Genomic DNA, 110778 nt, shown 5'->3' on the forward strand with positions numbered 1-110778 from the left:
ACTGGGCCTGGTGGATTGCATGGTCGCCATTCGTGGGGCTGTTCATCGCACGGATTTCCCGTGGCCGGACCATCCGTGAATTCGTCTTCGGCGTGCTGTTGATTCCGCTCGGTTTCACCCTGGCGTGGATGTCGATCTTCGGCAACAGCGCCATCGACCAGGTCCTCAACCACGGCATGAGCGCGCTCGGCATGTCGGCTATCGATAACCCGTCGATGACCCTGTACCTGCTGCTGGAAACCTACCCGTGGAGCAAAACCGTGATTGCGGTCACGGTGTTCATCAGTTTCGTATTCTTCGTGACCTCCGCCGACTCCGGCACTGTGGTGTTGTCGACGTTGTCCGCCAAGGGCGGTAACCCGGATGAAGACGGGCCGAAATGGCTGCGAGTGTTCTGGGGCGCGATGACGGCGCTGGTGACCAGCGCGCTGCTGTTCTCCGGCAGCATCGATGCGTTGAAGTCAGCGGTGGTGCTGACCTCGTTGCCGTTCTCGATGATTTTGCTGCTGATGATGTGGGGGCTGCACAAGGCGTTTTATCTGGAGTCGCAGAAGCAGATCGCGCAACTGCATTCCCTTGCGCCGGTGTCCGGCTCGCGGCGCGGTGGATGGCGTCAGCGCTTGAGTCAGGCGGTGCATTTCCCGTCTCGGGATGAGGTCTATCGCTTCCTCGATACGACGGTGCGCCCGGCGATTGAGGACGTGACCGCCGTGTTCGTCGAGAAGGGGCTGCACGTGGTCGCTCAGCCTGATCCGGCCAATGACAACGTCAGCCTGGAGATCGGTCACGGCGAACTGCATCCGTTCATCTATCAGGTGCAGATGCGCGGTTACTTCACGCCGTCCTTCGCCCGTGGCGGCATGGGTTCCAAGCAACTCAACAACCGCCGTTACCACCGGGCCGAAGTGCATTTGAGAGAGGGCAGTCAGGATTACGATCTGGTCGGCTACACCAAGGAGCAGGTCATCAACGACATCCTCGACCAGTACGAGCGGCACATGCAGTTTTTGCATCTGGTGCGTTGACCTACGCGGGTGGCGCTGATGTCTTGTCAGGCGTCAGTGCTCATCGCCATGAACAACACCAGCGCGGCCACCGGCACGCCGAACACCACACTGCCGACCACCAGTTCCGTGCTCAACGGCTGACCGGCGTTGACCATGCCGACCGCGCCGTTGATCAAGGTCAACGCCAGCCATAGCACGACGAAGCCATAGGTCAGGGTCTGGCGGCTGAAGCCGATTTTCTCGCCGATGAATAGCATCAGCGCGAGCAGGATCAGGCCGAAGAAGATGATGATTGCTGTGTGCATGGTGGAGTTCCGCCCTTCAGATGTGTATTGCCCTTGAGGCCGCCTTCGCGGGCAAGCCACGCTCCCACAGGGGTTGTGTCGAACGGTAATTCCGTGAACGACACGATCCCTGTGGGAGCGGGCTTGCCCGCGAAGGCGGCCTTGCTGATTCACCCCTATATACATCGAGCATAGTTAAACCAACCCACCATTCACCCGCAGAATTTGCCCATTCACCCAAGCCGAATCCGGCCCCACCAGAAACGACACAACGCGAGCAATATCCTCCGGCTGACCCAAACGCTCCAGTGGAGGCATTTTGGCGAAATTCTGAATCTGCTCTTCACTCTTGCCGTGCAAAAACAGCTCCGTCGCCACCGGACCAGGCGCCACTGCGTTAACGGTGATGTTGCGACCACGCATTTCCTTGGCAAACACTTGAGTCAGGGATTCCACTGCTGCCTTGCTGGCGATGTACACCGCGTAGCCCGGCAAGTTAAGGCCGACGGTGCTGCTGGAGAAGTTGATGATCCGACCGCCACTGTTCAGGCGGGTTGCCGCTTCACGCAAGGTGTTGAACGTGCCGCGCGCGTGGATGTTGAAAGTCTGATCAAACAGTTCGTCCGTGTGCTGCGCCAGTGGCATTACTTTGAGGATGCCGGCGTTATTGATCAGCACATCGACCTTGCCCAGTTGCGCTTCGGTCTCGTCGAACAACCGACGCACGTCGTCGGCATTCGCTACGTCAGCCTTGACCGCGATGGCTTGATGCCCAGCCTGACGCAACTCAACCACCCGTTTTGATGCTTCAGTGGCACTGTTGGCGTAGTTGATGGCGACCGCGAAACCTTCGCTGGCGAGTTGCTTGGCGATCACGGCACCGATGCCGCGAGAGGCGCCGGTCACGATGGCAACTTTCGACGTTTGAGTAGTCATGGCGTTGATTCCTTGGAGTGGTTTGAAGTGGCGCCAGACTCACATGTTTACTCAGGGCGATAAATGCATGAGAGTTGCCTTCACTGTTCAATAATCGCCAACAATCGACCGTCAGGAATTCTGCGTGGATCAAGTCAAAGCGATGAGGATTTTCGTGCGGATCTACGAGCGCAGCAGCTTCACGCTGGCGGCCGATGACCTGAATCTGCCGCGGGCAACCCTGACCCACACGCTGAATCAGTTCGAAGCCTGGCTGGGTACGCGTTTACTTGAGCGCAGCACGCGTAAGGTGCGTCCTACGCTGGATGGCGAGGCGTACTACTTGCGTTGCGTGCAGTTGCTGGCGGAACTGGAAGAAGCCGAATTGGCATTCCGCAGCGTGGCACCGAAAGGGCGGTTGCGAGTGGATTTGCACGGCACCTTGGCCAAACACTTCGTGATCCCCGCGTTGCCGCAATTCATGGCGCGCTACCCGGATATCGAGTTGTCCATCAGCGAGGCCGACCGCTTTGTCGACCTGATCGCCGAAGGCGTCGACTGCGTGCTACGCGCCGGCACCTTGAGCGACTCGGCGCTGATCGGTAAACGTGTTGCCAACCTGCGACAGATCACCTGCGCCAGCCCCGCCTACCTGCGCAAATATGGCGAACCGCAAAACCTCGACGACCTGAAAAAACACCGCGCGGTGAACTACGTTTCGCGCACCACCGCCAAGTTGTTTCCGTTTGAATTCATGGTCGATGGCGAGCTGAAAGAGGTGGCAATCGATGGCGCGCTTTCAGTGTTCGGTGCGGAGATTTACGCAGCCTCGGCGATTGCAGGCCTGGGGTTGATTCAGTGCCCGCACTACCGAATGGAAACGCTGATTTCCCAAGGGCTGGTGCAGGAAGTCCTCAGCGATATGCCTCCACCGCCGATGCCGGTTTCAGTGCTGTACCCCCATAACAAACACATGTCGCCACGGGTTCGGGTGTTTGTGGATTGGCTGGGGGAGGTGTTTGCGGGGGCTCAGTAACTGCCGGCCCACTGATCGTTCCCATGCTCCGCGTTCCGATTCTGAAGGTGACGCGGAGCGTCACGGGATGCATTCCCACGCAGGAGCGTGGGAACGATCACTCTCAGGACCGAAAATCTGTGAAACGTTTCAGCATTTTCTCGAGTCCGAGGTTTATCGGCGTTTGTCCGGGCGTATGCTGGGCAACTTGCAAAGCAGTCGATACCACATTCAAGACAGACAAGAGAGGATTCGATGACCTACACCGCTGCCGAAAACCGCTACGATTCCATCCCTTACCGCCGCGTGGGTCGCAGCGGGTTGGTGCTGCCGGCACTGTCCCTGGGCTTGTGGCACAACTTCGGCGACAGCACGCCAATCGATACCCAGCGCTCATTGCTGCGCACGGCGTTTGACTTGGGCATCAACCACTTCGACCTGGCCAACAACTACGGCCCGCCGTACGGCAGCGCCGAAATCAACTTCGGCCGTTTGCTGCGTGAAGACTTCAAGCAGTACCGCGATGAGTTGATCATCTCCAGCAAGGCCGGTTGGGATATGTGGGCCGGTCCTTACGGTCAGGGCGGAGGTTCGCGCAAATACGTGCTGGCCAGCCTCGACCAAAGCCTGCAACGCCTGGGCTTGGACTACGTGGACATCTTCTATTCCCATCGCTTCGACCCGGACACGCCGCTTGAAGAAACCGCCAGTGCACTGGCTACCGCCGTGCAGCAGGGCAAGGCGCTGTATATCGGCATCTCGTCCTATTCCGGGGTGAAAACCCGTGAAATCGCCGGGTTGCTGAAAGAGTGGAAAGTGCCGTTGCTGATTCATCAACCGGCGTACAACCTGCTCAATCGCTGGGTGGAAAAGGACCTGCTGGACACCACCGATGAACTCGGTACCGGCGTGATCGCCTTCACGCCATTGGCTCAGGGGCTGTTGACCGACAAGTACCTCAATGGCGTGCCAGCGGATGCGCGGGTCAATCGTCCGGGTGGTGGTTCGTTGCAGGCGTCGCATCTGTCCGAAGCCAACATCGCCCATGTGCGGGCGCTTAATGAAATCGCCAAACGTCGCGGTCAGAGCCTGGCGCAGTTGGCGCTGGCCTGGACCCTGCGCGACCCACGGGTGACCTCGGCGCTGATTGGCGCGAGCCGGCCGGAGCAGATCATCGAGAACGTCGGGGCGTTGAAGAACCTGAGTTTTAGCGTGGAAGAGTTGGCGGAGATTGATCGGTTTGCCCAGGAGGGTGGGGTCAATTTGTGGGAGAAGCCTTCGACGGCTGAATAAGTGTTCGGCGCCGTACTCTCTGGTGTTCGTTCCGGCCCCATCGCGGGCAAGCCCGCTCCCACAAGGTTATCGGTTGACCGCAAAATATTGGTCAATACAAATCCTTGTGGGAGCGGGCTTGCCCGCGATGGGGCCATCAATGTCAGTACAAAAACTGGCGAATCACCGGAAGAAAGGCACATCCCCCAACACGGTCGCCCGCTGCATCACCCGCCGCGCCGGGCGGTAATCATCCACCGCGTGATGCTGGGTCACGCGATTGTCCCAGAACGCGATGTCGTCTTTCTGCCAGCGCCAACGGATGGTGAATTCCGGCCGTGTGGTGTGGGCGAACAAGAATTTCAGAATCACCTCGCTTTCCGTTTCCGACAGCTCATTGATCTTCGACGTGACCCCTTCATTGACGAACAACGACCGGCGCCCGCTTACCGGGTGCGTGCGAATCACTGGGTGCGATAACGGCGGGTTCTTGCGCCGGGCTTCTTCCCACTGGGCCAAGGCTTGCGGTGTATTGCCATAGCGCTCCAGAGGGAACGAACGGGTGAAATCGTGAGTGGCGGTCAACCCTTCGAGCAAGGTTTTCATCGGCGCGGACAGCGCTTCATACGCCGCAATACCACTGGCCCATAGCGTGTCGCCGCCAAATTCCGGTAGCAGTTTGGCGCTGAGCACCGCGCCCATCGCCGGGGTCGGCAGGAAGGTCACGTCGGTGTGCCAGATCGCGTTGTCTCGCACGTCGGTGACAGCGGTGTCGAGGATCAGTACTTCCGGCTGTTCCGGCACGTTCGGGTAAATCGGATGAATATGCAGGTCGCCGAAATAGGCGGCGAATCGCGCTTGCTGCTGCGGCTCGATCGGCTGGTCGCGGAAGAACAGCACTTGATGCTTGAGCAGCGCCTGCTCGATGGCGTCGCGTTGTTCCCGGTTCAGCGGCTGGCTGATGTCGATGCCGCTGATTTGCGCGCCGAGGGCGGAGCTTAAGGGGACGATGGTCAGGCTGCTCATGGTATTTCTCTTCAATCCGGGGTGCCTACTATGGGGAACGAGCCTTTGTGGCGAGGGGGCTTGCCCCCGTTCGGCTGCGAAGCAGTCGTAAAACCTGTATCTCTAAAACTGGCTGGAGGAAAGTGTTGCCTGGATTATTTTGGGGGGCCGCTTCGCGGCCCAGCGGGGGCAAGCCCCCTCGCCACAGGCCCGCTCCCACAATGAATATTCAGTGAGCCTGGCCGTGCCATGGCACCAGTTTGTGTTGTAGCGCACGCAACCCCATTTCCATGGCGAAGGCGATCAATGCGATCACCAGGATCCCCAGCACCACCACATCGGTGACCAGGAATTGTGCGGCCGACTGCACCATGAAGCCCAAACCGCTGGTGGCGGCGATCAACTCGGCGGCCACCAGCGTCGACCAACCCACGCCCAGACCAATCCGCACGCCGGTCAAAATGTCCGGCAGGGCACTGGGCAGAATCACATGGCGAATCAACTGCGCCCGAGTGGCGCCCAACGACTGCGCGGCGCGTAATTTCGCCGGGTCGACGGTGCGCACGCCAGTGGCGGTGGCAATCGCGATCGGGGCGAAAATCGCCAGGTAGATCAACAAGACTTTCGACAACTCACCGATGCCGCACCAGATCACGATCAGCGGCAGATAAGCCAGCGGTGGAATCGGGCGATAGAACTCGATCAGTGGATCAAGAATGCCGCGAGCGATGCGGTTGTGGCCGATGGCGATGCCGACCGGCACGGCGGTCAGCACCGCGAAGCCCAGGCCCAGGCCAATACGGCTGAGGCTCGCGCCCAAATGCTGCCACAAGGTTGAATCCATGTAGCCGGTGGTTACCAGCAGCCAGCCTTTTTGCAGCACGGCGGACGGCGGCGGCAGGAACAGCGGTTCGATCAAACCAGTGGCCGTGACGGCCCACCAGATCGCCAACAATGCGATCAGGGTCAGCACGCTGATCCAGCGCGTGTTCAAACTGCGACGCAGCGGAATGACCGTCGAGCCCGGTTTCACCGTCGCGGCGGGAATTTCATAGGTGCTCATGCGCGCTCCTGCCGCTGGACGGCACTGCGTTGGGAGAACACTTTGGCGAGCACGTGTTCGCGGGTTTCGATAAAGCGCGGGTCGGACTTGATCGAGCGTGCCGATTCGCCGGCAGCGTAACGCTGACCGAAGTCCAGGCTCAGACGCTCGACGACTTGCCCGGGGTTTGGCGCCAGCAGAATCAGATCCGTGGCGAGGAACACCGCTTCTTCAATGTCGTGGGTAATCAGGAACACCGGTTTGGCGGTGCGTTGCCAGACTTGCAGCAACAGCTCCTGCATCTGTTCGCGGGTGAAGGCGTCGAGGGCACCGAAGGGTTCATCCATCAGCAAAACCCGAGGGTCTGCTGCGAGGGCGCGAGCGAGGCCGACACGTTGCTTCTGCCCGCCCGAGAGCTGCCAGATTCGGCGATTTTCGAAACCGCAAAGGTCCACCAGCGCGAGCATTTCCCGGGCGCGCAGTTCACGTTTTTCCCGCGCAATGCCGGCCAGTTCCAGGCCGAAGCCGACGTTGGCCAGCACGTCCTGCCAAGGCAGCAGGGCGTCGTCCTGGAACACCACGCCGCGCTCGGCGCTCGGGCCTTTGACCGGCACGCCGTCGAGGGTGATGCGCCCGGCACTGGGCTCGACGAAACCGGCAATCAGGTTCAACAGCGAGGTCTTGCCACTGCCGGACGGGCCGAGGGCGACCAGCAACTGCCGGGGCCCCAGGCTCAAGGAAATATCCGTCAGCACAGGTTCCGCTGCGCCGGGATACTGTGCGCTGATGCGCTCCAGCTGAAGCAAAGCCATCGCGGTTAACTCCCGATCAATTGGTGATGTATTTGGCGCTGACGTACGGCGCGTAGTCCGGCAGCACGGCCTCGACCTTGCCCTGTTCCTTGAGGAATACCGCAGTGTCGGTGATGGCCTTGGTGGTCGGCGCGCCGAGGGTGATCACCTGATCAGCCGCGAGCGGGTACACGTTGCCTTGCAGCAGCAATGGAATGTCGCTGGCCTTGGCACCGGAGAGTTTCACCAGTTTGTCGACATTGCTTTGGTTGGCGAGCCAGGCTTTCGGGTCCTTGCGGTAGTCGGCGTAGGCATCGAGGGTCACTTTGGCGAACGCGGTGACGATTTCCGGGTGCTTCTCGGCGAAATCCTTACGCACGATCCAGGCATCGAAAGTCGGTGCGCCGAACTTGGCCAGTTCGCCCGAGGTAATCAGCACTTTGCCGTTTTCTTTGGCCACGCCGAGAGCCGGGTCCCACACGTAGGTGGCGTCGATATCACCGCGTTTCCACGCAGCAATGATCGCTGGCGGTGCGAGGTTGAGCACGGTGACTTTCGATGGGTCGATGTTCCAGTGTTTCAGCGCAGCCAGCAGGCTGTAGTGGCCGGTGGAAACGAACGGTACGGCGATTTTCTTGCCGATCAGGTCTTGCGGGGTCTTGATCCCGGAACCATCGCGAGCGACCAGTGCTTCAGCGGCGCCGATCTGGGTGGCGATGAGGAAGGTTTCCACCGGGACTTTGCGGGTGATTGCAGCTGTCAGGGGGCTGGAGCCGAGGTAGCCGATTTGCACATCGCCGGAAGCGATGGCGGCGATGATGTCGGCACCGCTGTCGAATTTGCGCCAGTCGATCTTGGCGTTGGTGGCTTTTTCATAGGTACCGTCGGCTTGGGCGACTTTGGCCGGGTCAACGGTGGTCTGGTAGGCGACGGTCACATCTGCCGCCTGAGCCAGGAAACTCGCCGCTGCCAGTGATGCGGCTGCCAGGAGGCGAAGAGGGGAAGTCAGTTTCATCGGAAAGCTCCTTGTCAGGCGACCGAGAGTCGGCGTGAAAAGGAGACTAAATGATATAAGAATCCGAAAATAAATAACTTTTTCGAATTACCTTATGAGCGGAAAATTCTAAGGGAGCATAGTTGTATATCGCTTTTGTGGCGAGGGAGCTTGCTCCCGCTGGAGTCCGAAGGACTCCCAAATACAGCGAAGGTGCGTCTGATTGAACACGGTCGCAGATTTTACGGCTGCTGCGCAGCCGAGCGGGAGCAAGCTCCCTCGCCACAGAGGTTTGCGATCTAATTACTGATCGCCAGAATACTCGCCTGATACGACCCGACAAACACATCGAAATCGCCGACTTCGTTCTGTTCCAGCGCCACTTGTTGAGCCAGCGACGAGCGCGCCAGTTCTTCAAATTTAGCCTGTTCTTCGCTTGAAAGCGGCTCGCTACGGAAAAATTCCGCATGCACCTGACTCTGGCGCAAGGAGAACCGGGCAAAGCTTTCCTTGTGCTCGGCCATCGCCGCCAACACCTGTGCCGATGGCGTCAGGGACGAGTCCTGGACCTTGGCCAGTTGTGCGTCCAGTGCCTTGCTATGAGCTTCGCCGCCATGGCTTTGATCCAGTAACGCCGCCAATGGCGCAATCTTTTCCAGCAATTCGCTGGCCCATTCCTTCAGGCCTACCGGCTGCCCGTCGCGTTGCAATTGCAGGCCCGGACGACGACCTTCCTTGACCACGCTGAGGAAGTTCGACGTTGCATTGCCGCAGCTGGTACTGGTCAGCAGCGGGCTGTCGTTCAGCGCGCAGTACAGCAGGAACGCATCAAGGAACCGCGACTCGGTGAGGTCGATGCCCATCGGCAGGAATGGGTTGATATCCAGGCAGCGTGCCTCGACGTACTGAATGCCACGGGCCACCAGCGCCTGGATCGGCCGCTCACCGGTGTAGGTCACGCGTTTCGGACGGATGTTGGAGTAGTACTCGTTTTCGATCTGCAGGATGTTGGTGTTGAGCTGAACCCACTCACCGTCCTGGTGCGTACCGACTTCGACGTACGGCGGGTAGGGTGTGGCGACCGCTTTGCGCAGGCTGTCGGTGTAGCTGGTCAGATCGTTGTAGCACGGCGTCAGACCGGCCTGGGCGTTGCTCTGGTAACCCAGATCGCTCATGCGCAGGCTGGTGGCGTACGGCAGGTACAAGGTGTCCGGGTCCAGCTGTTCCAACTGATGCGACCGACCGCGCAGGAAACCGGCATCCAGCGCAGGCGAAGCACCGAACAGGTACATCAGCAGCCAGCTGTAGCGGCGGAAGTTGCGGATCAGCGCGATGTAGGCCGACGACTGATAATCGCGATCGGTGCCGACAAAGCCTTCGGCCTCTTTAAGCAGCGGCCAGAGCTTTTCCGGCAGGGAAAAGTTGTAGTGGATTCCGGCGATGCACTGCATGGTCTTGCCGTAACGCAGAGCCAGGCCCTTGCGATAGACGTACTTGAGCTGACCGATGTTGGAGGTGCCGTAATAAGCGATCGGGATGTCTTCCTCGGCCGGCAACGGGCACGGCATCGATGGACTCCACAGGTACTCATTGCCCAGCTTGCTGTAGGCAAACCGATGGATCTTATCGAGGCTCGCCAAGGTATCCGCCGGGTCTGGCAGGGCTGGCGTGATGAACTCCAGCAGCGACTCGGAGTAGTCGGTGGTGATTTGTTCATTGGTCAGCGCGGAACCCAATGCTTCGGGGTGCGGCGTTTGCGCCAGGCGCCCTTCGCCTGTCACGCGCAGGCATTCACGTTCGATGCCGTGAAGGCACTGTTCGAGCAGAGAGAGGTTAGCGCGCTCGCCGAGCAGAGCCAGGCGGCGGTTGAGAAGTTCGCTCAAGTTGGATTCCTTCACGCGTCAGTCGCCCCAATATGGGGGTGGGCAAGACGGTCTACAAGGGTGAAGTTAAAACTGGCGTTTTCGCCTGGTTTTTGAGCCGCACAGAACAGATGCCAGCCAGTTAAGGATTGATCGCGGCAATTCCCTGTGGGAGCGGGCCTGTGGCGAGGGGGCTTGCCCCCGTTGGGCTGCGAAGCAGCCCCAAAATCTCTGATGTTCCAAGATCGTGTGAGTGCTACGCACTCAAACGGGGGCAAGCCCCCTCGCCACAGGCGCTCCCACAGGAAACTCCGACGCTGCAGTCACAGCGCCGAAATTAACTCAAATTGATGATTGGGGGCTACAGGACAGCGAACGTGCCTTGTGCTTTTGCGACGAGTTTGTCGCCTTGCATCACGTCGGCTTCGACCACCAGCGTGCGGCGGCCCGGGTGGATCACCCGGGCCGTGCACATCACTTCACCGTCGGCGACGGCGCGGATGTAGTTGATCTTGCACTCGATGGTTGCGCTCTGCTGGTCAAAGCCGTGGGTGCTGGAACAGGCCAGCCCCATGGCGATGTCCACCAGACTGAACAAAGCGCCGCCGTGCAGTTTGCCGCCGCGATTGCGCAGTTCTGGCTCAAGCGCCAGGGTGACTTGCGCCACCCCGGTTTCCAGGCTGTGCAAGCGACATCCCAGCAGCTTGAAAAACGCGCTTTCGGTCAAGCCCGCCGGGATCTCCATCAGCGTTTTTTCAACTGTTTGGCGTTAGCGAACAGCGAGGCCATGGCGTTGTTGGCCGGGGCTGCCGCCGTGGTTTCCTTGCGCGGTGCGGTGTTCTGGGATTGGCGTGGTGCCGAACCCGGACGCGCGCCACGGGCACCGTCGATCTTCTCGCCCGGGGTGTCGCTCATGCGCATCGACAGGCCAACGCGTTTGCGCGGGATGTCGACTTCCATGACCTTCACCTTCACCACATCACCGGCCTTCACCGCTTCGCGCGGATCCTTGATGAACTTCTCCGACAGCGCGGAGATGTGTACCAAACCGTCCTGATGCACGCCGATGTCGACGAAGGCGCCGAAGTTGGTCACGTTCGTTACCACACCTTCGAGGATCATCCCCAGTTGCAAGTCCTTGAGGTCTTCGACGCCTTCCTGGAACTCGGCGGTCTTGAACTCGGGACGCGGGTCGCGACCGGGTTTTTCCAGCTCTTGCAGGATGTCGGTGACTGTCGGCAAGCCGAACGTTTCGTCGGTGTACTTCTTCGGATCGAGGCGCTTGAGGAAGCTCGCGTCGCCGATCAGCGAGCGAATATCACGGTCGGTTTCAGCGGCAATGCGCTGCACCAGCGGATAGGCTTCCGGGTGAACCGCGGACGAGTCCAGCGGGTTGTCGCCGTTCATCACGCGCAGGAAACCGGCGGCCTGTTCGAAGGTTTTTTCACCCAGACGCGCGACTTTCTTCAGCGCCGCACGGGTTTTGAAGGCGCCGTGCTCGTCGCGGTGGCTGACGATGTTCTGCGCCAGGGTTGCGTTGAGGCCAGAGATGCGCGCCAGCAGCGCCACGGAGGCGGTGTTGACGTCGACGCCCACGGCGTTCACGCAGTCCTCGACCACCGCGTCCAGGCCGCGTGCCAGTTTCAGCTGCGACACGTCGTGCTGGTACTGGCCGACGCCGATGGATTTCGGATCGATCTTCACCAGCTCAGCCAGTGGATCCTGCAAGCGACGGGCAATCGACACCGCGCCACGGATCGACACGTCGAGGTCCGGGAATTCCTTGGAGGCCAGTTCCGACGCCGAGTACACCGATGCACCGGCCTCGGAGACCATGACTTTAGTCATCTTCATCGCTGGGTATTTTTTGATCAGCTCAGCAGCGAGCTTATCGGTTTCGCGGCTGGCGGTGCCATTGCCGATGGCGATCAGGTCCACCGAATGCTTGGCGCACAGGGCGGCGAGCACGGCGAGGGTCTGGTCCCACTTGTTGTGCGGTACGTGCGGGTAAACCGTGGCGTGATCCAGCAGCTTGCCGGTGGCATCGACCACGGCGACCTTGCAACCGGTGCGCAGGCCCGGGTCGAGACCCAAGGTGGCACGCGGGCCGGCCGGAGCCGACAGCAGCAAGTCGTGCAGGTTGTGTGCGAACACGTTGATCGCTTCGGTTTCCGCGCCGTCGCGCAGCTCGCCCAGCAGGTCGGTTTCCAGGTGGGTGTAGAGCTTGACCTTCCAGGTCCAGCGCACCACTTCGCCCAGCCATTTGTCGGCGGCACGGTTCTGGTTCTGAATGCCGAATTGCTGGCCGATCATGCCTTCGCACGGGTGCATGGTGCCCGGCAGTTCATCGCCGACTTTCAGCGCGGAGCTGAGAATACCTTCGTTGCGGCCACGGAAAATCGCCAGTGCGCGGTGCGATGGCATGCTTTTCAGCGGTTCGTCGTGTTCGAAGTAGTCGCGGAACTTGGCGCCTTCCTCTTCCTTGCCGGCGATCACGCGGGCACTGAGGGTGGCTTCCTGCTTGAGGTAGTTGCGCAGCTTGTCCAGCAGGCCGGCGTCTTCGGCGAAGCGTTCCATCAGGATGTATTTGGCGCCTTCGAGGGCAGCCTTCACATCGGCTACGCCTTTTTCGGCATCGATGAAGCGCGCGGCTTCAGCGTCTGGCGTCAGGGTCGGGTCGTTGAACAGGCCGTCGGCCAGCTCGCCGAGGCCGGCTTCCAGGGCGATCTGGCCCTTGGTGCGACGCTTCTGCTTGTACGGCAGGTACAAGTCTTCGAGACGGGTCTTGGTGTCGGCGAGTTTGATGTCGCGTTCGAGTTGCGGGGTCAGTTTGCCCTGCTCTTGAATGCTGGCGAGGATGCTGATCCGCCGTTCGTCGAGTTCTCGCAGGTAGCGCAGACGCTCTTCCAGATGACGCAACTGGATGTCATCGAGGCTGCCGGTCACTTCTTTCCGGTAGCGGGCGATGAAGGGAACGGTAGAGCCTTCATCGAGTAGCGCGACGGCCGCTTCGACCTGTTGTGGGCGGACGCCGAGTTCCTCGGCGATGCGGCTGTTGATGCTGTCCATAAAACCACCTGACAAATTGTGAAAGCAGGCTCGCAGGCGCAGAGATAAGGGCTCGGCGAGTCTGGTTGAGCGGCCTGGCGTGCGCCGCTACCTGAGCCAACGGGCTTCCCGTTGACCCGTGAAATCGAACAATTACTGCCAGCGCCATGAAAAAAAAGCGGCTGCTTGCAGTAACGATCAGACGTTGCCTGACACAAAAGGCCGCGCATTATAACCAGCGTTCTATCCATTCGGGGGCATCGCTGGTTGTAGGCACAATGCCCGGTTTTCTGGCGGTGAAGGAAAAATCTGCTAACAATGCACACGGTGCGTATAACGGCAGCTACGCCATAATGCGCGCCGAGATCAAAGGAGCATCCAATGAGCAGCACTGCAAACATTGCTGAAGGCGAAAAAATTCTTATTGTTGACGACGATCCTGGGCTGAGCAGCCTGCTGGAACGCTTTTTCGTCAGCAAGGGCTACCGTGCCCGCGCCGTACCGAACACCGAACAAATGGACCGCCTGCTGGCGCGTGAGGTGTTCAACCTGGTCGTCCTCGACCTGATGCTGCCCGGCGAAGACGGCCTGACCGCTTGCCGCCGCCTGCGCACGGCGAACAATCAGATTCCAATCATCATGCTGACCGCCAAGGGCGATGAGCTTAGCCGCATCAAGGGCCTGGAACTGGGCGCCGACGATTACCTGGCCAAGCCGTTCAACCCGGACGAGCTGATGGCGCGGGTCAAAGCGGTTCTGCGGCGTCAGGCGGCACCAGTGCCAGGCGCACCGGGCAGCGAAGACGAAAGCGTGACCTTCGGTGACTACGAACTGTCCCTGGCCACTCGCGAACTCAAGCGCGGCGACGAAGTGCATATGCTCACCACCGGTGAGTTTGCGGTGCTCAAGGCGTTGGTCATGAACGCGCGTCAGCCACTGACCCGCGACAAACTGATGAACCTGGCCCGTGGCCGCGAGTGGGATGCCCTGGAGCGTTCCATCGACGTGCAGATTTCCCGTCTGCGCCGGATGATCGAACCCGATCCATCCAAACCACGCTACATCCAGACCGTCTGGGGCGTGGGTTACGTGTTCGTTCCGGATGGCGCCGCCACGAAGTGATCGGTGATTTGTAGGAGCGGGTCTTGCGGGTAATGGGTCAGATGACCTTTCCCGCAGACTCGCGATCCGCAATATGCGAGCATCGCTCGCTCCTGCAAGTGTGTAGCGGTTACCCATGAAAACCCCTGTTTGGTTCCCCCAGAGCTTCTTCTCCCGCACCCTGTGGCTGGTGCTGATCGTCGTCCTGTTCTCCAAGGCGCTGACCCTGGTTTATCTGTTGATGAACGAAGATGTGCTGGTGGATCGCCAATACAGTCACGGTGTCGCCCTGGTGCTGCGTGCCTACTGGGCGGCTGATGAAGAGAACCGCGCAAAGATTGCCGATAGTGCACCCCTGATTCGGGTAGTGGGCGCCGGTGTCCCGGAAGGCGAGCAACATTGGCCCTACAGTGAGATTTACCAGCGACAGATGCAGACCGAGTTGGGGCCGGACACCGAAGTGCGACTACGCATGCATTCTCCCCCGGCACTGTGGGTTCGTGCTCCGAGCCTGGGTGAAGGCTGGCTGAAAGTACCGCTGTATCCGCACCCATTGCGCGGCCAGAAAATCTGGAACGTGCTCGGCTGGTTCCTCGCCATTGGTCTGCTGTCCACCGCCTCGGCGTGGATCTTCGTCAGCCAGCTCAATCAACCGCTGAAACGTCTGGTCTATGCCGCGAGGCAACTGGGTCAGGGCCGCAGCGTACGCCTGCCGATCAGCGATACACCGAGCGAGATGACCGAGGTTTATCGCGCCTTCAACCAAATGGCTGAAGACGTCGAACAGGCGGGGCGCGAACGCGAACTGATGCTGGCCGGGGTCTCTCACGATCTACGCACGCCACTGACCCGTTTGCGACTATCCCTGGAGCTGATGGGCGATCACAGTGACCTGACAGACGACATGATCCGCGACATCGAAGACATGGACGCGATTCTGGATCAGTTCCTGGCGTTCATTCGTGACGGACGTGACGAGTCGGTGGAAGAAGTGGACCTGAGCGATCTGGTTCGCGAAGTCGCCGCGCCGTACAACCAGAACGAAGAGAAAGTGCACCTGCGCCTGGAACCAATCCAGCCGTTCCCGTTGCGTCGGGTGTCGATGAAGCGGTTGCTGAACAACCTGATCGGCAATGCTCTGCATCACGCCGGCAGCGGCGTCGAAGTGGCGGCTTATGTGTCCGGAGATACCAGTGCACCGTATGTGGTGCTGAGCGTCATGGACCGTGGCGCGGGGATCGATCCGTCGGAACTGGAGGCGATCTTCAACCCGTTCACTCGTGGCGATCGGGCCCGGGGCGGGAAGGGGACCGGGTTGGGGTTGGCGATCGTGAAGCGGATCGCTTCGATGCATGGCGGGAATGTCGAGCTGCGCAACCGCTCCGGTGGTGGGCTGGAAGCGCGGGTGCGGTTGCCGCTTGGGTTGATGTTGCCGCGGGATGCTGTCTAAGCGCCGTACACAACCTCTGTGGCGAGGGAGCTTGCTCCCGCTCGGTTGCGCAGCAGCCGCAAAATCCGGCAACCGTATTTCAATAAAAGAACACGGTTGCCGGAATCGGGAGTCCTTCGGCCTCCAGCGGGAGCAAGCTCCCTCGCCAGAGGGACCGGGTAAGCCTCAACCCTTCCCTTTGGTCCGAGTCATATTCGGCCCGCCATTCTTCTCCAGATGCTCAATGATGATCCCCGCCACATTTTTCCCGGTGGTGGTTTCAATCCCTTCCAGACCCGGCGACGAGTTCACTTCCATCACCAGCGGCCCATGATTGGAGCGCAGGATATCCACCCCCGCCACCGCCAACCCCATGACCTTCGCCGCACGCAACGCAGTCATGCGTTCTTCCGGCGTAATCTTGATCAGGCTCGCACTGCCACCGCGATGCAGGTTGGAGCGAAACTCCCCCGGCTTGGCCTGGCGCTTCATCGCCGCGATGACCTTGTCGCCGACCACGAAACAACGAATGTCCGCACCGCCGGCCTCCTTGATGTATTCCTGAACCATGATGTTCTGCTTCAGGCCCATGAACGCCTCGATCACCGATTCCGCCGCCGTCGCCGTTTCACACAGCACCACGCCGATGCCCTGGGTACCTTCCAGCACCTTGATCACCAGCGGCGCGCCGTTGACCATCTCGATCAAGTCGGGAATGTCATCCGGGGAGTGGGCAAAACCGGTGACCGGCAAGCCGATTCCCCGACGCGACAGCAATTGCAGCGAACGCAGTTTGTCTCGCGAACGGGCGATGGCGACCGATTCGTTGAGCGGAAACACCCCCATCATTTCGAACTGGCGCAGCACCGCGCAGCCATAAAACGTTACCGACGCGCCGATCCGCGGGATCACCGCATCGAAACCCTCCAGCGGTTTGCCGCGGTAGTGGATTTGCGGCTTGTGACTGGCAATGTTCATGTAGGCGCGCAAGGTGTCGATCACCACCATTTCATGGCCACGCTCTATACCGGCTTCGACCAGACGACGGGTGGAATACAGACGCGGGTTCCGCGACAGCACAGCGATCTTCATGCAACACCTGTGGAGAAGGTAGATACCGGGAACACCGGCTTGTCTTGTACATATTTAATGCCCGGATTGACCACCAACTGGCCGTCGATCAGGGCTTTGGAACCGAGTAACAGGCGATATCGCATGGACTTGCGGCAGGCGAGGGTGAACTCGACCCGCCAGACCCGATCACCGAGGGCCAGGGTGGTGCTGACCACATAGCGCATCTGCGCGTGGCCATTGGAGCTTTTAATGGTTTTCCTCGTTACCAGCGGAGCTTCGCAACGCCGGTGCCGCAGTTGCACTACGGTGCCCAGGTGCGCGGTAAAACGCACCCACTGTTCCCCATCGCGCTCGAACGGCTCGATATCGGTGGCGTGCAGGCTGGAGGTGCTGGCGCCGGTGTCGATTTTTGCGCGAAGGCCCGCGACTCCCAAATCCGGGAGCGCCACCCACTCGCGCAGACCGATAACGGTCAAATGATCAAATGTCTTCAAAAGTGCTCAATCGGTAAAAACCGCTCTGGTCGCGTGCGGCTGAATTCGCGGTATTCACGCAGAATAATGGGTAAAAGGCGACAGATATCTACTGTCTGGATTTCCATCCCTCACTGGCGGGAATGCCTGCATTCTAATCCACAGCGTGGTGATTCATGGCACGACAGAAACGGTAGTACAGTTCATCGATATTTCAGAATGAGGTCATCCGATGGCACAAAAAAGCGAAGAGGACGACAAGGTCCGTCTCGATAAATGGTTGTGGGCCGCGCGTTTTTATAAAACACGTGCCTTGGCCAAGGCCGCGATTGAGAGTGGCAAGGTGCATTGCCGGGGCGAGCGCTGCAAGTCGGGCAAGGAGCCGAGGGTTGGCGACGAGTTTCAGATTCGCACCGGTTTCGAGGAGCGCACGGTGGTGGTCCAGGCGCTGTCGATCGTGCGCCGTGGCGCGCCGGAGGCTCAGGCTCTCTATGCTGAAACCGAAGCCAGCATCGCCAAACGTGAAGCGGCAGCGGCCATGCGCAAGGCCGGGGCGTTGGGCGTGAGCACCGATGGCAAACCGAGCAAGAAGCAGCGCCGGGATCTGTTCAAGTTTCGCGGAAACAGCAACGACGAGTAGTGACCGCCGGCGAGACAGACTTGCAATCGCGCACCTGTGCAGCCATATGGGTGTACTCGACAGCGGCAAAGTGAAAATGCCGTTCGTCGAAAACCGGGGTTTGACCTTGCTTGGAACAACCCCGGATTGTTCATAAAATGCCGTTACGGCTGAACCTTGCCCGCCCAAAAATGCGGAAATGACGCGATTTTCATTTTTTGTCACCCTTTCAGATACCCAGACCTATGACCAATCTATCGGATAACGACTACACCCAACGCTTCATCTTCGATGACAGCGACACCCGCGGCGAGCTGGTTGGGTTGGAGCGTAGCTATGCCGAAGTCCTCGCCAAACACGCCTATCCGGAGCCGGTCGCGCAACTGCTGGGCGAGCTGATGGCGGCGGCAGCGTTGTTGGTTGGCACCTTGAAGTTCGATGGCTTGCTGATTCTTCAGGCCCGTTCCGAAGGCCCGGTGCCGCTGCTCATGATCGAGTGCTCCAGCGAGCGCGAAATCCGTGGGCTGGCTCGTTACGAAGCCGACCAGATCGCCCCCGATGCGACCCTCGCCGACCTGATGCCCAATGGTGTGCTGGCGCTGACCGTCGACCCGACTCAGGGCCAGCGTTACCAAGGCATCGTCGACCTCGACGGCGAAACTCTCTCGGAGTGCTTCACTAACTACTTCGTCATGTCTCAGCAGGTCGGCACGCGCTTCTGGCTCTACGCCGATGGCCGTCGTGCCCGTGGCCTGTTGCTGCAGCAGTTGCCTGCCGACCGTCTGAAAGACGAAGAAGAACGTGCCGCCAGCTGGCAGCACATCACCGCCCTGGCCAGCACGCTGACGGCCGATGAATTGCTGAGCCTGGACAACGAAACCGTGCTCCATCGCCTCTATCATGAAGAGCAGGTGCGCCTGTTTGACGTGCAGCACTTACGTTTCCATTGCAGCTGCTCTCGGGAACGCTCGGGCAATGCGTTGGTCAGTTTGGGTCTGGATGATGCTCAGGCACTGGTCATCGAACACGGTGGCGCAGTGGAGATCGATTGTCAGTTTTGCAACGAACGTTACCTGTTCGACGCGGCCGATATCACCCAATTGTTCGCTGGTGCAGGGGTCGATACGCCGTCAGATACCCGTCACTAAAACGTTTCAGCGCAGGTAAATTCACTGCTTAGCGCCGGAATAACGCCGTTCTGACGGGAGGGCCCTACACTTTTTGGGCTTTTCTGGCATAATCCGGCCCACTTTTTTCGCGGTAGTAGTGCACGACTTTCTACTACAAAACGTTTGGAGCACTCGGCCACTGGCCGACGGGGAACCTCATGACGCAAGCCAATAACGCCGTGTACACCGATCTGAGTGTTGATGATCTGGTTAAAGAAGCCCTGAGTCGCGGTGAGGGCGAGCTTGCCGATACCGGCGCGCTGGTTGTTCGCACCGGTCACCGTACCGGCCGTTCGCCAGTCGATCGTTTCATCGTTGAAGAGCCGACCACCCAGGACGCCATCGCCTGGGGCCCGATCAACCGCAAGTTCCCGGCCGACAAGTTCGACGCCCTGTGGGCTCGCGTCGAGGCCTTCAACAACGCGCAAGAGCATTTCGTTTCCCATGTCCACGTAGGTTCGGCTGAAGAGCATTACCTGGCCGTGAAAATGACCACCCAGACTGCCTGGCAGAACCTGTTCGGTCGTTGCCTGTTCATCAACCCGGCCCAGTACAACCCGGCCGGCCGTGACGAGTGGCAAGTCCTCAACGTCGCCAACTTCGAGTGCGTGCCAGAGCGTGACGGCACCAACTCCGACGGCTGCGTGATCATCAACTTCGCCCAGAAGAAAGTGCTGCTGGCGGGCATGCGTTACGCCGGCGAAATGAAGAAAGCCATGTTCTCGGTGCAGAACTTCCTGCTGCCGGCCGCCGACGTGTTGCCAATGCACTGCGCCGCCAACATCGGCGAAGCGGGCGACGTGACCCTGTTCTTCGGTTTGTCCGGCACCGGCAAAACCACCCTGTCCGCCGATGAAAGCCGTTACCTGATCGGTGACGACGAGCACGGCTGGGGCGAGGGCGTGGTGTTCAACATCGAAGGCGGTTGCTATGCCAAGTGCATCGACCTGTCCGAGAAGAACGAGCCGGTCATCTGGAAAGCCATCAAGCACGGCGCTGTCCTGGAAAACGTCGTTATCGATGACGCCAAGCACGCCGACTACGCCGATGTCAGCCTGACCCAGAACAGCCGCGCCGCGTACCCGCTGGAGCACGTTGCCAAGCGTTCCGAGAAGAACCTCGGTGGCGAGCCGAACGCTGTGATCTTCCTGACCTGCGACCTGACCGGCGTTCTGCCGCCAGTATCGATCCTCAACGAAGAACAAGCGGCTTACCACTTCCTGTCTGGCTACACCGCACTGGTGGGCTCGACCGAAATGGGTTCCGGCAGCGGCATCAAGTCGACCTTCTCCACCTGCTTCGGCGCACCATTCTTCCCGCGTCCGGCTGGCGAATACGCAGAACTGCTGATCAAACGCATCCGCGGCTTCGGCTCCAAGGTCTACCTGGTCAACACCGGCTGGACCGGCGGCGGTTACGGCGTCGGCAAACGCTTCAACATCCCGACCACTCGTGGCGTGATTGCAGCGATCCAGAGCGGTGCGTTGATCGGTACTGAGACTGAGCACCTGGACACCATCAACCTGGACGTGCCGTTGGCTGTGCCGGGCGTTGAGACTGGCCTGTTGAACCCACGTAATACCTGGGCTGACAAGGCTGCTTATGATGAAGCCGCGAAAGCACTGGCTGGGTTGTTTGTTGAGAACTTTAAAAAGTTTGAAGTGAGCGATGCGATCAAGGCTGCTGGGCCTAAGCTGTAGGGCTTTGTTTAGCGAATGAAGAAGCCGCCCTTTGAGGCGGCTTTTTTGTGGGCGAAAGACAAGCAATACAGGGTCACTTGGTAGACAGTCGAAATGCAGTAGACATATTGTCTTGTTCACGCTTCGACAGCCCTGCCGCACTGGCTACTTTTGCCCACTGACCCACGATCTCTTGGAAACTCTCAATAGTCTCTTCCGCATCATCACGGCTAACCCGAAAGTACCCGGCCACTTCGCGAACAAGTTCGAGATCCAAAGCATTGTCGGCATCTGTAATGTTGAGCTTTAACCCATCGGCGTGTGCTACCGGATTCATGTCGTAGGCATCAGAGAGACGCCACCCACGACCGGGATCAAGAAGAAAGCCATGGTTACGCATGTGGTCGTCGGTATTGGAGACCAGGATGTTGAACACGATGCGCGACCACAACTCGCGAAGATCTTCGTCGGGTTCTGAGCCGTGCTCCATGAGTACTTCTGCCAGCTCTAGATAGCTGGCGCCCACCGATGCATCGTCACCGTCTACGCGGTCAGTCATGGTCATGGCTGAGGCGAAATGTAGTCGCCCACCCGTTTCGGTACGGTCGAAGCGCTTGACCATGAAGCAGTGGTGGTCGCTCGCGTAGCGTTGCGCAATACCCTTCGCCACCCGCAGACCGCATTGATTCGCCAGAACACTCACCACGAATTCCCATCCGCCGACGTCATAGTCGTCCCGAGTGCTCGGAAACTTGGCGATCCACAGATGACCATTCTTGTCAGCAACACTGGCCTTTGGCCTGGCACCGCCCAATGAACCACCGGGTGCGATCAACATTCTCAGCCACTCGCGCCCATCGAGTGAGGTGTTGTCTGGATCGTTTTCCAGTTCTCGACTTGCCTGCTCCAACGCACGTAATTCGACAAAGGGAGGCGCCGCCAATCCATCTCGATCATCCAGAAAATTGCCTTCGTCATTGAGCTTGTAACGAATAGCACCGACTCGATAGAGGTCATGAACGCCTAACAGGAAATCCGATTCATAGAGCTTGGTACCCTTCGGGACCAAGCCGTCGCGGATGTCCCGTTCCAATCGGCGTTTCATCAGCAGTTGACCCCAACGATCCGGGCTTGAGTCAGCAAAAACGCCGAAGCGGGTCTGGTGCTGTCCTGGGAACTGTCGCCCTTCGAAGAGCCTGATACGAGGATCCAGCGTCGTGAAATTCAACTCGGGATCGGCCAAAGCCGCAGTGTCGTACTCAAACTCGAACACGTTAGTGGCGCGAGCCTTTCCGGCATGAAGAAACCCAAGACGCCTTGGTCTTTGCAGGGTTTCCCAATCGGCATACACCGCGATCAGTGTCATTTTTAATCCGTCTCAGGTTTAGATTTTTTCTTGGTAAACAAGTTGGAAAAAGAGTGGGTGTTCAATGGGAAATCAACCTCAAGATCCGAATCGGAGATGGGGCTTTCCGGTGCTTGCGTCGTCCGGTCCTGAATGGGTGACGATGCTTTCGTTGGGGCCACGTTGCGCACTCGTTGGCGTTTACTGGATGCGGCGCTCGATCGTGGGGTTAATTGCGCGTCTTGCAGTTGGCGTCCCAACTCATCCGTTGCTGCGAGCTTGCTCAAATCTTTCTCCAGGCCCAAAACCTGCATCACGGACATATAGGCGCCCATCGTCACGCCCGAGCCGCCGGACTCCAATGAGCGCAGCGTTGTCAGCGACATACCTGCTCTCTCAGCCACTTGCTTGGCTGTCAGCTTGCGACGTAGCCGAGCGAGTTTGAGTCGTTCGCCAAACTCGGCGAGCAACCTGGATGCAGCCGGCAGCAGGGGGGCTGTTTTTTTAGCCATGTGCCATTATTCCTTCGTTTTCAGGCTTTAACTGCCAGAATAATAGCACTTATGTGGTGATTTGCTGGGTTGCCCCAACGTGTAGCAAGACTCTCTCTGCCAGGACGAACGCTCCTGGTATACATGGGATTCGGATTAGTGAACTGCCATTATTCCAACTTAAATCGTTAAAAACAGCCAGAATATTGCCACTTAAGCGGTCGGCTAGATCTTTTCCAGAGCTTTTGTATCCCACCGTTGCACCTTGATCGCTTGGTAAAGCATGCCAATGGTCAGTGGGATTTTGTCGCCTCGACCCTTCGCCCTGCGTTTGAGGAACACATCAAACCCTTCCGGCTGAAAGTAGCGATAGGCGTCGTAATCAACGAAGTCGATCCCAAACTGTTCTTCCAGCGCTTCCATCAAATGCCGCGCATCGGCGCCGTCGCAACCGAGGTCGAAATTGATCGAGGTGCTGAGGCTGAGCGCTTTGCGTTCAGGCAGGCCGAGTTCTTCATGCAGCAGCTGCATGAGCAGGTGCATGGCGTGGTCGTTTGGGAAGTTGGGGGCGAGGTTCATGGTGCATCTACCGTTGGGTGTATATCGATGAGGTTGATTAAGCCTGACTTTGCGGCGAATCGGTCGTCAATCAACGCTGCGAACTTGGCCTGAGTCAGATCGGTAGCCTTACGAATCTCTTGGACTTGCGACGCATCAACATGGAATTCGCGGGAAGGCTCACGCTCACCGCGTAAGATCTCATTCATCTGTTGCACGCTTCCCATTAGCTCCTCAAAAAACTTGCTCATGGTTATCTCCAGTGTTCGATGACGGCTTTCATTCATCTATTCAGTTGATCGTTCTCACGCAAGACGTGGGAACGATCTGTTCACTCGGCGTCAGGCAGGCGCTTTCCAGTTCATCATGCGTTGCTGGGCGACTTTCAGTAGGTCGCAGCCATCCTGGGTCAGGAGGAAGAGCGCATGGGTGATGTGGGGAATGTCTTCGACGTCGCCGTGTTTGAAGCAAACGCAGTGCAGGGTTTTGAGGAGATCACTGGAGGCTCGGATTCGCTGGAGGGCGGCTTCGAGGATGTCTTGGGGGTTGGCCTCTGTGTCGATGATCAGGGGCGGGGAATCGGTGAGATTGGTGTTGAGAGGGATGTAGCGAATATTTGTTAGCGGATTCCATTTATTCATAGTGAGAATTCTCAAGCGCATCGGGAGAAACCGCCGCCATCGTGACCAAGCGATGGGAGGCGGACTGTGTTCGGGTTGGTCAAACCGGTGAGAACTCACTTTGCCGGTACGCCCGAAGGCGTCCCGAACACAGCCACCATATAGCGTGCAGCACTTGAGGTGCCGCAGCATACAACGGAAGCGAAATGAGTTCTCTATTCGGGTGACCAAGCCCGTGTCGCTGATTTGGCAGCAACAGTCACGACTATAGGTGCGAGCACCGGGCAGCGATAGACGACAAGGAGTCCCCGCTTGTAGGAACCGGATGAGCCTTGGTTAGGCCGTTTCTATAGGAATTTTCTGCGACGCAATTTCTCGTATTTTTCTGCCGTCCCGCGCCCATCACCTCAACAAATATGCCGATACGCCGCAACATCCAGCACGTTAGTCGTCAGCCCAGTCGCCGGCGTATAGATCGTGCCTTTCACCGCCGAGAAGTTGACCCCTTGGCTGCCCAGCGAAACGTAGCGTTCGCCTTGATCCAGCTCGGTGAAGTAGGTGTAGGAGTAGTTGTGCATCAGTCGGTACTTCGCTTCGTTGTCGACCATGGCTTTGCCGAGGTTCTCCAGAGCGGCAGGGGTCAGGTTCAATGACTTGTCCAGTTGCACGCCCCAACGCTTGAGGCAAACTTCGGCAAAGTGGCGGACGAACCGGCCTGGCTCGGCCAGGGTTTTCGGGCCGTTGACGCCGTCGGGGGAGGCATTGCCAACCAAGGTGGCGTGACGACCGGCCATGGGGTAAATGTGGGTTTTGGTGCCGGTGGCGGTTTGCGGAATAACGCAGCTGAAACCTTTCGAGCGTTCGTCTCGGGCATAGAAACCTACATACTCTTTGACGTTGCCGCCGAGTTTGACCTTGTCATCCTGAAAGTTGCCAGTGCCAGGCACTGGATCAATCGCGAAGATATTAACCGGGATGTTTTTAAGTTCGCTGTCCTTGAACATGGCGTTGGCCAGCATGTGGCAACTAATGCCGCCGCGGCTCCAGCCCACCAGGTTTACGTGGGTGGGAATAATACCGTCCTTGCGGAAGGTTTTGATGATCTGTTCTTGCAACGCCTGCTGGGTCACGCTGCGATCGCCATAGTTGTATTTGCGCCAGAACCACGAGCCTTCAACTTTCACGTCTTCGATGGGGATGCCGGCCGCCTTCAGGCGGTTGTATTCGGCTTCGGTCAGTTGCTCGCGCTGCCAGTCGCACTGGCCTTTGATGATGTTGATCGCGTGCTGGACGTTTTGCTCCCAGCCTTTGCCGAACAGTGTGCCGCTGAGGCCGTACTCCTTGGTCTTGGTAAAGAGATCGTCGGCTTGCAGGTTACCGCTGCCCGGGCCGTCGACCACGATCCATTCGGCAAACTCACGGCCGAGATGGTGGGATGCGAGTGTCGACACCAGTTCGCCGTCCCAGTAATTTGCGCTGGTGTCGTCAAATTTGGTTGAGCCAGTGCCACAGAAAAAAATAGTTAGTACCGTCATTTGTGTTGCTCTTTTTTGATGTAAGAGCTGGCACGTTAGTTTGTGTTGTTTAAATAGTGAAGTGATGAGTTGTTGCTATTTCTGTAAGGTTTTTAGTTGTTGGTATTTTATTTAATTCGCTGTTTGGCGACTTCAAGAAGTTCGCAGCCATCTTGGGTCAGTAAGTAAAGTGCGTTGACGATATTGGGAGTGTCTTTCACGTCGGCCTGTTTGAAGCACAGGCAATAGAGTGTTTCGAGCAGGTCGCTGGCGGCGCGGATGCGTTGCAGGGAGGCGTCGAGAATCTCGTGAGGATCGGCTTCGGTGTCGATGACCAATACGGGGGTATCGCTGTAGCTGGTTTTGAGCGGGCGATAGCGGTCTGTTAACGGGTGGAACGTGTTCATCGAGGTCAGTCCTATGGGAAGTCGGGCAGTCTCGCCAGCAGGCCGACACAATATTTTCAGCCGCGACGAAAACTATAGAGGGCCGCGGCGAGGCGTCGCAAGGTGGCGCAAATGGACAGGTTTTGTAGGGGATTTACCGGCGCTATCGGCCTTTACCTACGCATACACCAACTATTTTTTAAGCTTTTCCCTTAAAGGTCGATATTCCTACGGGCCTGTCAGGCTTAACGCATCAAAGCTCTGTAGGGTGCGCGCCAGAATTTGTAGGGCGTTTCGAAGCGTCTGAGTCGACTCTTAAAGGGAATTAGGTATGCAATGGCTGCGTATGGCCTCGATTTTGTTGTTGGCTGGTGTTTACCGTTTGACCGTCGCTGCCGACGGGGATCATTCGCTGATCCTTGCCAACATGGACCGCACCGGTTGGCCACAGGCGCTGACCACCCAGGCAGAAGTAGACACCGCCTCCCGCGCCGAGGTGTTGATGGTGGGCAAGGCGTTGCTGGCCAGCGAAGCGCTGGATGAACAGGGTCTGAAACAGCGACTGGGTGTGCAGGCTGTGAAGCTCGGGTCGGTCAGGCAAGTGCGTGATGGGTTGTGGGATCGGTTGCTGACTACTTACGGCAACGCCAGCCAGAACTGTGACGGTGAACCCTTTTGCCCCCGTGTGCGAAGTGTCGCGGATTTGCGTCAGTTGGCGGCGGCGTTCACGGGTGGAATCAGTCCGGCTTATGCGGTTTGGGCGAGCAAGAGCCGGGTGTTTCATGAGCAGGCGCTGAATGAGCAGTTGCGGGTGGCGGTGTTGGTGCCCTAAGTGAGCTCATGATTTTTATGGTGACTTGGCTGGCGTCATCGCGAGCAGGCTCGCTCCCACATTAGACCGAGTCGCCCAGCAAGAACGCGGTCGACTGTGGGAGCGAGCCTGCTCGCGAAAGCGATCTCACAAACGCCCCTTTCCTCAAGCCTTACCGTGCCCTGGTTCTAACCGCTGTATCATCCCGTATCGTTTTTGCCCCCGACCTTTTCTCGACTCGCTGCGTTCGCCGGCTAGGCTTTGGGCTTCGCAGCGGTCAACGGAGTGACAGCTTATGCACAACACCCTGGAACAGGTTTTCGGTTATCCACAATTTCGGCCCGGCCAGGAGGCGGCGGTCAGTGCTGTGTTGGCCGGGCGCTCGGCGGCGGCGATTTTCCCTACCGGTTCGGGCAAGTCTCTTTGCTATCAATTGCCGGCCTTGTTGCTGCCGCACCTGACATTGGTTGTATCGCCCCTGTTGGCGTTGATGCAGGATCAGTTGGCGTTCTTGCAACGCCATGGCATTGCGGCGGGCAGTATCGATTCGGCCCAGAGCCGCGATGACGCCAGCGATGTGATGGCCCGGGCAAAGTCCGGTGAATTGAAGATTCTGATGATTTCCGTGGAGCGTCTTAAGAACGAGCGCTTCCGCCATTTTTTGCAGCAGGTGCCGATTTCGCTGCTGGTGGTGGACGAGGCCCACTGTATTTCTGAATGGGGCCATAACTTCCGCCCCGATTATCTCAAGCTGCCGGACTATCAGCGCCAGTTCAATATCCCTCAGGCCTTGCTGCTGACCGCCACCGCGACACCCAAGGTGATCGCCGACATGGAGGCCAAATTCGCCATCGCCCCCGAGGATGTGGTGACCACCGGTTTTTACCGACCCAACCTCAATCTGTTGGTGGAACCGGTACGCGGCCAGGACAAGCGCCGACGCCTTGTCGAATGGATGAGCCAGCGTCCCGGCCAGCCGAGTATCGTCTACGTCACCTTGCAGAAAACCGCCGAGCACATCGCCGAACATCTGGAGCGGAATGGCATCCAGGCCGAGGCCTATCACGCCGGATTGCCCCATGAACAACGGGAAGGGATACAGAAGCGGTTCATGGGCGGGCAGTCCAATTGCATCGTTGCCACCATCGCGTTCGGCATGGGCATCGACAAAAGCGATATTCGCAATGTGGTGCATTTCGACCTGCCCAAATCCATTGAAAACTACAGTCAGGAAATCGGTCGCGCCGGGCGTGACGGTCAGCCGTCCGATTGCCTGGTGCTGGCCAACCGCGACAGCCTCAACGTGCTGGAGAACTTCGTCTACGGCGACACGCCGGAACGGGACGGCATTCGTTGCGTGCTTGAGGAGTTGCAAGCCGCCGCGCCCGAGGGGCAGTGGGAGTTTCTGCTGGGGCCTTTGGCCGATCAGAGCAACATTCGCCAGTTGCCGCTCAAGACCTTGCTGGTGCAACTGGAGCTGCGCGCAATAATCGCTCCGCGTTATGCCTATTACGCCGAATACCGCTTCAAGTATTTGCAGGAGCCCGAGGCGTTGCTGGCTCGTTTTGAAGGTGAGCGCAGGGACTTCGTCTCGGCAATCATCCAGACCTCCAGCCGCGCACGCACCTGGGCCACGGTGAATTTCGATGCGCTGTATGAACAGCATCAGGCCGAGCGCAGTCGGGTGGTCAAGGCGCTGGATTACTTCCAGGAGAAAGGCTGGGTGGAGCTTGAAAGCAAGCAGATGACCGAGGTCTACAGCCTGCAGCAAGCGGACTTTGATGCCCCAACCCTGAGCGCTGAATTGCACGCCTATTTCACCCAACACGAGCGCACCGAGATCGCACGGATACACGCCATGCTGGACCTGTTCGCCACCGACCACTGCCTGGGTTACCGCCTGGCCGAGTACTTCGGCGACGAAAACGCGCCCCGGCAGTGTGGGCATTGTTCCGTATGTCACGGCCACGTGGCACGGCTGCCAGCACCGCCGGAATTGCCGGCGCTTGTGGATAAAAATTTCGAGACGCTGTGTGGTGATTTTATCCACAGGCACGAGCAGCACACGGGCAACATCCCTTCGGCTGAACGCATAACAAGATTTCTATGTGGGATCAGTGTGCCGCTGTTCACCAAGCTCAAGGCACGGTCGATTCCGGGGTTTGCGGCGTTGGAGGATTATCCGTATGGCGACGTGCGCGACTGGGCTCAAGCGCACCTGCCAAGCTGAAACACCGCCAATGCGGGAGCGGGCTTGCTCGCGAAGGGGCCATCAGATTCAACATTGATGTTGCCTGACACTCCGCTTTCGCGAGCAAGCCCGCTCCCATAGGGATATCGGTGTTCTTGAAAGCTTATCCATCGGCTGAATGTCGCTCATCACAGGAATAAATTTCAAAAAAGCCCGGCGCCTGACTATGGTGAGGACTGTCTTTGGATCGCTAACAAGAGAACAACCATGAGCCAGACACCGTTCGATATTCAGCGCGCCGCCGTGATCGGCGCGGGCACCATGGGCCGTGGCATTGTCATGTGCCTGGCCAACGCCGGGGTGCCGGTGCGATGGGTCGATAACAATCCGCAGATGCTTGAGCAAGCGCTGACCAGCGTGGCTGAGACTTACGCCCACAACGTGCGTCAGGGGCGGATTGATCAGGCCGAGGCGGATGCGCGCATTGCACGGGTGACAGCGGCTGCCGATTACGCGGCAATCCGCGATGTTGATCTGGTCATCGAAGCGGTCTACGAAAACCTCGAGTTGAAGCAGAAAATTTTCCGCGAACTTGACGGCCTGATGAAACCTGAAGCGATTCTGGCCAGCAATACCTCGGCGCTGGACATCGACGCGATCGCCGCTGCCACCCGCCGTCCACAGCAGGTCCTGGGCCTGCATTTTTTCAGCCCGGCGCACATCATGAAATTGCTGGAGATCGTACGCGGTGCCCAGACGGCGCCGGCGGTGCTTGATGCGGCGCTGGAGCTGGGTAAGCGCATGGGCAAGGTCAGCGTGGTGTCGGGCAACTGTCACGGTTTCATCGGTAATCGCATGCTGCATCCGTACGTGCTCGAAGCGCGCAAAATGCTGCTGGAAGGCGCGTTTCCTTATCAGGTGGATGCGGCACTGCAAGGTTTTGGTTTCGCCATGGGGCCATTCCGCATGTACGACGTGGTCGGCATCGATCTGGAATGGCGTGCTCGGGAACTGGCTGGCAAAGGTCAGGATGCGCCGGAGGTTCAAGTGGACAACCGCTTGTGCGAGCTGGGGCGTTTCGGTCAGAAGAGTGGCGATGGGTATTACCACTACGAACCGGGCAGTCGCCAGGCTGAGCACGATCTGGAAGTCGATGCGCTGGTACTGGAAGTCAGCGAAGGGCTGGGGTTCCAGCGTCGCGAGATCGGCCCTGAAGAGGTTTTGGAGCGCTGTTTGCTGGCGCTGGTGAACGAAGGGGCGAAGATTCTTCAGGAAGGTATTGCGACATCGGCGCATGACATCGATCTGGTCTACCTCAATGGTTATGGCTTCCCGACAGAAAAGGGCGGGCCGATGGCCTGGGCGGATCAACAAGGGTTGGAAGATATTCATCTGCGGTTGATGGCACTGGAGACCCGTCAGGGTGATCAGTGGACGCCGGCGCGGTTGATTGGTGAGCTGGCGGCAGAGGGTAGAGGCTTTGCTGACGTGTGATTCTATGTGGCGTCTGTAAAGGCCCCTTCGCGAGCAAGTCGGATCGCCGCACCGTCGCCCCCACAGTTGATCTCAGGCGTACACAAAACCTGTGTCCAATGAAGATTGAGTGTGGGAGCGGGCTGCTCGCGAAGAACGATAACGCGGTTTTCGCCTTAGACTCGCTATCCAACCCCAGGAACCAACACTGATGTCCAACCCGATACCCCAACGCACCGACTACCCCCACTTTCAGCCCATCACCACTCGCTGGCATGACAATGACGCCTACGGTCACGTCAACAACGTCACCTACTACAGTTTTTTCGACACGGCGGTGAACACCTACCTGATCGAAGTCGGCGGCCTGGATATCCATGACGGCGAGGTGGTGGGGTTTGTGGTGAGTTCGGCCTGCGACTACTTTGCCTCCATCGCTTTCCCGGACCGGATCGAGATTGGCCTGCGGGTCGGCAAGTTGGGCAACAGTTCCGTGCAATACGAGCTGGCGGTGTTCAAGGTAGGAGAAGACGAGGCCTGCGCGGCGGGGCGCTTCGTGCATGTGTTCGTGGATCGGACCACGAATCAACCGGTGGCAATTCCTGCTCGATTGCGCGAGGCATTGGAACGGCTAGCGGTTTGAGGGGCAAAAAAAATCGCAGCCCGAGGGCTGCGACTTTTTGATCTACCGGTCAACGAGGCGATTCAAGCCTCAGTCGCGATAGCGATGGTGATGCTTGCGATGGCCGTAGGCATGGCCGCGACCTGGGTGACCACGGTAGTAGCGACGATCATCATCATCGTCATAACCACGACGACGGGAACGACGATCATCGTCGTCATTGCTACTGTTGCCCATGTGGTTACCCAGCGCGCCACCGACGCCGCCGCCTGCTGCGGAGCCGATCAGGCTGCCGGTGGTGCCGCCCATGCTGCGGCCGACTACGTTACCGCCTGCTGCGCCCAGCGCACCGCCAATGGCGGCTTCGCCACGGCTGCGTTTGTCTGCGCCGACTGCGCTACCACCCGCGCCGCCCAGGGCCGCGCCAATGGTTGAACCTGTACTGCCGCCTAACGATTGACCGACGACCGAGCCCAGAACCCCGCCCAATGCGCCGCCCACACCAGCTTCGGTGGTGCCGCCTGCAGAAGCGAAGCCACTGACCAGGCCAAGGGACAACAAGAGAATCGAGGAGAACTTCATAGAGGAACCTCAAGGGGATGACGGCGCGATCCTGAGGCTGTGTCATGGTTGTGACAACCGAAATCCGACGAGTAACACGACTTGAGCACAATTCTATAAGTTACTGTTTTTTGGGCGGAACTTAAGTGTTTTTCTCCGGTCTTTAGCTACTTCGCAAAGGCCGTTTTTATACAAAAACGGCCTTTTTTGTGGGCGATTGGAAAGTGCGGTTCGGAAGAATTTGTTGAATGTACTATCGCCATCGCGAGCAGGCTCGCTCCCACAGTGGATCTCGGTCGAACACAAATGCTGTGCCCACTGAAGATCTAATGTGGGAGCGAGCCTGCTCGCGATGGCGTCAGCTCAGACGCCGCGTTAAGCCGACTTGGCCATAATCAACCCAGTCTCACTCGCCGCCTCCAACCGAATCGCCACAAACTTCGACGTTGGTGTATGGCTGCCATCCCCGGTGCTTTCCAGCGGTACCAGCGGGTTCACTTCCGGATAGTAAGCGGCCGCTTGCCCGGCAGGAATATCAAATGCCAGCAACGTGAAGCCCTTCACCCGGCGCTCACGGCTATCATCCCAGATCGAAACGATGTCAGCCTTCTGCCCTGGCTTGAACCCCAGGCGAATGATGTCGGCCTCATTGACGAACAACACATCCCGTTGACCTTTCACCCCGCGATAACGGTCATCAAGACCATAAATCGTGGTGTTGTACTGATCGTGGGAGCGCATCGACTGCATGATCAGGTCCGGCAGCATGCCGGTGGCGCGAGTGCGTTCGTGCACCAGATCTTTGGGCAGCATGTTCGCACGGAAGTTGGCCCGACCCGATGGCGTATTCCAGCGACGTGCGCCGGCGCTGTTGCCCAAGTGGAAACCACCCGGGTTCTGGATTTTCTCGTTGAAGTCCCGGAAGCCCGGGATGGTGTCGGCGATCAGATCGCGGATGCGGCTGTAATCGGCCACCAGCCAGTTCCAGTCCACCGGTTTGTTCCCCAGGGTCGCCGCGGCGACTCCGGCGATGATTGCAGGCTCCGAGCGCATCTGGTTCGACAGCGGCTGCAGCTGACCGTTGGAGGCGTGGACCATGCTGAACGAGTCTTCCACGGTCACCGCTTGAGCGCCTTCGGTCTGGATATCGATGTCGGTACGGCCGAGGCACGGCAGGATCAGCGCGTCTTTACCGTGCGCCAGATGGCTGCGATTGAGCTTGGTGCTGATCTGCACGGTCAGGTCGCAGTTGCTCAAGGCCTGGAAGGTCCGCGGACTGTCCGGGGTGGCTTGGGCGAAGTTGCCACCCAGGCCGATGAAGACTTTTGAGCGGCCGTCGGCCATGGCGTGAATCGCCTCGACCACGTTGTGGCCGTTTTCACGCGGCACCTTGAACTGAAAGCGACGCTCCAGAGCATCGAGGAGCGCCACCGGCGGACGTTCGTTGATGCCCATCGTCCGGTCGCCCTGCACATTGCTGTGACCACGCACCGGGCACAGACCGGCACCCGGCCGGCCGATGTTGCCGCGCAACAGCATCAGGTTGGCGATTTCCTGGATGGTCGGCACCGAATGACGATGCTGGGTAATGCCCATGGCCCAGCACATGATCACGTTCTTGCCTTTGGCGTACATGCGCGCCGCTTGTTCGATCTCTACCAGCGTCAGGCCGGACTGCTCGACGATCTGCTCCCATGGGGTGTCGTCGATGACGCCCATGTATTCCAGCACGTTGACGGCATGTTCATTCAGGAAATCGTGATCGAACACTGCCGGGGCGCCGGTCTTCTGCGCATCGCGTTCCCATTGCAGCAGGAATTTCGCCATGCCGCGCAGCACCGCCATGTCGCCGCCCAGTGCCGGACGGAAGTACGCGGTATTGGTCGGCTTGAAGCCGTTGGTGAGCATTTCCAGCGGATGCTGCGGATGCTGGAAGCGTTCCAGACCACGTTCTTTCAGCGGGTTGACGCATACCACCTGAGCGCCACGTTTTACCGCTTCGCGCAGCGGTTCGAGCATCCGCGGGTGGTTGGTACCGGGGTTCTGGCCCCAGACGAAAATCGCATCGGCGTGTTCGAAATCATCGAAGGTCACGGTGCCTTTGCCAACCCCGATACTTTGCGCCATGGCCACACCACTGGCCTCGTGGCACATGTTCGAGCAGTCGGGGAAATTGTTGGTGCCGTAGGCGCGTACGAACAGCTGATAGAGGTACGCCGCTTCGTTGCTGGCGCGGCCCGAGGTGTAGAACTCGGCCTGATCCGGGCTCGACAGGCCGCGCAGATGCTTGGCAATCAGGGTGAAGGCATCATCCCAGCTGATGGGTTGGTAGCGATCGGTTTCGGCGTTGTAGCTCAACGGCTCGGTCAGGCGGCCCTGATATTCAAGCCAGTAGTCGCTCTGCTCCAGCAGCGAGCTGACACTGTGTTTGGCAAAGAATGCAGCGTCGACACGGCGTTTGGTTGCTTCCCAGTTCACCGCTTTGGCGCCGTTCTCGCAGAACATCACCATGCCCTTTTCCGGAGAATCCCCCCAGGCGCAACCGGGGCAGTCGAAGCCGCCGTTCTGGTTGGTCTTGAGCATTATGCGGAGGTTTTTCAATGCGTTATCGCTGGTCAACCAGGCCTGGGCGACGCTGATCAGAGCGCCCCAGCCACCGGCTGGGCCTTTGTAGGGCTTGTAGCGGGGAACGGGTTTCTGGTCGGCTTGACGGTGTTGACTCACGCTTGATTCTCCAACGCTGGGCTGTAGACCCGCGGTGCACTTTTCTGCGGCAGGTGGATGAGGTTGAGGTTGTGACGACGGGCCCATTGCACGGCAAGGCTCGTGGGCGACGACAGGCTGACCAGAGTCTGGATGCCTGCGCGTAAAACTTTCTGGATCAATTCAAGGCTGCAACGGCTGGTGACAATCGCCAAGCCGTCAGTGGTCGGGATCTTCTGGCGGATCAACCCGCCGATCAGCTTGTCGAGGGCGTTGTGCCGACCGATGTCTTCACGGCCCAGCAACAATTCGCCGTTGCCGTTCATGAACACCGCCGCATGCACCGCGCCGCAATGCTGGCCCAGCGGCTGGAACTCGCCGATGCGCTGGCGCAGGCCGTCCAGCCATTCGGCCGGGGGTAGCGGGGCGCCGGGCAATACTTTGAGGTCGGGCAGCGCTTGCTCCACCGCTTCCACGCCACAGAGCCCGCAACCGCTGGTGCCAGCCAATTGCCGACGCTGCTGCTTGAGGTTCCAGAAGGCGCGATTGGCGATGGTTACTTGCGCGTATTGCGCCGAACCTGTGCCACTGAGTTGCAGGTCGTAGATGTCTGAAGCGTCTTCAATGATGCCGCTGCCGAGGCTGAAGCCGACGATGAAGTCTTCAAGATCTGTTGGCGTCACCAACATGACCGCCTGGCTGATGCCGTTATAGGCAATCGCCAACGCGACTTCCTCGGCCAGCGCGGTGCTGGCCGATTCGGTGTGTTCAAGGTTGCAGTAACTGTAGGTCTGGCTTGCGGCGGTCGCGGGCGTTTCAACAGCTGGCGCCGCGCGGGCAGGGCGCTTGGCGTTCATGGGCTCACCAACGGTTTGGTCAGCTTTAAGACTAGGCGTGTCAACTTGTCGCGTCTAATCGCTATTACTGATCTACCGATAGATGGCGTCGATCAAGAGCCTGTTGATGATTTCTGATAGATCGCGAAACAGGCTTCGGCGAGCGCCGAACGTGGAGCGCTGCGACGCATGATCAGCCCCAGCCGGGCGAGGGTCTGGGCGCTTTCGATGGGTTGGAGGCGCAAGTGATCTGTGAGGTTTTCCAGACCACCTTCCAATGGCATCACGGCGCAACACAGACCGCCGTGTACTGCTTGTAACAATTGGTGGACTGAATCGGTTTGCAGCAACGGTTGGGGAGCCAAGCCACGACTATGGAAGTTATGGTCAATGGACTGGCGAAAATGCATGCCGCTGGTGAGCATGCCCAGCGGCAGTTCAATCAACGATTTCCAGCTTAAGGGCGCGTCGCCGAAACTGAAGAAACGCTGATCGTAAAGCAGGCCCATGCGTGTTTCGCTAAAAGCCAGGGAGTCGAAACGCTCGCCATCCAGGCGTTCCAGGTAGGAAACGCCGAGGTCGAGGCGATTGTTCGCCAGTTGTTCGAGGATCTGTTCGGAACTCAGTGCCGAGAGTTCGAAGCGCAGGTTCGGGTGTTCGGCGTGCAGGCGTTGCATCAGCGGTACCGGGTCGAAACTCGACAGCGGCACCACGCCCAGACGCAACGTACCCACGAGGTTGCCGCGACAGGCTGCCGCTTCGGCCTGCAAACCGTCGTAGGCCGCCAACACCGTACGCGCCCACGCCAGCACGCGCTCGCCCGGCGCGGTGAAACCTTCGAAGCGTTGACCACGGTTAACCAATGGCAGGTCGAGCTCTTCTTCGAGGCTGCGCAGACGCATGGACAGGGTCGGCTGGGTGATGTGACAACGCGCGGCGGCCTGGCCGAAGTGCCGGGTTTCGTCGAGAGCGATGAGGAATTTGAGCTGCTTGATGTCCATCTTCGCTCCAGGGCGCGGGCAAGGTTCGCGATTCTACCGCCTGCGCGGGGTTGGGTCATTGGTCGGCTGGGGACCGGGCTGCGCTAGGCTGGTCTAGTCTTTGGCGTCTGGACCCTAAACCCCAAGGAGAGTGCACCATGAGTATTTTTAGCTTTGTGAAAGAAGCAGGCGAAAAACTTATCGATCTGCTGACACCTGGCAATGCCAATGCCAGCGAGCAGCTGAAGGAACACATCAGCAAGGTCGGCCTGGGTAATCCGAATGTTCAGGCGACAATCGAGGGCGATAAAGTCATCGTCACCGGGGAAGTGGCGAGCCAGGAGGAGAAGGAAAAGATTCTGCTGGCCGTGGGCAATATTGCCGGTGTCGGCAGTGTTGATGACCAGATCACTGTGACTGGGCCGGTGGCGAAGGCCGCTCGTTTTGTTACCGTGAAAAAGGGCGACACCCTCAGCGCGATTTCCAAGGCCGAATACGGCGACGCGAACAAGTACAACAAAATCTTCGAGGCTAACAAACCAATGCTTTCGCACCCGGACAAGATCTATCCGGGGCAGGTGTTGCGGATTCCTGAGTAAGGTTCAAGACTGTGTGATGGCCTTCGCGGGCAAGCCACGCTCCCACAGGTTTTGTGTCGTTCGCGTAGTGTGCATACGGCGAAAAACCTGTGGGAGCGTGGCTTGCCCGCGATGCAGGCGACTCGGTCTAAAGCCCTGTGATGAGCTCCCGATAATCCCCCACCGCCGCAAACTCGGCCGTGTCCTTTGGCCCTTTTCGGCTGTCCGGCTCGCTCACGGCCAACAGATGCGCCACGCCAAAATTGCGTGCACTGCGCAGAATCGGCAACGTATCGTCGATAAACAGACTGCGTGTCGGGTCGAAGCCGATGTCGGCCTGCAAGGCATCCCAGAACTGCGGGTTTTCCTTGGGGAAACCGTAATCATGAGAGCTGATCAACCGCTCGAAATACGGCGCCAGTTCAATTCGTTCCAGCTTCAATGACAACGAGTCGCGGTGGGCGTTGGTGATCAGTACCACGCGTTTTCCGGCCTGTTTGATCGCGGCCAGAAAAGTGTCCGCATCCGGACGCAGGGCGATCAGGTGCGCGGTTTCCAGTTTCAGTTCGCGCACCGACAGCTTCAGCTCGGCGCTCCAGAAGTCCAGGCAGTACCACTGCAACTGACCGGCATTGCGTTCGAACAGTGGCTGCAACTCCAGCTCCGCCATGGCCCGGCTTACCCCATGCAGCTCGGCATAACGCTTTGGCAGGTGCTCCATCCAGAAATGGTTGTCGTAGTGCAGGTCCAGCAGCGTGCCGTCCATATCCAGCAAAACGGTATCGATGTCGTGCCAGGGCAGCAGGGACATAAAAAACTTCTCCAGCGGTAAAAAAGATATCCGAGGTAAACAATCAGGATAGGCCGGGTATAGTAACGCGTTCACGCCAAGGAGCCTCTCATGCGCCAGAAACCCACCGTACTCGCCCGCGAGATCGTCGCCACCAGCCGTTTGTTCTGTGTCGAAGAGCTGAAGCTGCGCTTTTCCAATGGCGTGGAGCGTACTTACGAGCGTCTGGTCAGCAAAGGCACCGGTCATGGTGCGGTGATGATCGTGGCGATGCTGGATGCGGATCACGCGGTGTTGGTGGAGGAATACTGCGGCGGCACCGATGCCTACGAACTGTCCCTGCCCAAAGGCTTGATCGAGCCGGGTGAAGACGTGTTGGCGGCGGCCGAGCGCGAGCTCATGGAAGAGGCCGGGTATGGCGCGCGGCAGCTTGAATATCTGACCGAGTTGTCGTTGTCACCGGGCTACATGAGCCAGAGAATCCAGGTAGTGCTGGCCACCGACCTGTACGAAGAACGCCTGGAAGGTGATGAACCCGAGCCGATGGGGGTGGAAAAGATCAACCTGCGCGAATTGTCAGCCCTGGCGCAAAACCCGCGATTCACTGAGGGCCGTGCCTTGGCGGCGCTGTATCTGGCCCGTGATCTGCTGACTCAGCGTGGGGTGTTCCTGCCATGACGTTGAATTTCCCCCATCCGCTGATGGCGCCGGTCGTTGAACTGGCTTTGAAGGCTGGCGAGGCGATCCTGCCGTTCTGGCGCGTCAACGTTGCCGTGACAGCAAAGTCCGATGATTCCCCGGTCACCGCCGCCGACATGGCCGCTCATCATCTGATTCTGGCCGGGCTGACGGCGCTGGATCCGAGCATTCCGGTGCTGTCCGAAGAGGACGCCAATATCCCCCAGAGCGTGCGCGCCGGCTGGCAGCGTTGGTGGCTGGTCGATCCGTTGGACGGGACCAAGGAGTTTATTTCCGGCAGTGAAGAGTTCACCGTCAACATCGCGTTGATCGAGCAAGGGCGTGTGGTGTTCGGTGTGGTGTCGATGCCGACCAACGGGCGCTTTTATGTAGGGGGCGCGGGGTTGGGTGCCTGGCGTGGCGATAAAGGCGCCGAGCCGTTGCCGATTCAGGTTCGCGACGTTCCGGCGGCGGGTGAAGCGTTCACGGTAGTTGCCAGTCGTCGGCATTCCAGCCCTGAGCAGGAGCGGTTACTCGCGGGGTTGAGCGACAGCCTGGGTGAGTTGCAACTGGCCAATATCGGCAGTTCGCTGAAGTTTTGCCTGTTGGCGGAAGGGGCAGCGGATTGTTATCCACGGTTGGCGCCGACTTCTCAGTGGGACACAGCGGCTGCGCAAGGTGTGTTGGAAGGTGCGGGTGGTGAAGTGTTGGATTTGAGCGGTGAGCCGTTCTGTTATCCGGCGCGGGAGTCGTTGTTGAATGAGTTCTTTTTGGCGTTGCCGGCGAAGGCGGTTTGGCGCGAGAAGTTACTGGTACTGGCCCGATCCTGAGTTTTACCCAAACTTGTGGCGAGGGAGCTTGCTCCCGCTGGGCTGCGAAGCGACCCCAAAACCCAGGCACCGCGCAGCATCAGTTAATCCAGGCTGCCTGATTTGCGACTGCTGCGCAGCCGAGCGGGAGCAAGCTCCCTCGCCACAGGTTTTGTGTCCTTACCGGTGAAGAACGTACTGCCCGGTAAACTTCACCGCATCCTCTTCACTCCCGGTATTCACGATCCGCGAATGCAGCGTCAACCGGGCCCGTCCATACCGCTCATACATGGCCAGAAACTTCTTCCACACGGCGGCACTCGGTGCCCGACAAATCGCCGTCGCGTCCATGGTGACCGGTAGCGGATAGCTGATCTGCCCTTCCTGAATCACGATGTGCCCGTCTTCAATGCCTTCTTCGTGCAAACGCAAATGCAACCAGCCCCAGCCGGCCAGCACCGCGCCGCAATACAGGCTGCCACCGAACATGGTGCTCTTGTGATTGACGTTGGCCTCCAGCGGCAGGTGCAGGCGTAGTTGTTGATCGTGCCAGTCGAGCACTTTGAGGCCCATCTTCCGCGTGAGGGGAATGTCGTGATGGAGGATCGATTCCAGGTGACGACTGTCGCGGTTCATTCACGGGCCTTTTGTTTGAAGAGGATGAATTTACGGTAGCTCAATCAAGATCGTCGGTGTGGCTGCTGGCGCCGGCGTCGGCGAAGTTCAGACCATGCTTGCGCAGTTTGTCATGCAAGGTTTTGCGCGGAATGCCGAGCGCTTCGGCGAGGCTGCGTACGGAGCTGTGCGAGCGTGTCAGTTCGGCGGCAATCAGGCTCTTCTCGAAGTTCTCCACTTGCTCGCTCAAACCGCCGCTGACCACTTCAATCGTGGTGCCGACGCCGCCATCAGGCGCACTGTTGTCCAGCGCCAGTTCAAGACCCAGGGCAAAGCGTTCGGCGGCGTTCTGCAGTTCTCGCACGTTGCCTGGCCAAGTATGGCGCAACAGCAGCGCCCGGTGTCCCGGTTGCAATTCGTGGGGCGGCAAGCCGTGGCGGGCGCTGGCTTCGTCGGCGAAATGCTGAAACAGCATCAGCGCATCTTCGCCCCGCTCACGCAGCGGCGGAATGCGCAGCGGCGCGACATTCAGGCGGTAATACAAGTCGGCACGGAAGCGGCCCTGATCGGCGGATTGACGCAGGTCTTCCTTGGTCGCGGCGATGATGCGGATGTCCAGCGGGATCAGCTGGTTGCCGCCCAAGCGCTCGACGACCCGTTCTTGCAGCAAGCGCAGCAATTTCACCTGCACATCCAGGCTCATGCTTTCGATTTCATCAAGGAACAACGTGCCGCCGTTGGCGAATTCGAACTTGCCGATGCGGCGCTTCTGCGCGCCGGTAAACGCACCGGGCTCGTGACCGAACAGCTCGCTTTCCACCACCGACTCAGCCAGGGCCCCGGCGTTGATTGCCACGAACGGGCCGTTACGCCGGCTCGACAAGTCATGCAGTGCGCGAGCCACCACTTCCTTGCCCGCACCGGTTTCGCCGAGGATCAGCACGTCGGCCTTGGTCGCCGCCAAGGCACCGATCTGTTCGCGCAGGCGCAGCATCGGCGCCGATTGCCCGACCAGTCGAGCGCTCAGTTCGTTGCGATCGCTCAGGGCCAGACGCAGGCTGCGGTTGTCCAGCACCAGCCGGCGCAAGTCCAGGGCACGACGCACGCTGTCGAGCAGGGCGTCGCTGGCGAAAGGTTTTTCCAGAAAGTCATAGGCCCCGGCGCGCATGGCTTGCACCGCCAGCGGCACATCGCCATGGCCGGTGATCAGCAGCACCGGCAACTCCGGGTCCTGGGCGTGGAGTTCGGTCAGCAGTTCGAGACCATCCATGCCCGGCATGCGGATGTCGCTGACCACCACGCCCGGCCAGTCGCGTTCCAGTTGCCCGGCCAGGCCTTTGGCTTCAGCCAGCGGCAGGATTTTCAGGCCGGCCAGGTCCAGGGTCTGGCTCAGGGCCTGGCGCAGATGGGGATCGTCGTCGATCAACACGACCTGGATGCGGTTGTCGATGGTCATGCACTTCGGTCCTCGGACGGTTGCAGGCTCACACCCGGTGCGCCTGCGCGCAGTTTCAGGATAATCAGGGCGCCGCCTTCCTTGTGGTTGGAGAACGACAGTTCACCCCCGAAGGCGCGCATCAGGCTGTCGCAGATTGCCAGCCCCAGCCCAAGCCCCTGAGTGCGGGTCTTGGTGGTGTAAAAGGGCTCGCCGGCACGACCCAGCGCTTCCAGGCAGAACCCGGGGCCGTTGTCGCGAATGTACAGATTGACGCCGGCGGCGGTGGACTCGGCACTCAACCAGAGTTTACGCGGCGGGCCTTTTTCCGTCAGGGCATCGAGGGCATTGGCCAGCAAATTGCCAAGTACCTGACGCAGACGGGTTTCACCGGCCTCGACCCACAGAGTGGCGGCCGGCAGGTCACGGATCAGTTCGACTTCCATGCTGCGTCGACGCTTGGCCAGTAATGCCAGGGCATCGTCCAGCGCCGGTTGCAGGGCCACGCTTTCCGGGGCGTGGCGATCACGCCGGGCGAAGGCACGCAGGTGAGCAATGATCGAGGCCATGCGCCCGGTCAATTCGCTGATCAGCTTGAGGTTGCCGCGAGCATCCTCGGTGCGCTGATGATCGAGCAGCACTTCGGCGTTCTCCGCGTAGCTGCGGATCGCCGCCAGGGGTTGATTGAGTTCATGGCTGATGCTTGCCGACATCGTTCCCAACGCCGAGAGCTTGCCGGCCTGCACCAGGTCATCCTGCGCGCGCACCAGTTCCTGCTGGGCGTGTTCGCGCTCCAGCACTTCCTGCTTCAGTCGACGGTTGAGGCCTTCGAGGTCGCTGGTCCGTTCGGCAACCCGGCCTTCCAGTTCCTGGCGGGCCTTGCCTTCGAAGGCAATCCGGTCCAGGTAATGGCGTCGACGCTGCATCATCAGGCCGAGCAGCAGCATCAATACCAACAACGTTGCGCCACCAATGGCCACGACCGTACGCACTGGACGGTCGATCAAGGTACGCGGCGCAAGGATATTGACGCTCCAGCCGGTTTCTTCGATCTGCCGGGTTTGGGTCAGCCAGGCATTGGGGTCGAGGTTCAACGGCTTGGGATCGCGGGTCGGGTAGGGTTGAATCGCGGTGATGGCCTCGCGTTCTGCGTCGCTCAATGGACGGGTTGAACGGAAACGCCACTCGGGCCGCGATGTGAGGATAACCACGCCATTGTGGTCGGTGACCAACAGTTGTTCCGGGGTTTTGCCCCAAAGGCTCTCGGTGTGGTCGAGATCGACCTTGATTACCAGCACGCCGATGATTTTTTCGCGATCACGTATCGCTGCGGCGAAGAAGTAACCGCGTTTGGCCGAGGTGGTGCCCAGGCCGAAGAAGCGCCCCAGACGCCCGGCCATGGCTTCACTGAAATAAGGACGGAAGGCGAAATTGCGGCCGACGAAGCTGTCGTGTTTGTCCCAATTGGAAGCCGCCAGCGTCTTGCCGGTGGTGTCCATCAGGTACATGACTTCGGCGCCGGTCTGGGCACTGATGTTTTTCAGCAGGCGATTGGCATTGCCTTGAACCACGCCTTCGTCGGGTGCGGCCAGTGTCGCGCGCAGAGCAGGCAGCTCGCCGAGAATCTGTGGCAACACTTCATACCGATGGAGGGTGCCAAGCAGGTTGGCGACGTAGAGGTCGAGGGTCTGACGGTTCTGCCCAGCCAGTTCGCTGCGGTAGTAACGCTCGGCCAAATGCTCCAGCGGCCACAGCAAGGGCGCCAGACATAGCGCGAGCAGCGCCAGGCTGCGCCAGCGGGGTCTGCGGGGGAGGGTCGGTGTCATGAGCATCAGGCGCCTGTGGGTACAGACGCATTATGCCTAGGCTTGCGGGCGCAGTCTGCGCACCTGGGATCAAGTGCGCGCTGGCGGTGAAGATTCACACAGGAATTCAGGAAAAGACTTCGGCGTCCTTGAGGAACGCGGCGGACTGATCCTTGGCCGACAGTTTTGGTGCTTCATCCAGCTGCCAGTCAATGCTCAGGTCCGGATCGTCCCAGCGAATGCTGCGCTCGGCCGACGGGGTGTAGTAGTCGGTGGTTTTATAGAGGAACTCGGCGAAATCACTCAGCACCACGAAACCATGGGCAAAACCTTCCGGTACCCAGAGTTGGCGATGGTTTTCGGCGGACAGGCGCACGGCCACCCATTTGCCGAAATGTGGCGAGCTGCGGCGAATATCCACCGCCACGTCCAGCACTTCACCGACGGTGACGCGGACGAGTTTGCCCTGGGTGTTTTCCAGTTGGTAATGCAGGCCGCGCAGAACGCCTTTTTGCGAGCGGGAATGGTTGTCCTGAACGAACTGGGTGTTCAGGCCGGTTGCCTCTTCGAAAGCCTTGGCGTTGAAGCTCTCATAGAAGAAACCGCGCTCGTCACCAAATACCTTGGGTTCGAGGATCAGAACACCGGGCAGGTCGGTGGTGACTACATTCATGGTGTTTCTCCAGCAATAGGCGTGATGGCCGACATTCTTACGCAAAGTGGCGGCGGGTGCGAGTGGGGCGATGGTTCAGGCGATCAAAATCTTGAAGTCGCTCAATCCGAGATTGCTGTAGGAAAGTTCATCTGAGTAGTCGCTGACTGAAAACCATCCCCAATGCCGACCCCCCGACCGGTATAAGAGGGTTGCGTATCGCCCGAAGCAGTGGCGATATAGGGACCTAATAAAATTTCAGGAGTCGTTGTATGCCGCTCGCCACGTTGATTCACCGCGCCAGTCTGCCCAGCCCGCAGGTGTCTGCGGCGCAAGCGCTTGAGCTGCTGGAAGAACATTACGGGCTGAGCGGGCGGTTGCAGGCGCTTGGGAGCCAGCAGGATCTCAATTTCCGGGTCGACAGTGATCAGGGGCGTTTTGTCCTGAAAATCTGCCGTGGCGATTACTCGGCGCTGGAGCTGCAAGCTCAACACGCAGGACTCAAGCATCTGGGTGAACATTCCGGCGTGCCGGTGCCCCGAGTGATTCCTGCCAAAAACGGCGCAGACCTGCTCTCCCTTGAGGTTGGGGGCCAGGCAGTGCATGTACGACTGCTCGATTACATCGAAGGCCAGTCCCTGACGCACCTTGATCATCTAGATCATTCAGTGGTCGCCGGTTTCGGTCGGCTCTGCGGCGAAATGGACCTGGCGCTGGCCGGTTTCGATCATCCGGGGCTTGAGCGCACCCTTCAATGGGATGCCCGCCACGCCAACGCGTTGATCGCGCATTTGCTGCCAGTGATCAAGGATGAGCGGCAACGAGAATTGATTGCTGAGGCGGCCGAACAAGCCGAGCGCCATTTGCAACCATTGGTGGATAAGCTGCAGGTGCAGGCGATTCACATGGACATCACCGACGATAACGTGGTCTGGCAGCGGGATTCCCGGCGCCAATGGCAGTTGCAGGGCGTGATCGATTTCGGTGATTTGGTCCGAACCTGGCGGATCACCGATCTGTCGGTGACTTGCGCCGCGCTGCTGCACCATGTTGATGGCGATCCGTTCTGCATTTTGCCGGCGGTTCGGGCTTATCACGCGATCAATCCTTTGCGGCATGAAGAGTTGCTGGCGCTATGGCCGCTGATCGTCGCCCGCTCGGCAGTGCTGGTGCTGAGTGGCGAGCAACAGGTCAGCATCGATCCGGGCAATGAGTACAGTCGCGACAACCTGACCCATGAGTGGGAAATTTTCCGTATTGCCACATCGGTGCCGTTGGCGTTGATGGAGGCGGCGATTCTTACTGCAGTCGACCAAAACCTGCCGGCCATCGACAGCGAAGGTTTCGCGCCATTGTTGCCGAGTCTGGTTGGGCGTGAATTTGCGTTGATCGATCTGGGCGTGCTCAGTCCGCATTTCGAGGCGGGTAACTGGGAACAGCAAGGGATCGATCTGCATTTGTTGACAGAAGCCGCCGCGACTCACGGTCTGGCGGCCAGTCGATATGGCCAGTATCGTCTGTCCCAAACCCGACCGGACAGCGCCAGCGAACCGGACACTTTCCCGTTGCACGTTGCATTGCGAGTGCCCGACGGCACGGCGGTCGAAGCACCATTTGCCGGGGTTATCCATATTGAAGGGGAGAGCCTGCTGCAACTGGACGGCCCAGAGCTCAGCGTCCGATTGTGGGGTGTGACCCCATCGGTATGCAGTAGCGCGGCGCTGGTCAAAGGCCAGGTGCTGGGTTCGGTCAGCGAGCCGTTGATCGTGCAGTTGTGTCGAAGCGCTCAGCTCGACGCGCCGTTGTTTTGCACACCTTCGCGCGCGGCAGCCTGGCAGGCACTGTGTCCGTCACCTGCCGTGTTGTTGGGCCTGGCCTGCGATGCGGAAGAAGAACTCGACCCGCAGACATTGCTGGCCCGCCGTGACGCGAGTTTCGCTCGCTCCCAGAAGCACTATTACGTCGACCCGCCGCGCATCGAGCGTGGCTGGCGCAATCACCTGATCGACATGCAGGGTCGCTCTTACCTCGACATGCTCAACAACGTCGCGGTCCTGGGTCATGGCCATCCGCGCATGGCTGCCGTCGCCAGCCGGCAGTGGTCGTTGCTCAACACCAACTCGCGTTTTCACTATGCGGCGATTGCCGAGTTTTCCGAGCGTTTGCTGAAGCTGGCACCGGACAACATGGATCGCGTATTTCTGGTCAACAGCGGTACCGAGGCCAATGACCTGGCGATTCGCCTGGCCTGGGCTTATAGCGGCGGTCGCGACATGCTCAGCGTATTGGAGGCTTATCACGGCTGGTCAGTAGCGGCGGATGCGGTCTCGACTTCGATAGCCGACAACCCCAAGGCCTTGAGCAGCCGTCCGGACTGGGTGCATCCGGTGACCGCGCCGAACACCTATCGCGGTGAATTTCGTGGCGTCGACAGCGCACCGGACTACGTGCGTAGCGTCGAACACAACCTGGCGAAAATCGCCGAGCAGAAACGCCAGTTAGCCGGTTTCATCTGCGAGCCGGTGTATGGCAATGCCGGCGGTATCTCGCTGCCGCCGGGTTACTTGAAGCAGGTCTATGCGCTGGTCCGCGCTCAGGGCGGGGTGTGCATCGCCGACGAGGTGCAGGTCGGTTACGGCCGCATGGGCAAATTCTTCTGGGGGTTCGAAGAGCAGGGCGTGGTGCCAGACATCATCACCATGGCCAAAGGCATGGGTAACGGCCAGCCGTTGGGCGCGGTGATCACTCGCCGGGAAATCGCCGAAGCGCTGGAAGCCGAGGGTTACTTTTTCTCGTCTGCCGGTGGCAGCCCGGTCAGTTGCCGGATCGGCATGGCAGTGCTGGATGTGATGGAAGAAGAAAAACTCTGGGAAAACGCCCAGGTCGTGGGCGGGTATTTCAAAGCGCGTCTTGAAGCATTGATCGACCGGCATCCATTGGTGGGCGCAGTGCATGGTTCTGGCTTCTATCTGGGCGTGGAGTTGATCCGTAATCGAGAAACCCTGGAGCCCGCGACTGAAGAAACCACGGCGTTGTGCGATCGTCTTCGTGAATTGGGGATCTTCATGCAGCCGACTGGCGATTACCTGAACATTCTCAAGATCAAGCCGCCGATGGTTACGTCGCGTCAGAGCGTGGATTTCTTTGTCGACATGCTCTCGAAGGTTCTCGAAGAAGGGTTATAAACACATACCCCTTGTGGGAGCGAGCCTGCTCGCGAAAGCGGTCGAACATGCAATATTGATGTTGACTGACCCACTGCTATCGCGAGCAGGCTCGCTCCCACAAGGGATCACGTAAAGTTCGATTGTTATCGGCTTTAAGTGAATCATTTTTGACGGGTGGAATATTTATCGCTTTAAAAGCCGATTTTTATCGGCTATAAAGTCGCCACTGCCCACGGTGTGGACGAACCACGCCCGGTGCTGCCTCTGTCTGTCATCGGTCGATGCCACCCTCGACCCTCAAGCACTTGCCCAGGAGATGATTCATGAGCCGTATCGTTACCGTCGCCGCTACCCAGATGGCCTGTTCCTGGGACCTTGAAGCCAACATCGAGACCGCTGAGAAGCTGGTCCGTGAGGCCGCGGCGAAAGGCGCGCAAATCATCCTGATCCAGGAGCTGTTCGAGGCACCGTACTTCTGCCAGAAACCGAACCCTGATTACCTGCAACTGGCCACGACGGTCGAAGACAATGTCGCCATCAAGCATTTCCAGAAAGTCGCCAAAGAACTGCAGGTTGTTCTGCCGATCAGCTTCTACGAACTGGCCGGCCGCGCACGTTTCAACAGCATCGCTATCATCGATGCCGACGGCAGCAACCTGGGGATTTATCGTAAAAGCCACATCCCGGACGGCCCTGGCTACCACGAAAAGTACTACTTCAACCCGGGCGATACCGGCTTCAAAGTCTGGAATACCCGTTACGCGAAAATCGGCGTGGGCATCTGCTGGGATCAGTGGTTCCCTGAGTGCGCCCGCAGCATGGCGCTGCAAGGTGCGGAAATCCTGTTCTACCCGACCGCCATCGGCAGCGAGCCACACGACAAGACCATTTCGTCCCGCGACCACTGGCAGCGCGTGCAACAAGGCCATGCCGGCGCCAACCTGATGCCGCTGATCGCCAGCAACCGCATCGGCAACGAAGAGCAGGACGGCTACGACATTACCTTCTACGGCTCGTCGTTCATTGCCAACCCGTTTGGCGAGAAAGTCCAAGAGCTGAACGAAACAGAAGAAGGCATTCTGGTTCACAGTTTCGACCTCGATGAGCTGGAGCACATCCGCAGCGCATGGGGCTCGTTCCGTGACCGTCGCCCGAACCTGTACGGCGCGATCAAAACCCTCGACGGTTCCCTGGAGTCCTGAACCATGACCACTTTGAACAGCACCCCTCGCACCGACGGCTTTTACATGCCAGCCGAATGGGCGCCACAGACCCAGACCTGGATGGTCTGGCCCGAGCGCCCGGACAACTGGCGCCTGGGCGGCAAACCGGCGCAAGCCGCGCATGTGGCGGTGGCCAAGGCCATCGCGCGTTTCGAACCGGTGACCGTGGCGGTCTCCGCTGGCCAGTATGAAAATGCTCGTGCCCGTCTCGACGTGCCGAATATTCGTTTGGTGGAGATGTCCAGCGATGACGCCTGGGTTCGGGATACTGGCCCGACATTCGTCATCAACAACCGCGGCGAAGTCCGTGGTGTGGATTGGGACTTCAATGCCTGGGGCGGTTTCGACGGTGGTCTATATTCGCCGTGGAACCGTGACTCGCAGGTGGCGGGCAAGATCCTCGAAATCGAGCGCAGCCCGCGCTATCGCACTGAAGGTTTTGTGCTCGAAGGCGGTTCGATCCATGTCGATGGCGAAGGCACCCTGATCACCACCGAAGAGTGCCTGCTCAACCGCAATCGCAATCCGCACATGGACCGTGCACAAATCGAAGCGGTGCTCAGTGCAAATCTGGCTGTGGATAAGATCATTTGGCTGCCGGACGGTTTGTTCAATGACGAAACCGACGGCCATGTGGATAACTTCTGCTGCTACGTGCGTCCGGGCGAAGTACTGCTGGCCTGGACTGACGATCCGCAGAACCCGAACTACCCGCGCTGCCAGGCGGCAATGAACGTGCTGCAAAATAGCACCGATGCCAAGGGTCGCCCGTTCACAGTGCACAAGATGCCGATTCCGGGGCCGCTGTATGCCACCGAAGAAGAGTGCGCAGGTGTCGATCCGGTGGATGGCACTCAGGAACGCAATCCAACCGTTCGTCTGGCTGGCTCTTATGTGAACTTCCTGATCGTCAACGGCGGCATCATCGCGCCAAGTTTCGACGACCCGTTGGACGGTCCGGCCAAGGAGATTTTGCAGGCTTTGTTCCCGCAGCATGAAGTGGTCATGGTGCCGGGTCGCGAACTGTTACTGGGGGGCGGTAACATCCACTGCCTTACCCAACAACAGCCCGCGCCGCACAAGGAGTGAGTGAGGACGTAACAGCTTGAGTTGATTGAAGAATCGATTGAGCAACGATTTAGCCTCGTTATTTCACAGAAAGCCCGCAGCCCATCAGGACTGCGGGCTTTTTTGTATCCACTTGTCGACACTTCGAAAACATTGGCACAGCTCTTGTATCTTCGATGGCGCAACATGGGGAGGGAGAGAACTTCGATGTTCTGTCATAAACCTTGGATAAGTTAGCCGCTCACAAACCAGGAGAGAGCGCTGAGATGAACGCCGAAATGAACGTCGTGAGCGAGCGGGCACTGCATCCCCTGGCAGTTAATAGCGAATCGCTCCAGGTCTTGGCGCAGTGGTTGAAGTCCAATGGAACGCGTCAGATCAGGGAGCCTGATCCGCGCCGGATGATGATCGAGCGCTACCCCGCTGGTTTATTCAGCGAGGCGGAACTGGAAGCACTGTGGGATGTAATGGAAGGATAAGAAGAAAAACAACGGATTGATGAAAGCGCTGCCGGGAAGGCGGCGCTTTTTTTTGGGGCGAAGGATTTTTTGTAATCACTGAAAATCAACTGTGGGAGCGAGCCTGCTCGCGATGGCGATCTTACAATCAACGAATATGTTGAATGTAATGGCCTTATCGCGAGCAGGCTCGCTCCCACATGGTTTTTGCATTGTTTAGAAGATATAGGTTCCGGTCATGTCGGCCATAACCTGGCGGAAACAGAAAGTATTCGACCGATTCATGAAACAGACTGAAAGCCATTCCAGCGTTTTTCCGAAACTGTCTGGGGATTAACCTGCCGGCATCGAGTTTTCCTACTTTGTTGCCGGAGCTTTCCCATGATCCTTCACTATATTTACGACCCATTGTGCGGTTGGTGCTATGGCGCCAAACCATTGGTCCAGGCCGCACAAGCCGTGTTGCCGGTGATCGCCCACGGTGGCGGCATGATGACCGGCGCCAACCGTCAGACCGTTTCGCCACAACTGCGCAATTACGTCATGCCCCACGACCGACGCATCGCCGAATACACCGGCCAGCCGTTTGGCGAAGCGTATTTTGAAGGTCTGCTGCGCGATGAGACGGCGGTGTTCGATTCCGCGCCGCCGATTGCCGCCGTGCTGGCAGCCGAGCAAATCGCTGGACGCGGGCTAGCATTGCTGGGGCGTTTGCAGACGGCTCATTACGTGGAAGGTCGACGCATCGCAGACGAAGCCGTTCTGCTGGAGCTCGCCACACAGACCGGCCTTGAACCTGAGGCGTTCCAACAGGCATTTAATGAAGCCGACACCGAGCGCCATATCAAGGACAGTCGCGCACTTTTGGCCAAGGTCGGTGGTCAGGGTTTCCCGACTTTCGCACTGGAACAGGATGGCCAATTCACCCTGGTCGACATCGGCCCGTGGCTCGGCAAACCACAAGCTTTCGCCCAATGGCTGGGTCAGTCGTTTGCGGCAAAAGAGTCTTCATCCGCGTTTCAAGCCTGTGGCCTCGACGGCTGCGCCCATTGAATTCACCTGGAGTCACCATGGATAACCTGAGCCTGATCAAAAGCACGTACGAAGGCGCCAACTCCCAGGAGAATGCGCGCAATACCGCCGCGGCGCTGGCCGATGACGCCCGCTGGACCGAAGCGGCGGGTTTCCCCTACGCCGGGACCTATGTCGGTTTCGACGCTATCGTCGAAAACGTCTTCAAGCGTCTGGCCACCGAATGGGAAGATTTTCAGTTCAAGGTCGAGAACTACGTCGCACAGGGCGACAAGGTATTTGCCTACGGTAATTACAGCGGAGTCTACAAAGCCACTGGCCGCCCGATGAATGCTCGGGTCGCTCACTTGTGGACCCTGGCTGACGGCAAAGTTACGCATTTCGAACAATTCGTCGACAGCCACACCGTGCAATTGGCTATCGCTGACAAGTGATTTCTTAGAAGATTTTCGCCTATTTACAGACGATTCCTGAAATTGACACCTTATTAAGGGCGCGGATAGGATGCGCCCAACGCCTGTGGCTAACCGCCATGACTCACAAAACAATAAAAGGCCCGCCGCGAAGTTTCGTGGGCGGGCCTTTTTGTTTTGGGGTGAAAAAAGAGCGCGATAGCGCCGTTTCAGTGGTTCGACACAGCGCGTATCAACCCGTAATAAGGAAAATAACATGTTGAACAAGCGAATCAGCCTGATCGCACTGGGGATGTTGAGCGCCACTCAGGCCATGGCTAACGACCAAGCCGAGTCCAAAGGTTTTGTTGAAGACAGCAGCCTCAAAGTGCTGCTGCGCAACGCCTACATCAATCGTGACTATAAAGATGGCAACCCGGACAAAGCCGAATGGGGCCAAGCGGCCATCGGTACTTTCTCGTCCGGTTTCACCCAAGGCACCGTTGGTGTGGGTGTGGATGCCTTCGGTCTGTACGCACTGCGTCTGGATGGCGGCAAGGGCCGTAGCGGCGCCGGTGGTATCGACTTCTTCAAGCAGGGCGACAGCGGCAGTGCAGCTAACGACTTGTCGAAGGGTGGCGCGGCAGTCAAGTTCCGCCTCTCCAGCACCACGCTGACCTATGGCGACCAGATGCCGGCCCTGCCGGTGCTGAACTACGACAACTCGCGCCTGCTGCCGGAAAGCTACACCGGCACCCTGATCACCTCCAGGGAGATCAAGGGTCTGGAGTTGAACGCAGGTCGCTTCACCGCTGAGTCGCGCAAAAGCGCTGAAGGCCGTGATAGCGGTGGGTTGAAGTCGATCAACGTGTTGGGCGGTAGCTACCAGTTCACTGAGCAGTTCAAGGCTGCGTTGTACGCGTCCGACGTCGAAGACGTGCTGAAGAAACAATACGTGAACGCCAACTACGTGTTCCCGATCGACAAGGATCAGTCCCTGACCCTGGACTTCAACGGCTATCGCACCAAGCTGGACGATTCCTATGTCCGTGAAAGCGGTGCCACCGGTGACGACAACAAGATCTGGAGCCTGGCAGCGACCTTCGCCACCGGCCCGCACTCGTTCACTCTCGCTCACCAGCGCAGCACCGGCGACAGCAACCTGGGCTACGCCTACGGAGGCTATCAGAAGGATCAAGGTCGCGTCGGTGACGGCGGCAACACCATCTATCTGGCGAACTCCTACTGGTCCGACTTCAACGCCGAAGACGAACGCAGCTGGCAGCTGGGCTACGGTCTGGACTTCAGCACCTTCGGCATTCCGGGCCTGAGCTACAACGTTGCCTACGTGCGCGGTGACAACATCACCACCTCCACCAGCGAAGGCGGCACCGAGCGCGAGATCTTCAACCAGTTCAAGTACGTCGTGCAAAGCGGCCCGGCCAAAGACCTGAGCGTAAAACTGCGCAGCTCGATCCTGCGCGTGTCGCACAAATCCAGCGAGTACAACGTCAGCGGCAACGAACTGCGCGTATTTGTGGATTACCCGATCAACATCTTCTGATGATCGATTGAGTTGTTCAGACTCGATAAAAACCCGACTGGTTCGGGTTTTTTTTCGCCTCATAACCGTAAAAAAGCACCGGAAACGACTGTTTTTGATCGTAAAAAGTCGAATTAAAGCAACTTCATACCGCGTTTCAAACAGCGCTTGATATGCCTGAAATTCTTTCTCATGGGCCGCAAATCCTGCACCTACTAGATTAAGCCGCTAAATGCAGCGGAGACCTAGTAATGATCGTTTTAAACAGAGAAGTTGGCGAATCGCTACGGCGCGACAAATATGTCAACGTCAAGGGAGCTGACTTCAATCTGTTCGGTCATTTTTCCGACTTCGTCAGATTGACCAAAAGTTGGGAAAGCATGGAGCCGGACAGTTATTACGGCCAGGCCGATGCGGGCATGCGTTTTCGTCGTTACAGCGATTTCGAATACAACCCGCTCACCCGCGACTTGAAGCAACTGGAACACCGCGCCTACGTGCAATCGAAGGCCAACAACAGCTACGTCGGTGGATTGGAGCGGCACTTCCAGGACTTCTCCAATGAAGTCATTAATTCGCCGGTGATGCGCAGCCTCATCGATGCGGATTTCGAGGTGTACAAAAACGTATTGCCGCCTGAGTTGCACGACGAAATCTGGCAATGCCAGATCCATCAGATCCGCATCGAGATCAAGCCGGGCAAGCAACTGGAAATTACCCCTGAAGGTATTCATTGCGACGGTTATCCGTTCAGCGGTGTGCATTTCTGGGGCCGCAACAACGTGGATGGGGCGGAGAGCCGTTTGTATTCGGCCCAAGAGGAGCAATTGGCGGCGACGACCTATCTGGAAATCCTCGACACCACCTATTTCCTCGATCGCGACATGCGTCACTACGTGACGCCGGCACGCAACACCCACGCTCACGAAATGGCCTATCGGCAGATTCTGGCCATTTCCTTCTCGCGGCCCGGGACCGCTTTCGACATTGTTCGCTGAACAGCTGGACCCCATGATGCACATTGCCGAGTGCCCTGCACCGGTGATGCTGCAGCGCGCGACGGCCAAGGATGCCCAGCGCCTGGAACGCTTCTTTCGGCAATTCGAAGAAGTGTCGTTCTGTGAATGGCAGGATGCCAAATGTCTGAGCGGAGTGTTGGTGCAAAAAACCACCGCTGCGTTCCTCGCTCTCGATATCCGTGGCGAAGTGGTCGGCGCGGTGTTGGGCGGCATGCTTGGCAGCCGTGGCACCATCAATCACTTGGCGGTGAGCCCGGTATATCGCAGCCAGGGCGTTGGTCAGCGCCTGGTGGAAGCGGCTTCGGCAGACATGAAACGGGTCGGTGTGCTGCGGATGTTCCTGTTCGTCGACGATGCTAACCTTGCCGGCAAACGTTTTTGGAGTGCCCAGGGCTTTTGTGAGCCGCGCGGCGAAACGACCTTTGAGAGGGACTTATGAATGAGACGTCCAGCAGTCAGCCGCTGATGGTCGAGCCGCAGCCCTCGCGCACGTTCGCTGAAGCCAGCCCGGTTATTGCGGGCTACTTCACAGTGTCGTTTGTGTTCGGTTTGATGGCCGTCAATGCCGGATTGCCCGTGTGGCTGCCGGTCGCGATGTGTCTGTTCGTCTACGCCGGTGCCTCGCAGTTCGCCGCCCTGGCGCTGATCTCAAGCGGCGCGTCACTGACCACCATCATCCTCACCACGTTTCTGATCAATGCGCGGCACATGCTGATGTCGGTCTACATGGCCAAGGCCTTGCAGGCGATGGGGCTCAGTCGTCTCGAGCGTTGGTGTTATGCGGGTGGGCTGACCGATGAATCGTTCGCCTTCCACAGCGTCAAGCTGGGCAAGGGCACGCCGGTCAATGTGCGTTACCTGATCGGCTTCAATTTGTATTGCCACACGTCGTGGGTGCTCGGCGGTTTGCTGGGCGCGATCTGCGCGCAGTACGCGGCGCACCTGATCAAATATCAGCTCGACTATGCACTGACCGCGATGATGCTCTACGTGCTGGTATCGCTGTGCAACACCCGCAACAAACTGATCGCCGCACTGGCCGCGGTTGCCTGCATGGGGGCCCTGAGCCTGATCGGCAGCTCACCCTTCAACGTGTTCATTGCCACATTTGTGGGCTGCGGGGTGGGTGTATGCCTGACCAAACGTTCCTGATCCTGGTCGTCGCGCTGATGATGGCCGTGACCTTCCTGCCGCGCGCATTGCCGTTGCAGGTGAGCACTGACCATTGGCCACCCCTGGTCGCCCGGGCGCTGGAATACCTGCCGGTGGCGATCGTCGCTGCAATCAGCCTCACGCCGCTGTTGATCAAGGATCAGCATGTGCAGCTCGATCGCCCGGAATTTTATGCAGCCATTCCGACGTTGTTATGTGCGTATTTCAGCAAAAACCTCTTTCTCAGCGTAGCGGTGGGAACGGCTGCGTACATCGCGCTCGGATCGTTCATGTAGCGGCAGAGTGACCACGTCGTTCAAGGCCTGGCCCGACAACTCGGGGTTATTGACCGCCAGCCGTACTTCAAGGGAATCCTCGAAACCCGGGAAAATGGTCAAGCCGTTACGCAGGGCCGCCTCACGGGAAACCATGCCGAGGCCGTCCATTTGCGTGATCAACGACAGGGTCAGGGTCTCGCTGCAGGAATAGATCATCCGCTTGCCTGACTCGTAATTACCAAGGCCGGCGTCGAGAAAGCGCAAGAAGCTGTGGGAATACGGACAATCGTCGGCAGGACGAACCTGAAACTTATTGCCGAGCAGCATCAGTGGATCGTTTTCCTGACCGCAATGAGCACCGACCACCTGCACTTGTACATCGGGCAGGGCAATGCTGGGCAACCCCGGGTGTTGCGGCCCGATCAGCACGGCCAGATCAAAGTCCTCATTCTTCAACTTGCTGAGGTTTTCCATCGACTCGGCGTAGCTGAATTCCAGTTGATAATCAGGAAACACTTCAATGAGGCGCCCGATCATGCGCCGGTTGAAGTCGGCCGAGAGCGTGGTGTTAAGCGCAACCTTGAGCGTGCGCTGCCCAGGCACTTTGAGCGCGGCGGCTTTTTCTTCCAGTTGCCGCGTAGCAACCAACACTTTGTCCATATAGGGCGTGAGCTCCGTGCCCTGCGTTGTCAGAGTCAGCCCCTTGTTGGAGCGACGAAACAACCGAAAACCGAACTGCTCTTCGACCTTGTTCAACTGCGCGGCCAATGCCTGCACGCTCAAACAGGAATGCTCTGCCGCCGCCGACAATGAGCCGGTCTGCACAATGCGCATGAGGTTACGTAAGGTTCTGCTATCCATTGGGGTAATGCCCTCTAAAGTGGGCTGGCTATTGTTGTGTACCTGGCCGCCCCGGTGGGCGTCGGTCGCGTGCTGGCTATGATCCTGCACCTGAGCATGCTTGTCCCGAGTTTAGTAGCGAAATGATTCTGCGCCCGATGGTTGGAGGCTTACACGGGATTAAGGTTTTTGGTGAGGTATAGATGATCGGAGCAAAAAATGGCCCGGACGGGAGAAGTGTGGGCTTTTTCTGAGTGACGGTTTATCAACGAAACCTTTTCCCAAGGCAAAAAAAAGCAGCCTGATCAGGCTGCTTTCATGAAAAGGTGCTTGATATTGTGCTCCCTCAAGCAGGGGAGGAGAGGTTTACCCTAGCGCTGATTTTCAGGTTATCAACGGGGCTCCTACATCGACTATCGCCACCTGAAGGCAGTCGGTTTCGCGCTCTCGATTAAATTGTCTGCCCGTGTGATGAGGGTGTCAACGGGTGTATTTGACCGTGTGTCGGCGTCTTTTTTGGGCGGTATTTGAAGTCAGCGAAGTGTGAGCCGGAAATGAAAGAGCCCCGAATCAATGGGGGTTCTTTCATGCATGCGGCTCAGGTTTAGTGACGACGTTACTGGCTACGATTGTTACCCGGTGCGTCGAGGACCCTCACCACATCATCGATGATCGCCTTACTCATTTCCTGCAAATAATGCGACGCCCAGGCATGCCGGTCGGTGTCGCGAACCATGGCGGCGTCTGGGTTTTCAGTACAGACCTCAACTCATTACACCAAGTAACTAATGATGTTCCCGCGCCCACCTTTATCCCCCTGACTCAACCTCATACATTCCTCTCCAACGCCTCCCCATCATTCCGATGAGAAGGTCACTGGAGATTTCCCCCATGCCTTTCGTAAGCGTACGTATCACCCGCGATGGCGTTACCTCAGAGCAGAAAGCTCAGGTGATCGCCGAAATCACTGAAACCCTGGAACGCGTCCTCAACAAACGCCCGGACCTGACCCACATCGTGATCGAAGAAGTCGACACCGATAACTGGGGCTATGCCGGGATCACCACCACCCAGTACCGCAAGCAACTGGCTGAGGCGGAAGGGCAGTCATGACCGCGTCCGTCACCATCGATTTCGTCTCCGATGTGGTGTGCCCATGGTGCGCTTTGGGCGCCACGGCGCTGGAGCAAGCGATCGAGAACGTGGCCGGTGAAGTCTCCGTCGAGCTGACCTTCAAGCCATTCGAATTGAACCCGGACATGCCTGCAAAAGGTGAGAACGCGATCGAGCACTTGATGCACAAGTACGGGCGCAGCGCCGAGGAAGTCGCCGCCGGCAAAGCGATGCAGATCGCTCGCGGTGAGGCCATCGGGTTCAAGTTCGATCTGGAGAAGCGCAGCCATTTCTACAACACGTTTGATGCTCATCGGCTGTTGTTGTGGGCGTTGCAGGAAGGGCGGCAGGTCGCGCTCAAGCGAGCATTACAGCGCGCTTACTTCGCCGCCGGTCAGAACCCGAGCGATCACCAGACGCTGGTGCGTTTGGCGGCTGAGGCAGGACTGGATGCGGAGCGTGCAGGCGAGGTGCTGGCCTTCGGAGCGTTCGCCAACGAGGTCCGTGAGCTTGAGGCGTTTTACCGCGAGCGCGGCATTAATTCGGTACCGGCAATGGTGCTTAACGGTCGTCACCTGGTGTTGGGTTCGCAATCGGTCGAGTACTACGAACAGATGCTGAGGCAAATGGCGCAGGCCACCGCCGAAGCCTGATTGATCACTTTTCAAACCATCATTTATTAGTAGAGGTTCATCATGAGCAATTCGAAAAAAGTCATCGTTATTACTGGCGCCTCCCAAGGTCTCGGCGCAGGCATGGTCAAGGCCTTCCGTGATCTCGATTACCGGGTTGTCGCCACTTCGCGTTCGATCCAGCCGTCCACTGACCCGGACGTTCTCACCGTTGCTGGCGACATCGGCGACCCCGCGGTCGCCCAGCGAGTCATCCGTGAAACGATCGAACGTTTCGGCCGTATCGACACCCTGGTCAACAACGCCGGGATCTTCGTCGCCAAGCCGTTCACCGCCTACACCCACGAAGACTACGCAGCGGTGTTGTCGGTGAACCTGAATGGTTTCTTCTACATCACCCAACTCGCGATCACCGAGATGGAAAAACAGGGCCGCGGCCACATCGTCAACATCACCACCAGCCTGGTGGACCATGCCATCGACGGTGTGCCGTCAGTACTGGCGTCGTTGACCAAGGGTGGCTTGAACGCTGCGACCAAGTCCCTGGCCATCGAGTATGCCAAGCGCGGAATTCGGGTGAACGCGGTTTCCCCGGGCATCATCAAAACGCCGATGCATGGTGAGGAAACTCACGAAGCACTGGGGAATTTGCACCCGGTTGGGCATATGGGTGAGATCAGCGACATTGCGCAGGCTGTTGTTTACCTGGACAGTGCCAACTTTGTCACCGGCGAGATCTTGCATGTCGATGGTGGGCAGAGTGCGGGGCACTAAGACCTGGTTTTCCAAAGCCCAGAAACAACAAAGCCATCGTATTTCTACGAGGGCTTTGTATCGTATGGTACGGGCACCAGGAGTCGATGGCTCCCGATGGAATCGGGAACACAACATTCGGGATCAGATAGGCGCTTTGAATGTGGGGTTCATGAAGCAGTTACAATGTATGTAAAAGCCATAAATCACTACATGGATGTTTACCAATATGCTCAAGTTCAATGCTCATCTCGGTTTCCAATTCAATGAGTTGCCCTTTCTGCAGCGCATCGAAGCTGCCGCAGCAGCTGGTTTTCGGGCGGTGGAGTTCCCATCGCCCTATGAGTTCGACGCGAGTCTCCTGGCCGACCACTTGGCTCAATACAGTCTGCCGCTGATTCAATTCGCTGCACCGGCTGGCGTTACCAAAGGCATCGCGGCCTTGCAGGGCAAGGAAGAGGAATTTCGCAGCGGGTTGCTCCAGGCCGCCAGCTATGCAAAGGCGCTGGCGTGTTCGGATGTCCACCTCATGTCTGGAGTTACGACGCAGGATGGGGCAGCGCTTATCTTCGAGGGCAACCTGGAATATGCAGTCAAGTACTTCGAAGACCAGGGTTTGCGGCCGCTTATCGAAGTGATCAGTTCGCAGGCGATGCCGGGCTATTACATGTCTGACTTCAACAAGGCGCAACAGGTGCTGGAGACCTTCCCGAGTGTTGGGCTGATTCTCGATCTTTACCATGCCCAGCTTCTGACTGGAGACGCAGCAGATGTTCTGGCCCGGTTTTATGACAGAACAGTCCATGTGCAAATTGCCGACTGCCCGGGTCGTCACGAACCGGGAACGGGGAGCATCGACTTTGCTGCCTTGTTCGCGGCGCTGGAGCAGCGTGGCTATCCAGGATGGATCGGCTGTGAATACCGTCCTTCCGGTTCGACCGTTGCGAGCCTTGACTGGATAAAGCAGCTAAGTGCTTAGTGCTTGCGACGCGTGAATGGGATTCGGATTCACGTACGGCAGAAACAACAAAGCCCTCGCATTTCTGCGAGGGCTTCGTTTTGTATGGTGCCGGCACCAGACGAACGGTATGTTTCGGCGAGACTAGGTTTTTCGGGCGTCTGGAGTTCGGTGGAAAACTCGGCGTACCCCAACTAGTAACTATAAATAAATCAGCTAGTTATGGCGTTCGGTGGAATCGAACTCGGGATTTTTTAGATGTCAGCACGTTGTCCGTCTGCAAGTAATTCAGAGCCGCATACGGAATGGTAAACCTCCCGAATTCGAACGTTGTTGATCATCCCCTCCGTCGAGAATAGGTAGGAATCCGCCAAAAGCTGCCGTGGCGACAGGCAGCAGACGGCCAGGAGCGGACGTTCACAGTCCTGCAAGCTCAAAAACTAACAGCCTATCGCACAGCCACCCTTGCGGGCCAAATCCAACTCAGGAACCCAGCTGTAAACTCAAGCAGCTCTCGGTTGATCTGGTCGATTGTCCCAAATGTCCCGCTTTCAGCCAGACTGTAGGCGTCGTCGAAGTATCCGCACAGGCTAAGAGCGTCGGGAAAATTACAGTTCGCCTTAATCCAAGACCGATACATTCCCTCGGCTAAAACCTTTCCGAAGTCAGGGACATCGAGAAGTTTTTTATGTGCTGCAGCTAATACGTAAGGCAGTATCTCTGCACTGCTCATGGACGGTGTTACGACTCGCAGCAATTGCCTTGCCGTGTCGAACCGGTTTGATTTACCCATCAGAGCAAGCTCTATCAGCTCATAGGGAGGACTAGCTTGGCCATTTATCTCTTCATCCGCCCAGCGAACGATGTCAGGAACTTCAAGGACATGGAGCTCTAACGCCTCTTTTAAGTACGCGACCTGAATGCTCATGCTGGGGTTAGATGCGGATTCTGTCATGCGGCCCTCCGGTTTTACTTACCATTTGGTACTAGCCGGACAGTGGCTTGCAGCCGGCTGCTTAACGGGGTGTCAGGCTTGCTTACTCAGTTTTTTGCCAGCGTCGAGCAAGACTGAAAGCTTTGTGTCGAATGGACTGCGAAAGCACTTTCCGAGATGAGCATTGATGCAACAGTTCGGATAGGTTGTGGTCAACAGGAAATCCTTCGTCCAGCCATTTGATCGCAAGCTGAGACCAGTACTCAGAGTCAGACTCCAGCGCTGTTACAAGCAACTGGCGCAACGATACCTCTGCTGGTAATGAGCTTCTGATTTCCAGAGCTGATATGGCGACAGAAAGGTCGAGCTTTACGGCGTCGTACGGTTTTTCAAGCAGTGGCAGCAACCAAACGTAGCTAAAACGCGGAGTCATTGTCTCAAGAATCTCATATGGCTAACTCGCTGACGGCCAATCCCCCTTTCGGGACGACCACTTATGATCATAGCTTTTTGAAATAGCTTCCGAATCGATGAGGCGTTCAAAAGACACCTCGACCGGCCGCTTTGGGTCGTTTTCTGCCATTCGCGACGGGCAGAAAACGGCCAAAAGCTACCTGTGGGGCGCGTTCCCGAAAACCTGGGGCAACTCACAATTTTGACTCGATACTACTTACAGACTCACTCGGGCCGGCAGCGGTACCGATTTTCCGACGCAGAATCATCATTCCCGCAGATACAAGGCGAGTTGCACTGCGGCTCGCGGATGGCCGCCGGCCACCCGCGAGCCAGTGCCATCAAGCCAGCAGCTTAAGCTCGTCTTTACCGTACTTGAGCGATTTCTCGTCTGGAATCATCAGGCCGGTGTGCTCGTCGCGCCCCTGCAGGACGAAGCGGGCGCCCGGCTTGCCCAGTTGGGTAGCGGCCTGCTGGCTGTCGGCGCCGATCTCGCCCTTCTTCATGCGGTTGACGATCACCCCCACCGCCGTATCGTTGAAGTCGCGCAGCATCCAGGCATCGCCATCGCTGTCGCCAGCCACCAACACCGGGCCATAGCCCTTCTGTTTAACCAGCACGTTCTTGATGCCGACGGTCTTGCCCGGACCGTAATTGAAGTGCCAGTCTGGCTGATAGCGAGTGGTGTACTTGCCGTCCTCCATCGCCATGCGCAGGCCGATCACGTTCTCAGGCGGCACGCCGTATCCGTAATGAGGATTGCCCGCGAACACGCGTACCACATCGTCGATCGAGGCGGTGCTGACATAGACGTCGATGCCGTTGGCGCGCAGCGTGTGCATCAGGCCACGAATCTCCTCATGGATACGAATGCCATGGAAGTGGGTATCGGCCACCACCCCGGTCCTGCCCGGTAATGTGCGCGAACTCTCGTACTTGACCTTGCGCAGCGCGTCGCCGATGGCGTAGTTGTTGGAAGCCTCGGCCATCGCCTGCAACTCAGCCGTGGTCATGTTCTTGTAGAAATACAGAATCCACTTGTAGCCGATCTCTACCGGGTAACTGTCGCAGATCGCGTCGTACATGAAGTAGAGCTTGGCGAGAAAATCCTTGTACTGCTCGCTGGCCTGGATCTCTTCCAGGCTCTTGTCGCCAGCGAGCCCCTTGTAGTTGGCGTGCAACCAGCGGTAATCCGCTTCCACATCGCTGGCGATGTCTTCCATCTTGACCGGCTTGCCGTCCACCGTGGTGTAGTCCTTCATGAACGCGCCGTTCGGTACGTCCTGACGCACCACAGCAGCGAACTCATCAGGCGTTAGCTTGTACTGCAAATAATTGATCTGGTAGACCAGCAGCGCTTCTTCACAGTCGTTCATGATGCAGGTGTTGTCCCAGTCGAACACCGCGTATGGGCGCTGGTCAGGACGGTAGGACGCGCTTTTGACGCCGTGTTCATCGATAACCGCTTGCAGACGCTTTTGGTTAAGCGGCGACCAGCGCGCTGGGTCCAGCGCACTCGGTGTGGCCGGAGGCGTGGCGGCTTGCGTTATACGGGATGACAACAACAGTGGAGATACGACGGAAACGGTGGCGAGGGTGTTCAGAAACTGGCGACGCTGCATGGCATAGCTCCTACTTCTAGACGAGAGGTTACAACCGAGGCGATGGCGAAAGCGTGTTTCGAAATACGGACGAGGGGAAAAACCCGTCCGGCCACGAGGCTAGCTCCAAATACACAAAAAAACAATATTGCCTCAATATTGCACAAATATGGCGCGCAGACAGTGTCAGCTCAATGATCCTGGGGCCGCGCCAAACTTGACAGCGACTGACGCCCCTCCACAATGCGTGCTCGCACAGCGACTTGAACAGCAGGGACACCCGGTATGTGGCAAGAAGAGCGTTACCAGCGGATCCGCGCACTACTATCGACCTTGCAGCGCGTCACCACCGACCGCATCGTCACGGAGCTGAATGTTTCTCGCGAGACTGTGCGGCGCGACCTGGTCGCTCTGGAAGAACAGGGAGAGTTGAAGCGGATACACGGCGGCGCCATCCGCGTTGAGGACGAAGCGCCCATCGCCGAGCGGGCGCAAAGCAACGTCAAGTTCAAGCGTGACCTCGCGCGCGCCGCGGTCAGTCTGCTGTCGCATGGGCAGACAGTGTTCATCGACGCGGGCACCACCACCGTCATCCTTGCCGAAGAGTTGGCCAAGCTGGGAGGACTGACCGTGATCACCAACTCGTTCACCGTGGCACTGCAACTGCGCAACCCCGCCGCGTCGGGCGGTCGGCACAACGAGGTGCTCGTACTGGGCGGTTCACTCGACGATCGTGCGCCGGCGACGGTCGGAAGCACCACGGTGGCGGAAATTGCCCGCTATCGGGCCGACCTGGCGCTGTTGTCGCCAGTCGGCATCGACGCCCAGCGCGGTGCCAGCAACTACGACCACCGCGAAGCCGAAGTGGCGCGCGCCATGGCCGACAATGCCGAAGGCGTAGTCATCCTCGCCGATTACAGCAAGATTGGCGTGGAGAGCCGCGTCGCTTTCTGCCCGCCAGAACGCATCGACGTGCTCATCACCAACCACAAAGCCAGTACCGAAGCGGCGTTCGCCGCACTGAACGCCAAGCTGAAACGTATTGTCCTGGTGTAGCGGTGGTTTGGCGGTTACAACAGGCATTGACGCAGCGTGATGCTCAAGCGCAGACAACCGGGTAGATCTTGCACGATGCGACTCTCGGCGCTGGCAAACTGACGGTAACTGTATTGGCTGCAATCGCCTGCAATGGGTCGTTTGCAGCCCTCCGCGACAGGCTGCAAACGACCCTCAACGGACGGTCAGCGATTACCGGCTTCATGAGCGAGTTACAGCTGGTCTGTCGACGGACGGGATAGCAAACAGATACTCGGCAGCAAAGTCCACGAATACGCGGATCTTCGGTGAAAGATGGCGACTGGACGGCCACAACGCCCAGAACTGCCCTTGATCTTCGCTGTGCCCGTCGAGCACCGTTTCCAGGTGCCCCTGGGCGATAGCTTCGCGGGCCAGGAAGTCCGGGACAAATGCGATACCGTGCCCATTCACCACGGCCATCAGCATGGCTTCCATGTTGTTCAATGTCAGGGCGGTTGGCAGGCGTAACTGCGTGAACTGGGGGGCCGAAGACATACTCCAGTCCATTATTTTACCCGTCGTGACAAATCGGTAACGCAAGCACTCGTGATGCTCCAGGTCACTGATAGTGACGGGCCGTCCCTTACGCTGCAAATAGTCAGGCGATGCGCACAGGACAAACTTAAAAGGCCCCAGCTTGCGTGCCATCAGCTTGGAGTCGGCCTGCCTACCGCTGCGAATCACCACGTCAAAGCCTTCATCGATCACATCCACCAATTGGTCGTTGAAGTCCAATTCCAGCTCAATCTCCGGGTAGGCTTTGCGAAACCGCGCCATATGGGGCAAGAGAAAGCGATAACCGATGGTGGGCAAGCTGACGCGTAACTTTCCACGGGGTTCCTGTGTGGCATGGGAAAGCATCGCCCGGGCATCTTGAAGATCGTCGAGGATCTTGCGGCAGCGTTCATAGAACAACTGTCCCTCCGCAGTCAGGCTGACTTTGCGGGTGCTGCGGTGCAATAACCGCACATTCAGCGAAGCCTCAAGTTTGGCGACGTTTTTGCCCACGGCCGAGGCAGAAATCCCCAGCGCCCTGGCGGCGCTGATGAAACTGAGCGCCTCGGCGGTTTTTACGAATGAGATCACCCCACTAAGACTGTCCACAACTCGATTACATCCTTTTGGTTCACTATAAGTGGAATAAAAGCCCGTTTATCTTCGATTGTATCCTAACTAGAGTGTACGAACGATCGCGCGCCTCGGCCTGGACAGCACGGATACTTCATAGATATGCAGGGAATCACCTAATGAACTCAGCTACCGCACCGCTGCCGGCCCATGGCCGGCACTCCATATTGGCTGCAATTTGCCTCGCCGCCTTGGTATTGCCCATGAGCTTTACCGGCGGGGCAGTGGCCACGCCGTTCATTGGTCAAACCTTTGATGCCCATCCCACGGAACTGGCCTGGATCACTAATGCCTTCATGCTTAGCTTCGGCAGCCTGCTGATGGCCACCGGCACCCTCGCAGACCTCTACGGACGCAAGCGACTGTTCATGTGCGGCATGGCGTTGTTTGCACTGGTGTCGATCCTGTTGGCGGCGGTCCCCGATATTTTCTGGCTGGACCTGTTGCGTGGCGTGCAAGGCATCGCCGCGGCGGCAGCCCTGGCCAGCGGTTCGGCGGCACTGGCGCAGGAATTTGATGGGCATGCCAGAACTCGTGCTTTCAGCCTTCTGGGCACCACTTTCGGGGTTGGCCTGGCCTTCGGTCCTTTGTTATCGGGGTTGCTGATCGAGTACTTGGGCTGGCGCGCAATTTTCCTTTTCACGGCCCTGCTCGCCATCCTTTCCTTGATATTTGCCCTGCCGAAAATGCGCGAAAGCCGCGACCCGCAAGCACAGCGTCTGGATACGCCCGGCGTGCTGACGTTTTCCGGCCTGCTGATCATGTTTACCACGGCGGTGATCTTGGCACCTGAGCAGGGCTGGGGCTCGCCGGTCGTCCATGCGCTGCTTGGCGCGTCGGCGGTCTTTTTGCTGCTGTTTATCATTGTTGAAAATCGGGCGAAACATCCGATGCTGGAACTGGGTCTATTTCTGTTTCCGCGCTTTGTCGGTGTACAGATCCTGCCGATCGGCACCTGCTATTGCTACATCGTCTTGATCGTATTGCTGCCGTTTAGGTTTATCGGCGTGGAAGGGGCCAGTGCCTTTGAAGCGGGGCTGATGATGTTGGCACTCTCTGCCCCGATGCTGATTGTCCCGATCATTGCCGCGTCGCTAACTCGCTGGTTGTCGGCGGGCGTACTCTGCGCAATCGGTTTCGTGATCGCAGCGGCCGGGCTCTACTGGCTGAGTACGATCCCGGTCGGCACGCACGCGCAGATCATCGCGGCCATGCTGCTGACCGGTATCGGTACAGGCCTGCCCTGGGGTTTGATGGATGGTTTGTCGATCAGCGTGATCCCCAAGGAACGGGCGGGGATGGCCGCTGGTATTTTCAACACGACGCGGGTGGCCAGCGAGGGTGTCGCCCTGGCGATCACTGTTGCGGTGCTGACGGCTCTGGTCGCACACCATCTGAGCATCAGTACCTCGGTCAAACTGTCCGCCGTTGACTATTCAACTATCGCGCAACGCCTGGTGATGGGTGATATCCAGCACGTGAGCACTGACGCCAGCCAAATCCCGTTGACGATGCTGCGCTTGGCCTATACCGCAGGATTCAACACCTTGTTGCAACTGCTGGCGATGTTCACGTTATTCACTGCCTTCGTGGTCTTTATATTCCTAGGACGTCAAAGCGAAATTTGCGTCGGCGCCGAATCCACGCCCGATGTCGCCCGTCTCTCATCGGGTACCTGAAAGGCGCTTTGGAGCCATGCCTGATGTCGCCCAACACACACTTCACGCCGCTGATTCTAGCGGGCATTGGCCGATTACTGCCTGTCACGAAGGACTGAAAACGACCCAAACCGGCCGGTCACGGAGCCTACAAAACTAGGGGCGATTCAATTAGATGCCCGAGCAGTCCTTCTTGGCGATTTCAAACCGGCCTACCTCTACGCCACTCTCCTGCTTGTAGACATACTCCCAGACGAAGCCCAGGCGCAGAGGATCGTTTTTGGTCTGTTTCGCGCAAAGATCCTTTGTAATGAGAGCCTGCACCTGCTTCAGGTTGAATTCTTTGGCATACGTATGATAGTTGAGCAACGTCTGGTACATCCTCATCTTGTACCCGCCCACTGCCTCGACGCTGTCCAGCCGCGTAATCTCATCGATCTGTCTCGGTGTTTGGGCGTTAACCTTCTGCACGGCTTGAGCAACGATCTGGGCCAATATTTCCTTGTCCGACGGCATCATCCACTCGTGGGCAACTTGCTTGCCGATCGAGCCTGCAATAGCGACAACGCAGAAGAACAGGATTCCTCCGACGACCTTTTTCGATGATCCCCACACTTTTCCCAGCATCGACGCTTCCTTAGTCCCTGACTCTTCGAACGGACGCGCCACAGTTGGTGGCGCGAATAGCGCAGAATATTACGCAAAATGGTCGTGCGACATGCAGGCGTCAATCGCCGTATCAGTAGTTTGAATGACAGCTTGCGGCCAGAAGCGGCCACTGAAACGTCGTTTGTAGCGGATTGAGCCTTGGATTGTGCAAATATGCAGTCAGCAATTGACTTCACCCTGCGAGACCGCCATACCTGTTTTTTTTTCGTGGTGAAGGTTAATCTGACAATGGTGCAAGTGGATGCAAACCTGATTACTGACTGGCAAACATTCCACAGTGTTTTCGCAGAAAAGTTCGGCTTTCCTAGCTTCTACGGCCGCAATATGGACGCCTGGGTTGATTGTCTTTCATACCTCGATGACCCCAGCGCAGAAATGTCGTCTATCCACGTTCAAAGCGGACAAACGCTTTCATTGGTCATCGACAATGCCCAGAGCTTCAAGCGCCGCTGTCCTGAACAATTTGAAGTGCTTGTGGAATGTGCAGCTTTTGTGAACTGGCGAATCGTCGTTGCTGGCGGCACTCCGCTCCTGGCACTTGCTTTCAATGTTTAAGTGCTCGCCCACATCAATCGAAAGTGGTGTTGTCAAGGGCAGCTTTTGGCCGTTTTCTGACCTTCGTTTAGAGGTTGAACTGCCAGGATTTTCCTAAGCGATGGGTGAGTAATTGCATGGTCAGCAAATAGTAATAGCGCGTCGATTGAGTGTGCTGGTTTAGGTGGTGATTCAAAAACCACGCAAGGTGTTTTCTCTGCCAAGTCCATGGATTGTCGCGTTGCCAGCGCTCAGCGATCGCTGTTTGGATGGCCTTCGCCTGACGCAGGTGGCGTTGGCGCGTGGTATGCGACCCGGTCAGGACACCCGTCAGGAACAGATCCATATCGAATACCGTGCTCATGCGCGACCACCAATGTAAGCGGCCACCACGACGATACGGTTGTGCCCCAGCTCATAGCTGATTTGTACTCGGGCTTCCTGATCGAGACGTCGGTCGAGTTGATAGCAATGGCCACCGTTGATGGGGGCGGGATGGTGGGTGATTTGCTCATAGCGTTCGCACGCATAGGCTGCCCGCAATTCGTGGAAGCCTTTGAGGTTGTACTGATGGAGGATGTCCCGTGCAGGACGGACGATTCCCCGTTGGAAATCGAGGTAGGTTTCGTTCGGTGCAAGTAGGTTGCGGCTACCGTCGGGTGAGACCTGTTCGGCGAATCTCAGCGCCTCGCGAATATGATCATCCGCCCTGATCCAGCGAGGTGCCGAGGCACCTGAGCGGCCCCCCTTGGTGCCATCCTGGATGTTGATCTTGCCGTATTGTTCGGCCTCACGTTTTAAGCGCGGAAGGTCGGCCAAAATGGCCTCACGTAAGCGCATGCCGGTGGCTCGCGCTAATTGAGCGATGGCCGCGGCACGCGGCTGCTGGTGTGCGCAAAGCACCTCTACGACCCTCTTCACATGTTCGCGGTCTTGGCCTTGCGGCACCGAACGACGAACACTGGTGCGCCGCATTCCTAGCGCCTTGCTCGGACTCGGTACTTTCAAATACTGATCACCGCGAAGCGCTGCCAGGGTCCGATTGACGCTGGACAATCGGTTTTGCGCAGTGGCGATGGCGAGATCGCTGCGCTCAACCAGGTGACGCAGATGCTCCGCGTAATCCAGCAAGGTCTGCCGATCAATCTGCCGTGCGTCATTAATTCCCGGGCCATCCTCCGACCGACACCAGCGTACAAACGCCAGCCAACGATCACTGTGTGCTTTGACCGTCCCGTAATGCCCGCCGCCAAACAGATCACGTAGCGCCTGTGGCCCGGCATAACTCAGTTGCCGGCCATAGCCAAAATTGCGCCCGTCACGTTTACCTACCAGTGCCATGATCAAATTCCTGTCGAAGCCAAATCTTTGAAGCTTTCCCCACGTCATCCCGCCAAGAATGTTGAGTGTTATCAGGGATCAAGGCCCCTGCGACCTGTGAGGGTTGTCCACTAACGCGGGACTGGCGGCTCTTTACGACCGGGAGCTTGGGCATCTCATGATCTGGCCTCCTGAGCACTTCCGAAGAAGTGGGCGGGTGGAGGCTGCGCTGGCTGACGAGACCAGCGCCGCGAGATCCTGAGTCGGGTGAAGGCAGTGAAGCGATGACCGGGGCATGCCTGACTGTCAGTCAGGTACAGTCCATTCCTTGGGCTGCGGCACCATTATCTGCATCGCTGTTGCTGGTGACTTCGGTGTTTGTCACGCCGATTGTCACGAGGGGGAATGCCGCAAAGCCTTGTACGAGTTGGGCTGCAGCAGCGGTAGGAGCGCCCGTCTCTTTCGGGGGAAAGAGACGGGCGCAGGTTGGCGTAGTGAAATGGCCAAGCGGGAAGGTTGCTGCAGGGCAGCTGGGTAGGGGGATGTATTTGCCGCAATGGCAACGATCTGAAGTAGGCATCCATCACTCGGTGAGTGACCGTGCGAGCCGCCGGGCGCTAATCGCACTTTGGGTGAACCACCACGGTGTGGCGTAGCCTTAAAGGTTCTGGCTACTTGGGTTGCTGTCAAAGACAGCGCTTTGCCCGATCTTTTCTACGCCTGTGGATAATTTGGGTCAAGGCTCGAATTTTCGGGAATTCTGCGGCTGTGGATGAAATTATCCACCGGTGGAAATCTATGGTTTTCCACAGACAATTTGCGTGGGCTTTAGATTTTTTAAATGAGGTCCATCCAAGCAGGGCGGCTTTGCAGCCCCGCTTGGATGGACCCGCGTGGAAGGGCGGACAACGGTGATCTCATAGGCTTACCCACGTTTGGATGCGCCACGGCTATTTTGTAGGGCCGTGATGTTGTCGCCGACAGGGTGAGCGAATTCGTGGGGTGTCACATGCCCATGGCGGTTGGCGTCGATGTAGTTGCTCCACCACGCCATGATCAGCCTGCGCTGTTCGAGGAATTCGGCCTTGTGGATATACGCGGCACGCACGCGGTTGCGTTCCTTATGGCTCATTTGTCTTTCGATGGCTGCGTCGGTCCATAACCCGGACTCCAGTAGGGCGCTACAGGCCATGGTCCTGAAGCCGTGGCCGCACACGTCCTTGCTGGTGTCATAGCCGACGTTGCGGAGCATGGTGTTCACCGTGTTCTCGGACATGGGCTTCCAGTATTTGTGGTCTCCCGGTAGCACTAACTCTGAAAAACGACTGAGGCTGCGCAGGCGCTCCAGTATTTCGATGACCTGCGGCGATAGCGGAACCATTTGAATGTCGCCGTTCATCTTGGTCCCGCGCGTGGAGTTGCGTACCCCTTCAATCGGTGCGCGTGTATCGGGGATTTCCCACATGGCGCGTTGGAGGTCGAACTCACTCCATCGCGCGAAGCGCAGTTCGCTGGAGCGGACGAATACATGCAGCGTGAGTAGGACGGCAAGGCGTGTCAGCTCGCGGCCGTTGTAGTTGTCGATACGGTGCAGCAGTTCGGGTAGGCGGTTGAGGGAGAGGGCTGGGCGATGGACTGTGCGCGGCGCGTGAATCGAGCCTGCCAGATCCAGTGCAGGATTCATGGTGATCTGCCGAGCCCTTTTGGCCCCGCGCATGATGGTGGATAAGTAGTTCTGTACCCTTAACGCCACATCCATGGTGCCGCGTTCCTTGATGCGCTGGGTGATCTCTAGCAGGTCGTGGGTATCGAGTTCGGCGATGGGCCGTTGGCCGATCAGCGGGAAGACGTGGGTACGCAGTCGGCTCATCACGGTTTTTGCGTGTCCTTCGGTCCAGCGACGGGACATGTCGGCGTGCCACTCCAGAGCAACGGTTTCGAAAAGCAGTGCCGCCCGCTGGGCTACGATCTTGGCCTTCTTCTTTTCTTCCATTGGGTCGAGGTTGTCGAGCAGCAACGCCTTGGCTTCGTCTCGCTTACGTCGTGCGACGGAAAGGGTAACTATGGGGTAATTGCCGATGATGAGCGTACCTTCCTTGCCGCTGGGCTTGGTGTACTTCAAGCGCCAGGTCTTCACGCCATTGGGTTTGACGAAAAGGTACATGCCGCCGCCGTCGAACAGTTTGTAGGCGCGTTCGCGGGTTTTGGCCGTACGGCATTGCAGGTCGCTGAGTGGGATCGCTAGACGTGGCATAGGGGTACGCGCTCCTGACCGGGAAATCGCAGTACCCCTAACATACCCTCGGGGAAGGGGGATTTTGTTGGATCCCGACAGAGGGTCATGGAACGAAAAAACCCGCCAAAGGGCGGGTTTTCGGGGCTTCCAGAGCATTCGGTGGAATGCAATGGAGCCTAATGTGGTGCCGGCACCAGGAGTCGAACCCGGGACCTACTGATTACAAGTCAGTTGCTCTACCAACTGAGCTATACCGGCGTGTTAGGGCGACGATTATAGCGATTGGGTTGGTTCTGTAAACCCCTGAATTCAGACTATTTTTGCGCGGGCTTTCGGTTAGGTGCGAACTAGTACTTTCTTGAGTTTCTGAAGGGTGCGCCAGGCTCGGCTATTTTGCATCGCCCGCAGCTGCGCTTCAGCGTGTTCGGCGCGTTGCAAGGCGGCGGCGAGATGGTTTTCAGGGTCAGTGACGGGGTGGCTGAAATTGTGGCCGCGGCAGAACTGGAAGTCGTCCAGGTTGCATGGCGGGATGTCGAAGGCGGGTTTGAGGGCCAGGTGTTCTTCGGCGAGGTAGTAGGTGTTGATGCCATCGAACAGGATGGACTGGTAGCCGGCGCCGGTGACGAGGGTTTCCCAGGTCTGGTCGCGTTCCCATGGGGTTTCGATGAGGATGATCCACGGCCGCCATTGGGTGAAGTCCATGCCGCGCAGGACGGTTTCTTCGTGGCCTTCAACATCGATTTTCACAAAGTGGATCGGGCGGTTCCGGGCGTGTTGTTCGCAGATGGAGGCCAGGGTGCGGGATTTGACGGTTTGGCTGCGCACTTCCAGGCCGGCGTCTTTGTGTTGCTGGGCCAGGGCCGGGTCGAGGGTCGACAGGCCAGTGCCGGCGATGCCGTAGAAGGTCAGGTCATCGGCGCTTTCGCCAGCCACGCATCGCAGGTTGATGTCATTGGGGCGTTGTTGGCACAGGGCGTTGTAGTAGTTCGGCATGGGTTCGACGTTGATGCCGGTCCAGCCGCGGTCGTAGAAGGCTTTGGTGACGGAGTCTTGGGTGGGGTCGTTGGCACCGATGTCGATATAGAAGCCGTTTTCGACGTATTTGAGGGCGCGCCACAGGCGGATGTCTTCGAAATTCTGTGCGTAAGAAATGAACGTCACGGTTACATCCTGTCGGTCAGATTGTTCTGTTCATGGCCGCACTGTCGGCGCCCCTGCATGCTGGTATAGCAAGGGGTATTGCAAGGCGCAATTTTCCGCTCGGGATGTCCGGTATTCGGCGGTTATGTCGTTTTGATTAAATGCTTATGCACAATGGACCAGGGGCGATGGCCTGTTCATTACGATTTTGTAGACTCGTTCTCATTTGTCCGCAAATGCCTGTTTTCCGGGTTTTTTATTTGTGTGAACAAAAAATGATCAGCAGTGTTTCAGGCGTAAAGCAGCGTGGATATTGGATCCACGATAATTCCATCAACAGAGTTATCCACAGGCTGTGGCTGTTTAGGGACGTTCTGCCAGGAGTAGGAAATTGCGCGGCGTGAGTGGAGTTTTACAGAAAGTGCCGAGACGAACGGTGTAACCCTGCTCAATGAGGAAAAGTGCCCGATCAAGTACCAGCCACAGCTCCAGCGGCCGCCGGAAAAGGCCTCGCAGCAGCTCCAGATTGCGGACTTCAGCCAATCGCTGCCAACCGGCGGTTTCGAGTGTAGTCCAATCTGGGGCGCCAACTGTGGATAAGTCTTTGAGCGCGGCCAGGTCGCGGCAGTAATCGGCGAGAGGTTTGTCCAGCCAGGCGCTGGGCAGAGAAGGGGTTGGCAGGTATTCATTGATGCCGCGCAGTTGCCGTTGCAGCAGGTCGAACGCCAGGCGCCGGGCCATGGAGGTATCGCGCTGGCGTCGGACGCGAGCGCCGGCGGTGACAGTTTCGCTCATCGGCAGCGCAAGATCATCGAGGGAAAGGTGTAGGTCGGAGCGCTCAGCCGTGCAGGAAAGCGGCTGATAGGTGTTCAGACTGATCCGGTTGTAGCAGCAGGGAGCGATGGCCAATTGTTTACAACCGGCGGCGCTGGCGAGCTGGATCAGTCGCACATGCAGATCACCGCACGCGTGCAGCGCTACGGGCGTGTGATCGGCGTTCAATAAAGAGGCTGCGCCAGGCGCGAGTACATCCTGCTCGACATGCAGCGCATGCAATGGGTGACGCTGGCTGAGTGTCTGGCCGCTGGCGACCAGCGCCGGGTCGAACTCCAGGCAAGTCAGTTGTTGTCCGGTTTGTAGCAGGCGTCGCCCCAAATGGCCCTTACCGGAACACCAATCCAGCCAATGCTTCGGTGTCGAAGCGAATTCCAACCGACTGGCGAAGGCTTCGATTTGCTGCCACTTGCGCCCCGGAACATCCACGTTCAACCGATGGCCTGCCGCTTCAAGAGCATGAGCCGGTAATTCATCCACCGCGCTCAGTCCAGCAGACATCGCCGCCAATGAAGCAAACGGCTCAGGCGCATCGAGCAGGCAAGGTTGGTTATGACTGCTTTCCGCATCCTCCAGCGACCGTCCGCGTAGCCAAAATGCCAACTCCGGGTAGGACGCTTCCCAAGGCAGTTGCAGATGGGTAAACGGTCGAGGCTTCCACAGCGCCTGATGCTCGATCAGAAAAGCATCCAGCGCAGTGAAACGGGCGAGCAGGGCCTCGCCCGTCAGCACGCAGGAATCAACGCCCTTGGCAGGCATCGACGCGCAGCCAGCGCTCCAGCAGCTTGAAGCCACGAACCAGCACATAAGCCATCAGCAGATAGAACATGCCCGCGGCGAAGAAGATCTCCACCGGCAGGTAGGTGCGGGCGATGATGGTGCGGGCCATGCCGGTCAGTTCCAGCAAGGTCACGGTACTGGCCAGGGCGCTGGCCTTGAGCATCAGGATCACTTCGTTGCTGTAGGCCGGCAGGCCGATGCGCGCAGCACGCGGCAGCATGATGTAGAACAGCGCCTTGGCCCGGGACATGCCCAGCGCCCGTGCCGCTTCAATCTCGCCCGGTGGAATCGCCTGGATCGCACCGCGCAGGATCTCGGCGATGTAGGCCGCGGTGTGCAGGGTCATGGTCACGGTGGCGCACCAGAACGGACTGCGCAGATACGGCCACATCGAGCTGTTACGCACCGCATCAAACTGCGCCAGGCCGTAGTAGACCAGAAACAGCTGAACCAGCAACGGTGTGCCACGGAAAAAGAAGATGTAGCCGTAGGGGAATGCCCGCACATACCAGAGCCGCGACGAGCGAGCGATGCCCAGCGGAATCGCCAGCAGCAACCCGGCGATCACGGCGATAGCCACCAGTTCGAGGGTCAGCGTTGCGCCCTGAGCCAGTTTCGGCAGCCATTTGATGATGACTTCCCAGTTCATTGGGTGCTCCTCGCGAAGCCGCGAGCGGCGCGTCGTTCCATAAAGTGCATGCCGGTCATGGCCAGAATGGTCAGGCCCAGATACATGAAGGCGGCCACCATATAGAAGGTGAACGGCTGCTTGGATACGGTCACGCCGATTTGTGCGTGACGCATGATTTCTTCCAGGCCGATGACGGAGACCAGTGCGGTGTCTTTCATCAGGATCATGAACAGGTTGCCCAGGCCCGGCAGGGCGATGCGCCACATCTGCGGCATGATCAGCCGGGTAAAGATGCGAAATTTCGACAGGCCCAGCGCCACACCAGCTTCACGGTGACCCTTTGGGATCGCCAGAATCGCACCGCGAAACACTTCCGTGGCGTAGGCGCCGAAGCACAGCCCCAGCGCAATCACGCCGGCGGCGAAGGCATTAAGTTCGAGGTCGGGGTTGCCGAAGAACTCGCCCAAGGCACGCATCAAGTTGACCGTGCCAAAGTAGATCAATAGCACCCAGAGCAATTCCGGGATACCGCGAACCAGTGTGGAATAAGTGCCGCCAAGCCATTGCAGCGGCTTGTATGGGGAAGTCTTGGCCAAGGCGCCGAGCAGACCGAGCACCAGCCCCAGGCACAAGGCCGAGAGTGCCAGTTTCACAGTCATCAGCGCACCAGCGGCGAGCGCCGGGCCGAATCCGTAGAGGTCGATAATCATGGATTTCTTTTCAAATCGCGGCAGGCAATGCCAAGGACTGACGCCGTCAGCGAACGGCGCCGGTCAGGCAGGTCAGAATCAATAGATGCTGAACGGGAAGTACTTGTCGTTGATGCTTTTGTAAGTGCCGTCAGCGACGATTTCCTTCAGCGCGGCGTTCAGCTTCTCGCGAATCGGGTCGTTCTTGCGAACAGCGATACCGATCTTGTCGCTTTCTTCCACCGGGTCGCCCTTGAATTCGTAAGCCCGGCCAGCGTCGCTTTTCAGCCACTCATAGTTGACGTACTTGTCGGCCAGGATGCCGTCCAGACGACCCGAGGTCAGGTCCAGGTAAGCGTTTTCCTGGGTGTCGTAGAGTTTGACTTCAACGCCTTCCATGTTGTCTTCCAGCCAGGTGCCGGCCAGGGTCGCGCGTTGGGCGCCGATCACCTTGCCTTGCAACGAAGCCTTGTCGGTCTTGAAGTCGACGTTTTTCGGTGCGATGAACTGCAGCTTGTTGGAGTAGTACGGTGCGGTGAAGTCCACCGCTTGCTTGCGCTCGTCGGTGATCGACATCGAAGAGATCAGGAAGTCGAACTTCTTGGCGTTCAGGGCCGGGATGATGCCGTCCCAGTCGGACGTGACCACGGTGCACTCGACTTTCATCTTGGCGCACAGGGCATCGCCGATGTCTTTGTCGAAGCCGACGACATTGCCACTGGCATCTTTGTTGTTGAACGGCGGGTAGGCCGCTTCGATGCCCATCTTCAAGGTCTCGGCGGCGGCACCGGCGCTGAAGGCCAGGGTGACAGCAGCGGCCAGGAAGATTTTTTTGTAGTTCTGCATGCGGGTAGCTCCGTTAGCGGTTGCTGGACATGAATTGTTTGCAGCGTGCCGAAAGCGGGTTTTCGAACACCTGCTGCGGCGATCCTTGTTCTTCTACCAGGCCTTGGTGGAGGAACACCACTTCGCTGGAAACCTGACGGGCGAAGCCCATTTCATGGGTCACGAGCAGCATGGTGCGGCCTTCTTCGGCCAATGCGCGGATGACATTAAGTACTTCCTGGACCATTTCCGGGTCAAGGGCGGAGGTGGGTTCGTCGAACAGGATCACCTTGGGCTGCATCGCCAGGGTGCGGGCGATGGCCGCGCGTTGCTGCTGGCCGCCGGAAAGTTGCGCCGGGTAGGCGTGACGCTTGTCAGCGATGCCGACCTTGGCCAGCAAGGCTTCGGCGACTTCGATGGCTTCGGCTTTGCTTTGGCCGAGCACGCGGCGCGGGGCTTCGATGATGTTGTCGAGCACGCTCATGTGCGGCCAGAGATTAAAGTTTTGAAATACAAAACCGATCTCGCTACGCAGGCGATTGATCTGCTTGCCATCGGCAGCGACCAGTTCGCCGTTCTTGGCGGCTTTGAGTTTGAGTTCTTCGCCGGCTACCAGGATCTGGCCCTGATGCGGGTTTTCCAACAGGTTGATGCAGCGCAGGAACGTGGACTTGCCGGAACCGGAGGAGCCCAGGATCGAGATCACATCGCCGTCGCGGGCGGTCAGCGAGATGCCTTTGAGCACCTCAAGCTGTCCGTAGCGTTTGTGCAAGTTGCGGATTTCAAGCGCGGGCGCGGCCTCAGCCATGTGCGTTCCTCATAGTGTTTTCGCTCCTGCTGTTGGTGGCCTTCCTGGCGAGGCGGCCAAGCTAGCATAGCGTTCGAATGGCAGCCAACAGCGCTACGGACGGTAAACGGGTGGCATGTGGCAGGTTGTCGCATCGGCACAGCAGACTGTCGCCCCATCAACAACCGAACAGCCGTTTGAACACTGCTTTTAAATTAAAAAGCGCGGGGCTGTCGAAAAAAAGGCGCGATGTTGCCAGCTTTGGCGGGGTGTTGGAAGCGCTAACCGGACAAACGTTCCTGATCTGCACTTTTATTGTGCGAGCACGAATTATTTGGTGTGTTTCCGGTGCGCCGATTGGTTCTTGAAGTGGGTGGCAGGGTAACGCTCTGGCGAAATGCCATTAATCTCAATGACTTGCGATGACTGCTCGATTCGCCCACAGGCCCCGTATCCCGGGTGCGTGAAACATTTTGGCGTAATTATTGCGTGCAGAATAAGAAACGCCATGTTGGATTCTTTTTACGAGAAGGAATGTCAGACGGGGCCGACGTCATCGCTTTACTTGCAAAGGTAGTCTTAATGAGTAGTAGCCAAAGCTCCTCCAACGGCCTCGAGCAGGGGCTCAAACCGCGTCATGTGACCATGCTGTCGATCGCCGGGGTTATCGGTGCCGGGCTGTTTGTCGGCTCCGGCCATGCCATCGCCGCTGCAGGCCCGGCCGTGCTGTTGGCCTATGCGGCCGCCGGTGCTCTGGTGGTTCTGGTAATGCGAATGCTCGGCGAGATGGCCGTTGCATCGCCAGACACAGGCTCCTTCTCGACGTATGCCGATCGCGCGATCGGTCACTGGGCCGGTTTCACCATCGGCTGGCTCTACTGGTGGTTCTGGGTTTTGGTCATCCCGCTGGAGGCTAACGCTGCCGCAACCATCCTGCATGCCTGGTTCCCGAATGTGGCGATCTGGGCCTTCACCTTGGTGATCACGTTGCTGCTAACGGTGACCAACCTGTTCAGTGTGAAGAACTACGGAGAGTTCGAGTTCTGGTTCGCGCTGGTCAAAGTCGTAGCGATCATCGGTTTTATCGGTCTTGGCATTCTGGCGATCTTCGGCTTCCTGCCTACCAGCCAGGTCAGCGGCGTGTCGCACCTGTTTGACACTCAAGGCTTCCTGCCAAATGGCATGGGCGCGGTACTGGGTGCCATTCTGACCACCATGTTTTCCTTCATGGGTACCGAGATCGTGACCATCGCGGCCGCGGAATCGAAGAACCCTGGCCAGCAAATTTCCAAGGCGACCAACTCGGTCATCTGGCGGATTGGCTTGTTCTACCTCGTCTCCATCTTCATCGTTGTGGCCTTGGTGCCATGGAATGATCCGATTCTGGCCAGCGTCGGTTCCTACCAGACCGTGCTGGAGCGCATGGGTATCCCGAATGCCAAGCTGATCGTTGATATCGTGGTTCTGGTTGCGGTAACCAGCTGCCTGAACTCGGCGCTCTACACTGCTTCGCGCATGATGTTCTCGTTGGGCAAACGCGGCGATGCACCGGCCGTTTCCCAGCGCACCAACAGCAGCGGCACACCTTACTGGGCCGTGATGCTGTCGACCGCCGCTGCGTTCCTTGCAGTGTTCGCCAACTACGTGGCTCCGGCCGCTGTATTCGAATTCCTGCTGGCCAGCTCTGGCGCCATCGCGTTGCTGGTGTACCTGGTGATCGCGATTTCGCAACTGCGTATGCGCAAGCAGCGTATGGCTCGCGGTGAAAAAATCGCCTTCAGCATGTGGCTGTTCCCGGGCCTGACCTACGCGGTGATCATATTCATCGTTGCGGCCCTGACCATCATGCTGTTCCAGGAAGCCCACCGCGTGGAGATCCTCGCGACCGGCCTGTTGAGCTTGTTGGTAGTGGCTGCCGGGTTGTTTGTGGCTCGCCGTCGCAAGCTGCAGAAAGTGGGCGCGGTGGTGCTGAACTGATTCGTACCGCGTAACGCAAAACGGCCGCTGTCAGTGATGACAAGCGGCCGTTTTTGTTTTGTCTGTTGTGCTCGATTCAAGCGGGGTGCACCCAGTCTTCAACTCGTAAACCGGATACACGCTCAAATTCCCGTAGATTATTCGTCACGATGGTGAACCCTCGTGAGCGTGCGTGGCCGGCAATCATGTGGTCATAAGGGCCTATTGGTGTCCCTGCTTTAGCCAATTCCGAGCGAATCATTCCGGTGTGTGCTGCTGCTTCATAGTCAAAAGGCAAGATCTCAAGACGGGCAACAAAGCTCTCGATGACAGCGAGGTTTTTTTCCGGTGCGGCAGATTTTTCTGCACCGTAAATCAACTCCATCAAGGTGACAGTGCTGATGCACAGCTGGCCGTGATGACGATTGAAGGCTTCGCGTACAACCTGTGGCTTGTTCTTGATGGTGAAGATGCAGATGTTGGTATCGAGCATGAATTTGATCATTAAAACGACTCACGCTCCTGATCGGTTGGTTGCTCACGGTCAGCCATAAAGTCTGCGCTCACGCCTTCGCCGTCGAACCAGCTATCCCAGGCTTCTCCTGCCGGGGTGATGAGGCGAGTCCTGCCGATAGCGATAACATCGACACGCTTCACATCACTGGGCATTGCGACGGCTTTGGGCAGGCGGACGGCCTGGCTTCGATTGCTCATAAAAAGGGTGGTTTGTTCCATGGCAGGCCTCCTGCGCTTTGCTGACACTTGAAGTCAGAAGGATAGAATTCTGTTGGGATATGTCAATGGGATATACGCGATGGCTGATGAAAGGTTGTGATAGTCACGACAGTTTCAATGATTACAAAAAACGGCTGCTGTCAGAGATGACAAGCAGCCGTTTTTACTTCCAGAGTGGCCTTACTCAGCCTTTTCCACCGGCAGGTCCAGCGACTGACGATAGCTGTCCAGCGCATCGCCAAAGTCGGTGATGAATTGCGGGTCGGTCAGCCAGGCCTGGGCGGCGTCGCGGTCCATGCCATCGGCCCACATGCGGTAGTCGATCAGCATGTCGGCGGCCAGGTGCGTGGCGGCCATGGCTTCGTTGTCGGCGTTTTCCATGTCCAGCAGTTCTGGATGGTCGCTGATGATCCCGGCGAGGTCCGACAGCAGGGTCAACAGCATGTCGTTGCGGCTGGTGGCTTCGGCGTCGCGCATTTTGCTGAACATCGCCAGGGTGTATTCCGGGATCGGCTCGCCGAGTTCGCCCAGGTCATCGTCCAGCGCGGCGGGCTTTCTGCCGTGGATATTGATTTGCTTGGCTTTGATTTTGGCGCGTTTGGCGCGTTTCTGTTGCTTGTTCAGGGAGGCCATGGGAACTCAGTTTGGTTTCTGTTGGGTTTGGGTCGCGATGGCGCTGGACGCCGCCACGTAGTCAGCCTGGAAGGACGCAGACTCGATCCACGCCAAGGCGCCGGCTTCGTCTGTCTCGGTGGACCATTGGCGGTATTCGATCAGTGCCGCGAGGATGAAGTCCATCGCGCCTTCTTCGCCTTCCTGCTCGTACACCAGTTCCAGCAACGGGTCTTCGAGGAAGGCTGCGCACATCGCTTGCTGACTGTTTTTTTCGGCGTCGATCATTTTCTTGAACAGTTCGGTCAGGTCCACCGATTCGAAATCGATGCGATCGTCGTTCGGGTCCAGCTCGACCGGCGTGGCAGCCCGCTGGGTGCGGTTCTGCTTGGCCTTGGCTTTGGCGCGGGAGGCGCGTTTGTTCTGCTTGTTGGCGGAGGCCATGGGCGTCGTTCCGTAATTCATTGAGGGGGCGCATCCATTAACTGCGTGGCACTCGCCGCCCGGGTGTATCGGGGGCCAGCTCGCCGGTATGCAGCCAGGACAATGCAATGGGCCATAGTGTGGCTTGGTATGCGCTGCGAAAAAAGGCGAAATGTCCGACTTCTTCTTCGCCGATGTCTTCGGGGGCGATTCGCAGGTGAGTGTTTGTGCTGTTGGTGAAGTAGCCGAGCAGGCGTTCGATGGCTGGAATCGTGCCGTAGGGATCGTCGCTGAGGCTGATCGCCAGCGTTTGGGCGGTGACGTTCCCGAACGGCAGCTGGCCGCTTTCGGCGTGGATGACGCGAGCGCTGGGGCGTTTCTCATATTGGGCGGCGGGCATGCTCCAGTCGCGGACTACACCGGCCGGGGTGTCTTCGAGCCAGCCGAGGCGTTTGCCGGGAAAGTAGCCATAAAGCATGGTCATCAATGGCATCACCACATGCCACTTGCCAAACATTCGCCAGCGATGAGCAGGGGCGTAGTCGCGCCAGTAAGCGAACTGCGCACCCACCGTCACCAGGCGTCGGATCAAATGCCCGGAGGCTCCCAGCCCGGCCGCGCAACCGCCGAAGCTGTGGCCGACGACATTGATGGGTTGTTCTGCAAACTCGCGTTGCGCCCTTTGCAGCATCGCCTCGAAATCCAGTGCGCCCCAGTCGGACCATGAGGCCTCAAGCCCTTTCAAGGACGCGGGGCGCGACTCGCCGATGCCGCGGTAGTCATAGGTGATCACGTCGAAGCCGTTGGCGAACAGATAATCGGCGAAGCGCGAGTAGTGACGGCAACGGACTGAAGTAGCGGCGTTGATGATCACCACTGGGCGGGTTGGGTCTTGATTCGCATGCCGCCAGGTGAAGCCGCCAAGGATGAAACCGTCGACGGCGGGCTCCTTGAAAGATTCACCAGGTGTGCCGGTGGGTAACGGCAATTCAAGTTGCGTCGGGGCCAGTGAGGGCATGTCCTGCAAATTCATCGGCTTTGAACCTTTGCGGCGAGTCACTCACCATAGTCTTCACGCCGTTTATGAACAATCTGCCCGCGCTTATCGGAGCCTCTGCTTGAGTAACCGCTCCTCAAGCACTGCCCATTCCCGATCCAGTTCTGTGCGAAGCTCCTCCTCGCTCGGCAGTACCAGTCTGTAGGTACTGGCGAACAGTTGTTCGTTGCCTTGCAGCACTGAATAGCGCACCACCGATTCATCTTTTTGCGCGCAGAGAATGAGGCCGACAGTGGGGCCATCCTCCGGTCCGCGCTTGAGGTCGTCGTACATGCGCACGTACATGTCCATCTGGCCGACATCCTGGTGGGTGAGTACGCCGCGCTTGAGGTCGAAGATGACGAAGCACTTGAGCAGGTAGTTGTAGAACACCAGGTCGATGTAGAAGTCTTTGCTCTCGGTACTGATGCGTTGCTGGCGAGCGATGAAGGCGAAGCCTTTGCCCAGTTCGAGCAGGAAGCCCTGGAGTTGATTGATCAATGCTTGTTCAAGTTCGCTTTCCTGGATCAAGCCCGCATTGGGCAGGCCGAGAAATTCCAGTAGCACTGGGTCCCGGATGAAATCCCGAGGGCTGGCGTTCATTTGCTGGATGTTGGTGGCGGCTTCCTGTTTGACGGCGGCCCGGTCGCGGCTCGCCAGCAAGCGTTCGTAATAGAGGGTATTGATCTGGCGCTCGAGGGCGCGACTTGACCAGTTCTGCAGAGCAGATTCGTTCATGTACCAGTGGCGAGCGTTGTCGTTGTCGACTCGTAGCAGTCTGCGGTAATGGGTCCAGCTCAATTCGTGACGCAGTGCGTCACGAATTGGGAATGCTTGATAGAACAGGCGCATGTAGCGAAGGTTGGAAGCGTCGAAACCTTTCCCAAACTGCTCCGTCAGTACTTTCGCCAGCGTCGATAGCAGCTGCTTGCCATACACCGCCCGCCGAGCGCCTTCCTGCTCGAACTCCACAATATGCCGCCCGATCTGCCAACAGGTTTGCACCTGAACGGTATCGACCGCTCGCAGCACCTTCTGACGCGCTTCACGGATCAACTCGCCAAGATTGCCGAGCAGTGAAGTGATCTGTGGATCTTGAGTGTTACCGGGTTTGAGGGAGCTCATGACATTTTCCGCGGCTGAAGGAAACAGGCACAAGAGGATGGCAAGAGAGTGATAGTCCGCGATGCCGGGCGTTGCTGGTAAATCGGAAGGAAAGGCGAATTTGCTGTGCAGGACCGGGCCGACGGCAGCCCATGCATGAGGAGCACATCACGTAGTCCGATTCGCAGTGAGCCCAAGTGCGAATCGATCTAAAACTTGAACATTCGGTAACAAATCTAAAAAGAGTAACGATTGGGTTCTGCGTAACCCGGGAGTCGCCATCATGAAGAACGTCCATTCATTCATGCTGCCCATCGCCGCCGTCGGCGTAATGATGTTTCCAGTCCTGCTTAACGCCGCCAGTCTTGAACCGATCGACAGCACAGGCGTGCAAGTTCAGCAGCAACAGCAAAACGGGATTACTTACCTGTCCGGGGGGATCGGAGAGGATGAGGCTCGAGCCATTGAACAAACGCAGGGTTACAACCTGCACATGACCTTTTCCACCGGGCCGAAGGACGAATATGTTCCCGATGTGGATGTGGTCATTCAGAAAGCCGCAGGGCAACCCGTGCTGACACTGAGTGAGGCTGGGCCGCTGGTTTATGTTCAGTTGCCTGCCGGCAAGTACACCGTTGTCGCGACGCATAAGGGTGAGGTACGGCGGGATACAGCGGATGTAGGCAGTGGTGCCGCTCGCAATCTGGTTTTCCACTGGGGCGGTGAAAACTAGTCAGGAGAGACGCTTGCACGATGCCTGATCAAATCGCGGGCATAAAAAAACCCTGAATCTTGCGATTCAGGGTTTTCGGTATTTGGTGCCCAGAGACGGAATCGAACCGCCGACACGGGGATTTTCAATCCCCTGCTCTACCGACTGAGCTATCTGGGCAACGGGGCGCATTAAACTGGTTTTTCAGGGGGTCGTCAAGAAAGTTTTCAAAAAAAATTTAATTATTACCGTCGCTTACGATCCACCCCCCGAAAAAACGGGGTTATTCAGCCGGCGGAACGTAGCCGTCAGCCTTGGCGTATTCCTCGCCGGAAAAGAACTTGTCCATCTCGCCTTGAAGATATTTGCGGTCTTCGGCGTTCATCATGTTCAAGCGTTTTTCGTTGATCAGCAGGGTCTGGTGTTTCTGCCAGTCGGCCCAGGCCTTGGCCGAGACGTGGTCAAAAATGTCCTGACCTTTTGCGCCCGGAAATGGAGCGCGCTCCAGGGCGGGCAGTTCTTCTTTGTACTTGCGGCACATGATGGTGCGGGTCATGACGACTCTCCTGCGTTCAATACGGCGGCCGCGCGTTCGAGCAAGGTTTTGACCGGGGCGGCAAGGCCCAGGCGCGGCGGGGTGGCGAGGTTATACCAGAGCCAGTCGGCCTCGGCCACGTGATGGCCGGCCTCTTGGACCTGAACCAGCCAGGGTTCGATGGATAACTGAAAGTGGCTGAAAGTGTGTACCAGACTCGGCAGTGCCTGTTGGCTGCGCAATTCCAGCGAGTGCTGCGAAGCCAGATGTTGCAGGTCGTCGAGGTCGTCGAGTTCCGGCAGGCTCCAGAGACCGCCCCACAGACCCGTGGAAGGGCGACGGTAAAGCAGAATCGCACCTTCGCCATTAGCGAGCATTGGCATCAGCGTGCGCTTCTGTGGCACGACTTTGCGCGGTTTGGGGATCGGGTAGCGGGTTTCCAGGCCAAGCATGTGCGCCTCGCAACCCTTTTCGAGCGGGCAGAGCAGGCAGCTCGGTTTGCTGCGGGTGCAGAGCGTGGCGCCCAGGTCCATCATCGCCTGGGTGTAGGCGTTGACACGGGTCTGCGGCGTAAAGCGCTCAGCGTTGGCCCACAGCTGTTTGGCAACCTTGGGCTCGCCCGGATAACCCTCTTGCGCGGTAAAGCGCGCCAGCACCCGTTTAACGTTGCCATCGAGGATCGGCGCCCGCAAGCCCATGCTCAGGCTGGCAATCGCGCCGGCCGTGGACAGGCCAATACCTGGCAGATCGGTGAGCTTTTCCACATCACGGGGAAACTCGCCGCCATATTCGGCAACGACAATCTTCGCGGTCTTCTGCAAGTTGCGCGCCCGGGTGTAATACCCGAGGCCGGTCCACAAGTGCAGCACTTCGTCTTCCGGCGCGGCAGCCAGGGCTTCGACCGTCGGCAACGAAGCCATGAAACGGTCGAAGTAATTCAGCACGGTGCTGACCTGGGTCTGCTGTAACATGATTTCCGAGACCCACACCCGGTAAGGGGTGATGCCCTGTTGCCAAGGCAAATTGTGGCGGCCGTGGCGGTCGTACCAATCCAGCACCGCCGTTGAAAACTGCTCGGCTCTCATCGCTTGAACAGCCCCTTGAGCGCGTTTTTCAGTTCCGGGCTGACTTTATCGCCAAGCTTCTCGTCGATTTTTTCGCTGATCCGCTCGCCAGCCAGTTTGCTCGCGACTTGTCCCATGCGTTCGTTGTCGACGCGGCAAGCCTTGGCACCCAGTTCCAGCGGACCACGGCAGCGTAGCGGCCACTCGATGCCGACGTAGCGTTCGCCGACCTGGCAGGCCGGGTCCGGCATGTCGCTCTTGTCACCTTCGACGATCACGCCGACGCGGTAATCCATGCCCAGCACCCGCAGGTCGATATCGCCGTTAGCGTTGACGGTCATGCCCGGGATGCGCACTTTCAGGTCGGGGTTGCTGGCCACGCCGTTGTGGAAGGTCAGGTTGCCCTTGAGCTCTTCGAACGGTGTGTCCTTGCCCCGTGGCTCGCCCGTGAGGGTTTTGCGATTCAGGGTGGCGATGCCCTTGCACAGTTGCTGCTCAAGGTTGGCATTGAGCAGCACGCCATTGTTGATGACGAAACTGGCATTGCCGTTGAGGTTGTCGATCAGCACGCTCTGGCTATTGCCGCTGCTGGTCAGCGCGCTATCGAGCGTAACCAGGCCTTGGATCGGTGGGTTTTTCCCCTGGCTTTCGAGGATTTTTTCTACAGGCACTTTGCTGATGCGCGTCTGCATGTTCAGCGCCGGCACTTGCTGGCGCACGTCCAGGGTACCTTTGGCTTCGAAGTTGCCGTCGTACAGGTCGCCGCGCAGGTTTTCCAACGTCAGCAGGCCGCCTTGGCCGGTGGCCTTGAGGGCAGCATTCTGAATCGGCAGTTTGTCGAGGGTCAGCTGGCCGAAGGTCAGGTCGGCGTCCACGTCGAGTTTGCTCAGGCGTTCCACCGGCAACAGACGCTCGGTGCTCCACGGGCCTTTGGTCGGTGAGGGTGGCAGCGGGGAACTGCCCGCGCCAGCCATAGCTTCGGTCTCGGTGCTGGCCACTTCGGCCTCACGCACCTGCTTCGCGCTGTTGGCTTCGGCGGATTTTGGCGGCAAGTAACGGTCGACATTGAAGGTGTCAGCCTTGAGGGTTGCGCGCAGCGATTGCTTGGCGAAGTCCTCGACAGCGATGCGGCCGCTGAAAGTGCTGTCGTCGAGTTTCAGGTTGAGGTTGTCGAGGGACAAACTGGTCGGCGTGCCGGCAACCTGGCTGGCCAGCTCGACTTTGCTCAGGCTGCCTTCGGCCATTGCCGGGAGTTTCTGGCCGATGCTGTCGACGAATTTCGCCAGATCGAACTGGGCAATCGACAGGCCACCGCTGATTTGCGGGGTCTTGTCGAGGTCGTTGGCCTTCAGTTCGCCCAAGGCGCGCAACTGATTGGCGGAGATCTTGATGCCGGTCCATTCGGCGACGTTCGCTGCCTTGTCCAGCAGCAGCTGACCTTGAGCTGCGAAGGTCATGGTCTTGCCTTGCAGCGGATCGCCAGCGACTTCACCGGAGAGTTTCATGTCTTCGAATTTGTAGCGCTGCAGCGCACGCTCGAAACGCAACTCGCCGGCCAGTTCGGTCCGCACCCGCAGAACCGGTTGGTTGGTACCGAGGAACGCGGTGAGTTTGACCGGGATGTTGGTCGAGTCGTGCACGGGGCCAGTGCTCAGCTGGATGCTTTCGGCGCTGAACTGCTTGCCGGTTTTCTCGTCGCTGTACTCAACGCGGGCGTTGTTGACGGTCAGGCTGTCGATGTCCAGGCGGATCGGCTGGGCCGGTTTTTCTGCCTGGGCAGTAGTCGTTGGTGCGGGCTCGCCGGTGGTGGCGGACGGCGTGGCCGAGGTCGTCGGGGTGGCAGGTGCCGGGACCTTGCCGATGTCTTCCCAGTTACCGTGGCCGTCCTTGTCGCGGTTCAGGCGCAGGTTCAGGCCTTCGACGCGCACATCGCTCATCTGCACTTCGCGGCGCAGCAGCGGAATCACGCGGACCGACAGGCCGAGCATCTGCAAGTCTGCGAACGGCTCGGTAGGCTTGGCCAGGGTCGCAACACTGGCTTCGTGCAATTCCAGGCCCAGCCAGGGAAACAGGCTCCAGCCGATATCGCCATTGAGCGTCAGCTCGATGTGGGCCTTGTCGCGGGCAATCTGGCGAATCTCGTCTTTATAGTCGTTGGGATCGAAGAGGTGGGTCAGGGCAAAGCCCAGCGCCACAATGATCAGCAACAGCCCGAGAAGTACCAGACCCAGGATTTTGCCGAACGCTTTCATGGGCGAGTCCTTGTATTAGTCGAATTCGAAATTTAGCCGGGGAGTATAGCGCTCCGAAGTGGCTGACCGGTCAGCGATCACTTCGGGAGCTCGTCCAGCGGCACTTTCAGCTTAGCCGCTAGCGCTTGAGCTTCGAGGTGCCCGGCAGGCGCCAATAGCCGCAATGTCGCGCCTGATTGCGACGCCATTTTCTGCGCTTCGTTCACCATGCGCTCGGCAACGCCACGGCGACGGGTGATTTTTCGTACGCATAAATGGGACAAATGCCAGACGTCGTGGTGCCGTTGCAAACGTGCCGCACCCAACAGGCGATCGTTGAAGCGTCCGGCGATCAGCGAACCGTCCTGCAGGCAGTCTTCAATCAGCTGCATGTCTCCTGTAAATGGCGCAAACAGCCAGTCAGGGGCGTCACGGTAGATCTTCTGCAGGTCTTGCTGATCCTGATAAGTGGCTTGGTTCAGCAGCTCGACAATGATCGGCATGGTGTCTCCCTTGAAAGTAATCGCGTGAAAACAAATTGTTGCGGTTGTACGAGAACAGACGACTTACAAAAAGGTGATATCACTTTGGTTTTTCTGTCACGTGCAAATGGTAACCTCTGCCCGTTCGTCCGTCCTTATCGCGACGTGATGTCGCACCAAAATGGAGCTTCACCTAAAAAACAGTCATGCCTGCGTGCATAAAGGCTGGGGGTGAAGAGCGGCTGGCGAACCATACTAATAATTGGGGGAAACACCATGACTACGAGCATCACGGCGGACGGCATCAAAGCCGACCAGCCCGCGTTCCTGTCCAAGGAACGCATCATCGCCAAGCCCGGTTTTAACCGTTGGCTGGTACCACCGGCCGCTCTGGCCATCCACCTGTGCATCGGCATGGCCTACGGCTTTTCGGTGTTCTGGTTGCCGTTGTCCAAAGCCCTGGGCGTCACCAAGGCCGTGACTTGCGCGCCGGACATGAGCTTCATCGCTCAGGTTTTTTCGTCTCAATGCGACTGGCCGATCTCGATGCTCGGCTGGATCTACACCCTGTTCTTCATCTTCCTTGGTTGCTCGGCAGCCATCTGGGGCGGCTGGCTGGAACACGCAGGTCCGCGCAAGGCCGGTGTTGTGTCGGCACTGTGCTGGTGTGGCGGTCTACTGATTTCGGCGCTGGGGATCTATACCCACCAGATCTGGCTGATGTGGATCGGCTCCGGGGTCATTGGCGGTATTGGTCTGGGCCTGGGTTACATCTCGCCGGTCTCGACCCTGATCAAGTGGTTCCCGGACAAGCGCGGCATGGCCACAGGCATGGCGATCATGGGTTTCGGCGGTGGCGCGATGGTGGGTGCTCCACTGGCTGCAGCGCTGATGGGCCACTTCGCTTCGCCAACCAGCGTGGGCGTATGGCAGAGCTTCCTGGTAATGGCCGCGATCTACTTCGTGTTCATGATCGGTGGCGCGCTGTCCTACCGCGTTCCGCCAACTGGCTGGAAGCCTGAAGGCTGGACTGCTCCGGCAAAAAAAGCGTCGAACTCGATGATCACCCATCGTCACGTCCATGTGAATGTGGCGTGGAAAACCCCGCAATTCCGTCTGGTGTGGCTGGTGCTGTGCCTGAACGTATCGGCGGGTATCGGCATCCTTGGCATGGCTTCGCCACTGTTGCAGGAAGTCTTCGCCGGTAAATTGCTGGGTACCGACCAGACGTTTGGTCAGCTGGATGCCGGGCAACTGGCCTCGATCGCAGCGATTGCGGCCGGTTTCACCGGTTTGCTGAGCCTGTTCAACATTGGTGGCCGGTTCTTCTGGGCTTCGTTCTCGGACTACCTGGGCCGCAAAAACACTTATTTCGTGTTCTTCGCCCTCGGTTTTGCGCTGTACGCGCTGATTCCGAATCTCGGTCACCTGGGCAACGTTGCGCTGTTCGTGGCGGCGTTCTGCATCATCCTGTCGATGTACGGCGGTGGTTTTGCGACAGTGCCGGCTTACCTGGCTGACTTGTTCGGGACGCAAATGGTCGGCGCGATCCACGGTCGTCTGCTGACGGCTTGGGCGGCGGCGGGTGTGTTGGGGCCGGTGTTGGTGAACTACTTGCGTGAGTATCAGCTGAGCATCGGCGTTGAGCGTGCTGCGGCTTACGACATCACCCTGTACATCCTCGCGGGCCTGCTGGTGCTGGGTTTCCTGTGCAACCTGATGGTTCGCCCGGTGGCCGACAAGTACTTCATGACCGACGCTGAACTGGCGGCCGAACAGGCGCTGGGCCACGACAAGGGTGCTGACGCCAGCACCGTGCTGGAGTGGAAAGCGGATGCGGGCACCAAGCCCTTGGCGGTGGCTGCGTGGTTGGTGGTGGGTATTCCGTTGGCGTGGGGTGTTTGGGTGACGCTGCAAAAGACTGCGGTGTTGTTCCATTAAGTAAACGCATCATCCCTGTGGGAGCGAGCCTGCTCGCGATAGCGGTCTGACAGTCGACAGAGATGTTGAATGTGGAGGTCTCATCGCGAGCAGGCTCGCTCCCACATTTGTTTCGCGTTTTTGCAATGAAACCGCTTGTACTGACATGTCTATCCCCGACAGCAGGGGATTCACTCCGTCAGTGATATCACCTCTCGTGTTTCTGTTTAGCGCCCGCGACCCTATAATGGCTGCCTTTTTCGCCCCAATGATTTTTGCGGAGCTGGTGATGGCCGAACGTATGGCGTCTGTCGAGCGCGACACTCTGGAAACCCAGATCAAAGCCTCGATCAACCTGGATGGCACCGGAAAGGCCCGATTTGATATCGGTGTACCTTTTCTTGAGCACATGCTGGACCAGATCGCCCGTCACGGGCTGATCGACCTGGATATTGTCAGCAAGGGCGACCTGCATATCGACGACCACCACACGGTGGAAGACGTCGGTATCACCCTGGGTCAGGCCTTCGCCAAAGCTATCGGCGACAAGAAAGGCATCCGTCGCTACGGCCACGCCTATGTGCCGCTCGATGAAGCGCTGTCGCGCGTGGTGATCGACTTCTCCGGCCGCCCTGGCCTGCAGATGCACGTTCCCTACACCCGTGCCACCGTTGGCGGCTTCGACGTTGACCTGTTCCAGGAATTCTTCCAGGGCTTCGTCAACCACGCCCTCGTCAGCCTGCACATCGACAATCTGCGTGGCACCAACACCCACCACCAGATCGAAACCGTGTTCAAGGCTTTCGGCCGCGCCCTGCGCATGGCCGTAGAGCTGGATGACCGCATGGCCGGTCAGATGCCGTCGACCAAAGGCGTTCTGTAATGCAGACGGTCGCGGTTATCGATTACGGCATGGGCAACCTGCACTCGGTGGCCAAGGCCCTCGAGCACGTCGGTGCCGGCAAGGTGCTGATCACCAGCGATGCCGATGTGATTCGCGAAGCCGATCGCGTGGTATTTCCCGGCGTCGGCGCGATTCGCGATTGCATGGCGGAGATCCGTCGCCTGGGCTTCGACTCGCTGGTGCGTGAAGTCAGCCAGGACCGTCCGTTCCTCGGCATCTGCGTGGGCATGCAAGCCTTGCTCGACAGCAGTGAAGAGAACGACGGCGTTGACTGCATCGGCCTGTTCCCGGGCGCGGTGAAGTTCTTCGGCAAAGACCTGCATGAAGATGGCGAACACCTGAAAGTCCCGCACATGGGCTGGAACGAAGTGAAGCAGAAGGTGAGTCACCCGCTGTGGCACGACATTCCGGACCTGGCGCGTTTCTACTTCGTGCACAGCTACTACATCGCTGCCGGCAATGCGCGGCAAGTGGTGGGTGGCGGTCACTATGGTGTTGATTTCGCCGCCGCGCTGGCCGATGGCTCGCGTTTCGCCGTGCAGTTCCACCCGGAGAAGAGCCATACCCATGGCCTGCAATTGCTGCAGAACTTCGCCGCGTGGGATGGTCGCTGGTAAATGGCCGTCAAGAAGAAGCCGCCGATCCTGACCCTCACTCCCGAACAGGAGAACGAGGCCAATCACAAGATCAAACGCTTCATGGAGGATCGCTTCGAGCTGGACCTGGGTTCGTTCGAAGCGGCTGAAATCCTTGAGCTGTTTACCCGCGAAATTGCTCCGCACTATTACAACAGGGCGATTTTCGATGTGCAGACGCACCTCAAAGAGAGGTTCGAAAGCATCGAAAGCGACCTGTGGGCGCTCGAGAAAAACTGATTTCCGAGCGAAGCTGAATACTCGAATTTGAAGGTTTGCCAGATGCTGATTATTCCCGCTATCGATCTCAAAGACGGTGCCTGTGTTCGTCTGCGCCAGGGCCGCATGGAAGATTCCACGGTGTTCTCCGATGACCCGGTGAGCATGGCTGCCAAGTGGGTGGAAGGCGGTTGCCGCCGTCTGCATCTGGTCGACCTGAACGGTGCCTTCGAAGGCCTGCCGGTCAACGGCGAAGTGGTTACCGCCATCGCCAAGCGCTACCCGAACCTGCCGATCCAGATCGGCGGCGGCATCCGTTCCCTGGAAACCATCGAACACTACGTGAAAGCGGGCGTGAGCTACGTGATCATCGGCACCAAAGCCGTGAAAGATCCGGCCTTCGTCGCCGAAGCCTGCCGCGCGTTCCCGGGCAAAGTGATCGTCGGCCTGGATGCCAAAGATGGTTTTGTCGCCACTGACGGCTGGGCTGAAATCAGCACCATTCAGGTGATCGACCTGGCCAAGCAATTCGAAGCCGACGGCGTGTCCGCGATCGTTTATACCGACATCGCCAAAGACGGCATGATGCAGGGCTGCAACGTTTCGTACACCGCCGCCCTGGCCGCTGCGACGAAGATTCCGGTGATCGCTTCCGGCGGTATCCACAATCTGGGTGACATCAAGTCGCTGCTCGACGCCAAGGCACCAGGCATCATCGGCGCCATCACCGGCCGGGCGATTTACGAAGGCACCCTCGATGTCGCTGAAGCGCAAGCTTTCTGCGATTCGTACAAAGGCTGAGGACTCACCATGGCGCTGGCCAAACGCATCATCCCTTGCCTGGACGTGGATAACGGCCGGGTGGTCAAGGGCGTCAAGTTCGAGAACATTCGCGATGCCGGCGACCCGGTGGAAATCGCCCGTCGCTACGACGAGCAAGGTGCCGACGAGATTACCTTTCTCGACATCACCGCCAGCGTCGACGGTCGCGACACCACGCTGCATACCGTCGAACGCATGGCCAGCCAGGTATTCATCCCGCTGACCGTGGGCGGCGGCGTACGTACCGTGCAGGACATTCGCAACTTGCTCAATGCCGGTGCGGACAAGGTCTCGATCAACACTGCTGCGGTGTTCAACCCGGAATTCGTCGGCGAAGCGGCTCAGCATTTCGGCTCGCAATGCATCGTCGTCGCCATCGACGCGAAGAAAGTTTCCGGTCCGGGCGAAACCCCGCGCTGGGAAATCTTCACCCACGGTGGTCGCAAGCCAACCGGCCTCGACGCGGTTGAGTGGGCGAAGAAGATGGAAGGCCTCGGTGCCGGTGAAATCCTGCTGACCAGCATGGACCAGGACGGCATGAAAAACGGCTTCGACCTGGGCGTTACCCGCGCCATCAGCGATGCGCTGGGGATTCCGGTGATCGCGTCCGGCGGTGTTGGCAACTTGCAGCACTTGGCCGACGGCATCCTTGAAGGCCACGCCAGCGCGGTGCTGGCGGCGAGTATTTTCCACTTTGGCGAATACACCGTGCAGGAAGCCAAGGCTTACATGGCTCATCGCGGCATCGTGATGCGCTAAACAGTACAGGCCAGTGGACAGCATGGCGGGCTCAAGGCACTCTTGGGCACGCCATGGATTTCGGTAGCCCGACATGCTTAAACGTCTTCTTCTTGTCCTCGCCAGCGCTTCTCTGTTGCTCATCAACGGAGCTCACGCCGAAGAAAATCCCGGCACCGGTCTGGTGTTGCTGACGGAAAACTTCCCGCCGTACAACATGGCGAAGAACGGCAAAAATTTCGCTCAGGACGAGAACATCAACGGCATTGCCGTGGACATTGTCCGTGAGATGTTCAAGCGCGCCGATATCCCTTACAGCCTGACGCTACGTTTCCCTTGGGAGCGAATCTACAAACTCGCCCTGGAAAAGCCAGGCTATGGTGTGTTCGTGATGGCGCGGCTACCGGACCGCGAGAAACTCTTCAAGTGGGTCGGCCCTATTGGCCCGGACGACTGGATCCTGCTGGCCAAGGCCGATAGCAAGATCACCCTCGAGTCGCTGGAGCAGGCGCGCAAATACAAAATTGGCGCCTACAAGGGCGATGCGATTGCCGAGACACTGGCCAAGCAAGGACTGAAACCGATTGTTGTGCTGCGCGACCAAGACAACGCAAAAAAACTGGTCAACGGCCAGATCGACCTGTGGGCCACCGGTGACCCGGCAGGCCGCTACCTGGCGCGCCAGGAAGGCGTGAACGGGCTCAAGACAGTGCTGCGCTTCAACAGCGCCGAGTTGTACCTGGCGCTGAATAAAGACGTGCCGGACGAAACCGTCGCCAAGCTGCAAGCCGCGCTGGATCAGCTGCGCAAGGAAGGCATCGTGGACGACATCATGGGGCGCTATCTGTAGCAATTACCTTGATGTGGTCTGAAGCGTGGCGTCCGGTGTCGCGCTCAAGTACACGGCACTGGTAAACACGTTATTCAACGTCGCCCTTGTCAGCTGCAGTTCCCCTGAGGCGACGCCGATAATGCACAGTGCATGTGCGCCGCTTTGTGGCCCTATTTGAGTATTGATGTAAGCATTTTCAGCGCTGATGGCGGCACTGTAATTGTCAGGAACCTTGCAGTCCCTGGCGTTATGGACCGTTTTATAGCGATAGAAGGGCGCCTTGAGGGAAAACCTGAAATCCCACGTAGGCAATGCGATCTGCCCCTCCGCATTTTGCGTTCTATGAACGTATGACTTGAGCTTCCAGGGCTCAGTGACAGTCAGCTCGACCGGGTCCAGCGAACAGTCCTCCCCATCGCTGGCGAAGACACCGTCAATAAAACACTTGTGCAGAAAGTTGGCCGAGTAGCTGTAGTTGAAACGTGCAGCCTTGCAAGACGTCGAGTGCTCACAGTCGGGCAGTGCTGGTGTATTGCGGGAGGCCATGACTTTACTGACGACGCCGGTGATTTCGTTGGTACGGCGATTCAGCATCGGGCTACCGGAGCCGCCAGCGTAAAGGTCGCAGCTGTTTTTCATGGCTAAAGGGAACACCCCGGGATGATCGATGAACGTTCCGGCGGTTTGTTCAGCGCAGGCGCTCAATCGAAGCCCCTGTTCGGTGAAGCCGCCCGGCGCGCCAATGTTAAGCGCATCCTGACTCTCGTCGGTTTGATGGGACGCCAGCTTGAGCGGGTTGACCCCGGCCTGTATCAGCGACGCCAATGTCGCGTCGACTTCGAGTACTGCAAGATCGGTCCCGACCAGGCTGCTCCATCGGGCGGTCCGAATGGCGTATTGGCGCTTACGCTGTGGCACGTCATGAAAGTAGTGGAAAGTGACGCTGGCTTTCAAAGGCAGATTGGTCCGCGCCGAACCGTACTCAAAGAACACGCAATGGCCGCTGGTGAGCAGGTAAGCAGGGCCGATGGCTCGGCCGTGTCTGTTTCGCGTATCCAGCAGAACGGCGCTGCAGGTCTCGCCCGATTGGAGACTGAGTCGTCCCACGCCGCTCCAGATTTCATAAAAATGCTCACTGTTTTGCAGGGCTCTTGAAGGTGAATCGTTGATGGCGCCTTCGCCCAGGTCGCGCGCCTGCACTGCGGAAATAGCCGGCAGGCCAATCAAGCCTGCGAAGCAAAAGAAGCTGAGATATTTCATGTCCATTCCTTGGTGATGAAATTCGGGGTGAGCGCTATCGTGGCACGCGTCTGTGTGCCGACAGGTATAAATAGTTATCGCGAAATGGAGTGGGCTGGGAGGAATTACCGGGCAGTCGGGAGGCGGTACTGACCATCCTTGCCGTGCGCTGCCGTTGCACGATTGCCGCGCACACTGATCATCTGTTTGATGTCGATCCAGTCAATGCCCTGAGCCTTGAGCTTGGGCAATTCATGTTCAAGCACCGCCAATGTCTGCGGATACGGATGCCCGATCATCACCGCAGAACCCTGCTTGCGCGCCAGGCTGATAGCCGTCTGTAGCTGAGTGAAAATCGCGGCTTCAGTGGGCTCGTCATCGAGGAACACATCCCGCGAAACGCTCGCCAAACCGATCTTCTGCGCCTCGGCGGCCGCCACGGTTTGCGCGCTGGTACGGCTGTCGACGAAGAACTTGTGCCGACGCTGCAAGTCCGCCATCAGCCAGGCCATGGCCGGTTGCTGAACGGTCATGCGGCTGCCCATGTGGTTGTTGATGCCAGCGGTATACGGCACAGCCTGGAACGCCGCGTTCAGGCGCTTTTCGAGCTCTTCGACGGGCAGCTCGGGATGCCAGGCAAATGGCCCGGTAGCCGGGTCCATGGGCATGTGCAGGATGACGATCTTGCCGGCGCGATGGGCTTCGCGAGCGAATTCGGTGGCGTGGGGTGTATCGGGCATGATTGCCGTGGTGACCGGGCCGGGCAGGGCCAGCACGCGGCGATCCCGGGGCAGGTTCTGCCCCAGGTCATCGATGATCAGAGTGATGTAGGCCTTTTGAGGGGCGGGCGCCGCGTGAGCGACACCCGCCAGACAGCACAGCAGACCGAGGAGCAACCGCAGGCGCATCTCAGCGGCCGGAGGTGATGCTCAACCCTTTGAGCAGGCTCAAGGCCTGGGCCAACTGGTAATCGTCATCCTGCGGCATGGCCTTGGCTTTGCCGCTGGAGCTGGTCGGTTTGTCGGCGCCGCCGTTGCCATTGCCCAGGTGACCTTGCAGATCGGCTTCCTTGAAGTACTCGCCGTCCTGCTCGTTGGTGATCTTGGCCTTGCGCACTTCGATGTCCGGAACAATGCCCTGAGCCTGGATCGAGCGACCGTTCGGCGTGTAATACAGCGCCGTGGTGATCTTCAGTGCGCGTTCGTTGTTCAGCGGCAGGACGGTTTGTACCGAGCCTTTGCCGAAACTTGTGGTGCCCATGACCACTGCGCGTTTCTGATCCTGCAGGGCGCCGGCGACAATTTCCGAGGCGGAGGCGCTGCCGCCGTTGATCAGCACGACCATTGGCACGGCTTCACTTTCGTCCTTGCCGGTGGCGGAGAAGCGCAGTTCGGAGTTGGCGATGCGGCCCTTGGTGTACACGATCAGGCCCTTGGTGATGAAGTGGTCGACCACTTCCACCGCCGATTGCAGCACGCCACCCGGGTTGTTGCGCAAGTCGAGGACGATACCGCTGAGCTTCTTGCCGTTGTCCTTGCGCAACTTGGCCAGGGCCTTGGAGACCTCTTCGCCGGTCTTGACCTGGAACTGGGTGATGCGGATGTAGCCGTAGCCGGACTCCAGCAACTGGCTCTTCACGCTCTTCACTTGAATGATGGCGCGGACCAGCGTCACGTCGAACGGCGCGCCGCCGTCGCGGACCAGGGTCAGGGTGATCTTCTGGCCGATCTTGCCGCGCATTTTGTCCACGGCTTCGGTCATGCTCTGGCCGCGAGTCGGCTGGCCGTTGATCTTGACGATGAAGTCGCCGGCCTGAATGCCAGCCTTGGAGGCTGGGGTGTCATCAATGGGCGAAACCACTTTGATGAAACCGTCTTCGGCGCCGACTTCGATGCCCAGGCCGCCGAATTCGCCGCTGGTGCTTTCCTGCAATTCAGCGAAGTCTTCCGGGCCCAGATAGGCGGAGTGCGGGTCGAGGTTGCTGAGCATGCCTTTGATGGCGTTTTCCAGCAGGGTCTTGTCGTCCACCGGTTCTACATAGGCTGCCTTGATCCGGTCCATGACTTCGGCAAAGGTGCGCAACTCGTCCAGCGGCAATGGCGCCTTGGTGGTCGCAGCGGTGCCGGCAGGTGCGACCGCCGGGGCCGGTTGAGCGGCAAACGCCAACGGCGCGCCGATCACCAGGGCAATCGTCAGGGCCAGCGAGGTAAGGCGGGACAAATACAGCATGTCGAACGAACTCCTGAAGTAGATGGCGTGCTTATCCTTGCGCACGACACCATTGCGCCGGATCACTCGGGTGACCCTGCTGACGAATAGCGAAATACAGCGCTGGTGTGTCCTGCCCGCCACTGCTACCGACAGTGGAGATGGACTCACCGGCTTTTACCACGTCACCCGCAGACTTGAGCAACGTCTGGTTGTGACCGTAAAGACTCAAAAAACCGTTGCCGTGGTCGAGAATCACCAGCAACCCGGCGCCTCGCAACCAATCGGCAAACACCACGCGGCCACCGTGCACGGCATGCACCTGGCTGCCGGCGGAAGCGCTGATCATCACGCCATCCCACTTGGTGCGGGCATCGTCGCCACGGCTTTCACCGAAGCGCGCCAGCAGTCGACCATCAACCGGCCATGGAAGTCTGCCGCGAGTGGAAGCAAAGGGGCCGCCAAAGGTTTCGCCTGAACTTGAAACCAGTGCGCCGGGTGTCGATTTAGCGGGTTTGCGTGGGGCATCGGTGGCATCTGCTTCAGCCTGAGCCTCACGTAAACGCTTTTTTTCGGCTTCCTGCTGGGCGATCAGCGCTTTTTGCCGCGCCTCTTCTGCCTCTCGAGCCTGACGGGCCAAGGTTTCTTCAATGGTTTTAAGAACTTTAGACAGGTCTGCCTGATCCTGCTCGCGCGCCGCCAGTTTCTGGTCGCGGGCCTTCACGTCGTCGTTGAGCTTGGCCAGGACTTGCTGACGCTCTTGGCGGACCTTGTCGAGTTCGTCGCGCTGGCTGTCGAGGCCGCTTTTCTGCACCAGCAATTGCGCCTGCTGCAGGCCGATGTCTTTTTCGACATTGGCCAGTTGGCGCAGGGTTTCGTTGAAATTCTTCAACTGCTCCAGGCGGGCCTGGCTCAGGTAGTCGTAATAGGTAAGGGTGCGGGCGAATTTTTCCGGGTTCTGTTGATTGAGCAGCAGCTTGAGGTATTCCTGACGGCCGTTCTGATAGGCCGCGCGGGCCTGGATGGCGATCAGTCGTTGCTGTTCAATGCGCGCGCTCTGGAGTTTTTTTTTCTCGCCATCGAGTCGCTGTAGCTCGGATTCGCTTTTCTTCAGCTCTTTTTGCAGGGCTTCGACCTGCTTCTCGAGCTGGCCCATCTCGGTTTCGGTGCCTTTGAGGTCTTTCTGCACCCCGGATTTTTCTTCCTGGAGTTTACCCAGCAGTTTCTTCAGCTCGGCAATGTCCTGACGCGTGGCGTCCAACTGTTGTTGGGTTTGCGTGCGCTCGTCGGCAAAGGCCGGTTGAAGCAGGCAAGTCAGGGCAAGGGCTATCAGGACGCGAAGCATAGAGGCGGGCGGCACCAGGGAAAGGGACGGCCTAGTATGCCCGCCAAGCGCAGCAAAAAAAATGCCCATTTGGGGTTGTGTGATAACTGGACTGAAAAACACCGAAAACCAATGTGGGAGCGAGCCTGCTCGCGATGGCATCAGTACATTCAACAAAGATGTTGGCTGTCAGATTGCTATCGCGAGCAGGCTCGCTCCCACAGGGTTTGGCGGTGTTTGAAGAGGTTGCTTACACCAGAATCGAAGTACCCGTCATCTCCGCCGGTTTCTCAAGCCCCAGTAACATCAGCATGGTCGGCGCGACATCCGCCAGCACGCCGCCGTCGCGGACCTTGAAATCACGCTTGCCGACATAGATGAACGGCACCGGCTCGGTGGTATGCGCAGTGTGCGCCTGGCCAGTGGATGCGTCGGACATTTGCTCGACGTTGCCGTGGTCAGCAGTAATCAGAGCTTCGCCGCCGACCTTTTCCAGGGCATCGACGATACGGCCGACGCACAGGTCCAGACACTCGACCGCTTTGACCGCCGCATCGAACACACCGCTATGACCGACCATGTCGCCGTTGGCGTAGTTGACCACGATCACGTCATAACGCTGGTTTTCGATAGCATCGACGATGCGGTCGGTGACTTCCGGGGCGCTCATCTCGGGCTGCAAGTCATAGGTGGCGACTTTCGGCGACGGGATCAGGATGCGCTCTTCGCCGGGGAACGGTTCTTCGCGACCGCCGGAGAAGAAGAAGGTCACGTGGGCATACTTCTCGGTTTCGGCGATGCGCAGCTGCGTCTTGCCGTTTTTCGCCAGGTAATCGCCCAGCACGTTGTCCAGGCTGCTTGCGGCGAAAGCCGACGGTGCGGGAATGCTGGCGGCGTATTGGGTCAGCATGACGAAACCGGCCAGTTTTGGCTGGCGAGCGCGTTCGAAATCCTTGAAATCGTCTTCGACGAACACGCGAGTCAGTTCGCGAGCACGGTCGGCGCGGAAATTCATGAAGACTACGGCATCGCCGTCTTCGACCTTCACGGGCTCACCGATGCTGGTGGCTTTGACGAATTCGTCGCTCTCGCCACGCTCGTAAGCGGCTTGCAGGCCTTCCTGAGCGGTGGCGGCGTTGAATTCGCCGTTGCCATCGACAATCAGGTTGTAGGCTTGGGACACGCGGTCCCAACGGTTGTCACGGTCCATGGCGAAGTAACGGCCGATAATGCTGGCGATCCGGCCTTTACCAAGGGCCTGGAACGCAGCGTCCAGCAGTTCGATAGACGACTGTGCGCTTTTCGGTGGTGTGTCGCGGCCATCAAGGAAGGCGTGCAGGTAGATTTTTTCGGCGCCACGCTTGTAGGCCAGTTCAGCCATGGCGACCAGGTGGTCCTGGTGGCTGTGAACGCCGCCATCGGACAGCAGGCCCATGAAGTGCACGGCTTTGCCGGCAGCAACGGCTTTATCCACCGCGGCGCAAATGGTCGGGTTCTCGAAAAACTCGCCGTCGCGGATCGCTTTGGTCACGCGCGTGAAGTCCTGATACACCACCCGGCCGGCGCCAAGGTTCATGTGACCGACTTCGGAGTTACCCATCTGGCCGTCCGGCAAGCCGACGTCCATGCCGCTGCCCGAGATCAGGCCGTTCGGCACGCTGGCCCACAAGCGGTCCAGTACGGGCTTCTTCGCCGCATAGATGGCGTTGGATTCCTGGCTGTCACTGTGACCGAAGCCGTCGAGAATCATCAGGACCAAAGGTTTAGGCGTCGTAGTCATAGATTCCACTCGTGGCTGAATTAAAAGAAGGCGATGGAAAAGGGAGTGGCAGTTTAAAGCGAAGTTCCGGCGCCGTCACCGCCGGACGGGGTTTGGCCCACCATAGTGGCTGTGTATACTGGCCGACATTTTAACGCCCTGGAACCTCCTTCGATGGTTGCTCACCTGATTGAATTTGCCACTAACCACTATTTGCTCGTCGGTATCTTCGTCGTACTGCTGGCGTTGCTGATCGCTTATCAGATGCAGGGCGGCGGCCGTAGCCTGAGCACCGGTGAACTGACCGGGCTGGTCAACAAGGACGCAGGCGTGGTTATCGACATCCGTCCGATCAAGGATTTCACCGCTGGCCACATTGTCGGCGCGTTGAACATTCCTCACGACAAACTGACCGCTCGCGTCGGCGAACTGGAAAAGCACAAGGCCAAGACCATTATCCTGGTCGACGCCATGGGCCAGACTGCCGGCACTCATGCCCGCGAACTGATGAAAGCCGGCTTCACCGCCGCCAAGCTGTCTGGCGGTATTTCCAGCTGGAAAGCCGACAATCTGCCGCTGGTGAAGTGATATGAACAACGTCGTCGTCTATTCCAGCGATTACTGCCCTTATTGCTCGCGAGCCAAGTACCTGCTCGAGAACAAAGGCGTAGCCTTCGAAGAGATCAAGGTCGATGGCAAGCCGCAGGTGCGTGCCGCGATGGCTCAGAAGGCCGGACGTACGTCCGTGCCGCAGATCTGGATCGGCAGCACCCACGTTGGCGGCTGTGATGATTTGTTTGCCCTGGAGCGCGCCGGCAAGCTCGACGCCATGCTCAAGGCCTGACTGCCTTACTTGAAATAGCCAACCCTACAAGACCCGAGATCAGAAAGGATCTGAGATGACTGACCAACAGAACACTGCAGCTAGCGAAGAAGAAACCGCACCGCAATTCTCCTTGCAGCGCATCTACGTACGTGACTTGTCCTTCGAAGCCCCGAAAAGCCCGGCGATCTTTCGCCAGCAGTGGGAGCCAAGCGTTGGTCTGGATCTGAACACCCGTCAGAAGGCTCTGGAAGGCGACTTCCACGAAGTCGTGCTGACCCTGTCGGTCACCGTGAAAAACGGTGAAGAAGTGGCGTTCATTGCTGAAGTGCAACAGGCCGGGATCTTCCTGATCAAGAACCTGGACGATGCTTCGATGAGCCACACCCTCGGCGCGTTCTGCCCGAACATCCTGTTCCCGTACGCTCGCGAAACCCTGGACAGCCTGGTGACTCGCGGTTCGTTCCCGGCCCTGATGCTGGCCCCGGTGAACTTCGACGCGCTGTACGCACAAGAGCTGCAACGCATGCAGGCGGCTGGCGAAACTCCGACCGTTCAATAAGCTGCGCTGCTGAAAATCGCGGGCAAGCCCGCTCCCACAGGATTGTGCAAAACCTGTGGGAGCGGGCTTGCCCGCGATTGTTTCTGTCAGGCGAAAATGATGGTTGGGTTATTACTTGAACCCGAGCTGGCGCCAGCCTTCATACACCGCGACGGCTACGGTGTTGGACAGGTTCAGGCTGCGGCAGCCTTCGCGCATCGGCAAACGCAGGCGTTGTTCGCCGGGCAGGGCATCGAGCACCTCGGCCGGCAAGCCACGGCTTTCCGGGCCGAACAGGAAGGCATCGCCCTCGGCGAAGCTGGCGTCGTGAAATGGCCGCGAGCCCTTGGTGGTAAAGGCGAACAGCCGTGGATGACCGAGGCTTTCCAGACAGCTGGCAAGATCTGCGTGGCGTTGCAGGGTGGCATACTCGTGGTAATCGAGGCCGGCCCGGCGCAGACGCTTGTCGTCCATCTCGAAGCCCAGCGGTTCGATCAAATGCAGGTGGCAGCCACTGTTGGCGCACAGCCTGATAACGTTGCCGGTATTCGGCGGAATTTCTGGTTGGAAAAGGATGACGTGAAACATGCACGGCTCCGAAGGTAAAGATGACGGGCATTCTACGCCGCCAAAGGACCCTCGTTCGAAACTATTCCCACGGGTGATGGCTTCGCTGGCGATTGTCGGGATGATGGTGGGTCTGATGATCGGTCGCCTGACCACGCCCGACCCCAGCGTTTTGCAGCAGGTCGAGGTGACGAACGATGGGCTGGTGGTGTGGTTCAATAACGAACCCAAAACCCACGGCGAGACAGTCGACGGCAGCGTGGCGCTGTTGTTCGAGGCTGAAGGCCGTGCACAGAAAGGTCAGCTCAAGCTCAACGGCAGAGACGTGAACTGGCGAACGCGGTTGAGTGATGGGGGATTGTTGCTGACGGTGGTGGCGGCCCGCCCGTTACAGGGCGAGTGGGCCGGTAGCGAGGTCGATGACCGCTGGCGGCTGGAGATCCATCTCCGAGAGCAATAAAAGAGGGAATCCCCGGCCTGCCTGTACCAAGGTCCCCAAAACGGGAGGGCTCGCGCATTGCGTCGTGAGCCCGGTGTAAAGAGGGAATCCCCGGCCTGCCTGTACCAAGGACCCCAAAACGGGAGGGCTCGTCGCAGTTGCGGTATGAGCCCGGTGTAAAGAGGGAATCCCCGGCCTGCCTGTACCAAGGACCCCAAAACGGGATGGGCTCGTCGCAATTGCGGTATGAGCCCGGTGTAAAGAGGGGAATCCCCGGCCTGCCTGTACCAAGGTCCCCGAAACTGGGTAGTGAACTAAATCACTGAATGGACTATTGCAGGGGGCGTGCCAATTTTTAACAAGTGGAAACAGAAAGCCGCTGAGCAGCGCTGAAAGCCCCGTAATTCGGGGCTTTTGTATTTCTGCGATATGGGTTTTCTTGCAAGTAGAGGCGTGATTTTGGATCGGTTGTCGTGCGCGATTGCGGGTCATGGTGCATTGGTGCGGTGCATTGAGCCCTAAATGTGGGAGCGGGCTTGCTCGCGAAAGCGGTGTGTCATTCAACCTCAATGTTGAATGTGATGGCCTCTTCGCGGGCAAGCCCGCTCCCGCATGGATTTTATGTCAGCCACAAAAGACGGGCTGGGCACAAATCCTGTGGGAGCGGGCTTGCCCGCGATTGGATCTTGCGGTCAACGAAGAGCTAAAGGGTGTTTAACCCTCATCCCCCTCATCATCATCCCCACCATCTACCTTCATCCCCAGTTCCTTGATCTTGCGGGTCAAGGTATTGCGGCCCCAGCCCAGCAACACGGCGGCGTCGCGGCGGCGGCCGGCGGTGTGTTTGAGGGCGGTCTCGATCATGATTCGCTCAAAAGCCGGCACGGCGCTGTCGAGCAGGCTCGACTGACCGCGAGCCAGCGCCTGATCAGCCCACTGACGCAGCGCTTGCTCCCAGTTGGTCACCGGCGCCGAATCCTGTGGCAGGCTCAGCAGCTCTGGCGGCAGATCGCTGATGTGCACTTCGCGACCCGAAGCCATCACAGTGATCCAGCGGCAGGTGTTTTCCAGCTGACGCACGTTGCCTGGCCACGGCAGGTTCTTAAGGTATTCCTCGGTTTCGCTTTTCAGCAGCTTCGGTTCCACCGCCAGTTCTTGCGCGGCGCGGCTGAGGAAGTGTTTGGCCAGGGTCGGGATGTCTTCGCGACGGTCCGACAGCCGTGGAATGTGGATGCGGATCACGTTGAGGCGGTGGAACAAGTCCTCACGGAATTTGCCGGCATGCACCAGGGTTTCCAGATTCTGGTGAGTCGCGGCGATGATTCGCACATCGACCTTCACCGGTACATGGCCGCCGACGCGGTAGAACTCACCGTCCGCCAATACCCGCAGCAAGCGCGTCTGGGTATCCGCCGGCATGTCGCCGATTTCATCGAGAAACAGTGTGCCGCCGTCAGCCTGCTCAAAACGCCCGCGACGCAGGTTGGCCGCGCCGGTGAATGCGCCTTTTTCATGGCCGAACAGTTCGGATTCCATCAAGTCTTTCGGGATAGCCGCCATGTTCAGCGCAATGAACGGCGAGGCCGCCCGTGGGCTGTGACGGTGCAGGGCGTGGGCCACCAATTCTTTACCGGTACCGGATTCGCCATTGATCAGCACGGTGATGTTGGAGTGGCTCAAGCGCCCGATGGCGCGAAACACTTCCTGCATCGCCGGTGCTTCACCGATGATTTCTGGCGTACGAGTCAGGGCGACCGGGACTTCCAGGCCTTGCTGTTCCTGAGCGTGCTGGTTGGCGCGTTTGACCAGGGAGACGGCTTCGTCGACATCGAACGGCTTGGGCAAGTATTCAAATGCGCCGCCCTGATAGGACGCGACAGCGCTGTCCAGGTCGGAGTGCGCGGTCATGATGATCACCGGCAGCCGTGGGTGTTGTTCGCGAATCCGTGCCAGAAGGTCCAGACCGCTGGCACCCGGCATGCGGATGTCGGAGATGATCACGTCCGGCTGCTGGCGCGCCAGGCGGCTCATCACGCCATCGGCGCTGTCGAAGCTTTGCGTGGTCATGCCTTCCTGCTGCAAGGCTTTTTCCAGGACCCAACGGATAGAACGGTCGTCATCGACGATCCACACGGTTTCACTACGGCTCATGTCGATGTGGCTCCTTGTTCCAGTGGCAGAAAGATCGAGAACGTGGTGTGGCCTGGATGGCTGTCACATTCGATCAGGCCCTGGTGCTGGCTAATGATGTTCTGGGTAATGGCCAGGCCGAGCCCGGTACCGTCCGGGCGACCGCTGACCATGGGAAAGAAGATGGTTTCTTGTAGCTCAGCGGGGATCCCCGGGCCGTTGTCGATGATTTCGATCTTGGTCACCAGGCGATGGCGCACGTGGCCGATGGTGAACTGGCGCATGGCGCGGGTACGCAAGCTGATGCGGCCAAGGCGCAGTTCGTTCTGGCTGCTGATGGCCTGCATCGCGTTGCGCACGATGTTCAGGACGGCCTGAATCATTTGTTCGCGATCAATCAACACATCTGGAATGCTTGGGTCGTAGTCACGCACCAAAGTGATGCAGCCCTGACTTTCGGCCTCTACCAACTGACCCACGCGCTCCAGCACTTCATGGACGTTGCACATGGCCAGTGACGGCAATTTGTTGGAGCCGAGCATGCGATCCACCAGATTGCGCAGACGATCGGCTTCTTCAATGATGACGTTGGTGTAATCGCGCAGGCTTTCTTCCGGCAATTCACGGGCGAGCAACTGAGCCGCGCCGCGAATCCCGCCGAGAGGGTTTTTGATTTCGTGGGCGAGGCCGCGTACCAGCATCTTGCTGGTCTCCTGCTTCGACAGCTGCGCCTCTTCCTTGGTGATCCGCAGCAAGCGGTCACGCGGGTGAACCTCCAGCAACAGCAGCGTAGCGCCATTGCTCAGGATGGGCGTCACGGCATAGTCGACGGTCAGGGTTTGTCCGGTGAGGGCGGTGAGCATGGCTTCGCGCTTGGTGAACGGATGCGCCTGCTCGACTGCCTGGCGCAGGGAATTCAGCGCTTCGGTGGATTCGGTGAACAACTCGCTGATGAATTGCCCATGGCTACGCTGGCCGCTGATGGCCAGCAGCATCTCCGCCGCCGGGTTCATGTACTCAAGGCGCAGTTCGGCGTCGAGCAGAATGGTGGCGGTGGTCAGGTTGTCGAGTAGCAAGCGGTGTAGTGCGTCGCTAATGGTCATCAGGACCTCTTTTGGAGCAGGGCATGCGCGTGGATAGCGCGCCGATGCAAGGAAAATGCAAAAACCAAACCAAGGCTCCGAAAAGAAGCGTTTAGAGCCTGAAACAGGCGTTTTACGCTCATTTTCGTGGCGTTCTGCCAGCTTTCGCGGGTACTTTTGAACCAAAATGGGTTCGCATGTGAGTACTGTGCACTCTATTGCACCAATATGGTGCGCAAAGCTGAACGAAGTAAAAGAAGCACGGGAGGTAACTCTAGTCTGTGCGCCAAGTGCAGAACCTGTGGCGAGGGGCTTGTCGGAACGCCGCATCGCCCCGCTCGGCTGCGAAGCAGTCGCAAATCCGATGCATGCGGTGTGCCTGGCAGAACGAGATTGCAGGTTTTAGGACCGCTTCGCAGTCCAACGGGGGCAAGCCCCCTCGCCACAGGTTTTGCGTCTGACGCGCCTTCGCTTAACTGATTGGCATCAGTGCCAGAAGCTTTTTTCTTCTTCGGGTTTGTCTTTGAGGGGGCATTCCGGCCGTTGGCCGTAGTCTGTAAGGACGCAGGGATTGACCTGGCGTTTCTGCGCCAGGGAAATGCGCAGCATATGGAACGGTTGATTGGCCGTGCGTTCGACGGTACGGCCCTGTTCGTCGAGAATTTCCACCGACAGGTGATGGCTGCCGCGGTCGATGTTGCTCAGGGCGAACACTGGGCTCGGGCCTGGCTCGGCGGTGGGTTGGCCATCCAGCAGCAAACGGTAGCGATGGCCCTGTTGCAGGCCGGGTTCGCTGGTAACGCTGACGATCAATTCACCGGCAGTGCTACGGATCGTGGCGTCCGGTTCCGGAACCAGTACGCGAAGCATGTCGTAATGAAACAGGGGTTTGGCCTGGTTTTTCGCGGCCGTCATGGGTGCGGCACCGCTCGGGTTGGCTGACATTCGATTGCTGGTCGCCAGTGGCACACGCTTGGCGTTACGGGTGCCCGGCTGATCGGTGAAAACCCGGTTGCCCTGGGCGTCGAGGTAGGTGAAAACTTCGGCCATTGCCGGCAGGCTGATCAGGCAGGCGACCAACAGCCAGAACCTCAAGGTTTATGCACCCGTTGCACGGTGAAAGTCACGGTGGGGCTCTGTTGCACGACGTTTTGCCCATCGATCACCTGAACCGCGAGGCGGTGTTCGCCTCGATCGATGTTCACCAGTTGCAGAATCGGGACGTTGCTCGGTTGGCCGTAGGGTTGATCGTCCAGTAACAACCTCAAACGATGAGAGCCTTGCAGGCGCGGTTGGATCAATACACCGACAGTGAACGTGCCGTTGTTGGCGCGCAGGGCTTCTTCGGTGGGCAGACCGGTCAGCTCCAGCACCTGATAGGTGCTGTTGGGCTGTTCACTACTGCTGGATTGCGCAGGCGCAACAGGCTCGCTCGGCGGTTGAGTCTCGACGCTGTTGAGCGGTGGCAACTCCACGGGCTGAGCTTTAACGCCATAGGGCGGTTGATTGCTGTAGGCGGTGTTGCCGCTGGCGTCGGTGTACTTGTAGATCTGCGCGGCGGCGGGCAGGGCGATCAGCACAAGCAGGCATAACAACAATGAGCGCATTGCAGGCTTCCATTGGCCGTTGGGCAAGTGTCCGGCCCTGTTCCGTTCATGGCGACAGCATAGAGCACTTCAGCGCACGCCGGCAGACCGGCTCAGCGGCTGGCGCTGCACAGCTCGGCGGTGGCGCGTACCTGGGCAAGCTCGCGCAATGGCGCGTGGTCGCCGGTTTTATTGGCCTTGGCCAGCCACGACGGGCACTGCGGGTCGTTGCGATAAGGGCTGAAATCGGCCAGTTGTTGCAGCAGGCGTTTTTGTAACTGATCAAGTTGTGGGCGGATCTGCCCGACGAGATCGGGGCGAGGATCGTTGGGCGCCTTGCCTTGCGCGTGCCAGTCAGACAGGTGGGCGTATTGCACCAGTTTGTTGGCCTCGATCTGCGCCGAAAAGAACTGTTCGACGGCTTCGTTGCTCAATTTATAGGCAGGTGCCAGGGCGACGGCACCGGCAATGACTTCGCGCTCGCGCTGGCGGTCTTCGACCGGTTTGCCACTGTCCCATTTGCTCAGCGCGACCTGATCGGCAATCGCCAGGCGTTCTTCGATGGTGCCAAGCAACGGGGCGAGGGCGGCGGGGGCTGGGCTGGCAAAAGCGCTGTTGGTCAGCAGGGCGGTGAGCAGGGCAAGGCATGGGCGTAGGCGCATGGGTATCTCGGCTTTATCGGATGAGGGCCATGATGCACGCAACCGGGCATCCGATGACAGACGGTCGCCCATAAAAAAGGCCTCCCGAAGGAGGCCTCTCTTTTGTCACGCCGCGTAGCGCGGCGCTACCGGATCAGCAGCTGTAGTACAGCTCATATTCCAGTGGGTGTACGAAGGTACGAACCTTGATTTCTTCTTCGCTTTTCAGAGCGATGTAAGCGTCGATGAAATCGTCGCTGAAAACGCCGCCTTTGGTCAGGAACGCACGACCTTTGTCCAGCTCTTCCAGGGCTTCTTTCAGGCTGCCGCAAACTTGTGGGATCTCTTTCGCCTCTTCAGGCGGCAGGTCGTACAGGTTTTTGTCAGCTGCGTCGCCAGGGTGGATCTTGTTCTGGATGCCGTCCAGGCCAGCCATCAACAGTGCAGCGAAGCCCAGGTACGGGTTAGCTGCTGGATCCGGGAAGCGAGCTTCGATACGGCGAGCGCGAGGGCTGGACACGTAAGGAATACGGATCGAAGCCGAACGGTTACGAGCCGAGTAGGCCAGCATCACTGGAGCTTCGAAACCTGGGACCAGACGCTTGTAGGAGTTGGTCGACGGGTTGGTGAAGCCGTTCAGAGCCTTACCGTGCTTGATGATGCCGCCGATGAAGTACAGAGCGGTGTCGGACAGGCCGGCATAGCCTTCGCCAGCGAAGGTGTTCTTGCCATCTTTGGCGATGGACAGGTGAACGTGCATACCCGAACCGTTGTCGCCGTACAGAGGCTTAGGCATGAAGGTCGCGGTGCGGCCGTATGCGTCAGCAACGTTGTGTACGCAGTACTTCAGGGTTTGAACTTCGTCAGCCTTGGCAACCAGGGTGTTGAACTTCACGCCGATTTCGTTCTGGCCGGCAGTCGCCACTTCGTGGTGGTGAACTTCGATGACAAGGCCCATTTCTTCCATGGCGTTGCACATGGAGGTACGGATTTCGTGGTCGTGGTCGAACGGCGGAACCGGGAAGTAGCCGCCTTTGACGCCTGGACGGTGGCCTTTGTTGCCGCCTTCCACGTCCTGGTCGGACATCCACGAACCTTGTTCGGAGAAGATTTTGAACATCGAACCGGAGATGTCGGACTTGAATTTCACTTCGTCGAAGATGAAGAACTCAGGCTCTGGACCAACGAATACGGTGTCGCCGATACCGGTCGACTTCAGGTATTCCTCGGCACGCTTGGCGATCGCACGTGGGTCACGGTCGTAGCCTTGCATGGTCGAAGGCTCGATCACGTCGCAAACCAGGATCAGGGTCGGCTCTTCGGTGAACGGGTCGAGAACGGCAGTGCTGTCGTCCGGCATCAGGATCATGTCGGAAGCTTCGATGCCTTTCCAGCCAGCGATGGAGGAACCGTCGAACATTTTGCCTTCTTCGAAGAAAGCTTCATCCAGCCCATCGCGAGCCGGCATGGTCACGTGGTGCTGAGTGCCTTTGGTGTCCGTGAAGCGCAGATCAATCCACTTGACGTCATGATCTTTGATGAGTTGAACCGACTTCGACATAGTGTCCTCCGGGTGGCTTCGGGCTTAGTAGTGGATGCCCTTAGAATGTGGGTGATGCCGGCGCGAATACTCTGCCATGGCAACCTGCCTCACAAGGGAGCAAATTGCATGCCAGTGCCCCACCATGGGTTTTTTGCCCCAATTTCACGCTTATAAAGGTGCAAAGCCTCGAAAAGCGCCAAACCTCGCCCTGTAATGTAGCGTCGAAATCCATAAATGACCCGTTTTGGTGCACGCAAAACCTTCTGTACATTAACTGGTTAAACCTTGAGCAATTTCCGCTATAATCCGCGCCCCCCTTTTTCGGCTGGCCCAGCGCGCGCTGTTTTCATGAAACTAATCGTAAAAGTCTTCCCCGAGATCACCATCAAGAGCCGCCCGGTACGGATGCGTTTCATCCGCCAGTTGGCCAAAAACATCCGTACCGTGCTCCGCGATCTGGACCCGGCCGTGGTGGTGAACGGTGTGTGGGACAATCTCGAGCTGGAAACCCGCGTCAGCGAGCCGAAAGCCCTGAAGGAGATGACCGAGCGCCTGAGCTGCATGCCGGGCATCGCGCATTTCCTGCAGGTCGATGAATACCCGTTGGGCGATTTCGATGACATCGTTGCCAAGTGCAAGCAGCATTTCGGTGATTCGCTGGCCGGGAAGATCTTTTCGGTGCGCTGCAAGCGTGCCGGCAAGCACGAATTCAGCTCCATGGACGTCGAGAAATACGTCGGCAGCCAACTGCGTCGTCAGTGCGGTGCCGCCGGAATCTCGCTCAAAGAGCCTGAAATCGAAGTTCGCATCGAAATTCGCGACAAACGGTTGTTCGTGATCCACAGCCAGCACAACAGCATCGGCGGTTATCCGCTGGGTGCCCTGGAACAGACGCTTGTACTGATGTCCGGTGGCTTCGATTCCACCGTCGCCGCCTACCAGATCATGCGCCGCGGGCTGATGAGCCATTTCTGCTTCTTCAATCTGGGCGGACGTGCCCACGAACTGGGCGTGATGGAAGTCGCGCACTTCATCTGGAAGAAGTACGGCAGCTCCCAACGCGTGTTATTTGTCAGTGTGCCGTTCGAGGAAGTACTGGGAGAAATTCTCGGGAAAGTCGATAACAGTCATATGGGCGTAGTTTTGAAGCGTATGATGTTGCGCGCTGCTTCCCGTATTGCCGATCGGCTGGAGATCGAAGCGCTGGTCACCGGCGAAGCGATTTCCCAGGTGTCGAGCCAGACGTTGCCGAACCTGTCCGTGATCGACTGCGTGACCGACAAGCTGGTCTTGCGCCCGCTGATCGCCAGCCACAAGCAGGACATCATCGACCTGGCCAACGAAATCGGTACTGCCGATTTCGCCAAGCACATGCCGGAATACTGCGGGGTCATCTCGGTGAACCCAAAGACCCACGCCAAGCGTCCACGCGTGGAGCATGAAGAGAAAGAATTCGACATGGCAGTGCTCGAGCGTGCGCTCGAGAACGCCAAACTGGTGCCGATCGATCGCGTGATCGACGAATTGGGCCAGGATTTGCAGATCGAAGAAGTCAGCGAAGCACTGGCGGGCCAGATCATCATCGACATCCGTCACCCGGATGTCGCTGAAGACGAGCCGCTGGAACTCGCTGGCATTGAGGTGCAGACGATGCCGTTTTATGCATTGAACGCTCGTTTCAAGGAACTGGACCCTACTCGCCAGTACCTGTTGTATTGCGACAAAGGCGTGATGAGTCGCCTGCATGCCCACCATTTGCTCAGTGAGGGGCATGCCAATG

112 protein-coding genes, 2 tRNA genes and 1 pseudogene (2 of these 115 only partly in view) are annotated in these 110778 nt (G+C 58.6%); 48 read left to right on the plus strand and 67 right to left on the minus strand.

Features of this window, described 5'->3' with window-relative positions; translation table 11 throughout:
- Positions 1–1025 carry the 3' portion of a choline transporter BetT gene (gene betT / locus ACZ3HH_RS03695; protein ID WP_465803388.1) on the plus strand. The gene continues 931 nt to the left of window position 1, outside the view, so the window shows 1025 of its 1956 coding nt (coding positions 932–1956); its start codon lies beyond the left edge, outside the window; the stop codon is at positions 1023–1025.
- Positions 1026–1051: 26 nt separating this feature from the next.
- Here betT and ACZ3HH_RS03700 read toward each other — a convergent pair whose 3' ends face one another.
- Both ACZ3HH_RS03700 and ACZ3HH_RS03705 read right to left on the minus strand, forming a co-directional pair.
- Positions 1052–1312, minus strand: a complete 261-nt coding sequence (locus ACZ3HH_RS03700) for a hypothetical protein (protein WP_465802804.1) — start codon at positions 1310–1312, stop codon at positions 1052–1054.
- Positions 1313–1486: 174 nt separating this feature from the next.
- Positions 1487–2227, minus strand: coding sequence for an SDR family oxidoreductase (locus ACZ3HH_RS03705; RefSeq protein WP_465802805.1), 741 nt, complete (start codon positions 2225–2227; stop codon positions 1487–1489).
- 124 nt (positions 2228–2351) lie between these two features.
- On the opposite strand from ACZ3HH_RS03705, the gene ACZ3HH_RS03710 reads away from it, so the two are divergent.
- Together ACZ3HH_RS03710 and mgrA are read left to right on the plus strand one after the other, a co-directional pair.
- Positions 2352–3242: a LysR family transcriptional regulator gene (locus tag ACZ3HH_RS03710; RefSeq protein ID WP_465802806.1), complete on the plus strand. Its 891-nt coding sequence runs from the start codon at positions 2352–2354 to the stop codon at positions 3240–3242.
- Between the two features lie 234 nt (positions 3243–3476).
- Positions 3477–4514, plus strand: coding sequence for an L-glyceraldehyde 3-phosphate reductase (gene mgrA, locus ACZ3HH_RS03715; protein WP_201061574.1), 1038 nt, complete (start codon positions 3477–3479; stop codon positions 4512–4514).
- A gap of 162 nt (positions 4515–4676) precedes the next feature.
- On the opposite strand, the gene tauD is transcribed toward mgrA, so the two are convergent.
- From tauD to ACZ3HH_RS03750, 7 genes are all read right to left on the minus strand, one after another.
- Positions 4677–5519, minus strand: a complete 843-nt coding sequence (gene tauD / locus ACZ3HH_RS03720) for a taurine dioxygenase (protein ID WP_465802807.1) — start codon at positions 5517–5519, stop codon at positions 4677–4679.
- A gap of 208 nt (positions 5520–5727) precedes the next feature.
- Positions 5728–6561: a taurine ABC transporter permease TauC gene (gene tauC / locus ACZ3HH_RS03725; protein ID WP_465802808.1), complete on the minus strand. Its 834-nt coding sequence runs from the start codon at positions 6559–6561 to the stop codon at positions 5728–5730.
- On the minus strand, positions 6558–7352 hold the full coding sequence (gene tauB, locus ACZ3HH_RS03730; protein WP_465802809.1) for a taurine ABC transporter ATP-binding subunit: 795 nt from the start codon (positions 7350–7352) through the stop codon (positions 6558–6560). Before tauB ends, tauC begins: the two co-directional genes overlap by 4 nt.
- A gap of 16 nt (positions 7353–7368) precedes the next feature.
- Complete coding sequence (tauA, locus tag ACZ3HH_RS03735) at positions 7369–8346, minus strand: taurine ABC transporter substrate-binding protein (protein WP_465802810.1); 978 nt, start codon at positions 8344–8346, stop codon at positions 7369–7371.
- A gap of 278 nt (positions 8347–8624) precedes the next feature.
- The gene (gshA, locus tag ACZ3HH_RS03740) at positions 8625–10208 is read right to left on the minus strand and encodes a glutamate--cysteine ligase (RefSeq protein WP_465802811.1); all 1584 of its coding nucleotides are present in this window, start codon (positions 10206–10208) and stop codon (positions 8625–8627) included.
- Between the two features lie 340 nt (positions 10209–10548).
- Positions 10549–10932 carry a PaaI family thioesterase gene (locus tag ACZ3HH_RS03745; protein WP_465802812.1) on the minus strand — a complete coding sequence of 128 codons (384 nt, stop codon included), beginning with the start codon at positions 10930–10932 and terminating at the stop codon, positions 10549–10551.
- Positions 10932–13256 (minus strand): Tex family protein, encoded by a 2325-nt coding sequence (locus ACZ3HH_RS03750; RefSeq protein ID WP_465802813.1) that lies wholly within the window; start codon positions 13254–13256, stop codon positions 10932–10934. The genes ACZ3HH_RS03745 and ACZ3HH_RS03750 overlap by 1 nt, the downstream gene beginning before the upstream one ends.
- 146 nt (positions 13257–13402) lie before the next feature.
- Here ACZ3HH_RS03750 and ACZ3HH_RS03755 point away from each other — a divergent pair, with 146 nt between their 5' ends.
- From ACZ3HH_RS03755 to ACZ3HH_RS03765, 3 genes are all read left to right on the plus strand, one after another.
- Entirely contained in the window at positions 13403–13642 is a 240-nt protein-coding gene (locus tag ACZ3HH_RS03755; protein ID WP_465802814.1) for a hypothetical protein, read from the plus strand.
- Positions 13617–14357 (plus strand): osmolarity response regulator transcription factor OmpR, encoded by a 741-nt coding sequence (ompR, locus tag ACZ3HH_RS03760; RefSeq protein ID WP_007903084.1) that lies wholly within the window; start codon positions 13617–13619, stop codon positions 14355–14357. Before ACZ3HH_RS03755 ends, ompR begins: the two co-directional genes overlap by 26 nt.
- 115 nt (positions 14358–14472) lie before the next feature.
- The gene (locus ACZ3HH_RS03765; RefSeq protein WP_414876977.1) at positions 14473–15786 is read left to right on the plus strand and encodes an ATP-binding protein; all 1314 of its coding nucleotides are present in this window, start codon (positions 14473–14475) and stop codon (positions 15784–15786) included.
- Between the two features lie 165 nt (positions 15787–15951).
- On the opposite strand, the gene rimK is transcribed toward ACZ3HH_RS03765, so the two are convergent.
- Both rimK and rimB read right to left on the minus strand, forming a co-directional pair.
- A complete protein-coding gene (gene rimK / locus ACZ3HH_RS03770; protein WP_007903081.1) occupies positions 15952–16857 on the minus strand; it encodes a 30S ribosomal protein S6--L-glutamate ligase in 906 nt (301 codons plus the stop codon).
- On the minus strand, positions 16854–17333 hold the full coding sequence (gene rimB, locus ACZ3HH_RS03775; RefSeq protein WP_007903080.1) for a retropepsin-like aspartic endopeptidase RimB: 480 nt from the start codon (positions 17331–17333) through the stop codon (positions 16854–16856). The genes rimK and rimB overlap by 4 nt, the downstream gene beginning before the upstream one ends.
- A gap of 211 nt (positions 17334–17544) precedes the next feature.
- Between rimB and ACZ3HH_RS03780 the strand changes: the two genes are divergently transcribed.
- The 3 genes from ACZ3HH_RS03780 to ACZ3HH_RS03790 all read left to right on the plus strand — a co-directional run bounded on the left by ACZ3HH_RS03780 (position 17545) and on the right by ACZ3HH_RS03790 (position 20800).
- Complete coding sequence (locus ACZ3HH_RS03780; RefSeq protein ID WP_465802815.1) at positions 17545–17952, plus strand: RNA-binding S4 domain-containing protein; 408 nt, start codon at positions 17545–17547, stop codon at positions 17950–17952.
- Positions 17953–18176: 224 nt separating this feature from the next.
- Positions 18177–19079 carry an Hsp33 family molecular chaperone HslO gene (gene hslO / locus ACZ3HH_RS03785; RefSeq protein ID WP_454875665.1) on the plus strand — a complete coding sequence of 301 codons (903 nt, stop codon included), beginning with the start codon at positions 18177–18179 and terminating at the stop codon, positions 19077–19079.
- Between the two features lie 179 nt (positions 19080–19258).
- Positions 19259–20800, plus strand: a complete 1542-nt coding sequence (locus ACZ3HH_RS03790) for a phosphoenolpyruvate carboxykinase (RefSeq protein WP_465802816.1) — start codon at positions 19259–19261, stop codon at positions 20798–20800.
- Between the two features lie 73 nt (positions 20801–20873).
- Here the strand turns inward: ACZ3HH_RS03790 and ACZ3HH_RS03795 are convergent, their stop codons facing one another.
- The 7 genes from ACZ3HH_RS03795 to ACZ3HH_RS03825 form a co-directional block, all read right to left on the minus strand.
- On the minus strand, positions 20874–22145 hold the full coding sequence (locus ACZ3HH_RS03795; RefSeq protein WP_465802817.1) for a type II toxin-antitoxin system HipA family toxin: 1272 nt from the start codon (positions 22143–22145) through the stop codon (positions 20874–20876).
- Between the two features lie 2 nt (positions 22146–22147).
- Entirely contained in the window at positions 22148–22636 is a 489-nt protein-coding gene (locus ACZ3HH_RS03800; RefSeq protein WP_465802818.1) for a helix-turn-helix domain-containing protein, read from the minus strand.
- Positions 22637–22840: 204 nt separating this feature from the next.
- Positions 22841–23194, minus strand: a complete 354-nt coding sequence (locus tag ACZ3HH_RS03805; protein ID WP_465802819.1) for a DUF1493 family protein — start codon at positions 23192–23194, stop codon at positions 22841–22843.
- The gene (locus ACZ3HH_RS03810) at positions 23191–23424 is read right to left on the minus strand and encodes a hypothetical protein (protein ID WP_465802820.1); all 234 of its coding nucleotides are present in this window, start codon (positions 23422–23424) and stop codon (positions 23191–23193) included. The genes ACZ3HH_RS03805 and ACZ3HH_RS03810 overlap by 4 nt, the downstream gene beginning before the upstream one ends.
- 90 nt (positions 23425–23514) lie before the next feature.
- A complete protein-coding gene (locus tag ACZ3HH_RS03815; RefSeq protein ID WP_465802821.1) occupies positions 23515–23814 on the minus strand; it encodes a hypothetical protein in 300 nt (99 codons plus the stop codon).
- A gap of 386 nt (positions 23815–24200) precedes the next feature.
- Positions 24201–25328 carry a hypothetical protein gene (locus tag ACZ3HH_RS03820; RefSeq protein ID WP_465802822.1) on the minus strand — a complete coding sequence of 376 codons (1128 nt, stop codon included), beginning with the start codon at positions 25326–25328 and terminating at the stop codon, positions 24201–24203.
- 107 nt (positions 25329–25435) lie between these two features.
- Positions 25436–25714, minus strand: a complete 279-nt coding sequence (locus ACZ3HH_RS03825) for a hypothetical protein (protein WP_465802823.1) — start codon at positions 25712–25714, stop codon at positions 25436–25438.
- A gap of 310 nt (positions 25715–26024) precedes the next feature.
- Between ACZ3HH_RS03825 and ACZ3HH_RS03830 the strand changes: the two genes are divergently transcribed.
- From ACZ3HH_RS03830 to ACZ3HH_RS03845, 4 genes are all read left to right on the plus strand, one after another.
- Positions 26025–26525 (plus strand): polysaccharide deacetylase, encoded by a 501-nt coding sequence (locus ACZ3HH_RS03830; protein WP_465802824.1) that lies wholly within the window; start codon positions 26025–26027, stop codon positions 26523–26525.
- Between the two features lie 274 nt (positions 26526–26799).
- A complete protein-coding gene (locus ACZ3HH_RS03835; protein ID WP_465802825.1) occupies positions 26800–28734 on the plus strand; it encodes a RecQ family ATP-dependent DNA helicase in 1935 nt (644 codons plus the stop codon).
- Between the two features lie 228 nt (positions 28735–28962).
- Positions 28963–30189, plus strand: a complete 1227-nt coding sequence (locus ACZ3HH_RS03840; RefSeq protein ID WP_465802827.1) for a 3-hydroxyacyl-CoA dehydrogenase — start codon at positions 28963–28965, stop codon at positions 30187–30189.
- Positions 30190–30379: 190 nt separating this feature from the next.
- Entirely contained in the window at positions 30380–30811 is a 432-nt protein-coding gene (locus ACZ3HH_RS03845; RefSeq protein ID WP_465802828.1) for an acyl-CoA thioesterase, read from the plus strand.
- Between the two features lie 69 nt (positions 30812–30880).
- On the opposite strand, the gene ACZ3HH_RS03850 is transcribed toward ACZ3HH_RS03845, so the two are convergent.
- From ACZ3HH_RS03850 to ACZ3HH_RS03865, 4 genes are all read right to left on the minus strand, one after another.
- Positions 30881–31372: a glycine zipper domain-containing protein gene (locus tag ACZ3HH_RS03850; RefSeq protein ID WP_465802830.1), complete on the minus strand. Its 492-nt coding sequence runs from the start codon at positions 31370–31372 to the stop codon at positions 30881–30883.
- 354 nt (positions 31373–31726) lie between these two features.
- Entirely contained in the window at positions 31727–34075 is a 2349-nt protein-coding gene (locus ACZ3HH_RS03855; RefSeq protein WP_465802832.1) for an FdhF/YdeP family oxidoreductase, read from the minus strand.
- Positions 34072–34911: a formate dehydrogenase accessory sulfurtransferase FdhD gene (gene fdhD / locus ACZ3HH_RS03860; protein ID WP_465802834.1), complete on the minus strand. Its 840-nt coding sequence runs from the start codon at positions 34909–34911 to the stop codon at positions 34072–34074. The genes ACZ3HH_RS03855 and fdhD overlap by 4 nt, the downstream gene beginning before the upstream one ends.
- Before the next feature lie 92 nt (positions 34912–35003).
- On the minus strand, positions 35004–35891 hold the full coding sequence (locus ACZ3HH_RS03865; RefSeq protein WP_465802835.1) for a LysR family transcriptional regulator: 888 nt from the start codon (positions 35889–35891) through the stop codon (positions 35004–35006).
- Positions 35892–36028: 137 nt separating this feature from the next.
- On the opposite strand from ACZ3HH_RS03865, the gene lysM reads away from it, so the two are divergent.
- A complete protein-coding gene (lysM, locus tag ACZ3HH_RS03870; RefSeq protein WP_008005230.1) occupies positions 36029–36469 on the plus strand; it encodes a peptidoglycan-binding protein LysM in 441 nt (146 codons plus the stop codon).
- Between the two features lie 127 nt (positions 36470–36596).
- Here lysM and yrfG read toward each other — a convergent pair whose 3' ends face one another.
- A complete protein-coding gene (gene yrfG / locus ACZ3HH_RS03875; protein WP_465802837.1) occupies positions 36597–37259 on the minus strand; it encodes a GMP/IMP nucleotidase in 663 nt (220 codons plus the stop codon).
- A 90-nt stretch (positions 37260–37349) separates the two neighbouring features.
- Here yrfG and nudE point away from each other — a divergent pair, with 90 nt between their 5' ends.
- The gene (nudE, locus tag ACZ3HH_RS03880; RefSeq protein WP_465802839.1) at positions 37350–37916 is read left to right on the plus strand and encodes an ADP compounds hydrolase NudE; all 567 of its coding nucleotides are present in this window, start codon (positions 37350–37352) and stop codon (positions 37914–37916) included.
- Positions 37913–38746, plus strand: coding sequence for a 3'(2'),5'-bisphosphate nucleotidase CysQ (gene cysQ / locus ACZ3HH_RS03885; protein ID WP_465802841.1), 834 nt, complete (start codon positions 37913–37915; stop codon positions 38744–38746). The genes nudE and cysQ overlap by 4 nt, the downstream gene beginning before the upstream one ends.
- Before the next feature lie 159 nt (positions 38747–38905).
- Here the strand turns inward: cysQ and ACZ3HH_RS03890 are convergent, their stop codons facing one another.
- The 4 genes from ACZ3HH_RS03890 to rfbC all read right to left on the minus strand — a co-directional run bounded on the left by ACZ3HH_RS03890 (position 38906) and on the right by rfbC (position 43253).
- Positions 38906–39361 (minus strand): thioesterase domain-containing protein, encoded by a 456-nt coding sequence (locus ACZ3HH_RS03890; protein WP_465802843.1) that lies wholly within the window; start codon positions 39359–39361, stop codon positions 38906–38908.
- Positions 39362–39401: 40 nt separating this feature from the next.
- Complete coding sequence (locus ACZ3HH_RS03895) at positions 39402–40796, minus strand: sigma-54-dependent transcriptional regulator (protein ID WP_465802845.1); 1395 nt, start codon at positions 40794–40796, stop codon at positions 39402–39404.
- On the minus strand, positions 40793–42601 hold the full coding sequence (locus ACZ3HH_RS03900) for a sensor histidine kinase (protein WP_465802847.1): 1809 nt from the start codon (positions 42599–42601) through the stop codon (positions 40793–40795). The genes ACZ3HH_RS03895 and ACZ3HH_RS03900 overlap by 4 nt, the downstream gene beginning before the upstream one ends.
- Positions 42602–42707: 106 nt before the next feature.
- The gene (gene rfbC / locus ACZ3HH_RS03905; protein WP_465802848.1) at positions 42708–43253 is read right to left on the minus strand and encodes a dTDP-4-dehydrorhamnose 3,5-epimerase; all 546 of its coding nucleotides are present in this window, start codon (positions 43251–43253) and stop codon (positions 42708–42710) included.
- Between the two features lie 251 nt (positions 43254–43504).
- Between rfbC and ACZ3HH_RS03910 the strand changes: the two genes are divergently transcribed.
- The 11 genes from ACZ3HH_RS03910 (at position 43505) to ACZ3HH_RS03960 (ending at position 54582) form a co-directional block, all read left to right on the plus strand.
- On the plus strand, positions 43505–46417 hold the full coding sequence (locus ACZ3HH_RS03910; protein WP_465802850.1) for an aminotransferase: 2913 nt from the start codon (positions 43505–43507) through the stop codon (positions 46415–46417).
- A 305-nt stretch (positions 46418–46722) separates the two neighbouring features.
- Positions 46723–47601, plus strand: a complete 879-nt coding sequence (aguB, locus tag ACZ3HH_RS03915; RefSeq protein WP_095054405.1) for an N-carbamoylputrescine amidase — start codon at positions 46723–46725, stop codon at positions 47599–47601.
- A 3-nt stretch (positions 47602–47604) separates the two neighbouring features.
- Entirely contained in the window at positions 47605–48711 is a 1107-nt protein-coding gene (aguA, locus tag ACZ3HH_RS03920; RefSeq protein ID WP_465802851.1) for an agmatine deiminase, read from the plus strand.
- A gap of 245 nt (positions 48712–48956) precedes the next feature.
- Positions 48957–49169: a hypothetical protein gene (locus ACZ3HH_RS03925; protein WP_030129326.1), complete on the plus strand. Its 213-nt coding sequence runs from the start codon at positions 48957–48959 to the stop codon at positions 49167–49169.
- Positions 49170–49529: 360 nt separating this feature from the next.
- On the plus strand, positions 49530–50201 hold the full coding sequence (locus tag ACZ3HH_RS03930; RefSeq protein ID WP_465802853.1) for a DsbA family protein: 672 nt from the start codon (positions 49530–49532) through the stop codon (positions 50199–50201).
- Positions 50202–50218: 17 nt separating this feature from the next.
- Positions 50219–50614 carry a nuclear transport factor 2 family protein gene (locus ACZ3HH_RS03935; protein WP_465802854.1) on the plus strand — a complete coding sequence of 132 codons (396 nt, stop codon included), beginning with the start codon at positions 50219–50221 and terminating at the stop codon, positions 50612–50614.
- Positions 50615–50849: 235 nt separating this feature from the next.
- A complete protein-coding gene (locus ACZ3HH_RS03940) occupies positions 50850–52136 on the plus strand; it encodes an OprD family porin (RefSeq protein WP_465802856.1) in 1287 nt (428 codons plus the stop codon).
- Between the two features lie 230 nt (positions 52137–52366).
- Positions 52367–53113: a 2OG-Fe dioxygenase family protein gene (locus ACZ3HH_RS03945; protein ID WP_465802858.1), complete on the plus strand. Its 747-nt coding sequence runs from the start codon at positions 52367–52369 to the stop codon at positions 53111–53113.
- 46 nt (positions 53114–53159) lie between these two features.
- Positions 53160–53573, plus strand: a complete 414-nt coding sequence (locus ACZ3HH_RS03950) for a GNAT family N-acetyltransferase (protein ID WP_465803389.1) — start codon at positions 53160–53162, stop codon at positions 53571–53573.
- Positions 53570–54286, plus strand: a complete 717-nt coding sequence (locus ACZ3HH_RS03955) for an AzlC family ABC transporter permease (RefSeq protein WP_123721679.1) — start codon at positions 53570–53572, stop codon at positions 54284–54286. Before ACZ3HH_RS03950 ends, ACZ3HH_RS03955 begins: the two co-directional genes overlap by 4 nt.
- On the plus strand, positions 54265–54582 hold the full coding sequence (locus ACZ3HH_RS03960; RefSeq protein ID WP_007897518.1) for an AzlD domain-containing protein: 318 nt from the start codon (positions 54265–54267) through the stop codon (positions 54580–54582). The genes ACZ3HH_RS03955 and ACZ3HH_RS03960 overlap by 22 nt, the downstream gene beginning before the upstream one ends.
- On the opposite strand, the gene ACZ3HH_RS03965 is transcribed toward ACZ3HH_RS03960, so the two are convergent.
- Entirely contained in the window at positions 54499–55425 is a 927-nt protein-coding gene (locus ACZ3HH_RS03965) for a LysR family transcriptional regulator (protein ID WP_465802860.1), read from the minus strand. The genes ACZ3HH_RS03960 and ACZ3HH_RS03965 overlap by 84 nt on opposite strands.
- Before the next feature lie 595 nt (positions 55426–56020).
- A pseudogene (locus ACZ3HH_RS03970) lies at positions 56021–56149 on the minus strand (DUF3077 domain-containing protein); the annotation flags it as partial.
- A gap of 146 nt (positions 56150–56295) precedes the next feature.
- On the opposite strand from ACZ3HH_RS03970, the gene ACZ3HH_RS03975 reads away from it, so the two are divergent.
- From ACZ3HH_RS03975 to ACZ3HH_RS03990, 4 genes are all read left to right on the plus strand, one after another.
- Positions 56296–56517: a tautomerase family protein gene (locus ACZ3HH_RS03975; RefSeq protein ID WP_007939483.1), complete on the plus strand. Its 222-nt coding sequence runs from the start codon at positions 56296–56298 to the stop codon at positions 56515–56517.
- Positions 56514–57170 carry a DsbA family oxidoreductase gene (locus ACZ3HH_RS03980; protein WP_465802861.1) on the plus strand — a complete coding sequence of 219 codons (657 nt, stop codon included), beginning with the start codon at positions 56514–56516 and terminating at the stop codon, positions 57168–57170. Before ACZ3HH_RS03975 ends, ACZ3HH_RS03980 begins: the two co-directional genes overlap by 4 nt.
- A gap of 42 nt (positions 57171–57212) precedes the next feature.
- Positions 57213–57923 carry an SDR family NAD(P)-dependent oxidoreductase gene (locus ACZ3HH_RS03985; protein WP_465802862.1) on the plus strand — a complete coding sequence of 237 codons (711 nt, stop codon included), beginning with the start codon at positions 57213–57215 and terminating at the stop codon, positions 57921–57923.
- Between the two features lie 208 nt (positions 57924–58131).
- Entirely contained in the window at positions 58132–58881 is a 750-nt protein-coding gene (locus ACZ3HH_RS03990; RefSeq protein ID WP_465802864.1) for a hydroxypyruvate isomerase family protein, read from the plus strand.
- Between the two features lie 427 nt (positions 58882–59308).
- Here ACZ3HH_RS03990 and ACZ3HH_RS03995 read toward each other — a convergent pair whose 3' ends face one another.
- From ACZ3HH_RS03995 to ACZ3HH_RS04005, 3 genes are all read right to left on the minus strand, one after another.
- Positions 59309–59815, minus strand: coding sequence for a hypothetical protein (locus ACZ3HH_RS03995; RefSeq protein WP_465802865.1), 507 nt, complete (start codon positions 59813–59815; stop codon positions 59309–59311).
- Between the two features lie 82 nt (positions 59816–59897).
- On the minus strand, positions 59898–60227 hold the full coding sequence (locus ACZ3HH_RS04000) for a hypothetical protein (protein WP_465802867.1): 330 nt from the start codon (positions 60225–60227) through the stop codon (positions 59898–59900).
- A gap of 361 nt (positions 60228–60588) precedes the next feature.
- Positions 60589–61869: a haloacid dehalogenase-like hydrolase gene (locus tag ACZ3HH_RS04005; RefSeq protein ID WP_465802868.1), complete on the minus strand. Its 1281-nt coding sequence runs from the start codon at positions 61867–61869 to the stop codon at positions 60589–60591.
- 264 nt (positions 61870–62133) lie between these two features.
- On the opposite strand from ACZ3HH_RS04005, the gene ACZ3HH_RS04010 reads away from it, so the two are divergent.
- Positions 62134–62904, plus strand: a complete 771-nt coding sequence (locus tag ACZ3HH_RS04010) for a DeoR/GlpR family DNA-binding transcription regulator (RefSeq protein WP_465802870.1) — start codon at positions 62134–62136, stop codon at positions 62902–62904.
- Positions 62905–63105: 201 nt separating this feature from the next.
- On the opposite strand, the gene ACZ3HH_RS04015 is transcribed toward ACZ3HH_RS04010, so the two are convergent.
- On the minus strand, positions 63106–64029 hold the full coding sequence (locus ACZ3HH_RS04015; protein WP_465802872.1) for a LysR family transcriptional regulator: 924 nt from the start codon (positions 64027–64029) through the stop codon (positions 63106–63108).
- Between the two features lie 143 nt (positions 64030–64172).
- Between ACZ3HH_RS04015 and ACZ3HH_RS04020 the strand changes: the two genes are divergently transcribed.
- The gene (locus ACZ3HH_RS04020) at positions 64173–65732 is read left to right on the plus strand and encodes an MFS transporter (protein ID WP_465802873.1); all 1560 of its coding nucleotides are present in this window, start codon (positions 64173–64175) and stop codon (positions 65730–65732) included.
- Between the two features lie 150 nt (positions 65733–65882).
- Here ACZ3HH_RS04020 and ACZ3HH_RS04025 read toward each other — a convergent pair whose 3' ends face one another.
- The gene (locus tag ACZ3HH_RS04025) at positions 65883–66338 is read right to left on the minus strand and encodes a hypothetical protein (protein WP_465802875.1); all 456 of its coding nucleotides are present in this window, start codon (positions 66336–66338) and stop codon (positions 65883–65885) included.
- A 195-nt stretch (positions 66339–66533) separates the two neighbouring features.
- On the opposite strand from ACZ3HH_RS04025, the gene ACZ3HH_RS04030 reads away from it, so the two are divergent.
- On the plus strand, positions 66534–66935 hold the full coding sequence (locus tag ACZ3HH_RS04030) for a barstar family protein (protein WP_465802876.1): 402 nt from the start codon (positions 66534–66536) through the stop codon (positions 66933–66935).
- A 67-nt stretch (positions 66936–67002) separates the two neighbouring features.
- Here the strand turns inward: ACZ3HH_RS04030 and ACZ3HH_RS04035 are convergent, their stop codons facing one another.
- The 10 genes from ACZ3HH_RS04035 to ACZ3HH_RS04080 all read right to left on the minus strand — a co-directional run bounded on the left by ACZ3HH_RS04035 (position 67003) and on the right by ACZ3HH_RS04080 (position 76177).
- Positions 67003–67278: a hypothetical protein gene (locus ACZ3HH_RS04035; RefSeq protein WP_046040835.1), complete on the minus strand. Its 276-nt coding sequence runs from the start codon at positions 67276–67278 to the stop codon at positions 67003–67005.
- Positions 67275–68255 carry an integrase domain-containing protein gene (locus tag ACZ3HH_RS04040; RefSeq protein WP_465802878.1) on the minus strand — a complete coding sequence of 327 codons (981 nt, stop codon included), beginning with the start codon at positions 68253–68255 and terminating at the stop codon, positions 67275–67277. Before ACZ3HH_RS04040 ends, ACZ3HH_RS04035 begins: the two co-directional genes overlap by 4 nt.
- Positions 68256–69159: 904 nt before the next feature.
- Positions 69160–70488 (minus strand): tyrosine-type recombinase/integrase, encoded by a 1329-nt coding sequence (locus tag ACZ3HH_RS04045; protein ID WP_024645034.1) that lies wholly within the window; start codon positions 70486–70488, stop codon positions 69160–69162.
- A 164-nt stretch (positions 70489–70652) separates the two neighbouring features.
- Positions 70653–70728 (minus strand) — tRNA-Thr (locus tag ACZ3HH_RS04050).
- Between the two features lie 78 nt (positions 70729–70806).
- Positions 70807–71631, minus strand: coding sequence for an FkbM family methyltransferase (locus ACZ3HH_RS04055; RefSeq protein WP_465802881.1), 825 nt, complete (start codon positions 71629–71631; stop codon positions 70807–70809).
- Between the two features lie 342 nt (positions 71632–71973).
- Positions 71974–73203 carry a methyltransferase gene (locus ACZ3HH_RS04060; protein WP_465802883.1) on the minus strand — a complete coding sequence of 410 codons (1230 nt, stop codon included), beginning with the start codon at positions 73201–73203 and terminating at the stop codon, positions 71974–71976.
- Positions 73184–73873: an ABC transporter permease gene (locus ACZ3HH_RS04065; protein WP_123721658.1), complete on the minus strand. Its 690-nt coding sequence runs from the start codon at positions 73871–73873 to the stop codon at positions 73184–73186. The genes ACZ3HH_RS04060 and ACZ3HH_RS04065 overlap by 20 nt, the downstream gene beginning before the upstream one ends.
- The gene (locus tag ACZ3HH_RS04070; RefSeq protein WP_223488539.1) at positions 73870–74565 is read right to left on the minus strand and encodes an ABC transporter permease; all 696 of its coding nucleotides are present in this window, start codon (positions 74563–74565) and stop codon (positions 73870–73872) included. Before ACZ3HH_RS04070 ends, ACZ3HH_RS04065 begins: the two co-directional genes overlap by 4 nt.
- Positions 74566–74643: 78 nt before the next feature.
- Entirely contained in the window at positions 74644–75390 is a 747-nt protein-coding gene (locus ACZ3HH_RS04075; protein ID WP_465802885.1) for an ABC transporter substrate-binding protein, read from the minus strand.
- Positions 75391–75403: 13 nt separating this feature from the next.
- Positions 75404–76177, minus strand: a complete 774-nt coding sequence (locus ACZ3HH_RS04080; RefSeq protein WP_007949059.1) for an ABC transporter ATP-binding protein — start codon at positions 76175–76177, stop codon at positions 75404–75406.
- 561 nt (positions 76178–76738) lie between these two features.
- Between ACZ3HH_RS04080 and gabP the strand changes: the two genes are divergently transcribed.
- On the plus strand, positions 76739–78133 hold the full coding sequence (gabP, locus tag ACZ3HH_RS04085; protein WP_223488536.1) for a GABA permease: 1395 nt from the start codon (positions 76739–76741) through the stop codon (positions 78131–78133).
- A gap of 76 nt (positions 78134–78209) precedes the next feature.
- Here gabP and vapC read toward each other — a convergent pair whose 3' ends face one another.
- The 6 genes from vapC to ACZ3HH_RS04115 form a co-directional block, all read right to left on the minus strand.
- The gene (vapC, locus tag ACZ3HH_RS04090; RefSeq protein WP_465802887.1) at positions 78210–78617 is read right to left on the minus strand and encodes a type II toxin-antitoxin system tRNA(fMet)-specific endonuclease VapC; all 408 of its coding nucleotides are present in this window, start codon (positions 78615–78617) and stop codon (positions 78210–78212) included.
- Positions 78617–78847 (minus strand): type II toxin-antitoxin system VapB family antitoxin, encoded by a 231-nt coding sequence (gene vapB / locus ACZ3HH_RS04095; RefSeq protein ID WP_038978541.1) that lies wholly within the window; start codon positions 78845–78847, stop codon positions 78617–78619. Before vapB ends, vapC begins: the two co-directional genes overlap by 1 nt.
- A gap of 180 nt (positions 78848–79027) precedes the next feature.
- Positions 79028–79480: a hypothetical protein gene (locus tag ACZ3HH_RS04100; RefSeq protein ID WP_465802890.1), complete on the minus strand. Its 453-nt coding sequence runs from the start codon at positions 79478–79480 to the stop codon at positions 79028–79030.
- Positions 79481–79486: 6 nt separating this feature from the next.
- Complete coding sequence (locus ACZ3HH_RS04105) at positions 79487–79903, minus strand: hypothetical protein (protein ID WP_465802891.1); 417 nt, start codon at positions 79901–79903, stop codon at positions 79487–79489.
- A 37-nt stretch (positions 79904–79940) separates the two neighbouring features.
- Positions 79941–80915, minus strand: a complete 975-nt coding sequence (locus tag ACZ3HH_RS04110) for an alpha/beta hydrolase family protein (RefSeq protein WP_465802892.1) — start codon at positions 80913–80915, stop codon at positions 79941–79943.
- Positions 80916–80984: 69 nt separating this feature from the next.
- A complete protein-coding gene (locus tag ACZ3HH_RS04115; protein WP_465802894.1) occupies positions 80985–82043 on the minus strand; it encodes a PDDEXK nuclease domain-containing protein in 1059 nt (352 codons plus the stop codon).
- A 262-nt stretch (positions 82044–82305) separates the two neighbouring features.
- On the opposite strand from ACZ3HH_RS04115, the gene ACZ3HH_RS04120 reads away from it, so the two are divergent.
- Positions 82306–82755 (plus strand): carboxypeptidase regulatory-like domain-containing protein, encoded by a 450-nt coding sequence (locus tag ACZ3HH_RS04120; protein WP_460143744.1) that lies wholly within the window; start codon positions 82306–82308, stop codon positions 82753–82755.
- Between the two features lie 83 nt (positions 82756–82838).
- On the opposite strand, the gene ACZ3HH_RS04125 is transcribed toward ACZ3HH_RS04120, so the two are convergent.
- From ACZ3HH_RS04125 to ACZ3HH_RS04145, 5 genes are all read right to left on the minus strand, one after another.
- Positions 82839–82914 (minus strand) — tRNA-Phe (locus ACZ3HH_RS04125).
- Between the two features lie 103 nt (positions 82915–83017).
- Entirely contained in the window at positions 83018–83290 is a 273-nt protein-coding gene (locus ACZ3HH_RS04130) for an oxidative damage protection protein (RefSeq protein WP_008149405.1), read from the minus strand.
- On the minus strand, positions 83287–84354 hold the full coding sequence (gene mutY / locus ACZ3HH_RS04135; protein WP_465802897.1) for an A/G-specific adenine glycosylase: 1068 nt from the start codon (positions 84352–84354) through the stop codon (positions 83287–83289). Before mutY ends, ACZ3HH_RS04130 begins: the two co-directional genes overlap by 4 nt.
- Positions 84351–86585, minus strand: coding sequence for an AsmA family protein (locus ACZ3HH_RS04140; RefSeq protein ID WP_465802898.1), 2235 nt, complete (start codon positions 86583–86585; stop codon positions 84351–84353). Before ACZ3HH_RS04140 ends, mutY begins: the two co-directional genes overlap by 4 nt.
- A 77-nt stretch (positions 86586–86662) precedes the next feature.
- Positions 86663–87067 (minus strand): acetyl-CoA sensor PanZ family protein, encoded by a 405-nt coding sequence (locus tag ACZ3HH_RS04145; protein WP_465802900.1) that lies wholly within the window; start codon positions 87065–87067, stop codon positions 86663–86665.
- Positions 87068–87322: 255 nt separating this feature from the next.
- Between ACZ3HH_RS04145 and ACZ3HH_RS04150 the strand changes: the two genes are divergently transcribed.
- The 7 genes from ACZ3HH_RS04150 to ACZ3HH_RS04180 all read left to right on the plus strand — a co-directional run bounded on the left by ACZ3HH_RS04150 (position 87323) and on the right by ACZ3HH_RS04180 (position 93134).
- On the plus strand, positions 87323–88987 hold the full coding sequence (locus tag ACZ3HH_RS04150; protein WP_465802902.1) for an OFA family MFS transporter: 1665 nt from the start codon (positions 87323–87325) through the stop codon (positions 88985–88987).
- A gap of 268 nt (positions 88988–89255) precedes the next feature.
- Positions 89256–89849 (plus strand): imidazoleglycerol-phosphate dehydratase HisB, encoded by a 594-nt coding sequence (gene hisB, locus ACZ3HH_RS04155; protein ID WP_007897437.1) that lies wholly within the window; start codon positions 89256–89258, stop codon positions 89847–89849.
- Positions 89849–90487, plus strand: a complete 639-nt coding sequence (gene hisH, locus ACZ3HH_RS04160; RefSeq protein WP_059181795.1) for an imidazole glycerol phosphate synthase subunit HisH — start codon at positions 89849–89851, stop codon at positions 90485–90487. Before hisB ends, hisH begins: the two co-directional genes overlap by 1 nt.
- The gene (locus ACZ3HH_RS04165; protein ID WP_008024930.1) at positions 90488–90745 is read left to right on the plus strand and encodes a DUF2164 domain-containing protein; all 258 of its coding nucleotides are present in this window, start codon (positions 90488–90490) and stop codon (positions 90743–90745) included.
- Positions 90746–90787: 42 nt separating this feature from the next.
- Positions 90788–91525: a 1-(5-phosphoribosyl)-5-[(5-phosphoribosylamino)methylideneamino]imidazole-4-carboxamide isomerase gene (gene hisA, locus ACZ3HH_RS04170; protein WP_465802906.1), complete on the plus strand. Its 738-nt coding sequence runs from the start codon at positions 90788–90790 to the stop codon at positions 91523–91525.
- A 9-nt stretch (positions 91526–91534) separates the two neighbouring features.
- A complete protein-coding gene (gene hisF / locus ACZ3HH_RS04175; protein ID WP_007897430.1) occupies positions 91535–92305 on the plus strand; it encodes an imidazole glycerol phosphate synthase subunit HisF in 771 nt (256 codons plus the stop codon).
- A gap of 73 nt (positions 92306–92378) precedes the next feature.
- The gene (locus tag ACZ3HH_RS04180; protein WP_465802910.1) at positions 92379–93134 is read left to right on the plus strand and encodes a substrate-binding periplasmic protein; all 756 of its coding nucleotides are present in this window, start codon (positions 92379–92381) and stop codon (positions 93132–93134) included.
- Between the two features lie 3 nt (positions 93135–93137).
- Here ACZ3HH_RS04180 and ACZ3HH_RS04185 read toward each other — a convergent pair whose 3' ends face one another.
- From ACZ3HH_RS04185 to gpmI, 5 genes are all read right to left on the minus strand, one after another.
- A complete protein-coding gene (locus ACZ3HH_RS04185; protein WP_465802912.1) occupies positions 93138–94343 on the minus strand; it encodes a trypsin-like serine peptidase in 1206 nt (401 codons plus the stop codon).
- 137 nt (positions 94344–94480) lie between these two features.
- Positions 94481–95263, minus strand: coding sequence for a divergent polysaccharide deacetylase family protein (locus tag ACZ3HH_RS04190; protein ID WP_465802913.1), 783 nt, complete (start codon positions 95261–95263; stop codon positions 94481–94483).
- A 1-nt stretch (position 95264) separates the two neighbouring features.
- On the minus strand, positions 95265–96584 hold the full coding sequence (locus tag ACZ3HH_RS04195; protein WP_465802915.1) for a S41 family peptidase: 1320 nt from the start codon (positions 96582–96584) through the stop codon (positions 95265–95267).
- A gap of 31 nt (positions 96585–96615) precedes the next feature.
- A complete protein-coding gene (locus tag ACZ3HH_RS04200) occupies positions 96616–97908 on the minus strand; it encodes a murein hydrolase activator EnvC family protein (protein WP_465802917.1) in 1293 nt (430 codons plus the stop codon).
- Positions 97909–98137: 229 nt separating this feature from the next.
- The gene (gene gpmI / locus ACZ3HH_RS04205; protein ID WP_465802919.1) at positions 98138–99667 is read right to left on the minus strand and encodes a 2,3-bisphosphoglycerate-independent phosphoglycerate mutase; all 1530 of its coding nucleotides are present in this window, start codon (positions 99665–99667) and stop codon (positions 98138–98140) included.
- A 153-nt stretch (positions 99668–99820) separates the two neighbouring features.
- Between gpmI and ACZ3HH_RS04210 the strand changes: the two genes are divergently transcribed.
- Genes ACZ3HH_RS04210 through secB form a run of 3 tightly spaced genes read left to right on the plus strand, consistent with a single transcriptional unit; the run spans position 99821 to position 101031 of the window.
- Positions 99821–100234: a rhodanese-like domain-containing protein gene (locus ACZ3HH_RS04210; RefSeq protein ID WP_123361124.1), complete on the plus strand. Its 414-nt coding sequence runs from the start codon at positions 99821–99823 to the stop codon at positions 100232–100234.
- A 1-nt stretch (position 100235) separates the two neighbouring features.
- A complete protein-coding gene (gene grxC / locus ACZ3HH_RS04215) occupies positions 100236–100490 on the plus strand; it encodes a glutaredoxin 3 (RefSeq protein ID WP_007939440.1) in 255 nt (84 codons plus the stop codon).
- A 55-nt stretch (positions 100491–100545) separates the two neighbouring features.
- Entirely contained in the window at positions 100546–101031 is a 486-nt protein-coding gene (secB, locus tag ACZ3HH_RS04220; RefSeq protein WP_007897410.1) for a protein-export chaperone SecB, read from the plus strand.
- A 111-nt stretch (positions 101032–101142) separates the two neighbouring features.
- Here the strand turns inward: secB and ACZ3HH_RS04225 are convergent, their stop codons facing one another.
- Entirely contained in the window at positions 101143–101598 is a 456-nt protein-coding gene (locus ACZ3HH_RS04225) for a tRNA (cytidine(34)-2'-O)-methyltransferase (protein WP_007949025.1), read from the minus strand.
- Here ACZ3HH_RS04225 and ACZ3HH_RS04230 point away from each other — a divergent pair.
- The gene (locus tag ACZ3HH_RS04230) at positions 101597–102037 is read left to right on the plus strand and encodes a hypothetical protein (RefSeq protein ID WP_465802923.1); all 441 of its coding nucleotides are present in this window, start codon (positions 101597–101599) and stop codon (positions 102035–102037) included. The genes ACZ3HH_RS04225 and ACZ3HH_RS04230 overlap by 2 nt on opposite strands.
- 693 nt (positions 102038–102730) lie before the next feature.
- Here ACZ3HH_RS04230 and ntrC read toward each other — a convergent pair.
- The 6 genes from ntrC to glnA form a co-directional block, all read right to left on the minus strand.
- Positions 102731–104167 carry a nitrogen regulation protein NR(I) gene (ntrC, locus tag ACZ3HH_RS04235; protein WP_007897405.1) on the minus strand — a complete coding sequence of 479 codons (1437 nt, stop codon included), beginning with the start codon at positions 104165–104167 and terminating at the stop codon, positions 102731–102733.
- Entirely contained in the window at positions 104164–105249 is a 1086-nt protein-coding gene (glnL, locus tag ACZ3HH_RS04240; RefSeq protein ID WP_038978561.1) for a nitrogen regulation protein NR(II), read from the minus strand. Before glnL ends, ntrC begins: the two co-directional genes overlap by 4 nt.
- Positions 105250–105714: 465 nt before the next feature.
- Entirely contained in the window at positions 105715–106323 is a 609-nt protein-coding gene (locus ACZ3HH_RS04245; RefSeq protein ID WP_465802925.1) for a DUF4124 domain-containing protein, read from the minus strand.
- A complete protein-coding gene (locus tag ACZ3HH_RS04250) occupies positions 106320–106835 on the minus strand; it encodes a DUF4124 domain-containing protein (protein ID WP_465802927.1) in 516 nt (171 codons plus the stop codon). Before ACZ3HH_RS04250 ends, ACZ3HH_RS04245 begins: the two co-directional genes overlap by 4 nt.
- Positions 106836–106927: 92 nt before the next feature.
- The gene (locus ACZ3HH_RS04255; protein WP_465802929.1) at positions 106928–107476 is read right to left on the minus strand and encodes a chorismate mutase; all 549 of its coding nucleotides are present in this window, start codon (positions 107474–107476) and stop codon (positions 106928–106930) included.
- Positions 107477–107609: 133 nt separating this feature from the next.
- Positions 107610–109016 (minus strand): glutamate--ammonia ligase, encoded by a 1407-nt coding sequence (glnA, locus tag ACZ3HH_RS04260; protein ID WP_007907861.1) that lies wholly within the window; start codon positions 109014–109016, stop codon positions 107610–107612.
- Between the two features lie 330 nt (positions 109017–109346).
- Here glnA and thiI point away from each other — a divergent pair, with 330 nt between their 5' ends.
- Positions 109347–110778 carry the 5' portion of a tRNA uracil 4-sulfurtransferase ThiI gene (gene thiI / locus ACZ3HH_RS04265; RefSeq protein WP_465802930.1) on the plus strand. It continues 23 nt past the right edge of the window, so 1432 of the gene's 1455 nt are visible here — the first part of the coding sequence; the start codon lies at positions 109347–109349; its stop codon lies off the right edge, out of view.

Source organism: Pseudomonas sp. PME37.24/025, assembly GCF_055556615.1.

What these genes read in the sequence shown, in the direction of transcription:
- ACZ3HH_RS03700 (WP_465802804.1), bottom strand. Translation starts at nt 1,312, where the DNA reads ATGCACACAGCAATCATCATCTTCTTCGGCCTGATCCTGCTCGCGCTG.
- ACZ3HH_RS03705 (WP_465802805.1), bottom strand. Translation starts at nt 2,227, where the DNA reads ATGACTACTCAAACGTCGAAAGTTGCCATCGTGACCGGCGCCTCTCGC.
- mgrA (WP_201061574.1), top strand. Translation starts at nt 3,477, where the DNA reads ATGACCTACACCGCTGCCGAAAACCGCTACGATTCCATCCCTTACCGC.
- tauD (WP_465802807.1), bottom strand. Translation starts at nt 5,519, where the DNA reads ATGAGCAGCCTGACCATCGTCCCCTTAAGCTCCGCCCTCGGCGCGCAA.
- tauC (WP_465802808.1), bottom strand. Translation starts at nt 6,561, where the DNA reads ATGAGCACCTATGAAATTCCCGCCGCGACGGTGAAACCGGGCTCGACG.
- tauB (WP_465802809.1), bottom strand. Translation starts at nt 7,352, where the DNA reads ATGGCTTTGCTTCAGCTGGAGCGCATCAGCGCACAGTATCCCGGCGCA.
- tauA (WP_465802810.1), bottom strand. Translation starts at nt 8,346, where the DNA reads ATGAAACTGACTTCCCCTCTTCGCCTCCTGGCAGCCGCATCACTGGCA.
- ACZ3HH_RS03745 (WP_465802812.1), bottom strand. Translation starts at nt 10,932, where the DNA reads ATGGAGATCCCGGCGGGCTTGACCGAAAGCGCGTTTTTCAAGCTGCTG.
- ACZ3HH_RS03750 (WP_465802813.1), bottom strand. Translation starts at nt 13,256, where the DNA reads ATGGACAGCATCAACAGCCGCATCGCCGAGGAACTCGGCGTCCGCCCA.
- ACZ3HH_RS03755 (WP_465802814.1), top strand. Translation starts at nt 13,403, where the DNA reads ATGAAAAAAAAGCGGCTGCTTGCAGTAACGATCAGACGTTGCCTGACA.
- ompR (WP_007903084.1), top strand. Translation starts at nt 13,617, where the DNA reads ATGAGCAGCACTGCAAACATTGCTGAAGGCGAAAAAATTCTTATTGTT.
- ACZ3HH_RS03765 (WP_414876977.1), top strand. Translation starts at nt 14,473, where the DNA reads ATGAAAACCCCTGTTTGGTTCCCCCAGAGCTTCTTCTCCCGCACCCTG.
- rimK (WP_007903081.1), bottom strand. Translation starts at nt 16,857, where the DNA reads ATGAAGATCGCTGTGCTGTCGCGGAACCCGCGTCTGTATTCCACCCGT.
- ACZ3HH_RS03780 (WP_465802815.1), top strand. Translation starts at nt 17,545, where the DNA reads ATGGCACAAAAAAGCGAAGAGGACGACAAGGTCCGTCTCGATAAATGG.
- hslO (WP_454875665.1), top strand. Translation starts at nt 18,177, where the DNA reads ATGACCAATCTATCGGATAACGACTACACCCAACGCTTCATCTTCGAT.
- ACZ3HH_RS03790 (WP_465802816.1), top strand. Translation starts at nt 19,259, where the DNA reads ATGACGCAAGCCAATAACGCCGTGTACACCGATCTGAGTGTTGATGAT.
- ACZ3HH_RS03795 (WP_465802817.1), bottom strand. Translation starts at nt 22,145, where the DNA reads ATGACACTGATCGCGGTGTATGCCGATTGGGAAACCCTGCAAAGACCA.
- ACZ3HH_RS03800 (WP_465802818.1), bottom strand. Translation starts at nt 22,636, where the DNA reads ATGGCTAAAAAAACAGCCCCCCTGCTGCCGGCTGCATCCAGGTTGCTC.
- ACZ3HH_RS03805 (WP_465802819.1), bottom strand. Translation starts at nt 23,194, where the DNA reads ATGAACCTCGCCCCCAACTTCCCAAACGACCACGCCATGCACCTGCTC.
- ACZ3HH_RS03810 (WP_465802820.1), bottom strand. Translation starts at nt 23,424, where the DNA reads ATGAGCAAGTTTTTTGAGGAGCTAATGGGAAGCGTGCAACAGATGAAT.
- ACZ3HH_RS03815 (WP_465802821.1), bottom strand. Translation starts at nt 23,814, where the DNA reads ATGAATAAATGGAATCCGCTAACAAATATTCGCTACATCCCTCTCAAC.
- ACZ3HH_RS03820 (WP_465802822.1), bottom strand. Translation starts at nt 25,328, where the DNA reads ATGACGGTACTAACTATTTTTTTCTGTGGCACTGGCTCAACCAAATTT.
- ACZ3HH_RS03825 (WP_465802823.1), bottom strand. Translation starts at nt 25,714, where the DNA reads ATGAACACGTTCCACCCGTTAACAGACCGCTATCGCCCGCTCAAAACC.
- ACZ3HH_RS03830 (WP_465802824.1), top strand. Translation starts at nt 26,025, where the DNA reads ATGCAATGGCTGCGTATGGCCTCGATTTTGTTGTTGGCTGGTGTTTAC.
- ACZ3HH_RS03835 (WP_465802825.1), top strand. Translation starts at nt 26,800, where the DNA reads ATGCACAACACCCTGGAACAGGTTTTCGGTTATCCACAATTTCGGCCC.
- ACZ3HH_RS03840 (WP_465802827.1), top strand. Translation starts at nt 28,963, where the DNA reads ATGAGCCAGACACCGTTCGATATTCAGCGCGCCGCCGTGATCGGCGCG.
- ACZ3HH_RS03845 (WP_465802828.1), top strand. Translation starts at nt 30,380, where the DNA reads ATGTCCAACCCGATACCCCAACGCACCGACTACCCCCACTTTCAGCCC.
- ACZ3HH_RS03850 (WP_465802830.1), bottom strand. Translation starts at nt 31,372, where the DNA reads ATGAAGTTCTCCTCGATTCTCTTGTTGTCCCTTGGCCTGGTCAGTGGC.
- fdhD (WP_465802834.1), bottom strand. Translation starts at nt 34,911, where the DNA reads ATGAACGCCAAGCGCCCTGCCCGCGCGGCGCCAGCTGTTGAAACGCCC.
- ACZ3HH_RS03865 (WP_465802835.1), bottom strand. Translation starts at nt 35,891, where the DNA reads ATGGACATCAAGCAGCTCAAATTCCTCATCGCTCTCGACGAAACCCGG.
- lysM (WP_008005230.1), top strand. Translation starts at nt 36,029, where the DNA reads ATGAGTATTTTTAGCTTTGTGAAAGAAGCAGGCGAAAAACTTATCGAT.
- yrfG (WP_465802837.1), bottom strand. Translation starts at nt 37,259, where the DNA reads ATGTCCCTGCTGCCCTGGCACGACATCGATACCGTTTTGCTGGATATG.
- nudE (WP_465802839.1), top strand. Translation starts at nt 37,350, where the DNA reads ATGCGCCAGAAACCCACCGTACTCGCCCGCGAGATCGTCGCCACCAGC.
- cysQ (WP_465802841.1), top strand. Translation starts at nt 37,913, where the DNA reads ATGACGTTGAATTTCCCCCATCCGCTGATGGCGCCGGTCGTTGAACTG.
- ACZ3HH_RS03890 (WP_465802843.1), bottom strand. Translation starts at nt 39,361, where the DNA reads ATGAACCGCGACAGTCGTCACCTGGAATCGATCCTCCATCACGACATT.
- ACZ3HH_RS03895 (WP_465802845.1), bottom strand. Translation starts at nt 40,796, where the DNA reads ATGACCATCGACAACCGCATCCAGGTCGTGTTGATCGACGACGATCCC.
- ACZ3HH_RS03900 (WP_465802847.1), bottom strand. Translation starts at nt 42,601, where the DNA reads ATGACACCGACCCTCCCCCGCAGACCCCGCTGGCGCAGCCTGGCGCTG.
- rfbC (WP_465802848.1), bottom strand. Translation starts at nt 43,253, where the DNA reads ATGAATGTAGTCACCACCGACCTGCCCGGTGTTCTGATCCTCGAACCC.
- ACZ3HH_RS03910 (WP_465802850.1), top strand. Translation starts at nt 43,505, where the DNA reads ATGCCGCTCGCCACGTTGATTCACCGCGCCAGTCTGCCCAGCCCGCAG.
- aguB (WP_095054405.1), top strand. Translation starts at nt 46,723, where the DNA reads ATGAGCCGTATCGTTACCGTCGCCGCTACCCAGATGGCCTGTTCCTGG.
- aguA (WP_465802851.1), top strand. Translation starts at nt 47,605, where the DNA reads ATGACCACTTTGAACAGCACCCCTCGCACCGACGGCTTTTACATGCCA.
- ACZ3HH_RS03925 (WP_030129326.1), top strand. Translation starts at nt 48,957, where the DNA reads ATGAACGCCGAAATGAACGTCGTGAGCGAGCGGGCACTGCATCCCCTG.
- ACZ3HH_RS03930 (WP_465802853.1), top strand. Translation starts at nt 49,530, where the DNA reads ATGATCCTTCACTATATTTACGACCCATTGTGCGGTTGGTGCTATGGC.
- ACZ3HH_RS03935 (WP_465802854.1), top strand. Translation starts at nt 50,219, where the DNA reads ATGGATAACCTGAGCCTGATCAAAAGCACGTACGAAGGCGCCAACTCC.
- ACZ3HH_RS03940 (WP_465802856.1), top strand. Translation starts at nt 50,850, where the DNA reads ATGTTGAACAAGCGAATCAGCCTGATCGCACTGGGGATGTTGAGCGCC.
- ACZ3HH_RS03945 (WP_465802858.1), top strand. Translation starts at nt 52,367, where the DNA reads ATGATCGTTTTAAACAGAGAAGTTGGCGAATCGCTACGGCGCGACAAA.
- ACZ3HH_RS03950 (WP_465803389.1), top strand. Translation starts at nt 53,160, where the DNA reads ATGCTGCAGCGCGCGACGGCCAAGGATGCCCAGCGCCTGGAACGCTTC.
- ACZ3HH_RS03955 (WP_123721679.1), top strand. Translation starts at nt 53,570, where the DNA reads ATGAATGAGACGTCCAGCAGTCAGCCGCTGATGGTCGAGCCGCAGCCC.
- ACZ3HH_RS03960 (WP_007897518.1), top strand. Translation starts at nt 54,265, where the DNA reads ATGCCTGACCAAACGTTCCTGATCCTGGTCGTCGCGCTGATGATGGCC.
- ACZ3HH_RS03965 (WP_465802860.1), bottom strand. Translation starts at nt 55,425, where the DNA reads ATGGATAGCAGAACCTTACGTAACCTCATGCGCATTGTGCAGACCGGC.
- ACZ3HH_RS03975 (WP_007939483.1), top strand. Translation starts at nt 56,296, where the DNA reads ATGCCTTTCGTAAGCGTACGTATCACCCGCGATGGCGTTACCTCAGAG.
- ACZ3HH_RS03980 (WP_465802861.1), top strand. Translation starts at nt 56,514, where the DNA reads ATGACCGCGTCCGTCACCATCGATTTCGTCTCCGATGTGGTGTGCCCA.
- ACZ3HH_RS03985 (WP_465802862.1), top strand. Translation starts at nt 57,213, where the DNA reads ATGAGCAATTCGAAAAAAGTCATCGTTATTACTGGCGCCTCCCAAGGT.
- ACZ3HH_RS03990 (WP_465802864.1), top strand. Translation starts at nt 58,132, where the DNA reads ATGCTCAAGTTCAATGCTCATCTCGGTTTCCAATTCAATGAGTTGCCC.
- ACZ3HH_RS03995 (WP_465802865.1), bottom strand. Translation starts at nt 59,815, where the DNA reads ATGACAGAATCCGCATCTAACCCCAGCATGAGCATTCAGGTCGCGTAC.
- ACZ3HH_RS04000 (WP_465802867.1), bottom strand. Translation starts at nt 60,227, where the DNA reads ATGACTCCGCGTTTTAGCTACGTTTGGTTGCTGCCACTGCTTGAAAAA.
- ACZ3HH_RS04005 (WP_465802868.1), bottom strand. Translation starts at nt 61,869, where the DNA reads ATGCAGCGTCGCCAGTTTCTGAACACCCTCGCCACCGTTTCCGTCGTA.
- ACZ3HH_RS04010 (WP_465802870.1), top strand. Translation starts at nt 62,134, where the DNA reads ATGTGGCAAGAAGAGCGTTACCAGCGGATCCGCGCACTACTATCGACC.
- ACZ3HH_RS04020 (WP_465802873.1), top strand. Translation starts at nt 64,173, where the DNA reads ATGAACTCAGCTACCGCACCGCTGCCGGCCCATGGCCGGCACTCCATA.
- ACZ3HH_RS04025 (WP_465802875.1), bottom strand. Translation starts at nt 66,338, where the DNA reads ATGCTGGGAAAAGTGTGGGGATCATCGAAAAAGGTCGTCGGAGGAATC.
- ACZ3HH_RS04030 (WP_465802876.1), top strand. Translation starts at nt 66,534, where the DNA reads ATGCAGTCAGCAATTGACTTCACCCTGCGAGACCGCCATACCTGTTTT.
- ACZ3HH_RS04035 (WP_046040835.1), bottom strand. Translation starts at nt 67,278, where the DNA reads ATGAGCACGGTATTCGATATGGATCTGTTCCTGACGGGTGTCCTGACC.
- ACZ3HH_RS04040 (WP_465802878.1), bottom strand. Translation starts at nt 68,255, where the DNA reads ATGGCACTGGTAGGTAAACGTGACGGGCGCAATTTTGGCTATGGCCGG.
- ACZ3HH_RS04045 (WP_024645034.1), bottom strand. Translation starts at nt 70,488, where the DNA reads ATGCCACGTCTAGCGATCCCACTCAGCGACCTGCAATGCCGTACGGCC.
- ACZ3HH_RS04060 (WP_465802883.1), bottom strand. Translation starts at nt 73,203, where the DNA reads ATGCCTGCCAAGGGCGTTGATTCCTGCGTGCTGACGGGCGAGGCCCTG.
- ACZ3HH_RS04065 (WP_123721658.1), bottom strand. Translation starts at nt 73,873, where the DNA reads ATGAACTGGGAAGTCATCATCAAATGGCTGCCGAAACTGGCTCAGGGC.
- ACZ3HH_RS04070 (WP_223488539.1), bottom strand. Translation starts at nt 74,565, where the DNA reads ATGATTATCGACCTCTACGGATTCGGCCCGGCGCTCGCCGCTGGTGCG.
- ACZ3HH_RS04075 (WP_465802885.1), bottom strand. Translation starts at nt 75,390, where the DNA reads ATGCAGAACTACAAAAAAATCTTCCTGGCCGCTGCTGTCACCCTGGCC.
- ACZ3HH_RS04080 (WP_007949059.1), bottom strand. Translation starts at nt 76,177, where the DNA reads ATGGCTGAGGCCGCGCCCGCGCTTGAAATCCGCAACTTGCACAAACGC.
- gabP (WP_223488536.1), top strand. Translation starts at nt 76,739, where the DNA reads ATGAGTAGTAGCCAAAGCTCCTCCAACGGCCTCGAGCAGGGGCTCAAA.
- vapC (WP_465802887.1), bottom strand. Translation starts at nt 78,617, where the DNA reads ATGATCAAATTCATGCTCGATACCAACATCTGCATCTTCACCATCAAG.
- vapB (WP_038978541.1), bottom strand. Translation starts at nt 78,847, where the DNA reads ATGGAACAAACCACCCTTTTTATGAGCAATCGAAGCCAGGCCGTCCGC.
- ACZ3HH_RS04100 (WP_465802890.1), bottom strand. Translation starts at nt 79,480, where the DNA reads ATGGCCTCCCTGAACAAGCAACAGAAACGCGCCAAACGCGCCAAAATC.
- ACZ3HH_RS04105 (WP_465802891.1), bottom strand. Translation starts at nt 79,903, where the DNA reads ATGGCCTCCGCCAACAAGCAGAACAAACGCGCCTCCCGCGCCAAAGCC.
- ACZ3HH_RS04110 (WP_465802892.1), bottom strand. Translation starts at nt 80,915, where the DNA reads ATGAATTTGCAGGACATGCCCTCACTGGCCCCGACGCAACTTGAATTG.
- ACZ3HH_RS04115 (WP_465802894.1), bottom strand. Translation starts at nt 82,043, where the DNA reads ATGAGCTCCCTCAAACCCGGTAACACTCAAGATCCACAGATCACTTCA.
- ACZ3HH_RS04120 (WP_460143744.1), top strand. Translation starts at nt 82,306, where the DNA reads ATGAAGAACGTCCATTCATTCATGCTGCCCATCGCCGCCGTCGGCGTA.
- ACZ3HH_RS04130 (WP_008149405.1), bottom strand. Translation starts at nt 83,290, where the DNA reads ATGACCCGCACCATCATGTGCCGCAAGTACAAAGAAGAACTGCCCGCC.
- mutY (WP_465802897.1), bottom strand. Translation starts at nt 84,354, where the DNA reads ATGAGAGCCGAGCAGTTTTCAACGGCGGTGCTGGATTGGTACGACCGC.
- ACZ3HH_RS04140 (WP_465802898.1), bottom strand. Translation starts at nt 86,585, where the DNA reads ATGAAAGCGTTCGGCAAAATCCTGGGTCTGGTACTTCTCGGGCTGTTG.
- ACZ3HH_RS04145 (WP_465802900.1), bottom strand. Translation starts at nt 87,067, where the DNA reads ATGCCGATCATTGTCGAGCTGCTGAACCAAGCCACTTATCAGGATCAG.
- ACZ3HH_RS04150 (WP_465802902.1), top strand. Translation starts at nt 87,323, where the DNA reads ATGACTACGAGCATCACGGCGGACGGCATCAAAGCCGACCAGCCCGCG.
- hisB (WP_007897437.1), top strand. Translation starts at nt 89,256, where the DNA reads ATGGCCGAACGTATGGCGTCTGTCGAGCGCGACACTCTGGAAACCCAG.
- hisH (WP_059181795.1), top strand. Translation starts at nt 89,849, where the DNA reads ATGCAGACGGTCGCGGTTATCGATTACGGCATGGGCAACCTGCACTCG.
- ACZ3HH_RS04165 (WP_008024930.1), top strand. Translation starts at nt 90,488, where the DNA reads ATGGCCGTCAAGAAGAAGCCGCCGATCCTGACCCTCACTCCCGAACAG.
- hisA (WP_465802906.1), top strand. Translation starts at nt 90,788, where the DNA reads ATGCTGATTATTCCCGCTATCGATCTCAAAGACGGTGCCTGTGTTCGT.
- hisF (WP_007897430.1), top strand. Translation starts at nt 91,535, where the DNA reads ATGGCGCTGGCCAAACGCATCATCCCTTGCCTGGACGTGGATAACGGC.
- ACZ3HH_RS04180 (WP_465802910.1), top strand. Translation starts at nt 92,379, where the DNA reads ATGCTTAAACGTCTTCTTCTTGTCCTCGCCAGCGCTTCTCTGTTGCTC.
- ACZ3HH_RS04190 (WP_465802913.1), bottom strand. Translation starts at nt 95,263, where the DNA reads ATGCGCCTGCGGTTGCTCCTCGGTCTGCTGTGCTGTCTGGCGGGTGTC.
- ACZ3HH_RS04195 (WP_465802915.1), bottom strand. Translation starts at nt 96,584, where the DNA reads ATGCTGTATTTGTCCCGCCTTACCTCGCTGGCCCTGACGATTGCCCTG.
- ACZ3HH_RS04200 (WP_465802917.1), bottom strand. Translation starts at nt 97,908, where the DNA reads ATGCTTCGCGTCCTGATAGCCCTTGCCCTGACTTGCCTGCTTCAACCG.
- gpmI (WP_465802919.1), bottom strand. Translation starts at nt 99,667, where the DNA reads ATGACTACGACGCCTAAACCTTTGGTCCTGATGATTCTCGACGGCTTC.
- ACZ3HH_RS04210 (WP_123361124.1), top strand. Translation starts at nt 99,821, where the DNA reads ATGGTTGCTCACCTGATTGAATTTGCCACTAACCACTATTTGCTCGTC.
- grxC (WP_007939440.1), top strand. Translation starts at nt 100,236, where the DNA reads ATGAACAACGTCGTCGTCTATTCCAGCGATTACTGCCCTTATTGCTCG.
- secB (WP_007897410.1), top strand. Translation starts at nt 100,546, where the DNA reads ATGACTGACCAACAGAACACTGCAGCTAGCGAAGAAGAAACCGCACCG.
- ACZ3HH_RS04230 (WP_465802923.1), top strand. Translation starts at nt 101,597, where the DNA reads ATGCACGGCTCCGAAGGTAAAGATGACGGGCATTCTACGCCGCCAAAG.
- ACZ3HH_RS04225 (WP_007949025.1), bottom strand. Translation starts at nt 101,598, where the DNA reads ATGTTTCACGTCATCCTTTTCCAACCAGAAATTCCGCCGAATACCGGC.
- ntrC (WP_007897405.1), bottom strand. Translation starts at nt 104,167, where the DNA reads ATGAGCCGTAGTGAAACCGTGTGGATCGTCGATGACGACCGTTCTATC.
- glnL (WP_038978561.1), bottom strand. Translation starts at nt 105,249, where the DNA reads ATGACCATTAGCGACGCACTACACCGCTTGCTACTCGACAACCTGACC.
- ACZ3HH_RS04250 (WP_465802927.1), bottom strand. Translation starts at nt 106,835, where the DNA reads ATGCGCTCATTGTTGTTATGCCTGCTTGTGCTGATCGCCCTGCCCGCC.
- ACZ3HH_RS04255 (WP_465802929.1), bottom strand. Translation starts at nt 107,476, where the DNA reads ATGCGCCTACGCCCATGCCTTGCCCTGCTCACCGCCCTGCTGACCAAC.
- glnA (WP_007907861.1), bottom strand. Translation starts at nt 109,016, where the DNA reads ATGTCGAAGTCGGTTCAACTCATCAAAGATCATGACGTCAAGTGGATT.